Source organism: Arthrobacter sp. TMS2-4 (genome assembly GCF_054511075.1).
Genome location: NZ_JBTNDI010000005.1, coordinates 1 through 112277 on the forward strand (window position 1 = coordinate 1; position 112277 = coordinate 112277).

Here is a 112277-nt window from a genome sequence, read left to right on the forward strand (position 1 = left end):
GGCTCAGGGGATCAGTACCGGGTGGGCTGAGGCGAATGGGACCCGGACCTTCCGGCCCTTGCAGGCGACCACCCGGGATCAGATGGCCGCATTTCTCTACCGGGCGGCCGGCAGGCCCTGATCGATTGGGGGCGTATCCGCGCGGTGCATCGGCCGTGCGATGCCCGTACGGCGATAACTGCAGAGGCAAGCGTCCGGTGGACTCCACGTCCACCGGGCGCTTCCCTGTGGATTATGTGCCTTGAGGCCTACCGCCGGGACGCCGGAGCGTCTATGCCGCCGACATCCGCCCGTACCGCGCAGCCAGCGGCGAGGCGCTCAGCCCGTGCGCCAGCACGCTGCAGGGGTGCTGGCACCAACGCCCACCCGAAGAGGGCCGCTGTGATGAGAACGATGGGCATCTCGTTCATCCGAGCCTCCTCGCTGCTGGGTGTCCGGCGTCCGGGGCCCGGACGATCGCCTGCCGGGTCACTTACCCCCGGGGTCGACGGCGCCGGCCGTGGTGCCGCTCCGGTCGAAGGAATGGGTGACCTCCACGGCATCGGCGACCACGTCCGCCAGCCGGCCGGTGCGATGGAAGACGTCGCGTTGCCGGTCGGCCCCGGTGCCCCGGTCGAGCAGCCGGACGAGCCCGTCCCCTACGGCGCCGGAGTCCCCGGCGTCGGTCAGGGCCGGGAACACGTGGTTCAGCAGTGCCGCCACCACATCCGAGGCCGGGGCGGGGCGTCCCGTCAGCGGATGCACCAGGTCCCCGCCCAGGCCGGACAGTCGCGCCTGCCAGCCGGCGAGGCGAAGGGCGGGAGCGGAGATCGCCGCCGGTGGCAGTCCGGCCCGCCACTCCCTGGCCGCGGTCTCCACGAGGCCCCGGGCGAGCGCCGCGATCACCCCGGCATCCTCGGCGAACAGGCAGACGTCGGCCACGCGGATCTCCACCGTCGGATACGTCCGGGACAGCCGGGCGTCGAAGTAGAGCATCTTGCGGTCCAGCAGGACCCCGGTGGCCATCAGTTCCTCTTCCCGGGCGCGGTAGGCGTCCGCCGACCCGTACACCGGTGAGGGCCCGGCCGAGGGCCACCCCTGCCAGGCCTGCGAGCGGTAACTGGCGAAGCCGGTGTCCTGACCGCCGATGAAGGGGGAGTTCGCGCTCAGCGCCACGAGCACCGGCAACCAGTTGCGGATGCGGTCGAGCACGCCCACGCCTTCCCGCGGGGATGTCACGAAGACGTGGACGTGCATTCCACACGTCAGGTTGTCCCGAGCGAGGATGCCGTAGCGGTCGATGATCCTGCCGAACCGCTCCGTGGGATGGACGTGCGGGCGCCCGGGCATGGGGGAGGTGGCCAGGGCGGCGGCCCGCGCCCCGACCGCACGCGCCGCGCGGTCGGCGACGGCACGGCCGTCGACGACGTCCGACACCAGCCGCGCCAGCGTGCGGGGCGCGGAGGAGACCACCTCGATCATCTCCTGCTGCAATTCGGCCTCGAGCGCCGGCCCCCCGGCGTCTTCCCCGGCATCCGCGTGCTCCTGGAGCAGGGCGTAGGAGGCCGCGACCGGCAGCCCGCTGACGCCGTCGACGAGGAGCAGTTCCTCCTCCACGCCGAAGGTCCGCACCCCCTCGGCATTCACTGTGCGTCCTTCACCGGTCAGCCGCACCCGAGGTCGGCGACGTACTCGTCGCGTGTGATGTCGACCTTCGCGGCCTCCGCCTGCAGGGTGGCGATGCCCTGGACGAGGGTTTCGCGGTCAGTGACTTCGTCGACCGCCGTCTGGGACCCCGCGACCGCCTCGTTCAGGGTCTCTCTCTTGTCCTCGACCAGCAGGGCAGCACCCATGATCAGTCCGGTGAGGACGGGTTTCGTCGTCGACATGGAGCGCTCCTCCCGGTGTGTGCGGTGATCCGGCCGTGCCGGTGCTCCCGCCCATTGTCGGTCGTCATGCCCGTTCCTGTCTTCACCCGGAAAAGGTGTTGTTCGCCCCCCAAAGAACCCGTTACACCGGGATGCAGAGCTTGCAGGGAGGCTGCCTCCGGCCGGATCACCCGACGAGGAGGACGTGAGCCGGTTGAAGCAGACATACCTTGCCCTGTAACGCCACTGCACCAGGCCCGTCAGGGAGCGTCGATCATGCCTCAGTTCGACACATCATCCGCTGCCCTCGAGCGCGCGCCCCGGGTCAGGCCGTCCACGGGGTGGGCGTTGCTGGTCGTCGTGGCATATGCGGCGGTCTTCACCATCGCGGCGGCGACGTCAGGCATCCCCCACACGGAGTGGTTCGACTCCGCTGCGACCATCTGGCGCACCGCCGTCCTGCCCCTGGCGGCGGGGAGTGCGGTCCTGGTCGTTTTCGTGTGGTGGTCCGGGTGGGACCACATCTTCCACGACAGGGAACGGCTGCGGGTCTCGGGTGTGCTCCGGATCGCGGCGGGTTCCCTCGTCGTCGTCATCGTCCTCCGCCTCGTCTTCGTGAGCTGGTCCGGGCCGACCGTGGATCTCCTGATGCCGATCCTCGTCGTCGGGTTCCTGGTCGGATTCGCCGAGGAGACCCTGTTCCGCGGCATCCTCCTCCGTGGGCTGAGGGCCGACGGACGCGCCGAGGCGACGGTCGCGGTCGGTACGTCGGCGGTCTTCGGGGTGTTCCACCTGACCGGTCTGGCCACCGGGTCGCCCGCCCCCGCGGTCCTCACCCAGGTGCTCCTCGCCACGCTGACCGGGGCCATCCTCTACGCCTTCCGGCGGATCAGCGGGTCCCTGCGTCCTGCGATGCTCGCGCATGGGCTGTGGGACATCTCCCTCTTCCTGCCCGCGGCGGACCCGACGTCGGCGTCGTCGGTGACCGGCCTCGCCCTGCTGATCGTCATCCCCGTGCTCGGTCTCGTGTGCCTCATCACGGTGGCCGTGACGGACCGGCAGACGCCATCGGTGGCGTGAGGCCGGGGGATGCGCTGCAGCCGGTGTCAGGCCTGGTGCACAGGCCAGCAGATCCGGGTCCGCCACGCCGCGGGGTCCCGCTCCACCTCCGGATCGCTGAGATAGCTCTCCCACATCTCCGGACCCGGGATCAGTCCGGTGTCCGTGAAGAAATGCTCCAGTTCGGAGTATGTGTCGGTCATCGTGTCGTAGGGCCCGATGTGGGTCGCTTCCGCCAGACGCCCGGCCGGCAGGCTCCCCGGCACCACGTTCCCGGCCGGTGCGATGGCCGAGGCGACCGGGAAGCCTGCTTCGACGTCGACGACGGCACCGGGCGGGCCGTAGTACTTCCCGAAGGGGGCTCCGGCGGGCTGCACGCCCTGCGCCCGCAGTGCTGCCATCGTGTCCTCGAAGGCGCGGGAGAAGAAACCGGTCAGCTCCGTCATCGGCACCCGCTCCCGGACGCCTGCTGTGAGTTGCTCGTCGTGCTCCGTGATCCGGATCGTCGCCATGGACCAACCCTTGTTGCGCAGGTCCTGTCCGCACAGTGCCGAAGGACCCCGGAGGGTCAGGATGCCGACGGCTCCTCGAGGATCTTCAGGAGGGTGGCGTCGTCGAGCTTCTGCCAGGGCGAGGCGTCCGAGCCCTGGACCGCGGCCTCGGGGCTGTCGCCCTGGCTCCACCACTTCGCCTCGTACACGCGGCCCTCGACGAGGATGCGGTCGCCGCGCTCGTACACCTGCTTCGGGTCCCACCCGGGGTAGAGGTCGGCCGGGGCGGTGATCGCCGGGACGGGCCGCTCGTCGGGCAGCACCGGGCCGAGCAGGGTCCACGGGGTCTCCTCGGCCTGCAGCACGGGGTTGTTCGGGAGGTCGCCCTGCGTCCAGTACTTCGCCACGTACACGTTGCCCTGCCACACCACGCGGTCGTCCTCGCGGTACGTACCGACGTCTGACCAGATGGGGTACGGGCTCGTCTCGGGGTCGTCCTCGACGAGTTCCGCCGGGGTCTCCTCGGCCACGGGCTCGTCGGCGAGCGTGGCGGCGCGGCCCTCGAAGTCCGCCCCGAGAATCGGCGCGAAGCGCTGGCCCTGTTGGTCGATCCCACTGCAGGAGTCCGAGACCACCGTGGTGTCGGCATAGTTCTCGCTGCACGTGGCGTCGCGGTTCAGGGACCAGAGGGACATGCGTCCCACGCCGCGTTCGGCGGCGAACGCATTGAACGCCTTGGCGTCGTCGAGCGTGAAGATCTCGCCCTTGACGTCGTTCTGCCCGATCATCGGTGTCAGCCCGATCTTCCGCCACGCGGCCTTCGGCCCGATCTCGATGCCCGCTCGTTCGTAGAGCACCTGCACCTGCCGATGTGTGGCGTCCGCGGCGTTCTGCGAAGCGGCGAGCATGCTGGTGCCCTCGGGCCGGCTTCCGCCGTAGTCCATGGTCATGACGTTGATGCCGGCCAGATCGACGCCGGCCTCCAGGAACTGCGCGACGGCGGCAGTGCCGTCCGCGGTCAGGCCGGTCGGGGCGACCGGCAGGGTCAGCCATACGTTGAGCGGTGAGTCCGTGCGGGCCCGTTCGGCCTGGAGCGTGGCCATGGCCTCCGCGCGGCGCTCGCCGGCGGCGACGTCCTTGAGGTTCTCGCCCTCGATGTCCAGGTCGATGGTCGCCAGCTCGTAGCGGTCGATGACGTCGGCGTACGCGTCCACCAGGTCTCCGGGATCCGTGCAGGCGGTCGCGAGCTCGTCGTTCAGGAGCCCGCCGAAGGACACGATGACCTCACCGCCGTCCTGTGACAGCCGGGCCACGCGACGGTCGAGGTCGAGGGCCGTCTCCGCCTCGTCCAGGCCGTAGTAGGTGCCCCACGACGGGGTGCACGGATCCTCCGTCGACGCGACGACGAAGGACAGCACCACGCTGTCGCCGTTCTCCGCGGCGGGGTCCTCGAACGCGTAGGAGGGGGTCGCCGTGACGTCGACGTAGCCGGCGAAGAAGGCACCGGTGCCGTCGGCGGCCCTCGCATCCTCCCAGCGGTTCCAGCCGGTGAGGCTGCCCACGGCCACGGCTCCGACGACGACGGACAGAAGAAGCAGGCGGAGGAGAGACAGTCTCCGGCCAGGAAAACGTGCAGACACAGGAACCCCAGATGAAGGCCTCGACAGGAGGCGGGAGTGCGCACCCAGATGCGCGAGACGCTTGAAGCGTATGGGAAATTCCGGCTCCCGTCATTGTTTTGCCTAACGCTCACCATGGTCCGGCCGATGGTGGAGAGTGACGCTCCATGTCGCGGGGTGACGTCATGCATCCACCCTCCCGCCAACTGCCGAGGTAGCCATGTCCAGATCCAGCGATGCCACCGAGTCACCAGCACCTCGAGTCGGCAGCGCCGCCGTTCCGGACGGGACCGCGGGCATGAGTGCGGCCCCGTCGTCGGGCACAGCAACCCTCGCCGCGGCGCCCCCGGCCGCCCCCGCGCGTCGCCGGCAGTGGGGCGCGGAGCGGCGCTCCGAGCCGCTGTCCATCGTGCACCCCACGCCGTCCTCACGGAAGATCGCCCTGGGTCGCCTCGGCATCGTGGTCACGGTGCTGGCGTGGCTGACCTACATCGTCACGACGATCCTGCGGCAGTTCGCCAACAACCCCGACGCGGGTTTCCGGTTCCAGGTCGAGGCGGTGTCGTACCTGATCGTCGTCACGTTCCTGACCTTCTCCGCGCTCATGTACCTGCTCGCGCGCCAGGGTGCGCTGTACCGGTTCCGCGACCACCGGCGCGTACCCCGTGGGGAACTGGACCGCCACTTCGCCGATCACCAGGAGGGCATCACCGTCCTCGTGCCTTCCTACGCGGAGGAACCGGCCGTCGTCCGGGCCACCCTGTGGTCCGCCGCCCTGCAGGAGTTCCCCAACATCCGTGTGGTCCTGCTCCTCGACGACCCGCCGCACCCCACCGACCCGGTGATCCGGCAGCGTCTCGACGCCACGCGCGCTCTCACGTTCGAGATCGAGTCCGCCCTGCTCGAGCCGTCCACGCGGGCAGGCGCCGCGCTGGCCGGGTTCGAAGCCGCGCTGGCCGCCCGTGGCGCGGACGCGCCGTCGTCGGCCGGTGACCTGCCCCCGCTCATCGCGGCCTACGAGGACGCTGCTGTGTGGCTCGAGGGCATGGCCGACAGCGAGACCGTGGAGGACCACGTGGACGAGTTCTTCGTGGATCTCGTCATCATGGGGCTGGCCCGCGAGCTGCGCCTGACCAGGTACGCTCTCAACGCCGCACTGGCGCAGGGGCAATGCCCGGAGCCTGAGCGCGTCCGCGAGCTGTACGTGCGCCTCGTGCGGATCTTCAACACACGGCTGGAGACGTTCGAGCGCAAGGCCTACGCCTCGCTGTCCCATGAGGCGAACAAGGCCATGAACCTCAACGCGTACATCTCCCTGATGGGCCACCGCTGGCGCAGGGAGCACGTCGCCACCGGAACGGTGCTGCGTCCGATGGCGGAGGGCGAGGGCGCGGACGACGACGACGTCCTGGACGTCCCGGATTCCACCTACCTGCTGACCCTCGACGCCGATTCCCTGCTGCTGCGCGACTACTGCGTGCGGCTCGTCCACCTGCTGGAATCCCCCGGCAACGAGCGCATCGCCGTCACGCAGACGCCGTACTCCTCCTTCCGGGGGGCACCCACGCGGATCGAGCGGGTGGCCGGCGCGTCGACGGACATCCAGCACATCCTGCACCAGGGCATGACCTACTACGGGGCCACGTTCTGGGTGGGGGCGAACGCCGTGATCCGCAAGCGCGCGGTGGAGGACATCGTCGAGGTCGAGAACGTGGGCGCCTTCGAGATCAAGACCTATATCCAGGACCGCACCGTCATCGAGGACACCGAGTCCAGCGTGGACCTCGGCAGCCACGGGTGGACGCTGGTGAACTACCCCGAGCGCCTCAGCTACAGTGCCACGCCGCCGGACTTCGGCTCGCTCGTGGTGCAGCGGCGCCGGTGGGCCAACGGCGGGCTGCTGATCCTCCCGAAGCTGTGGAACCAGCTGCGACAGCGCCGCCATCTCCGCGAGCAGGTGCTCTTCCGGGAGGTGCTGCTGCGCGTCAACTACATGGCGTCGATCGCGTGGGCGAGCTTCGGGCTGCTGTTCCTCCTCGCCTACCCGTACGACAGCAGGCTCCTGAGCCCCGTCGTGTTCCTCGCCGCCGCACCGTACTTCCTGGCCATGGGCAGCGACCTCCGCGACTGCGGGCACCGCTTCTCGGACATCTTCCGCATCTACGGGTTCAACCTGGTGCTGCTGCCGGTCAACCTCGCCGGGGTGCTGAAGTCCATCCAGCAGGCCTTCACGGGGGAGAAGATCCCGTTCGTCCGCACCCCGAAGGTCAAGGACCGCACCGCGGCGCCCGGCCTGTACGTCGTCGTCCCGTATGTGATCGTGGCCTTCTCGCTGTTGACCCTGGCCCGGGACGTCCTGGAGCAGAACTGGGGCAACGCGCTGTTCGCCGGTCTGAACGCCGTGCTGGCGGCCGGCGCCATCCGCGCGTACATCGGCATCAAGAACTCGGCCGTGGACATGGGGCTCGGGGTGCTGAACTGGCTGTACGTGGCGCCCCGGGTGAAGAAGGTCGAGGAGTCGAAGGTCGTCGACAAGACGCCGGAGGAGGCGGACTGGGAAGCCATCCTCTACCACGGTGACCGTCGCCTCAACCGGGACCTGCGCTCGGGTAACGACCGCCGCCGTCGGGCCGGGGTGCGGTAGGCCGTATGTGGGCCGCGGCCCCATCGTGAACGTGAGGGAGCCCCGGGACGACCGGTCCCAAAGCTCCCTCACTGCGGGATGTGGCGGTCAGGCCACGCAGCCCCCGAGCAGGATCTGGCCGTCGATGGCCCTGATCTGGCCCTGGACGACGCCGAGCTTGTCCTGAAGCGTCCTGACCGTGGCCCGTTGCGCGGCGATGGCGTCCTTGTTCGCCTTCTTCTGCGCCTCGAGACCGCGGAGGACCGCCTGTGCGTCCGTGACCTGCTGGTCGAGCGTGGTCAGCTGTCCCTGCAGGGTCTTCAACTGGGCCTCGGTGGCACTGATCTCGCCGTTCAGTCCGTCGAGCTGCGTGAGGAGCGGCGCCACCCGGCTCTGGAAGGCGAGCACCTCCGACTCCGTGGCGGTGATGCGGGCGTTCAGCCCGGCCAGCGCGGCGACCAGCCGGTCGATCTCGGCGTTCAGAGCGCCGATCTCCGCCTGCTTGTCCGCGAGGGCCCGCGCGGAGGAGTCGGCCGCGGCCTGGAGCGTGGGCAGACGGTCCTGCAGCCCGGCGAGATCGGCGGTCTTCTCCACGACAGCCGCGGCCGCTGCGTCGCGACGGGTCTCGGCCTCCGCCAGGTCGGTTCGCAGCCCGTCGAGCACGTCCTTCTGGGTGGCGATCGCCGCCTCGGCTGCTTCGACCCCGTCGGTGAGCCCGGGAAGTGCTGCTTCGAGGTCGGCGAGGACCTGTTCCTGCGCGGCGACGGCCTCGCGGGCTTCCGCAGCTGCGGCCGTGAGGGCCGGCAGCTGGCCCTCGAGGGTCGTGACGTCGTCCTGCTGGGTGGCGACCGCAGCCGTGGCCTCGGTGAGGGCCGACTGCAGCGCGGGGAGCTGACCCTGCAGCGTCTTCACCTCGGCGTCCTTGGCGACCACGGCGGCGTTCGCCGTCGTCAGGGCCGTCTGCAGGGGTGCTCCCTCCTGCTGCAGGGCGCTGCTCTCCGCCTGCTTCGCCAGCAACTGCCCGTTGAGGGTGTCCACCTGGCCCTGCAGGGTCGTCAGATCGCCCTGCAGTCCGGCGATCTGGGCGTTCTTGTCCGTGATGCTCTTATTCACATTGCCCAGTTCCGCCTGCTTAGCTGTGCGCTCGGCCTCGAGCTCCCGCTTGGTTGAGCTGTTGCCCTTGATCGCGTCGATCTGCTTGGTCAGCGCTACGATCTCGCCCTCGAGGGTCCCCTTCCGGTTCTGCAGCGTGGTCAACTCGCTCTCCGCGGTAGTGATGGCCCCCTGCGCGGCCGTGATCTCGCTGTTCCTGGCGGCGATGTCCTTCTGCAGCTGCGCGATCTCGGCGGAGACTGTGGCGATGCGGGTGCTGTTGGCGGTGACGGCGGCGGCCGCCGTGGCGGCGTCTGCGCGGAGGGCTACGAGTTCGCCCTCGGCGTCATCGATGCCACCCTGCTGTGCCATTACGGCGTCGGCGGCCTGTGCTGCTGCGGCTTCGAGGGCGAGGAGGTCCGCCTGTGCGGCTGCGATGCCACCCTGCTGTGCCGTGACGGCGTCCGCGGCTGTCGCAGCGTCGCCCTGCAGGGTCGTCAGCGTCGAGGTGGCAGCCTCGATCTCCGCCTGCTGGGCATCGAGGGCTGACTGCGCCGTGCTGCCGGCGGTGACGACCTGTTCGAGGCGGGCCTCGGCATCGGTGACGGCCTGCCGGGCCTCGTCGACGGCGGTCGCTGCCTGCTGCGCCGTCGCCGTGAGGGTTGCCAGTTCGCCCTGCGCACCTGCGATGGCGTCATTCTGCAGCGTGACATCGGCCGCTGCCCGGGTGGCCGCGGACTCGAGGCCGGCGAGCTCAGCGGTGGCGACACGCAGCGCGGCCTGCCGGGTCTCGACCTCGACCGCCGCCGCGAGGGCCTGCGTCCCCAGGTCCTCCGCTGTGGCCCGGGCGGCCGTCAGTTCCGTCTGGAGCGGGGTCAGTGCTGCGACGGCGTCGGCGTGCTGCGATTCGAGGCCGGCGAGCTTCGAGGTGGCTGCCTCGATGGCTTTCGCGGTGCTCGCCTGCTGCTCGACGAGCGCGGCGAGGTCGGTCGTCGCGCTCGTCAGATCCGTATCCAACTGCGCGCTTTCGGCCTCGAGCGCAGCGATTGCCGCGGTGGCGTCGTCGACCTGCCCCTGGAGGGTGCCGGCCGTGGTCTGGAGTGCCGACCGTTCGGCCTGCAGCGCAGAGATGAGGTCCGCGTTCTTGCGGGCCGCGGCCCGCAGGAGGTTCTCCTGCACGGTCCCGCGATGGGCCAGCTGGTTCACGACGCCGTTGCACACCCCCGCCGTCGGCCCGGCCTGCGCGGACGCCTGGGGAGCGAAGACCAGGGCTCCTCCGAGGATCCCGGGGAGGAGGACGGCGCTCGCGAGGCGGCGGGTGAGGGCGGATCGGGTGATGCTGGTGCGCACGTGGACTCCTGGGGGCTGGGCGGCATCGTTGCCTCCCACAACGTACGGAGGACAGTTCGCACAGGAAACAGTGCTACCTACCTAAGAACCCGGACGACTACTCGGTCTCACACGTAGAACTACCCACCGGGCTCGACAGAAAAGACGGTAGTTGTCAGGCGCCCGCAGGTGTCGCCGGAGGGGCGGTGGGCGCAGCGGCGCGCTCCCGTGCGTCCAGGGCGTCCAGCGCAGCCAACGGGGACAGGTCGGCGAGGGCCGCCACCGTCATCAGGGGTGTGCCGTCCATCAGGGCCTCCGCGACGGCGTCCTGCAGTTCCGTCGTCGTGTGGGGGTCGGCCAGGATCGTCTCACCGGTCGCAGCGGAACGGCGTTCGGCGGCCTGGATCCGGTCGAGATGGCGAGAGTTCATGGGACCTCCTTGGCTGGATAGTGAGTCCAAGCGTGGGCCCGCGCACCGATCCTGCGAAAGTCTGCCCGGCGGAACGAAAAGGCGTGCATTGTGGCACGTGATGTGATCGGGCAGGTCTAGCAGTGCTCCGGGGGGGGGGCGGATGATCGGCCCGTGAGGAGGCTCCGGATCTGCCCGGGGGCGTCGTCGTGCGTCGACCGGATGTCCTCGAGGTCGATCAACGGGCCTCAGGTGCCGCAGTACGTCGTGTACGCCCCGAAGTCGTCCGGCGCTCCGGCGGCGTAGCGCTCCCGGCCGGGCTGCTCCTCGAACGGTTTCGTGATGACCTCGAGCAGGCTGCCGAGCGGCTCGAGGTCGCCGGCCGTCGCGGCGTCGAGGGCCTCCTCGACGAGATGGTTGCGCGGGATGTACACGGGGTTGACGTGGTCCATCGCGTCGGCGTCGGGCGAGTGGGCGAGCCAGCGGGCGGCCCAGGCGTCGAAGGCGGCGACGTCGAGCACCCTGTCCCGCGCCGGTCGCGCGTCGCCACGGACCACGGAGGCCAGGCCCCGGAAGAAGGACGTGTAGTCGACGTGGTTGTCCTGCAGCAGGGTGAGGACGTCGTTGGCCAGTGCCGACGCGACCACGTCGTCGACGTCGTCGGGCAGTCCCAGCTTGGCCTTCATCCCGGCCAGCCAGGCGGCGCTGTAGTGCGGGCGGAACGCCTCGAGTGCGGCGACGGCGAGGGGGACCGCCTGCTCCTGGTCGTCGGCGATGAGGGGGAGCAGGGTCTCGGCGAGCCGCGCGAGGTTCCATTCCGCGATGAGCGGCTGGTTCGCGTACGCGTAGCGGCCGTCGCGGTCGATGGAGCTGTACACCGCGGCGTAGTCGAAGACGTCCAGGAAGGCGCACGGCCCGTAGTCGATGGTCTCGCCGGAGATGGTCATGTTGTCGGTGTTCATGACGCCGTGGACGAATCCGGTGAGCATCCACTGCGCCACGAGCGTGGCCTGCGCCGCCACGACCGCTTCGAACAGGGCGAGGTAGGGCTTTTCGGCCCCGGCGGCAGCGGGGTAGTGGCGGCTGATCGCGTGATCCGCGAGCCGTTCGAGGAGGTCCTGGTTGCCGGTGGCGGCGGCGTACTGGAAGCTGCCGACCCGCAGGTGGCTGCCGGCCACACGCGCCAGGACGGCACCCGGCAGCATCGTCTCGCGCCGCACGTCCCGGCCGGTGGCGACGACGGCGAGCGAGCGCGTGGTCGGGATGCCCAGTGCCTGCATGGCCTCGCTCACGATGAACTCACGCAGCATGGGCCCGACGGCGGCGAAACCATCACCGCCGCGTGCGAAGGGCGTGCGACCGGATCCCTTGAGGTGGAGGTCGCGGAGGCGGCCGTCGACGGCGGTGACCTCGCCCACGAGCAGCGCACGGCCGTCACCGAGTCCCGGGTTGAAGCTGCCGAACTGGTGGCCCGCGTAGGCCTGCGCCACCGGCGTCGCACCGTCCGGCGCGGCCGTGCCGACCAGCAGCGACAGTCCCTCGGGAGACCGGAGGAACGCCGGGTCGAACCCGAGCTCCGCGGCGAGCGGCTCGTTGAGGACGAGGAGGGCGGGGTGCGGGGTGGGCGCGGCCTGCCATGCGACCGCCATCTCGGGGAGATCCCGCGCGAAGCGCCCGTCGAAGGTGACCCTGGAATCCGTCGGCACGCTCATCCCTCCACCGTACGCCGGAGTGCCACGCTGCCGGACCCTCGGCGGGAGGGTTGCAGGACGCCGGCTTTTCGGGTCGGCCGTCGTTCGCCCGGACATTCGGAGATGACGGGACGGATGACGTAAACTAGTAAGCCACCTGATTTTCTCGGGTACCGATGTGCAACCAAAGGAGACCATCATGGGAATCAGCAACAAGCTCAAGAACGCTGCCGGCCGCTACCTCGGCAACAAGACATCCGGCACGACCGGCAAGTCGGCCGGCGGAGTCAATGGCCGGCGCGGCACGCCGGCGTCGACAGGCAAGGGCGGCGGCCTGCTCCGCGGCCTGCTGAACCGCCGCTAGCAGCCGGACGCGGGGACCTGATCCTCCGGGATCAGGGCCCCGCGTCGTTAAAGGCGCCTCGCCGGCCGCTGATCATCCGCCGATGGCGAGGCGCGCGACCACCATGCCGCCGTCGTCGATCCTCAGGACGGCCCAGCCGATCCCGCCGAAAGCATAGATCGAGACGGGCACGAGCAGGCACCATTCGCGGAGGGATCCGGCGTTGCCGAGGACGGGCGCCGCGATGTTGCCGTTGGGGCGCCACATCTGCGCGACGACCGGCATCTTCGCGAGGCTGCGCGGCCTCCTGAGCCGGAGCGGGTAGACGGGGTTGCAGCCGCCGGTGGTCAGCATGTCCCCGAGGATGTGCACCACGACGCCGATGCCCACGGCGAGCGGGAACCAGAACTGCTCCTCGGGCGCGAAGGCTGTGATGAACGCACCTGCGGTCAGGCCCACGGCCCACGGCGACTTCCGCATGCGGTCCGGAATGATCTTGAGCGCTTTCGCCGCGAAGGAGACCAGCAGTATGGTCAGCAGTCCCGCACCGGGGTAGATCGTCCCGAAACCGGCGGTCTCGGTGGTCCACAGCCCGGCGACGAAGGCAACGGCGACGAACGCCGCGACGCCGAGCAGGGAGTGGGTCCCGCGCCGGTGGCCGCCCGAGATCGCGCCGACGCCGGCACAGAACAGGTTGGACAGCGGCGGTAGCGAATGCGCGATCGTGGCACTGTGATGGTCGGCGTCGGGCAGGAGCGCCGCACCCGCCGTGACCAGGGCGCCGGTGAGCACGCCGACAGGACTGACGTCCAGGAGTCCCAGGCCCAGGGTGACCGACTCGGGCAGGGCGGGCAGCCACCGGCCCACGGGCACCTCGATCCGGGTGGTGGCGGCGACCCAGGCGGCAGCGCCGCAGGCAGCATGGTGGGCGCCCATCATGGTGGGGAGTCCTTCCGGTCGAGACCACGCCGCGCTGCAGGGGCGGCCGGCGATGAGAGTCCATCGTGCCGCGCGCCACCCCCATTCCTCGACGCGCTTCCTCGGGCGGAATGGTGTCGACGAGGCCCGGGTTCCCTTCATATGCCCTTTCCCTTCCCCGCGCTCTCGGTCCTCGACCGCGCCCAGTCCCGGACCGGCTCCTCCGACGCCGACGCCCTGCATCACGTGATCCTCCGGGCGCAGCGGGCGGAACGGCTCGGCTATACGAGGTTCTGGGTCGCCGAACACCACGGCGTGCCCGGTATCGCGGGGTCCGTGCCCGCCGTCCTGGCAGCTGCGGTGGCCTCGGCGACGACGTCGATCCGCATCGGGACCGGCGGCATCATGCTGCCGAACCACACGCCCCTGGTGGTCGCGGAGCAGGCCGCGACGCTGAATGCGCTCACCGGTGGCCGGTTCGATCTGGGCGTCGGGCGGTCGCTCGGTTTCACGCCCGCCGTCCGGACCGCGCTCCGGGCCGACCGGGAGGCCGCCGGCCGGTTCGAGCAGGACCTCGCCGATCTCCTCGCGTTCCTCGGTGGCACCGCTCCGATCACGGCGCGTCCGGCGGACGGCGGCCGGACACCCGTCTTCGTCCTGGCCACGGGCCACGGGGTGGACATCGCTGCGCGGGCCGGCCTCGGCGTCGTGCTCGGCGGACCGGCCCTGGTCCGGGACGCCGATCCGGTGCTCGAGCGCTACCGGGAGTCCTTCCGGCCGTCCCGGTGGTGGGATGCGCCGCACGTCACGGTGTCGCTGAACGTGGCCGTGGCGGCCACGAAGGCGGCGGCCCGGGAGCTGCTCCTTCCCGAGGCCAACGCGCTCGCGATCTCCCGGACGACGGGGTCCTTCCCGCCCCTGAGCGCCGCTACGGCTCTGCTGACGGATCGTCAGGAGGGGCTCGTGCGGGAGTCGCTCGCCGCGGCTGTGTACGGGACGCCGGACGAGGTGGAGCAGCAGCTCGCCGCGCTCCACGACCGCACGGCTGCGGACGAGCTGATGATCAGCGGTGGTGCGCATGACCTCCAGGCGCAGGCCGTCTCGGACGGGCTCCTGGCCGCGCTCGCCCGACCCCGTCTGCCCACTGCACGCGTTCTCGACTGAGGCCCGCTGCGCGCCGATAGTAAGCCTGCTTGTTATTCGGGGACGAATGACCCTAGTCTGTGGTCAACACGCCGCTTCCCGCGGCACCACTGACGACAGGAACCCCCATGCTCACGATGCACGATCTCGATCCCCTGCTCGGCCACCGCACCACGGTCGTCACGGACGAGGGGGACAGGGTGGGGTCGGTCGGCGAGGTATATCTGAACGACGTCACCGACGCTCCGACCTGGGTGACCGTCCACACGGGCCTGTTCGGAACGAAGGAGTCCTTCGTTCCGCTCGCAGGCGCCACGGTGCAGGGCGACCAGCTCGTCGTCGCGTATCCTCGCGACCTCATCCGGCGCGCGCCGTCCATCGAGCGTGACGGGCACCTCAGCCCCGAGGACAAAGGTGTTCTGTACGCGCACTACGGCCTCGACGAGACGACGGCGGCGACGGCCGGAGGCGATGCCGGCGGAGGGGTCACCGAGGAAACCGAGGAAGGGGAGCCGGCAGGACAGGACGGGGTCACGCGTGAGCGGCGCGGCAACGGCTCACCCTGGATGGTCCGCTCCGAGGAGCGGCTGCGCGTCGGGACCCAGACGCACGAGGCTGCCCGCGTCCGGCTGCGGAAGTATGTGGTCACCGAGGAGGCCCGCCTGACCGTGCCGCTGCTGAAGGAGGAGCTGGTGATCGAGCGGGAGCCCATCACGGCGCGCAACGCGCCGGTGGACGAGTCGCTCTTCCGTGAGGAGATGGTCGAGCTGGTCGGCCACGAGGAGCGGGCCGTGGTCCTGGGCACGGAGACCGTACCCGTCGAGCGGGTCCGATTGGCCAGGACCACCGTCGCGGGCAGGGCCACGGTGAGGGAAGTGGTGCGGAAGGAACGCATCGTCACGAGTGTCGATGGCGACGCGTCGATCGGTTCCGACGCCGACGCCGGCGACCTAGGGGCTCGCCCCCGCCGGTCCGGTGGCCGCCTGCGCGGGAAGGCTGCAGGGCGCAGCCAGGCCGCACCGGGCGACGAGCGGTCGGACGGGACCGTCACCAGCAGTCCCAATCCGCTGCTGAAGGGCAAGAACAAGCGACGCTGACGGGCGCGCAACCCGTGCACGGCTGTCCGACAATGTGCAGGGAAGGGCGCAGGAGCGAGCTCGCGACGATCGGAGGAGGAGCATGAGTGTCCCCACGCCGGCTGATGACGCCATCGCGTCCTATCAGGCTTCCTTCACGGAGGCGCGCGGGTTCCTGAACTTCGCGAGTTTCGGGCCGCCGTCGCGCGCGGTCCGGCAGCGGGTGCAGTACCTCATGGAGCTCGCCGGCGATGGACGAACCGGGATCAATGGCACCCTGTACGGGGAGGACCGCCGCGCCCGGGAATCCTTCGCGAGGCTCAGCGGCTTCCCCGTCGAGAACGTCGGGCTCACCGGCAGTACCTCGCTCGGCCTGTTCCAGGTGGCGTTCGGCCTGGCCGGCGGCTCGGTGCTCGTCAGCGCCGGCGAGTTCCCCGCCAACACCTACCCCTGGCTCCGCACCAGCGCCGCGGGACGGGCGCGCGTCGAGCTCGTCGGCGGCCCCGGCACCCGCATGACCCCCGACGTCGTCGCCCGTGCCCTGACTCCGGAGACCGTCGCGGTCAGTGTCAGCGCCGTCGACTTCCGCACCGGTTACCGCGCGGACCTGGCGGGGATCCGCGCGGTGATCGGCCCCGACCGGTTGCTGGTGGTGGACGGTATCCAGGCGTTCGGTGTCGCGGACCTCGACTGGACCCGGGCGGATGTCCTGATCGCCGGCGCGCAGAAATGGATCCGCGCCGGCTGGGGTGTGGCTGCCCTCGCGTTGTCGCCGCAGGGCATGGAGCGGATCGAGCCGCTGCTCACCGGGTGGACGGGCGTCACCGATTCCGGGAGGTACGACGGCGAGGAGCACCCGCCGCTGCCCGGAGCCCAGCGCTTCTCCATCTCGAACCTCTCGCCCTATGCGACGGGTGCGTTCGCCGAAGCCCTGGCCCTCATCGAGACGGTGGGTGTGCTGATGATCGAGGGGGTCGTCGCGGACCATGCCCAGTCGCTCGTCGGGCATCTCGACGCCGTCGGGGTACGGGTCCTCTCGCCGCGGGAGCGGTCGGATGCCGCGGGGATCGTGGTGGCAGGCATCCCCGGGCGCGCGGCCGAGGCCCACGCTGCCCTGGCGGACGCCGGCATCACGGCGACGCTGCACGGGGATCGCCTCCGCTTCTCCGTGCATGCGACCACCTGCTCCGCGGTGTTCGGTGAGGCCGCCGGGGTGCTGGCGCCGTTCGTGTGAGGTCGGCCGCGCCGTCGTCCCCGTGTTCCGTTCGGCAGGGGGCAGGCAGACGGCGTGTCCGGACCGACACGCGGTCCGTGGTGGACACGCCAGGAACGACGGCGCGCACGGCCGGCCACTGCAGGGGCGGGCGGCACTATACGACCACGCTCCCCGGTGCACCAGAGTGCAGCAGGAAGATCGGCCACCGGGAGCGCCCGAGGGCCGAAGTGTCCGAACCCGATGCTACGGTCCGACCAGAACGTGTGACTCAGGCAACATGTTCGTCGTCGTAGGGCGCCGGGTCGGTGTTCTACACCGGCTGGGACATTTCACAGAGGAGAACCCTTGAATTCCATCACTCGTACCCGTGGGCTGCGGTGCGCGATGGCGCTTGCCGTGACCGGCGCCGTCGTCCTCGCGCCCGTGAGCGCGCAGGCCACCCCCGTCCGCGCACCCGCCGCGCCGTCGTCCTTCACGTCCTCGCCCAGTGCCGACGGCTCTGCCGAGAGACTCGACGACCGCTCGGACCCCGCGGCCGATGCGCGCCGTGATCTCAACCAGCAGGCCCTCGGGAAGGTCATCGCCGGAGAAGCGAAGGTGGAGGACCGGAACGGCTCGAAGGCCGTCAAGATGGCTCCCGGCCAGTGGGCGCAGTACGGCCTGCAGGACAGCGACCAGATCCTGTCCTTCCTCGTCGACTTCGGCACCGAGATCGATCCGCGCTTCCCCGCGTCGGCCGCCGGACCCACGCACGGCGCGATCAAGCAACCGGACCGCGCCGTGGACAACTCCACCTACTGGACGGACTCCTTCGACCGCCAGCACTACCTCGACATGTTCTTCAGCGATGAGGGTGAGTCCCTCAAGGGCCTCTACGGGGAGATGTCCAGCGGCCGCTACACGGTCGACGGCGACGTCAGCGACTGGGTGACCGTCCCCTACAACTCGGCCAGTTACGGCGAGACCGAGAGCCAGGCCGACATGACCCGCTTCGTGCAGGACACCGCCGACGCCTGGTACGACTCGCAGATCACGGCCGGGAAGACGCCCGCCGAGATCGACGCGTACCTCGCCACCTTCGACCAGTGGGACCGCTACGACTTCGACAAGGACGGCGACTTCAACGAGGCCGACGGCTACATCGACCACTTCCAGGCCATCCACGCCGGCGAGGGCGAAGAGGCCGGGGCGCCGTCGTCGGCCATCTGGTCCCACCGCTGGGCCGTGGGCCAGGCGGGCCGCGGCACCACGGGCCCGTCCGCGAACCCCTTCGGCGGCATAAAGATCGGCGGATCCGATCTCTGGATCCGCGACTACACCACCGAGCCCGAGAACGGTGGCCTGGGTGTGTTCGCGCACGAATACGCCCACGACCTCGGCCTGCCCGACCTGTACGACACCAGCGGCGGCGAGAACAGCACCGGCTTCTGGTCGCTCATGAGCTCCGGCTCATGGCTCGGCCACGGCGACGGTTCGATCGGCACCACCCCGAACCACATGGGCGCCTGGGAGAAGCTGCAGCTCGGCTGGCTCGACTACGAGGTCGCCACGGCCGGTGAGAAATCCACCCACAAGATCGGCCCGTCCTTCCACGCCACGAAGGCCCCGCAGGCCGTCGTCGTGAACCTGCCGAAGGACGCGGCCGGCAAGAACCGCTTCTACATCGCCGAGAACCGCGTCTACGCGGGCTACGACGCCACGCTCGCCACCGGCCCGTACAACTTCGGCTGGGGCATCACCGCGCCGGACACGGTGGAGCACTACGCCTACCAGGACGGCATGAGCATCACCTACTGGAACACCGCCCAGAGGAACAACAACACGCGCCAGCACCCGGGCGCAGGCCTCGCCCTGCCCGTCGACGCCCACCCCAAGGCACTGACGTGGTCCGACGGCTCGATGGTCCGCAACCGCATCCAGAGCTACGACGCCACGTTCGGCAAGCAGGCCACCGACGCGCTCAGCCTCAATCGCGAGACGGCGGCGGGCCTCACGACGCTCACCGCGCCGTCGCAGCCCGGGGTCGCCGTCTTCGACGACACGGACCCGAACGCCTACTATGACGCCACGAACCCGCAGGGCTCCGTCGTCGTCGCCGGCACCGGGACGACGATCGAGGTCGTCCAGTCCAACTCGACGGGCATGCTGACCCTTCAGGTCCGCTAGTTCCGAGGATCCACGCACAGCAGGAGCCGGGAGGTCACTCCCGGCTCCTGCTGTGCGTGGCCCCGACGATGCGGGGAGGCGTCAGCCGCGCCGTCGTTCCCGAGTTTCATTCGGCAGGGGGCCGGCAGACGGCGTGTCCTGACTCGCAACGCGGTGCGTGGTTGCACAGCCAGGAACGACGGCGCGCACGGTCGGCACTGCAGGGGCGGGTGGTGCCGTGGGATCAGTGCGTGCCGCGCGGCCGGCGCGGTTGGGCGACGACGGCGATCGCGAGCGCGAGGAGCAGGGCGACGATGCTCAGGACCCCGGCGACCGTGTATCGGAGCGAAGTACCTTCGGGAGGTGCTGCCTGGAAGCCTTCGGCCTGCTCCGCCGGGTCCACCTCCTCGGCCGGGACCACCTTGTCGACCCGGACCTCCTCGACGGGGGTCGGCGCCCCGGAAGTCGCCGCACCGGTGTCCGAGGGCGCCGGCGCTCGTGGCGCCGGCTGGTCGATGACGACGGCCTCGCCGGCGCCGGGCTGCTGCCCACCGCCCGGGGCGGGGATGCTCTCCGCTTCCTCGGCGGGGTCCGTTGCCTCCGGCGTCGCGTCGCCGGTGGTGGACGGTGGCGGTGCATCCGGCGTCGGAGAGTCCAGGGTGGGAGCGGCCGGGGTGGGAGCGGCCGGCGGGGCGACGGGATCCGTCGGTGCCTCAGCAGGCGGCGGGACCGTCGTGTCGGGCCCTTCCTCGGCGGGCGGTGCTGTGTCCGCCGGCGGGTCGATCGGCGTCGTCGGCTCGCTCGGGGAGGGTTCCACGGGTGGCACGGGTGGCACGGCCGGTGTCGTGCCGGTCATGGCAGGGAAGGGTGTTGCGGATCGGGCGGGCACCGGATCGGACGGCTGGGGTGCTGGAGCGGGGGAGGCGACGGCGGCCGCGGGACCGGACAGCAGCAGTCCGATGCTGATCACCAGGGTGGAAAGGGTTGTGGAGGCGCGCATGGCAGAGGGGAACTCTCGAATGACTGTGGTGCATGGAGGCGGGACGGCCCATCAGCAGTGCAAGCTGACTACGTCATCCATGCTACGCGTCGGGCGTCAACCATCCCATCACGATCTTCCGCTGGACAGGTGGCGTCGGACTCATTCCCTGCTGGTTCCGGGGATCGGGACCAGTGCATCCCGGCCGGCGGCGCGGGCGTGCGGAGGCTGGAACACCACGAAGCGGTACGCGAGGTAGCGGAACACATTGCCGAGGAGTACGCCGACGACGTTCCCGGAGACGTTGTCCGCGAGGGGGCTCCTGAAACCCAGGACGTAGTGCGAGACGAAGAGGCAGGCCGTTGCGATCCCGAGGCCCAGCAGATTGGTCAGCCCGAAGAGCAGTGCTTCCTGGCGCTTCGCCCTCCCCCCGAAGTCCCGGAACGTGAAGCGCCTGCTGCCCCACCAGGACACCCCGGTCGCCAGGGCGACGGAGCACACCTTCGACGAGATGGGGCCCACGCCCAGCCCCGAGGAGAGGATGTTGAACACCGAGATGTCGACGACGAACGCCACGGCCCCGACGGCGGTGAACGATCCCAGCCGTCTCCAGGCAGCGCGCACGAATCGGTCCCCTCAGTCGATGACGGTCCAGTCTAGGCTCCCGATCGGAGGGCCCCTGAGGGGCTCGCCGGGGCTGCCGCGCGCCGGACGCGCCGACCGGCCCAGCCGGACACCACCTCACTACAGCAGTGAGTGGCCGCCCAGCCGGTGGTAGGAGCGGTTGTGGTAGACCAGCGGCGCTTCACCCGCACCGTCGTCGCCCTGCTCGATCGCCACGACCTCCGCGGCAAGGATCATCGACCCGCCGACGGGAAGCCTGTGCCGGACGCGACACCGCAGTGCCCAGGGCGCCTCCACCAAAAGGGGTTCGCCCGTTGGCAGCGGTCGCCAGTCCACCGCCGGGCCGAAGCGGTCGGCGCCACGCGTCGCGAAGAGCTGCGCGATGCCCACCTGGTCGGCGCCGAGCAGATGGACCACCAGGGTGTCCGCCTCGATGAGGGCCGCCGCCGACGACGACGCCGTCGAGACCGAGAAGGCGAGCACCGGCGGCTCGGCGGAGACGGAGGACACGGAGGACGCCGTCAGCCCGACCGGCCCGTCCACTCCCTGGGCGGTGATGACGGCGATGCCGGCCGGGTGGGTGCGGAACGCGTCCTTGAAGAGCTCGGCCGTGGCGATCGCGGGGCCGGTGGGAGTGGTCATGGCGTCAACGCTAGAACCTCAACAGAGGTTGAGGTCAAATCGGGGGATCGGGGTCCAGGAGGGTGGATGGAACACCCCTGGACGCGGCGGCGTCGTCGGGGTTCACGAAGCCGCACGCGGCCAGGGACAGGCAACCGCACCCGATGCAGCCGTCGAGGCGGTCCCGCAGGTGCTCGAGCTGGGCGATGCGCTTGTCGATCTCCTGCTGCCACGCTGCGGAGAGCCGCTGCCAGTCCGCCTGGTCCGGGACGCCGTCGGACGGCAGTTCGGCGAAGGCCCGCGCCACGGTGGCGAGCGGGATGCCCGCGCGCTGGGTTGCACCGATGACGGCGACCCGGCGGAGGACCGAGCGGTCGTACCGGCGCTGGTTGCCGGCCGTGCGGCGGCTGGTGATCAGGCCACGGCGTTCGTAGAAGTGCAGCGCTGAGACGCTCATGCCGCTGCGCGCGGCGAGCTGGCCGACGGACAGGTCCTGGTCGCGGGTCACGGAGGCCTCCTTCCTGCTGCGGTACCGGGTGCCAGCGTAGCGGCGAGGCCACCGGCCCCGCCCGGCGCGGGACCGGTACCTGACGGGGGCGCCGGTCGGTCAGCCGAGGTGCCACCCGGACAGGTCGAGGACGCGGTCCGCCCTGTCCCGGGTGGCGGCCACGCGGGCGGCGTTGGGTTCGTCCACCCGGCGGACCCAGTCCTCGGCCGCTGCCGGTGTCTTCCCGAACCGGATGTGCCGCGCAACGAGGCGCCGGCGGCGCAGCCCCGCCTCGACGTCGACGAACCACACCTCGTCCAGGTGGGTCCGGGCCTCCCGCCACCCCGACGCGTCGAGGAGCAGGTAGTTGCCCTCGGTGATGAGCATCGACGACGACGGCGCCACCGGCAGGGCATTGGCGAGGGGCTGCTCGAGCCCGCGCTCGAACGCCGGCGCGTAGACGGTGTGGTTGGGATCGTCCGCCAGACGTGCCAGCAGCGCGGCATACCCGTGGGCATCGAAGGTCTCCGGCGCTCCCTTGCGGTCCAGCAGGCCGAGGGCCACCAGGGCCTGGTCCGCCAGGTGGAACCCGTCCATGGGGACCAGGGCATGGCGCTCGGGGTCGAGCCCTCGGACGGCCTGGGCGACCGTGGACTTCCCTGCACCCGGCGGCCCTGTGATTCCGAGCAGAGTCCTCCGGCCGCGCACGGGTTCGGGCAGGAGTGCGCTGAGCTCCTCGATGCTGCTGACACTCGTCATCGCCGCGGATCCTCCTCCTGCGTCGCCTGCCCGGCCGGCGTCGTCCCCGCGTCCATCATGCCGTACGGGCCTTCCGCCGGCCGGGCAGCTAGCCGGCGGGGCGCAGGGACGTGAGCATCGTCCGGATCCGCTGGTACTCCTCCGTCTCCATGTAGGCCTGCGGCGTGTCGATGTGCATGGGCTTGCCGGGATAGATCTCGTACGGGTCGTAGACGCCGCCGAATGCAGCCCCCGAGGGCGGCCACGTGAAGAAGTGGGCGATCGGGCAGGCGGTCGGCCCCTCTGGAAGGGGCGCGGAGGTGATCCCGTAGGCGAGGGTCGATGCCGCCATCGGATCGGTTATCGAGGGGTCCGTGCGGCCTTCGAAGACGAACGTCGGGGTGCCCGAGGCCTGGGCCAGGGCGGGCAGCGGCTCCGAGTCCAGGAGCGCGTACGGCACTTCCGCCGGACACACGGCCCCTGTGACAAGGTCGGTCTGCAGGGACGCGAGCCGCCGGCCGGCGTCGTCCTCGACGGCGACCGCCACTCCCTGCGGCGGGGTCGGGGTGGACGCGACCACGGCCCAGTCCGCAGGATGGTCGAAGGACAGGGCGCCGTCCGGGGTGGTGTAGGTGGCCCACCCGGCGTCGCCGTCTGCGCCGTCGTCGGGCGGGGTTTCGGACGGGGTCTCGGACGGGATCTCGGACGGGATCTCGGACGGCGGGCCCGTGGGCGCCGGCGTCTCGGCGGGTGAGGTTCCGGGTGCCGACACGACATCCTGCGTCTCCCCGGTGTCGGGGGTTGCTGGATCGGCGCCGGCCTCGGGAGGGGCGCAGGAGGACAGAAGAAGAGCGAGGCACAGAGCCCCGGAGGACAGCAGTGCGGTGCCTGGACGACCCATGGGTACTCCTTCGTAGCGCGGGTGGGTCGCTCCATGATGCTGCTGTCCGGACGCCGGGTCCATACCACGCCCGAATCGTTATCAGGACAGCGGGATCATTACCGAACCGTGTGTGAAACGTGACGGACGCGGGTGGCAGGATCCGCGGAACGCCCCGGCAGAAGCACTGGACCGGCGGTGCCACCGGTGCCAAGGTTGGTCCATGGTCAGCGAAGACGATGTGCGGTCCGTCTGCCTCGCCCTGCCCGGGGCCTCGGAGCGGCTGAGCTGGAGCCGGCCCGCGTGGTTCGCCCGGAGCCTCTTCGCCCGCATGTGGGACGACACCGTCCTGACGATCAAGACGGAGGAACGGGACGCGCTGCTCGCCTCCCAGCCGGGCGCGTTCTTCGTCCACCCGCACCACGAGCAGTACGAGTCGCTGGTGCTGGTGCGGCTCGGCCGCATCGATCTCGAGGAGTTGACCGAACTCATCGACGAGTCCTACCGGATCGCCAGCCGGACTGCGCGGCGACGCTAGCGCGGGTGCCCGCCGCGACCCGCCCGTTCCGGCTGCAGGTGCGTGGGCAGGACGCTGCCCGGGGCGCGGCTGCGGATCAGCAGGAGGTTCCGGGCGTGTTCGTGGAGCCGCCGATCCTCCTCCGACCTGGGCACCCACGCCGGCACGGGGACGGCTGTCCCCTCCTCGTCGCGCGCCACCATGACGGTGAGGCACGTGGTGGTCAGCTGCATCTCACGCGACCTCGGGCTCCCGGAGCGGACGTGCACGGCAATGTGCATCCCCTTGTTGCCCGTATAGACCAGGCGCGCCTCCACCTCGACGACGTCCCCGATATGCAGGGGCTTGAGGAACCGGACGCCGCCGGAGAACACGGCCACGGTGTCCAGTCCGCAGTACCGCGTGGAGCAGACGTAGGCGGCCTCGTCGATCCAGTCCATCACGGTTCCGCCATGCACCTTCCCTCCCCAGTTGACGTCCGTGGGCGCCGCGAGGAACCGGAGGACCGTCCGTTCAGCGGTGCTGCCGTCCGTATATTCCTGACGGCGCATCTCCTCGACGATCTCCTTGCGGACCCCGATGCGCGCGACCGCATGGTCGCTCTCCCGGCGTTCGTCCTCCGTTCGGGGTTCGAAGGGCGGCACGGGGACGGGCTTGCCGTCCGGCCCCACCGCCACGAAGATGACGAGGCACTCGCTGCGCCTCCCGCCGTCGTCCCCGGTCACCGATCCGGAGGAGACACGCGTGCGGATGTGCATGGAGGAGGTTCCCGTATGGACGATCGTGGCCTCCACCTCCACGAGGTCGCCGACCGACACGGGGTCCGCGAAGTGGATGTTCCCGACGTAGGCGGTCACGCAGTAGGTCTTCGCCCAACCGACGGCGGCGGCGTAGGCGGCTTTGTCCACCCATTCGAGCACGGTGCCGGCGTCCACCGAACCGCTGTGCCCGAGGTCGGTGGGGGACGCGAGGAAGCGGAGCGTGACGGAGTTCGACGGCGGAGCGGCGGGACGGGGCAGGGATTCCATGCCCCAGTATCACCCGGCCCGCGTCACAGCCCGAGGTCGACGACGGCCACCCCGCCCGCGGACGTGTCGCCGGCCATCGCGAGAAGGGCGTCGGGCACGGCGTCGAGGGCGATCCTGCGTTCGATGAGGTCCTGCGGGCGCAGCCTGCGGGCGGCCACGAGGTCCAGCAGGCCCGCGTAGTCGTGGGCGGGCATGCCGTGGCTACCGAGGACTGCGAGTTCCTTCCCGATCACGGCGCTCATCGGGATCACCGGGTCCGCGGGGAACAGGCCGATCTGCACGTGCCGGCCCCGGGGGCGCAGGGACAGGATGCCGACGGCGGCGGTCTCCTCGCGGCCCAGCGCATCGACGGACACGTCGACGCCGTCCGGGGCGGCTTCCCGTACTGCGTCGAGCACGGCGGCCCGGGAAAGGCCCGCCGAATGGACGGTGTCCAGCGCGCCGAAGCGGGCGGCGCGCGCGAGGGCGTCCTCGTCGATGTCGACGCCGATGACGCGCGCGCCCAGCGCCACGCCGATCATGACGGCGCTCAGCCCCACACCGCCGCAACCGACCACGAGGAGGGTCTCGCCGGCGGTCAGCCGCGCCTGGTGCACGAGCCCGCGGTACGACGTCGCGAACCGGCAGCCGAGCAGGGCGGCGGCCCCGGCGTCGAGGGATTCCGGAACGGTGATGAGGTTCGTGTCGGCGTCGTGCAGGGCCACCAGATCGGCGAAGGAGCCCCAGTGGGTGAAGCCCGGCTGCGTCTGGTTGCGGCACACCTGGCCGTTCCCGGACACGCATTCGGGGCAGCGCCCGCAGGCGCAGACGAACGGCGTGGTGACGCGCTCGCCGATCGAGAAGCGCCGGACGTCACTGCCTACGGCCTCGATGGTGCCCACCAGTTCGTGGCCCGGCACGTGCGGGAGGCTGATGCCGTCGTCGTGCCCCAGCCAGCCGTGCACGTCGCTGCGGCACAGGCCGGTGGCTTCGACGCGGACGACGACGCCGCGCGGCGACGGGAGGGGGGCGGGGACGTCGCGGAGGACGGGACGGGCGGAGAACTCATCGAAGCAGACGGCACGCATCGCACTATTGTGCCCTGCGGCGACACCGCCCGTGGCTGACCTGCCGGATCAGCCCGCGCGGAGCCGGTGCCGTTCCCGACGGCCGGTGACGGTGTCGGTCGCGAGGCTCAGGGCCAGGCCCGCAGCGACGATCACGATCATCGTGAACGGGAGGACCTCGAGCCCGGCACCGTCGAGCAGGAGCCCGCCGAGGAGTGCACCACCGCCGATGCCGATGTTGAACGCCGTCGTCTGCAGGGCGGCCGAGAGGTCACGCGTGCGGAAGGAGGCCGTGCGGAGCATGCGGGTCTGCAGCAGCGCGGGGATCCCGCCGAACGCGGCACCCCAGACGATGACGCCGATGAGCACCACGACGGTGTTGGAGGTCGCGAGGGTGAGGGTGAGGACGGCGGCCATGACCATCAGGACGACGACGCCGAACGCCTTCCTCGGGAAGCGGTCCGCGGCGTAACCGGCGCCGACGAGGCCGATGATGCCCGCGCCGCCGTAGAGGAACAGGACGAGGGCGACGGACCCGGGCTCGAAGGCCGAGACGTCGGTCAGCCAGGCCGCGATGTACGTGTAGAAGGTGTTCTGGCCGGTCAGCAGGATGAGGATGACAACGCATAGCAGGATGACCGCCCGGAAGCTCGGGTCGCGACGCAGCGGGACCCGTTCCTCACCCGCTTTCCGTTCCACGTAGTGGTTGACCGGCGGCAGGAACTTCACGATCACCAGGGCGAGCAGGGCGACGACCACGCCGATGATGGTGAACGCCGCACGCCAGCCGAGGGCGTTCCCGATCGCGGTGCCCACCGGGACGCCGAGGACGAACGCGGCCGTCCCGCCCCCCGCGGTGATGGCGACCGCCTTGCCCAGCTGGTGCGCCGGGACGAGGTGGGCGGAGTAGGCGGCGACCACGGCCCAGAACAGCCCGTGTGCCAGGCCGCCGAGGATGCGCGCGGCAACGAGCACGCCGTAGGTCGGGGCGATGGCCGCGAGCACGTTTGACACGGCGATCACGAGGAGGACGACGACGATCAGGGATTTGCGCGAGAAACGTTGCGTCACGGCGGCCAGGGGTGTGGTGGCGACGACGACGGTCCCCGCGAAGATGGTCACGAGGTAACCGGCCGTCGAGATCCCGACGCCGAGGTCGCGCGCCATGGCCGGCAGGAGGCCGGTGGGCAGGAACTCGCTCGTGACGGAGACGAAGATCGCTCCGGCGAGGGACAGCAGCCCGAGATAGGGGAACGGCGCGGTGGTGGTCACCTTCGCGGTGGAAACAGACAAGGGGTACCAATCGTGGGATATCCGGGGGTCATCGCCCCGGGTGCACCGTTGAAGACCGGGAGGCGTACAGGATCGTGCCCAGCAGCGGCGCGACTCCTGCAGCAACGCCGCCGCCCCGCCGGGCATTCCCACACCGGCCCGGCACCGTCAGGCCGTCGTGCGGCACCTCCCTCTAGCGCGCTCCACCGGCGCGGTCGGCGTCACCGTCACCGTCATCGACGTCGTCCTCGTCCTCCGCGCCGCTGTCGTCCCCGTCGTGCGGGGGCACCAGCGCGAGGCCGGGGCCGGAGTCCCGGTCGTCGAGCTCGTCCTTGACTTCGTCCTTGCGGGCCGCCGTCTCGGGGTCGACTTCGCCCTCCGTCGCGAACTCGTGGTCGATCTCCCGGTGGACCTTGCTGTTGAGGACTTCGACGTCCTCGTCCTGCAACCGGCCGAGGTCCTCGGGGAACGGCTCGTCGGGGGAGATCCTGCTCTTCATGTGCATCCAATCTGCCGGCTGTGGACGCGCGGCAACGTCCGAATGTTAGTGGCCGGCAGTGGGTGGCAACAAGCAGGAGGCTTACTGATGGCTCAGGCCGGCCCCCGGCGGCGGGTGGGCCGCCGCGGCGGGTGCCCCGACCCGGGGGTGCGTTCCGCCGGGTCAGGGCCGTAGGCCCGGGTCTGTCTCACGCGGCAGGCGCGGAGTGGCGCCTGCCGCGGCCTGAACCGCTCTCCGGTCAGGGCGTGTGTCGCGGCTCCGGGTCGGGGGCGAACTCCGCGAGGGCAGGAAGTGCCCGTCCGTCGAAGTCGAACATCGCCTGGTTCTCCCACGCGTTGCCGCTCGCCGGATCCGCCGGATCCCAGCCGTTGCCCTCGACGGCGGTCCAGGCGGGTTCCCAGCTGACGACGCCGATGCCGCGCCCGCCGGGCGCCGACGCGACGACGTCCTGCACGGCGCGGAAGTTCGCCGCCTGGCCCTTGGGGCTCGCGGGGTATCCCGGCACCAGTTGCGACTCGCGCGCGACGACGTTCTCCCAGGGGTCGACAGGGTTGTCGGCCAGCGTGAACGGGTAGGAGTTCTCGACGACGAGCACGTCCCGGTCGTAGCGTGCGGACAGGGTTGTGATGGCGTTCTGCAGGTCCGCCATCGAGCCGTGCCAGTAGCCGTAGTAGGACAGCCCGATCGTGTCGAACGCGACGCCGCGCGCTGTGACTTCGTCGAACCACCAGGTCAGGCCGCCGATGCCGTTGTTGATGTTGGTCAGGTGCAGGACGACGTCGGTGCGGTGATCGACGTCCTTGACCGCGCGGGAGCCGGCAGAGAGGAACAGTGCGAGGTTGTCCCACTGCGCGCCGTCGACGCCGTCGCCGGCGATGACGTCCCAGGTCTGACCGAGGGGCCAGAGCATGCCCGGATTGATTTCGTTGCCCACCTGCACCGCGTCCGCCGTTGCCCCGGCGTCCTTCAGCGCGGTCAGTACCGCGTGGGTGTGCCGGTAGACCTCGTCGGCCACGGCCTGGGGACCGAGGCCCGCCCAGGCGGCCGGCATGCCCTGGGCGCCGGGATCGGTCCAACGGTCGCTGTAGTGGAAGTCGACGAGCACCTCCATCCCGGCGGCCTTTGCGCGCGTCGCCGTTGCCACCACCTCGTCGGTGGTGTTGTAGCCGTCGGCGGGATCCACCCACACCTTGAGCCGCACCATGGTGGCGCCGGCGTCGGCGAAGGCTCGGACGGCGTCGACCGGTCGGCCGGAGGCATCGAGGTAGACGGCGCCGTTGTCCTCGTTCTTGACGAGGTTGGAGAGGTCCGCGCCGCGCACCGCGCGGGAGACCTCGCCTGCGGTGAGGCTCACGTCGTCGACGACCACCCAGTCACCGGCCGTACCGCGTGTCTCGATGACGATCTCGCAGGATCCCTTCGTCACGTACGCGTCCGCGGCGATGGTCAGCCACGCGCCGTCCTGTGCGGTGGACGGGACGACGGTTTCGCCGTCGGTGCCGCAGTTCCGCAGACCGATGCGTGTCGCCGCGAGTGATCCCTCCGATTTCACGCGGGCGGACACAGTCCACCAGCCCTCCGCCAGTGGGCCGGTCTTCTGGCGTGCGGTGACCGTCCCGTCCCCGGCGAGGCGCTGGGCGAGGTGTGCCCCCTCGGCGTCCGTCTCGACGCCCGTGGAGCGCGGGCTGCCGGTGGTCTTCCAGCCGGCGAGGCCCGCGTCGAACCCGGGGTTGACGAGTGCACCCGGATCGGGGGCCGGAGCGGCGCTGGCGGGGGAGAGTCCGGAAGGCAGGGCGACGGCGGCGAGCAGCATCGCGGCAGCCACCGTCCTCGACCGCCGGCCGGGGGTCATACGGGCGGGTGTCCATCGGTTCTTCATGCGTCCTCCTTGACGTGGGACCCCACGGTTGGGGCCCGGGTGGGGTTCGGGGTCACGCCTCGCGGTGCTCGACGACGGCGCAGGCGCTTGCGGCGAGCGGATCTCCGGGCGCGACGGTCCGTCCGCTCACGAGGTCCGTCCCACCGACCGGCAGCGTGACTTCGCCTCCGGTGTGATTGAGCACGAAGGTGAAGGCGCGGTCGTCCGAGGTCCGGGTGACGATCTCGACACCCTCCCCGGCCGGTCCGTCCGGGATGCCGGCCGCGGCGAGGGCCTCACCGAGCAGGCCATCGAGCGCCGGGGCGGTGGGGCGTGTGGATAGGTACCAGGCGGTGCCCCTGCCGAAGGCATTGACGGTGATGGCAGGCTTGCCCGCCGCAGGTCCGGAGCTGTAGCGGGTGTGGGGCTGAGCCCCGTCCAGCTCGAGGTCCTCGGCCCACATGTCCGCCGTCGCGCCGTCGTCGAGGGTCACGGTCTCGTGCTCGCGCAGGGGAAGCCATTCGGCGACGGTCAGGCCCAGGATGCTCCGCAGTTGCCCGGGATGCCCGCCCGCGGGCACGGCGTCGTGGTCGTCGACGATGCCCGAGAAGAAGGACACCACGAGGTTGCCGCCTTCCGCCACGAACGCCTCGAGGTTCCGGCGGGCCGCGGCCGAGACCGCGTAGAGGGCGGGGGCGAGCACGAGGTCGTACCGGCTCAGGTCCTGCTCGGGATGCGCGAAATCGACCGTGACATTCCGCCGCCACAGGGCCGTGTAGTAGGCCTCGATGCGCTCGCGGTGATCGAGGTCCACGGAGGGGCGCCATTCCAGGTCCTGCGCCCAGAATGACTCGGTGTCCCACAGGATCGCCACCCGGGCGGTGACGGTGGATCCTCGCACCGCGCCGGCTCGCCCGAGCGTATGTCCCAGTTCGGTCACCTCGCGGAAGATGCGTGATTCGGTGCCCTGGTGAGGGACCATCGCGGAGTGGAATTTCTCGGCGCCGAAACGGGACGCCCGGAACTGGAAGAACATGACCGCGTCCGCGCCGCGGGCCACGTGGCTGAGGCTGTTGCGCAGCATCTCGCCCGGCTGTTTGGCGACGTTACGGGGCTGCCAGTTCACCGCGGAGGTGGAGTGCTCCATGAGCATCCAGGGTCTGCCGCCGGCGAGCGAGCGGGTGAAGTCGGCGTCGAGCGCCAGGAGGACGTGGTTGTCCGTGCGTTCCGCGGTCAGGTAGTGATCGTTGGCGACGACGTCGACCTCGCGGGCCCAGGACCAGTAGTCGAGGGACGGGCAGCTCGTGGCCATGAAATTCGTGGTCACGGGCAGATCCGGGGTGTGCTCCCGGATGATGTCCCGCTCGAGGACGTAGCACTCCAGCAGCGCGTCGGAGGTGAAGCGCTTGAAGTCGAGGCGGTGGGCCGGATTGACCACGGTGGCGCTCAGGCGGGGGGCATCGATCTCGTCCCAGGCGCCGTAGCGCTGGCCCCAGAACGTGGTACCCCAGGCGTCGTTGAGCGACTCGAGCGACCCGTAGCGCCGCGAGAGCCACTCGCGGAAGGCGAGCACCGACGGCTCCGAGTAGCACTCACTGATCGGTGCACCGTACTCGTTGTGGACGTGCCACATGCGCAGGGCCGGGTGGCCTGCGTAGCGGCGGGCCAGCTCAGCGGTGATGCGGGCTGCGTGGCGGCGGTAGTCCGGGGAACTCGGCGATGCCATTCCGCGTGATCCGTGGCCCAGAGTCACCCCCTCACGGGTCACGGGCCGGGCCTGCGGGTACTTCTTCCAGAACCAGGCGGGAGGCGCGGCCGTCGGGGTGCCGAGATCGACGTCGATGCCGGCCGAGGCGAGCAGCTCCAGGATGTCGTCCAGGAAGGTGAAGTCGAACTCGCCGTCCCGCGGTTCCAGCAGGGCCCACGAGAAGATGCCGATGCTGACGAGGTTGATGCCGGCGTCCTGCATGAGGGCGATGTCCTCGAGCCAAACGCGCCGCGGCCACTGTTCGGGGTTGTAGTCCCCGCCGTACCGGAGTTCCCGAGTCCCACCGGGCCAGGATCGTGTGGCAGGAGCGGTGCTGGTGTTCGGAACGGCTGTGCCCGCGAGGGCTGCCCCGGTGGTGACCTCGGTGTGGTCAAGTGACATGAGAAATCCCCTTCGACTGTGTGCGCTCCCAGTTTTAGCACGGACATCTCCGTAGGTGATAGCCCGGACCCACCTTCTTGACACGAGTAAAGGTGCCGTGCGCTACTGGAACCGCTCACAGTCTGGCGCCGCACTCGTTCGAGGGGCGTACAGGATTGCTTTCGACAAGGAGGACGAAATGCGTTCAATTCTTCGCGTCGGTGCCATGGCTACCGTCGCTGCCACCGCACTGCTGACCGCGGGATGCTCGAGCCCCGCCGGGGAGACGGCCGGCGCCGGTGAGCCCGATGCGGAGGGCCCCGTGGAGCTCAGCTTCTGGGCCTGGGCGCCCAACATCGAGAAGGTGGTGGAGATGTGGAACGAGGAGAACCCGGACATCACCGTCACCGTCAGCAAGCAGGACGGCGGCGACCCCGCCATCACCAAACTTCTCACCGCGATCAACGCCGGCAGCGGCGCTCCGGACCTCATCCAGGCCGAGTACCAGAAGATCCCCACCCTCGTGGCCTCCGATGCGCTGGCGGACATCTCCGACGGTGCCGGTGACCTGGAGGACAAGTTCTCCGAGGGGGTCTGGGACTCCGTGACGCTCGGCGGTGACGCCCTGTACGCCGTGCCCCAGGACTCCGGGCCCATGATGTTCTACTACCGCGAGGACGTCTTCAAGGAACTCGGCCTCGAGGTGCCGACCACCTGGGAGGACTACGCCGACGTGGCCCGCGCCGTCCACGCCTCCGACCCCAAGCGCTACCTCGGCACGTTCTCGGCGAATGACGCCGGCTGGTTCGCGGGTATGGCCCAGCAGGCCGGAACCTCTTGGTGGAGCATCGACGGCGATGCCTGGGGCGTCGACATCGACAGCGAAGCCACCGAGAAGGTCGCCTCGTTCTGGGGCGGCCTCGTCGAGGAGGGTGCCATCGACAACAAGCCGATGTACACGCCCGAGTGGAATGCGGGCCTCAACGACGGCAGCCAGGTCGGGTGGCTCAGTGCGATCTGGGCTCCGGGGGTACTCTCCGGCAATGCCGCCGACACCGCAGGACTGTGGAAGGCGGCACCCATGCCGCAGTGGGAGGGCGAGGAGGCCACGGGCAACTGGGGCGGATCCTCGACGGCGGTCACCTCGCAGAGCGAGCACGTCGCGGCCGCGACCGAGTTCGCCACCTGGTTGAACACCGATCCCGCAGCGGTCCAGGCGCTCGCCGACGTCTCCAATGTCTACCCTGCGGCAACCGAGGAGGCCGAGGCCGCTCTGTCCACGGCACCGGAGTTCTTCAGCAACCAGCCGGACTTCTACGACGTCGCCGCGGACGTGGCCGAAACGGTGCGCCCGTTCACCTACGGGCCCAACGTCAACGTGGCCTTCAGCGCCTACAACGACGAGTTCGCGAAGGCAGCCGAGGCGAAGACGGAATCCGCCTTCGTCGACGCGCTCAAGGCCATGCAGGAGATCACCGTCACCGATCTCGAGGACAACGGCTTCAACGTCAAGTAGTACCGGCACCAGTGGTGCCGCCGTCCGGAACGGGGCGGCGGCACCGATGTTCGAAGGGGAACACCGTGAGCGTTCAGCCAGCAGTTTCCGGTAGCACCGGCGTCCCGAAGGGGGCCGACCAGGCCGGCCCGCCATCGTCGCGCGTCGGCGGTGCCAGCCGCAGTCCCGGGCGACGCCCTTCGTGCCGCTTCAGGTCTCGGGTCCTGACGCCGTATCTGATGCTCGCTCCCGGCATCCTGCTGTTCACCGTCTTCATGGCGGCGCCCATCTTCTACACGCTGTACCTCAGCTTCCAGCGCGTCGAGGTGTCAGGGCTCGGGCTCGGCTCGGGCGCACGCAAGCAGGTCTTCGCCGGCCTGGACAACTATGCGGCGGCGCTCGGTGACCCCGAGTTCGCGGCCAGTGTGGGCCGGGTCCTCATGTACGGCGTCATCCTGATCCCATGCATGCTGGGGCTCGCGCTCCTGTTCGCCCTCCTCCTGGACTCGCGGCGATCCCGGGCAACAACCTTCACCCGCGTCGCGATCTTCCTGCCCTACGCGGTGCCGGCGGTCATCAGTTCCCTGCTGTGGGGCTTCCTGTATCTGCCCTCCGTCAGCCCCTTCTACCACCTCACCGAACGCCTCGGTATCGCGATGCCGCAGATCCTGTCCTCGCAACTGATCATGTTCGGCATCGCCAACATCGCGCTTTGGGGCGGGGTGGGCTTCAACATGATCGTCATCTACACATCACTCAAGGCCGTCCCGAACGACATCTACGAGGCGGCACGGCTCGACGGCGCCTCCGAGATGCAGATCGCGCTCCGGATCAAGATCCCCATCGTGACGCCGTCACTCATCATGACGGCACTGTTCTCCATCGTCGCGACCCTGCAGGTCTTCGCCGAGCCGACCACCCTGCGGCCGTTGACCAACACGCTCTCCACGAGCTGGACCCCGCTGATGAAGGTCTACCGTGACGCGTTCACCCGGGACGACATCTACTCCGCCGCTGCGAGCTCGATCGTCATCGCCGCGGCGACCCTGCTGATCTCCTTCGTATTCCTCCGCGTCGTCCAGAAGCGCGCCTTCGGACAGGAAGACTGACATGGCCGACACCCTTACCCCGCCCGTCCCGGCGTCCCCGCTGACGCCGTCACTCCGCCCCCGACGCGACAGCGTCCACGGCCACGAGAAACCGAGTGCCGTCGCCACGGCCCTGCTGCTCCTGGGGGCGCTCTACTGCCTGCTCCCGGTCTTCTGGGTGGTCATGGCCTCCACGAAGGACGGATCCGAGCTCTTCTCCACGAACACGTTCACCCCCAGCTCCCACCTGTTCGACAACATCGCGGAGCTCAGCGGCTACCGTGACGGCCTGTTCTGGCGGTGGATGGCGAACACTGCCCTGTACGCCGGGGCAGGTGCGATCGCCTCCACCGTCGTCTCCGCGCTCTCCGGCTACGTGCTGGCGAAGTTCGCCTTTCCGGGCAAGGGTGCGGTGTTCAACATCCTCCTCATGGGGGTGCTGGTTCCCGGCGTCATCCTCGCGATCCCGCAGTACTTCCTGATGGCGCAGCTCGGGCTCACAAACACCTACTGGGCCGTCTTCCTGCCGCAGATCATCAGCCCGTACGGCATCTACCTGGCCCGCATCTACGCGGCCGCCGCCGTCCCGACCGACGTCATCGAGGCAGCACGGACGGACGGCTCCAGCGAGCTGGGCATCTTCTCCCGCATCGCCATGCCCATGATGCTGCCGGGCCTGGTAACCATCTTCCTGTTCCAGTTCGTCGCCATCTGGAACAACTTCATGCTGCCCTACATCATGCTGGGGGACGACACCCTGTTCCCCATCACGGTGGGGCTCAACGGCTTGCTGAACCAGGGAGCGTCCGCCCCGGCGCTGTACACTCTCGTGGTCACCGGCGCCCTCCTGTCCATCCTGCCGCTCATCCTCATGTTCCTGCTGCTGCAGCGGTTCTGGCGCGTGGACCTCGCCGCCGGCGCCGTCAAGGCGTGAGCCGGGCGGACGATACGCTATGTCCGTGACCAGCACCCGGGGCTCGAAGCGGCCCACCATCGACGATGTCGCGAAGGCGGCAGGCGTCTCCCGGGGGACCGTGTCGCGGGTACTCAACGGCGGACACTGGGTCAGCCCCGATGCCCTCACCGCCGTCGAACTGGCCATCAAGAGGACCGGTTACCGGATCAACCCCCACGCGCGCAGTCTCGCCACGAGCAAGGCGAACACCGTGGCCTTCCTGCTCAGCGAGACGCAGGAGCGGCTCTTCGAGGACCCGAACTTTTCCATCCTGATGCGGGGAGCCTCCGAGGCACTCGGCGAGCACGACGTCTCGCTGGTCCTCATCATGGCCGGCACGAAGGACGAGCAGCGCCGTGCCCGGGATTTCATCACGGCCGGGCACGTCGACGGCGTCCTCCTCGTCTCCTCGCATGCCCGCGGCCAGTCCATCGTGGGCGAGATCCACCGATCGGGCGTTCCGATGATCGCCTGCGGGATCCCGCTCGGCTTCGAGGGCAAGATCGGCTACGTCGCGGCCGACGACGCAGCGGGAGCGCGGGACATGGTCGCCTACCTGCGCGATCTGGGCCGCACGAGGATCGCGACGATCACGGGGCCGATGGACACCTCCGGCGGCGTGGGCCGATTGCGGGGGTACCGGGACGGGATGGGTGGTGCCTTCGAGGAACGGCTGGTAGCACCGGGCGACTACAGCCGGGAGAGCGGCCGGCAGGCGATGCGGGAGTTGCTCGATCGGGCGCCCGACCTGGACGCGGTCTTCGCGGCGAACGACCTCATGGCCGCAGGAGCCCTCGAGGTCCTGCGTGCGGCGGGTAGACGCGTGCCGGAGGACGTCGCGGTAGCGGGGTTCGACGATTCACCCGTTGCCACGTCCTCGGATCCGGCCCTGACGACCATGCGCCAGCCCTTCGTGCGCATCAGCCACGAGATGGTGCGGATCCTGCTCGGGGTCATCCGCGGCGAGGACCCGGCGGCGATCATCCTGCCCACCCACCTGGTGCAGCGCGCCTCCACCGGCGTCCCGGGCGATCCCGCGTAACCGACCCCTACGGTTCGGCCGGTTCCCGTCCGTGGTCCTTCGCGTAGGCCCCGAAGGCGTCACCGTTCGCCGAGGTGACGAACCCGTCGCGCAGCTTCGCCCCGAGCTCGTCGAGGGCGCGCCCCAAGCGGGCGGCGCAGAGCTGGACGTCACGGGATGTCGAGGTTGCGGCTGCCTGCTGGATGCCGACGGCGACCCGCACCTGGCGGGCGAGGGACAGCCGGGGGTCCTCCTCCTGGAAGTAGTACGTCTCGGCGTGCTGGGTGAAGTCGATGCGGGCGACCACCAGCTGCGCCGTCAGGGTGTCGAGGACACGCGTGACGTCCCGGGCATCGAGGCGTTCCAGTGCGGCCGAATACTCCACGTCAGCCAGGCCCTTGAGTTCGAGGGCGAGCGAACGGCGCCGGGACAGCGGCGGATAGATCTGCGTGAACCAGGTGAGCGCGGCGGTGAGCAGGGCGAACCCGGCCAGTCCTTCGAAGGGGCTCGCGAAGCGGATCCACGGGTCCGTTGCCACCACGTCGCCGAACCCGAGCGTCGCGAGCGTCACGCTCGAGATGTAGGCCGCTTCGAGGAGGTTCGCATACCGGGCCGGGTCGATCCCGGGCGAATAGGTGAATCCGGCGGGGACGTGCGGCAGGTAGACCAGCGCCCACCCCACCACCTGCATCACGAGCCACAGGATCAGCACGGCGACCATGATCGCCGGTCCCACCGCGGAGCCGAGGCGATGACCGATGCGTCGCGACACCGCCCAGAGCGAGCGCATGACCCAGCGGCTCAGGAATCCGGTGCCGCTGGGGTGGAGCAGGGACTGATAGGTGTCCAGGAATCCCATGATGATCAGGGCGATCCCGGCACTCGTCACGACTGCATCCATGTCCGCCTCCGTCTCCTCGCATCGGGTCGTTCCGCCCGGCGCCACCACAAAGGCTACTGTGACGGATGGCACTCGATCGTCAGTACCCTTGCTAGGCTCAGCGGGATAATTACGACTTCGAGGGGACAGCATGAGCTCCGAACGCCTGACCACGGACGCCGACGAACTCGAGAAACCGAAATGGAGACTCGTGGGCCCCGGCCTCCTGGCGGCGGCCACGGGTGTCGGCGCGGGCGACCTCGTCGCCACGCTGATCGCCGGCAGCCAGTACGGTTACGCCCTGCTCTGGGCCGCCGTGATCGGCTGCGCGCTCAAGATCATCCTCGTCGAGGGCGTGGGGCGCTGGTACCTCGCCACGGGCAAGACCATCTTCCAGGGCTGGCGCACCCTCGGAGCGTGGACCAGCTGGTACTTCGGTCCCTACATCATCATCTGGGGCTTCGTGTACGGGGCGACGGCGATGAGCTCCACCGCCCTGCCCCTCCAGGCGCTCTTCCCCGCCGTCCCGCTCAACGTCTTCGCAGTGGCCTCCGGCCTCCTGGGGCTGGCCCTCGTCTGGTTCGGCAGGTACGGCCTCTTCGAGAAGATCATGACCGTGATGGTCGGCATCATGTTCGTCTCCGTCGTCGGCTCGGCCATCCTCGCCGTGCCGAACGTCCCCGCCATGCTCACGGGCCTCGTCCCCACCCTCCCCGCGGGCTCGGTGTTCTACGTGCTCGGCCTCGCGGGGGGCGTCGGCGGCACCATCACGCTCGCAGCCTACGGGTACTGGCTCCGGGAGAAGGGCTGGAACAAGCCCAAGTGGATGAAGGTCATGCGGGTGGACAACTCCGTGGCCTACACCATGACCGGTGTCTTCGTCGTCTGCATGCTGATCCTCGGCGCCGAACTCCTCTACACCGCGAACATCTCCCTGCAGAGCGGCGACCGCGGCCTCCTCGACATGGGCGCCGTGCTCGAGGACCGCTACGGCGTGGTCTGGGCGAAGGTCTTCCTCATCGGCTTCTGGGCGTCGTCGTTCTCCTCGCTCCTCGGCGTGTGGCACGGCGTGAGCCTGATGTTCGCCGACTTCTGGGCGAACTTCCGCAAGAAAGCCGACGACCTGTCCGACGACGACGCCCCCGGATCCCACAGCAAGCCCGCCCGCGCCTACATGCTGTGGCTGACCATCCCGCCGATGGTCCTGCTGCTCCTCGGCCGCCCGTTCTTCCTGATCCTCGTGTACGGGGTCCTGGGCTCCCTCTTCATGCCCTTCCTCGCGATCACCCTGCTGGTGCTGCTGAACAGCACGCGCCTGGCCAGTCAGTGGCGGAACAAGTGGCTGTCCAACGTGTTCCTGGCGGTCACCACCATCGTGTTCCTCGTCCTCGGCATCAACGAGTTGGTCGGCGCAATCAGCGGGGGCTGACCCCGGGGACCGCTGCGTGCCAGACTGGGACCATGCTCGTAGCCTTCAGTGTCGCCCCGTCCGGAACCTCCGATCTCTCCCGCGACACCCCCGACGGATCGGTGCACGACGCCGTCGCCGCTGCGGTCGCCGTCGTGCGGGAATCGGGCCTGCCGAACTCCACCGACGCGATGTTCACCACCATCGAGGGGGAGTGGGACGAGGTCATGGCGGTGGTCAAGCACGCCACGGAGGCGGTGGGCCGCTACGGGAGCCGCGTGTCCCTGGTGCTGAAGGCGGACATCCGCCCCGGCAGGACGGGCGAGCTGACCGGCAAGGTCGAGCGGCTCGAGGCGGCGCTCGCCGAACAGGAGCAGTTCGAGGGCCACTCCTAGGCCCGCCCCGCCGCGGCGCTCAGCCGTGGCCCAAGGCCACTAAGCTGACACCGTGACACTGCCCCCGCCGACGCTGCCCTACGTGATCCGGCGGGCCACCCCCGACGACGCCGATGCGTATGTCCGCACGCACGTCGCCGGGCTGCACGAGACGTACGAGCACATCATGCCGCCGGAGTACCACGCGCACTACGACGCCGAGGTGCCCACCCTGATCGAGCGCCGCCGGGCCGCGTTCGAGGAGGCGGCGCGGACGCCCGGTGCTGCGCGGAGCTGGCTGGCGTTCGACGACAACGGCGGGCCGGTCGCCATCGCGACCTCCGGCCCCGGCCGGGACGAGGACCGCCCCGACTTCGAGCTGCATCACATCTACACGCTGCGGTCCACGCACGGCTCCGGCCTCGGGCAGCGGCTGCTGGACACCGCCATCGGCGCCCGGGCCGCATACCTCTGGATCCTCAACGGCAATCCGCGGGCCGAGCGCTTCTACGTGCGCAACGGCTTCACACCCGACGGCACGTCCATGCTCTGCGGACCCACCTGGCACCACCGGCCGATGTTCCGCATGCACCGGCCCGACCACGCATGAGAAAGCCTTCGACCATGGCGAAACCGGCAGGCCCCCGCCCCGAGATCGGCGAGTTCCCGATCGACACCGGGACGTGCGAGCTCGAGCCCGACCCGTACAGCCCGAACGGCTGGGTGCTGCGCGTCAACGGCGTCCCCAGCTCCCACATCGACCTGGACGATCCGCTGCACCTCGACTTCGAGTACATGCACTGGATCGCCTCGCTGGTCGACGCCCGGTGGGCGCGGTCGGAGCGCCTCCGGGTGCTGCATCTCGGGGGAGGGGCGTGCTCGCTCGCACGCCGGTTCGCGGCGAGCCATCCCCACGCCCGCCAGGTCGTCGTCGAACTCGACGGCCGGCTCGCGGATCTGGTCCGGACCTGGTTCGACCTGCCGCGGGCCCCCCTCGTCCGCATCCGGGTCGGAGAGGCCCGCGCCGTGACGGAGTCCCTCAGCGAGGGCAGCCGTGACCTCGTGATCCGGGACGTCTTCGCCGGGTCGGTCACCCCGGCGCCCCTGACGACCGCGGAGTTCACCCGTGCGGCCAAGCGTGTGCTCGCGGCGGACGGCGTCTACCTCGTCAACTGCGGGGACAGCCCGAACCTCGCCTTGGCCCGGCGGGAGGCAGCGACGATCGCCGCCGAGTTCCGGCACACCGCGATCATCGCTGACCCCGCCATGCTCAAGGGGCGCCGCTACGGCAACGTGATCATCGCCGGCAGCGACGCACCCCTTGCCGATGCCCCCGGGCTGGCCCGGGAGCTGCTCGGCGGTGGCGTTCCCGCCCACCTGTGGCAGGACGCCCGCGTCCGGTCGTTCGCCGTGAATGCGCAGCCCTTCACGGACTGAACGCCCGCACGGCGACGCCGCGCCGTCAGCCGCGGCCCCGGAGTTGCGGCTCCATGGCCGCGGTCGAGCGTCGGAGGGCGTCGACGACTGCGGCGATCGCCGGCTGGCGCAGCGCGTCCGCCCGCACCACGAGCCAGTAGTCGAGTTCCTCCGCGACGTCGCCGGGAAGGAGCCGGACGAGGTCCGCGTGCCGATCGGCCATGAAACAGGGCAGCAGGCCGATCCCGGCGCCCGCCCGGGTGGCCTCGACGTGGACGAAGACGTTGGTCGAACTCACGGCGTCGCGCATGGCCGGCAGGAGCCGCCGGGGCGCGTCGAGACTGTCCACCTGCAGCATCGCGTCGATGAAGTACACCAGTTGGTGCTCCGTGGCCTCCTCGAGCGTGGCCGGCGCCCCGTGCGCGTCGAGGTACTCCCTGGATGCGTACAGCCCCAGGACGTAGCTGCCCAGCCGCTCCGCCTCCGCCCGATGCACCTGCGGTTCGCCGACCACCACTTCGAAGTCGAGGCCCGTCCGGGTCTGCGAGGCACGCCGGGTCGCGGTGACGATCTCGATACGCAGCAAGGGGTTGGCGGTCCGGAGCCGGGCGAAGGCGGGAGCGGCGATGAACGCACTGAAGCCGTCGGTGGCACTCATCCGCACCACTCCCGACAGCGCGCCGTCACGGTCACCCAACCGGGCGACCGCCTCCCCGACCGCGGCCGCAGCGTCCGCCGCCCGCCGGCCCAGGTCCGTGAGTTCCCATCCGCCGCTGCCGCGTGAGAGCACACGCCCGCCGAGCGCCTTCTCCAGGGCCGCGACCCGCCGCGACACCGTGGTGTGGTTCAGCCCCAGCGACTCACCGGCCGTCGTGAAGCGTCCGCTTTGGGCGACGGCGAGCAGCACCAGGAGGTCCTGCGCGTTGGGCTGGGGCACATCTGCAGTATTGCAGAGCAGCGGTGCCGATCTGGTCATTGGCGGGCCGGAAGGCCGCGGGGATACTCGAACAGAACCAGCGGCCCCCTACGGGCCCACACCCATGTCAACGTCGACAGAGGAGATCCCATGAGCGTCAATCAACGCGCGAGTACCCCGCCACACCAGAAGCCCGACGAGACGTCGGGCCTGAAGCGCATCGTCGGCGCCGCCATGGTCGGGACGGTCGTCGAGTGGTACGAGTTCTTCCTCTACGCCACGGCGGCAAGCCTGGTCTTCGGCACGTTCTTCTTCCCCAACGCCGGCTCGGAACTCGACGGCATCATCGCGGCCTTCCTCACGTACGCCGTGGGCTTCGTGGCCCGGCCGCTCGGTGGAATCGTCTTCGGGCAGATCGGCGACAAGCTCGGCCGCAAGCACACGCTCCAGGTCACGATCATCCTTGTGGGCGTGGCCACCTTCCTCATGGGATGCCTCCCCGGGTTCAACACCATCGGCTACTGGGCCCCGGCCCTGCTGGTGGTCCTGCGCTTCATCCAGGGCTTCGCCGTCGGCGGCGAGTGGGGCGGCGCGGTGCTCCTCGTCGCCGAGCACAGCCCCAACCGGTCCCGCGGGTTCTGGTCCAGCTGGCCGCAGGCCGCCGTCCCGGTGGGCAACCTCCTGGCGACGCTCGTCCTGCTGGGCATGAGCTGGATCCTGCCGCAGGACGAGTTCCTCAGCTGGGGCTGGCGCGTGGCGTTCTGGGCCTCCGCGATCATCGTGGTGATCGGCTACTACATCCGGACCCACGTCAGCGAGGCGCCGATCTTCCTCGAGGCCCGCGAGAAGATCGAATCCGAGAAGGCGGTCAGCTACGGCGTCCTCGAAGTCGTCAAGCGGTACCCCAAGGGCGTCCTCGGCGCCATGGGCCTGCGGTTCGCCGAGAACATCCTGTACTACATCATCGTCAGCTTCACGATCGTGTACCTCAAGACGGTCCACCAGTACGACACCTCGCAGCTCCTCCTGGCCCTCCTGATCGCGCACGTGGTCCACTTCGCCGTCATTCCACAGGTGGGCAGGCTCTCGGATGCCTTCGGCCGCAAGCCGGTCTACCTCGTCGGCGTGGTTCTCGGCGCCACCTGGGCGTTCTTCGCCTTCCCGATGTTCGACACCCTGAACCCGTTCCTGATCATCCTGGCGGTCACCATCGGCCTCGTCTTCCACGCCTTCATGTACGCGGGACAGCCGGCCATCATGTCGGAGATGTTCCCCACGCGCATGCGCTACTCCGGTGTCTCCCTGGGATACCAGGTGACCTCGATCCTCGCGGGATCCCTCGCGCCGATCATCGCGACGGCGCTCCTGCAGAAGTACGACAGCTGGGTCCCGGTGGCCATCTACCTCGTGATCGCCAGTGGCATCACCCTCGTCGCGGTGCTGACCCTGAAGGAGACCCGCGGAACCTCCCTCCGCGAGGTCGACGCCGAGGACGCGCGCCGTCACGGTCTGGACGAGCCGGTCGCAGGACAGGTCGCGCCATGAGCACGACGGCGTCCCAGCCGGTGACCGCCGTCGCCCCGGGCCCCCTGTCCGGGCGGCGTGCCCTGGTCACCGGCGGTGCGAGCGGCATCGGTGCGGCCTGTGCCCGCGCACTCGCCGGACGCGGGGCGCACGTGGTGGTCGCGGACCGGGACGGGGCCGGGGCGGGAAACCTGGCCGCCGATCTCGGGGGGGAGGCGTGGGCGGTGGACCTCCTCGACACGCGGGCCCTGGAGGCGCTGACGCTCGAGACGGACATCCTCGTGAACAACGCCGGGATCCAGACCATCAGTCCGCTCGAGGAGTTCGACCCCGAGGACTTCCGCCGCATCCAGCGCCTGATGGTGGAGGTGCCGTTCCTCCTCATCCGCGCCGCGCTCCCGGGGATGTACGCGCGGGGCTTCGGCCGGATCATCAACGTCTCATCCGTCCACGGGCTGCGGGCCTCCCCGTTCAAGGCAGCCTACGTCGCAGCCAAGCACGGACTCGAGGGGCTCTCCAAGGTCACGGCCCTCGAGGGCGGAGCCCGCGGCGTCACGAGCAACTGCGTCAACCCCGGCTACGTCCGGACGCCGCTGGTGGAGCACCAGCTGGCGGACCAGGCTCGCGTGCACGGCATCAGCGAGGAAGAGGTGCTCGAGCAGATCATGCTCACCGAGGCCGCGGTCAAGCGGCTGGTGGAGCCCGAGGAGGTCGCCTCCCTCGTCGCATGGCTGGCGGGCGACGACGCCGGGATGGTCACCGGGTCCTCCTACGTCATGGACGGCGGCTGGTCCGCCCGCTGACGTCCGACCCCGCAGGGCGGGCGACGACGGTGGTCCCCCGGCCGCCGTCGGCCCTTCCGCCCCGTGGCAGCACCCGTTCGGTGGGAATGGTCGCCCATTCCCACCGAACACGTGCGTTCAGCGGGCGGTTCGTGCAGCGTCACGGCCCTGACGGGTCGGACGCGTCACGGCCCCGACGGGTCAGACGCCGAGGATCTCCTCGATCGGGCCGATGCCGAAGAACACCACGAACGCCGCGGCCACGGCCCACATCAGCGGGTGCACCTCGCGGCCGCGGCCCTGGATCGCACGGATCAGCACGAAGGCGATGAAACCTGCACCGATGCCGTTAGCGATCGAGTACGTGAACGGCATCAGGGTGAACGTGAGGAACGCCGGGATGGCGATGCCCCAGTCGTCGAAGTCGATGCGCCCCACCTGGGCCACCATCATGAAGCCCACCACGACGAGGGCCGGAGCCACGGCCTCGAACGGCACGAGGCTGATGAGCGGCGTGAAGAACATCGCCAAAAGGAACAACAGCCCGGTCACGACGTTCGCGAGGCCCGTCCGGGCTCCCTCGCCGATGCCCGCGCCGGATTCGACGTAGATCTGGTTGGACGAGACGGACCCGGCGCCGCCGGCCACCGCCCCGAGGGCGTCGACGATGAGGACGCGGTTGACGCCGGGAATGTTGCCCTTGGCGTCGACGAGTTTCGCCTCGTTCGCGAGCCCCACCATCGTGCCCATGGCGTCGAAGAAGATGCTCAGGAGGATGGTGAAGGTCAGCAGCACCGCGGCGGTCGCGCCGAGTTGCCCGAAGGCGCCGAAGAGGCTCACGTTGCCGACGAGGCTCAGGTCGGGAATGCCGACCCACGAACCGGACGGGAGCTCCGGGACCACGAGCGACCAGCCGGCCGGGTTCGGTTCCTCGCCGGGTACGAAGCTGGCTCCGACGTCGAACACGGCTTCGAGGACGACGGCGAGCACCGTCGCGGCGAGCACGCCGATGAGGATGGCCCCGCGCACCCTGCGGACCACCAGGGCGATCGTCAGGATCAGGCCGAAGACGAACACCAGGGTGGGCCACCCGATGAGGACGCCACCGAAGCCGAGGCCCACGGGCACGGTGGTGTTCGCGACGTCGGGGATGCGGCGCACGAAGCCCGCGTTGACCAGGCCGATCAACGCGATGAACAGGCCGATGCCCACCACGATCGCGGTCTTCAGGCTCCCCGGGACGGCGTTGAAGACGGCCGTGCGGAACCCGGTCAGGACCAGCACCAGCATGGTGAGGCCCGCGAGCATGACGAGGCCCATGATGTCCGGCCAGGTCAGGCCTGGGTTCGTCGCGACGGTGATGGCCACGAACGCGTTGACGCCGAGTCCCGTGGCGAGGGCGAAGGGGTACTTGGCCCAGGCGCCCATGACGATGGTCAGGATGCCGGCCACGAGCGCGGTCACCGCGGCGACGCGCTCGATACCGAGCTCGGTCCCCGAGGAATCGGCACCCGCGAGAATGAGCGGGTTGAGCACCACGATGTAACTCATGGCGAAGAAGGTGGCGAGTCCGCCCCGGATCTCACGGGAGGCGGACGACCCCCGTTGGGTGATGAGGAAGTAGCGGTCCAGCGCGGAACCGGTTTTGAGCATGGGAGGTCCTAGGGGGAGGGGCTGGGTCGAGGTGATTCTATCCCGGCAGGCCGTCCCGGTCCCGATCGTGACGGACCGCCGGGGCCCAGCGGTCCGTCAGGGACGCGCCGTAGGGTGGAGGCATGCCTGCCTTCCTCCTGCCCTCCCGGCCTCCTGTCCCCGCCCACAGTCGCCGCCGTCGTGCCGACCGGACCCTCGCGGCGCTCGTGCCGGCCGTCCTGCTCGCGCTTGCCGCGCTCCTGGGCGGCGGGGGAGCCGCGACCGCGCACGACGAACTGACCGGGAGCACCCCCGCGGAAGGTGCCGTGGTGGACGTGCTGCCGCCGGGTCTCGAACTCAGCTTCTCCAGCGTGCCGTCCGGGATCGGCGCGCAGATCCAGGTCCTGGACGGTTCCGGGGAGGACTGGGCGGACGGCCCCGCGGAGATCATCGATCGCTCCGCCACCCAGCCACTGCGCCCCGGGGCGCCCGCCGGCGAGTACACCGTCAACTGGCGCGTGGTCAGCTCGGACTCCCATCCCATCGAGGGCTCCTTCGCCTTCACCACACAGGAGGACGGGGCGACGACACCGGACACCGCGGGCACTGCCGGTCCGCTGGACGTCCAGGACGATCAGGCGGACGAGACCCAGCAGGCCGGCGTGAGCGACTTCCCCTGGAGCGTCGTCTTCATGATCGCAGCGCTCGTGGCGATCACCGTCGTGCTCGCCGTCACGGCGCACAAGCGGCTCGGCGCCGACAGGTAAGGCCTGCCGACAGGTAGGGCCTCTAGAGGGAGGAGATCACCGGGCGGTGCGCCATGCGGTCCAGGGCGGACGGGCCCTGCTCCACGATGGCGTCGCTGACCAGCTTCGCCTGGCGGACGATGTCCCGCGTGGAGGGCGTCAGCAGTTCACCGACTCCCACGAGGTACAGCCCGATTGAGCGCAGGGTGTCCCTGGCGTCGCGGCCGATGGCGATGTCCATCGACCGGAGGAGCCGGCGCAGCTCGTTCTGCGGGAACTTCGTGAGGACCACATGGTCGGCGAGGAGGACCCCGTTCGCCGTCTGGACCGCCCACTTCTTGCGCCCGTTCGGAGGCTTGATGACCCGGGGGTGGCCGATGATGCAGAGTTGCTCGGCCACGGTGGTCTGGCGGACGTCGATGTGATGGGCCGTCGCGTAGCCGCGCAGGAGGCGCATCAGTTCTGTGCGCTCGGTGAGGGAGACGGAATCCGTCATGACGGTGCGCAGGGGCCCGGAGTCGGAGCACTCGACGCTCTCGACGACAATCGCGTCGACGCCGCGGCGGCTGAGTTCGCTGGCGACGGCGAGGCCCGACAGTCCGGAGCCGATGACCACGGTGCCCGTCTGCTCCGCCGCGCCGGGCACGGTCGCAGAGCGGGCCGGGTCTAGCGGCAAGGGATCCACCGGTTTACCTCCACACGAAGCACGAATTCCGCACGGCCGGCGCCTCTTCCGGCCGTGCGGACTCCTGGCTGCAGACGGGTCAACCAGGAGCACTGCGTGCGGGGTTCCCACCTGCCGTGCAGGCCCCCGCGACGGGTCACTGCAGCCTATATAACATTTCGGACACTGGATAGACCGATCATCCACCGTGCGCTAGAAAGGGTGCACCGGCCGCTTTCCGCCGTGCCGGGTGCAACCGAGGGAGGCCTGCCGTGAGCAGCGAGAACACAGAAGGCTTGCCGCAGGAACTGATGCAGCACGGAATCGTCGTCGGCGTGGATGGTTCCGACCAGAGCATCTGCGCGCTGTTGTGGGCCGCGCGTGAAGCCGGTCGGCGCGGTGCACCGCTCTACGTCGTGACCGCCTACACGGTGCCGGTCTTCGCGGCGTCGAGCATGGACGCCGGGTACGCCACCGTCGACGACGAGGTAATCCGGGAGAGCGCGCAGGCCGTTCTCGACGAGGCCGTGGCCCGCCTGGAGGGTATGGCGCTGGAGGTGCACCCGCGGATCGAGACCGGTGACGCCGCGGGCGTGCTCCTCGATCTCTCGGCGGAAGCGGAGCTGATGGTCGTGGGATCGCGCGGCCGGGGTGGGTTCGTCGGCCGTCTGCTCGGTTCCGTGAGCAGCGCCCTGCCCGCGCACGCCAAGTGCCCGACGGCGGTCATCCCCGTCTGCACCGGGGCGCGCCTCGGCCACCCGGAGCTCGGCAGGAAGCAGGGGAGGGACAGGGACGTCCCGGCTGCCGCCGTCGAGCCGGTCGTGGTGGTCGGTGTCGACGGGTCGGAGCAGGCCCGCATGGCCTCGCTCGCCGCGGCCGAGGAGGCCCGGTCCAGAGGATTGCCCCTGCGGGTCATCTGCTCCGTGGCGCCGTTCAACGGGTCGCTCGCCTGGGTCCCCGCGCCCGTGGACCGGACGGCGCTGCATGCAGACCTCACCGTCCAGCTGGCCGCCGGCCGTGATTGGCTGCAGAGCCACTATCCCGACGTCGCCATGACGGTGGACCTCGTGGACGGGCCGCCGGCCGAGGTGCTCATCGAGGCGTCGGCAACGTCGGAACTGCTCGTGGTGGGCACGCGCGGGCGCGGGGGCTTCACCGGTATGCTTCTGGGCTCCACCAGCCAGGGCGTGCTGCACCATGCCCGCGGGCCGGTGCTGGTCGTCCCGGACCGGGCGGATCCGCGCCTCGAGGACCGGAGTTCCTTCGGCCCCATGGTCCCGCAGGCCGGCTGACCGGCCGCCTGTCCCGGTGCGTCAGCCCCAGCCGAGCTGGTGCAGCCGTTCGTCGTCGATCCCGAAATGGTGCGCGATCTCGTGGACCACGGTCACCAGGATCTCCTCGACGAGCTCCTCCCGGGAGCCGCACAGGCGCATGAGGGGCCCGCGGAAGATGCTGATGCGGTCGGGCAGCGACCCCGCGTCCCACCAGGAGTCCCGTTCCGTGAGGGGCGTGCCCTCGTAGAGGCCGAGCAGTTCGGTGTCCGCGGGCTCGCCCGGGTGAGGCTCGTACTCCTCCACCACGAAGATCGCCACGTTGGTCATGGCACGCGCGAGATCGTCGGGGATGCGGTCGATGGCGTCGTCGACCGCGTCCTCGAATTCCTCACGTGAGATCTCGAACGGCACGCCCCGATCGTACCCACTCCGGTCGGGGTCGAAGATTTTGTGTAAACGGGAATGTGCCTCTATAGTTCTAAAGGTCCACGACAGGGAATGATCGGCCGGAAATGCTCGTTCTCCGGCAGGTCGCAGGAACCCGGACTGTGGTTCAGGCCCCCATCGTCTAGTGGCCTAGGACACCGCCCTTTCACGGCGGCGACACGGGTTCGAATCCCGTTGGGGGTACGCATGAGATGCCCTCGTGGGCGGTCAACCGGAGCGAAAAGTGCTGGTAGGCTGGAACTCTTGCAAAACAGCAAGTGAAGTTAGCAAGGCCCTGTAGCGCAGTTGGTTAGCGCGCCGCCCTGTCACGGCGGAGGTCGCGGGTTCAAGTCCCGTCAGGGTCGCTCAGGCGGCCGGATTCCCCCGGGGAAGCCGGCCGGGCTGGATACGGTGATCATCCGCAAGATGGTCGCAAGGCTCTGTAGCTCAGTTGGTAGAGCGTTCGACTGAAAATCGAAAGGTCACCGGATCGACGCCGGTCGGAGCCACCGCTGATAACCCCGCAGTTCCCCACGGAACGCGGGGTTTTCTCGTATGCACCCACCTCTGCACCCACTTCCCAGCGAACGCCGGGGTTCCCCCCGTACGATGGCGGCGGAACGAGGCCGGTATGGCGCGGGCCGCAGCGTCCTGGCACGGCAGGTTGCCTCAGGGAATCACCTGGGATAGTTCTGGAGTCACCGGGGGTCGGACCGCCGGCATCGCACCGACACGAGAGGGCACCAGTGAGAATCCTGCGTTCCGCTGCCGGGGTGTGCGCGCTCGTCCTGGCCCTGTGCGGATGCGGTCAGGACGACCCGACGTCCGCCGAGACGATGCTGACGATGCCGCCCAGCCCCTCCCCGCAGCCCAGCGCCGCCGCTCCGTCACCCGACGGCGTGGCCGGGGCGGGAATTACGACGCCGGACCCCGCGGCCGCCGACCACTGTGTCGTCGTCGCCGGCGGCGTCACCACCGCCATGCTCGCACCCCTGACCCTCCGCTCCGGGGAGGCCCCCGGCGAACTGGCTGCCCTCGAGCAGCAGATCCTGGAACTCCGGGACAAGGTGCCCGCAGACCTGCACGACGATTTCACCACGCTCGCTCACTCCGTCGAGGCGCCTCCCCGGGGTTCGGGCACCTTCGACGAGAAGGCATTCCGGCACGCCATGGTCCCGGTGCAGGACTGGCTCGGTCGGCACTGCACCCACCCCTGACCGGCCGCGGCGTGGCTTAGGCTGGGGCACGAGCGAAAGGGTGTTCCTGCGATGACTGATCAACCCATGGGCCGGCAGCTTCCCGTCCCCCGGCTTGCGGCGGCCGGGAGGACCGTGATCGGCGATGCCGCGGCGGTGAAGATCGCCGCCATCGCGGCGCGGGCGGTTCCCGGCGTGCATGCGCTGGGGCCCGGCAGCGGACGCGCGCTGGGCGCCATCCGCGACGCCGTCGGCGCCAACGACCTCGCCCAGGGCGTCAAGGTGGAAGTGGGCCAGACGCAGCTGGCCGTCGACATCAGCCTCGTCGCCTCCTACGGGTTCGCGTTGAACGCGCTGGCCGATGCCGTCCGCGTCGCCGTGTACGAGGCCCTGACGGAGCTCGTCGGCCTCGAGGTGATCGAGGTCAACGTCGAGATCCTCGACGTGCACCTGCCGCCTCCCGCGGATTCGAAGCCAACGGAGCGCGTCCGCACCACGGGTTCCACCCAGTTCCAGCAGTCGGTCGAGTGAGGCACCCATGAACCCCACTGTCGTCGGCATGGCCGTCGGAGTCGTCCTCGCCTTCGCGGCGCTCGTGTTCGGTTTCTGGGGCTTCCTCCTCACACTCGTCCTGGTGCTCTGTGGAGCCGTCGTGGGGCGCATCATCGAGGGCAAGCTCGATCTGCGCGGCGTCTTCGACGCCCTGACCGGCCGCCGCTCGTCGTCGTGACCACCGAGTCCGTTCCGGCGCACGCGAAGCACATCCAGCCGGCGACGGCGGTGCCGGGGCGTCCGCCAGGCCATATCCTGGCCGGCCACAACCGCATCACCACGCAGGCCCTCACCAGTACGGCGCAGGCGGTCGCCGCCGGTGTGCTCGGCGTCCAGCCGGCGCAGGTCCGGGCGACGTTCTCCGATGACCGCGGTCTTCTCGCGCTGCTCCTCACCTTGCCCCTTCCGGTTCCGCCGCTGGCCCGCGTGGTGCGGGAACCCGACATCGTCGGGACGTTCGGCGGACCACTGTGGGAGCGCGCGGACGCCGCGCGGGCTCCGATCCTCGAGCGGGTGCAGGACCTCACGGGGGCGCGGCTCAGCCGCGTGGACATCCGCATCATCGGCAGCACCGTCACCAGGGGGGCCCGGGTCCTGTGAGTATCGACCTGCCCGACCGGACGACGCCGCCGACGACCGCGCGCCTCGTGCGCCGGGAGCTGCACTCCTCCCGGGCCACCGCGTCTGTGGTGACCGCCATCCTGCTGATCGGAGGCTGCCTCGTCCTGCTGCTGGAGGCCGTCCTGCGGGCGGTAGGGGACGAGCCGTTCCTGCTCGACCTGGACGCTGCCGCGGCGTGGTTCGGCGCCCTGCCCGGCGGCGTGCCGGCATCGTTGCTCGGAGCCGGCTCCGTCGTCCTCCTCGTCTCCGGCCTGCTGCTGATCCTGCTCGCCGTCCTGCCGGGCCGGCGGACCCGCTATGCCATCCCCGATGACCGCGCGGCCGTCGTCGTCGACGCCGAGGTCGTGGCCTCCTCGCTCGCCCGCAGGGCGCGGATCGCTGCGGGAGTGGGCCCGGAGCAGGTCCTCGTCACGGTCGGACGCACCGTGGTCAGGGTGCAGGTCCGGCCCACCTCGGGGATCCCGGTCGATGCGGACGCGGTCCGTCGGGCCGTCGCGGACGACCTCCATCGATCGGGTGTGAGCCCCGAACCGCGAATCGCCGTCGACGTGACGGACACCGGGGTGATCGGGCAGTGAACACGACACCCAGGGGGCTCAACCGCGCAGTGCTCGCCGTCGTCGGGCTCCTCCTGTCCGCCGCGGGGGCCGCGGGGCTCGCTCTGCTGACCGTGCCCGGGGCCGCCTCCTGGTGGGCAGCGGCGGCGCCGCGGGCCGGCGAGGCCATCGACGGCGTACGAGCGCGGACCACGCCCGACGGTCAGGACGACACCTGGCTGTGGCTGGCACTGGCGGCCGCCCTGCTGCTGCTGATCGTGCTGCTCGTCCTCTGGATCACCGCGCAGGGGAGGGGGCGAACGGGCATCTTCGCGTCCACGGAGGACAGTCGCAGATCCGGATCCGGCCTGGGCCGTCCCGTGGACGCCGCCACGGCCGGCGGTGCCGCCGTCGCCTCCACCGTCGTCGGGACGGTGACGATCACGGCGGCGGCCGCCGAACAGGCACTCAAGGCCGCCCTGCTGGAGCGCCCCGACCTCGCCGCGGCGTCCGTCAGCACCTGGTCGGTCCGGGGCGTGCCGGGCCTGCAGGTCCGGGTGTTCCCTCGCAAAGGGGTGCCTCCCTACGTGATCGCCGAGGAGGTGTCCCAGCTCGTCGAGGCGCTGGACCGGATCACGGGGTATCGCACACCGGTGCTGATCAGTATCCGGTCGGGCGCTCGCGTCAGGTTCTCGAGATCGGAACGCGTCGCCTGAACCGTGAACTGGATCACATTTGAGTATCGAAACGCCTCGGGCGCCCGGAATGCTTGTGACGCCAATATGTAAGCGCTTACTGTTGCGTTACCAATTCGTGAGGCGGAACATCCTCGGGGCCCGGCGCGTCAGCTGCAAGCCCGGACACAGACGTACCGCCCGACAAAGGAGTCTGTTTCAATGGCGAACATTCGCTCAAGGAAATTCGTGCTGCCCGTCGCAGCACTCAGCGTTTCCCTCCTCGCGCTCGCCGGCTGTGGTTCGGAAGGGTCGGACAGCGCAGGAGGATCCGGTGACGCGGACTGCGCCGCCTACGAGTCCTACGGGACCTTCGACAACGCCGAGGTCAGCGTGTACTCGACGATCGTCGACATCGAGGCGGAGCGGCTCGAGGAGTCCTGGGCGGACTTCTCCGAGTGCACCGGCGTCGAGGTGGCCTACGAGGGTTCCAAGGAGTTCGAGACGCAGATCGGTGTGCGGGCCCAGGGCGGCACCGCTCCCGACCTCGCGATCTTCCCGCAGCCCGGACTGCTCGCAGCCCAGGCGCAGGGCGGGTTCCTCAAGCCTGCGCCCCAGGAGGTCTCGGATCTCGTCGACGAGGGGTGGTCCGAGGACTGGAAGAACTACGGCACGGTGGACGGCACCTTCTACGCAGCGCCCATGCTCGCCAACGTGAAGGGCTACGTCTGGTACGTACCGGCCACGTTCGAGGAGAAGGGCTGGGAGGTTCCCGCCACCTGGGACGAGATGACCGAGCTGTCCGAGCAGATCGCCGACGAGGAGGAGATGAAGCCGTGGTGTGCCGGCTTCGAGTCCGGTGAGGCCACCGGATGGCCGGGTACCGACTGGGTGGAGGACGCAGTCCTGCGCGAGCACGGCCCCGAGGTGTACGACCAGTGGGTCGCACACGAGATCCCGTTCAACGATCCGAAGATCGTGGCGTCCTTCGACCGCGTCGGTGAGATCCTGAAGAACGACGACTTCGTCAACGGCGGCTTCGGCGATGTCCGTTCGATCCTCTCGACGCCGTTCGCGGAGGCCGGCCAGCCCGTCCTGGACGGGGACTGCGCGATGCACCACCAGGCCTCCTTCCAGGCCGTGAACTGGCCCGAGGGCACCAACGTCGCGGAGGACGGCGACGTCTGGGCCTTCATGACCCCGCCGATCGACGCATCGCAGGGCACGGCCATCACCGGCGGCGGCGAATTGATCGGTGCCTACGCGGACCGTCCCGAGGTGCAGGCGCTGCAGGCGTACCTGGCGAGCGCCGAGTTCGCGAACGCCCGCGTCTCCCAGGGTGGTGCGATCAGCGCGAACAAGGGACTGGATCCGGAGCTCGCGCAGTCGGACCTGGATCGCCAGTCCATCGAACTGCTGCAGGACCCCGAGACCGTGTTCCGCTTCGACGCATCCGACCTGATGCCGGGTGCGGTCGGCGCGAACTCCTTCTGGAGCGGCATCGTGAACTGGATCAACGGCTCCTCCACCGAGGAAGTCACGCAGACCGTCGAGGACAGCTGGCCCTCCTCCTGATCAGGTAGCAGCGGGGGAACTTTCCAGGGCGCCCACTGCACCGCCTCCCCCATTCACGCTCCAAAAGCACGCCAGGAGGCTGGGCTGTGGAAGATATTGCAGACAAAGGTTTACAGGTGGTGGTGGGTCTCGCCGTCTTCGCCGCCATCATCGGGCTCATCATGCTGGTGGTGGACCGGGCTCCCAAGTCCGGGCGGGAGAAGATCCAGATCGCAGGCTTCCTCGCACCCGCCCTCATCCTCCTCGCCGTCGGACTCGTGTTCCCCGCGCTGCAGACTTCGTACCTCTCCCTGACCGGCCGCAACGGGGAATTCGTGGGGCTCGACAACTTCGCCTGGATGTTCACGCAGCCCGAAGCCCTGGTCACCCTGCGCAACACCGTCATCTGGGTGGTCCTCGTGCCGCTTCTCGCCTCCTCTATCGGTCTGGCCTACGCGGTCTTCATCGACCGGGCCCGCGGGGAGAAGGCCCTCAAGGCACTCGTCTTCATGCCCATGGCGATCTCCTTCGTCGGTGCCGGCATCATCTGGCGCTTCGTCTACGCCTACAAGGGCCCCGAGCAGGATCAGATCGGCCTCTTCAACCAGATCCTCGTCTGGTTCGGACAGGAGCCGAAGCAATTCCTGCTCGATGCACCCGAGAACACCCTGTTCCTCATCGCCGTCATGATCTGGATCCAGACCGGCTTCGCCATGGTGGTGCTCTCTGCCGCCATCAAGGGCATCCCGACCGAGATCGTCGAGGCCGCCCGGCTGGACGGCGCCAGCGCCTGGCAGCAGTTCCGTAACGTCACCATCCCCACCATCCGCGGCTCGCTGATCGTCGTCGTCACGACCATCACGATCGGGACGCTGAAGGTCTTCGACATCGTGCGGACGATGACCGCGGGGCAGTACGAGACATCCGTGGTCGCCAACGAGATGTACACCCAGGCATTCCGGGCGGGGGAGCCGGGCCGCGGGGCCGCGCTGGCCCTGGTCCTCTTCCTGATGGTGCTGCCGGTGGTCGTGTACAACGCACGGCTTCTCCGCAAGCAGAAGGAAATCCGATGAGCACTGTCCCACTCGAGAACCAGGACCTCCTGTCGGACGTCGAGGACGACGCCGGCCAGAGCCGCCCACCCATGCAGAAGCGGGTCCGGCAGCGTCTCACCTCGCGCACCGCGACGGCGGCCGCCGTCATCATCGCCGTCATCTGGACCATCCCCACCTTCGGCCTGTTCATCTCGTCCTTCCGGCCAGAGGACAACATCAAGGGCAACGGTTGGTGGAACGTCTTCGCGGACCGCCAATTCACCCTGGAGAACTACGCGGACGTCCTCAGTCCCGGCGGCAGCCAGTCGCCCAACCTGCTGTCCTACTTCGTCAACTCGCTGGCGATCGTGATCCCCGGGACCATCTTCACTCTGGTCCTCGGATCCATGGCGGCCTACATGTTCGCCTGGGGGCGCTTCCGCGGCAAGGATGGGCTCTTCATCTTCGTCTTCGCCCTGCAGATCGTGCCCCTGCAGATGGCATTGATCCCGCTCCTGCAGCTCTTCACGCGGGTCCTGGCGATCGGCGATTTCCAGCTTCTGCCCAGCGGCACGTACGCACAGCTCTGGGTGGCCCACACCATCTTCGGTCTGCCGCTGGCGATCTTCCTCCTCCACAATTTCATCGCCGAGATCCCGGGAGAGGTGATCGAGGCGGCGCGGGTGGACGGCGCCGGGCACAGCACCATCTTCTGGCGCATCGTCGTCCCGCTCGCCACGCCCGCACTGGCCTCCTTCGGCATCTTCCAGTTCCTGTGGCTGTGGAACGACCTGCTGGTGGCCCTCGTCTTCTCCGGCGGTGGTGCGGACGTCGCGCCCATCACCCAGCGGCTCGCCGAGCTGCAGGGCTCGCGCGGCGGTGAGTGGCAGCGCCTGACCGCGGGGGCCTTCGTGTCCATGATCATCCCGCTCGCCGTGTTCTTCGGGCTCCAGCGGTACTTCGTGCGGGGCCTGCTGGCCGGTGGCCTGAAGGGCTGACCGGTGACGAGCATCGACGACGTCGCGGCGTCCCTCGGGGTCTCGACGGCCACGGTCTCCCGTGCGCTGCGCGGGCTTCCCGGTGTCGCCGAGGAGACAAGGGCGCGGGTCACTGCGACGGCGAGGCAGCTCGGTTACGTCCCGTCGTCGGCCGCGTCGGGTCTCGCGTCCGGCCGCACCATGGCCATGGGCGTGCTCGTGCCGGTGATCGACCGCTGGTACTTCTCCGCCGTCCTGGAGGGCGTGGACCGTCAGCTGCGGGCGGCCGGGTACGACCTCATCCTCTTCAGCCTCGGTGGCGCGGGCGCGAACCGGGACCGGGTGTTCCACCGCTCCATCCTCCGCAAGCGCATCGACGCGCTGCTGGTCATGTGCATGCACCTCACCGAGGACGAACGGACGGCCGTCCAGCAGCTGGACTACCCGAACATCGTGGTGGGCGGCGCGGTGGAAGGGGTCCGGCATGTCGGGATCGACGACGCCCGAGCAGCCCGCGACGCCGTGGAACACCTGATCGGGCTCGGCCATACGAGGATCGCCCACATGCGGGGCGGCGGCTCCTTCGACATCGACTTCGAGGTGCCGCGCCTCCGCGAGAGGGCCTTCCAGGAGGCCATGAGGGACCACGGGCTGCCGGTCCGCGAGGACTGGTCCGCGTTCGGCGACTTCCGCTTCGCCACCTCCCGGACGTCGGCGCTGGAGATGCTGGCCGACCCGGCGGACCGGCCGACGGCGGTGTTCTGTTCCTCCGACGAGATGGCGTTCGGCGTGCTGAAGGCCGCGGCGGAGCTCGGCATCGCCGTACCGGGTGACCTGTCCGTGATCGGCATCGACGACCACGAATTCTCCGAGCCCATGGGCCTGACGACCATCCGGCAGGATCCCGAGGACCAGGGCGCCTACGCGGCGGACCTCCTGCTCGGGGAGCTGCTGCGCAATGAGCCGGCGGACTACCCGCCCTCGCGGCCCCACACGCTCGTGGTGCGGGGCACGACGGGACCGGCGAGGGCCTGAGGACGACCGCCGTCGCGCGCGGTCAGGAGGCCCGGGCGAGCTGGCGGATCGGGATCCATCGCGAGGCGAGGCGCCGGTAGGAGGCGGCGGCGCCCATCATGTCGGCCTCGGCCAGGCTCTCGATCCCGAGACGCACGTCCATGGGTGAGTCGTCGGGGAACACGCGGTCGGCGACCGGTCCGTAGTCGACCTCGACGACGGCGTCCCGCCGGAAGACCTCGAGCCACTCGACGATCTCCGTGAGCTCGTCCAGCAGGTCCATCTCCGGGGCGCCGACCGCCAGCTGGGCGATCGAGCGGCGCCCGCGGTCGATGCAGTCGCCGATCCGCGCCGTGATCCGGACGGTGCTGACCCGGCCGTCGTCCTCGACGACCTCCGTCAGATCGTCCTCGTGGATGAGGGCGAACCAGGCGAACGGCACGCCCCAGGTCGCCGACCGTGTGTAGAGCTTCGCGACGGAGTCGGCGAAGGTGTCCGGGTCCAGCCGCGCCTGGTGCGCCTCGCGGGCGATCTCCGGGACGAGGACGTCGATCAGGGGCCCGCGCAGGCTCTGGTCCAGCGACTCGGCGGCGAGCGTGGTCCGGACGGCGAGCTGGTTGGGGCAGTAGTAGGGCGTCGTCGTGCCGTTCAGGGTGGGGAAGTGCGTGACGCGCACGAGGTCCGACTCGTGGTGGGGGAAGGGGTCCGAGACGGTGCGCAGGATGCGCCGGAGCGACTGCTCGTGCTCCATCTCCTCGGTGAGCTCCCGTTCGCGGGCCCGTTGCTGGAGGATCGCGAGCTGCTGGGCGTCGGAGAAGGCGTCGAGGGGCTCGTAGATGCGCAGGTAGGAGACGTACGGGAACGGTCGGATGACTCGACCCAGTCGGCTCACGGTCCGCTGAGTTCCACGACGACGGGTGCGTGGTCCGAGGCGCCCTTGCCCTTGCGCTCCTCCCGGTCCACGAAGGCGCCTGTCGCCCGGGTGGCCAGGGCGGGGGAGCCGAGGACGAAGTCGATGCGCATGCCCTCCTTCTTCGGGAAGCGGAGCTGCTTGTAGTCCCAGTAGGTGTACAGGCCGGGCCCGGGGGTGAACGGCCGCGCGAGATCGGTGAACCCGGAGTCGAGGAAGCCCTGGAACGCGGCGCGCTCGGCGGGGCTCACGTGGGTGTAGCCGCCGTCGACGAACAGGTCGATGTCCCAGACGTCGTCATCCTGCGGTGCGATGTTCCAGTCGCCCATCAGGGCGATCTGCGCGTCGGGGTCGTCGGTGATCCACTGCTGCGCGTGACCGCGGAGGGTGTTTAGCCAGTCGATCTTGTAGGGCATGTGCGGGTCGTCGAGCGCCCGCCCGTTGGGGACGTACAGGCTCCAGACCCGCACTCCGCCGCACGTCGCCGCGATGGCCCGCGCCTCCTGCACCTCGTCCGCGCCGGGCTTCCCGAAGGCGGGCTGGTCGGGGAAGGTCCGTTCGACGTCATCGAGCCCGACGCGGGAGGCGATCGCGACGCCGTTCCACTGGCTGAGGCCGAAGTGCGCCACCTCGAAGCCGCTGTTCTCGAACAGTTCCCAGGGGAAGTTGTCGTCCTTGCACTTCGTCTCCTGGATGGCCAGGACATCGACGTCGGACCTGTCGAGCCACGCTTCGACACGGTCGGCGCGGGCACGGAGGGAGTTGACGTTCCAGGTGGCGATCTTCACGCCCCCTACGTTACCAACGGTGCTGTTTACTCACGCCACCAGGTGTCGAACACGGTGACGGGCACCGTGCGCTTGTGCCGTGTGATCCAGTAGCGGTGTTCGATCGCCTTCGCGGCATCGGCGTCCACGGCCCGGCCCTCGAGGTAGTCGTCGATCTGCTCGTAGGTCAGGCCGAGTTCGTGTTCGTCCGTCTGACCGGGCGCCTCGTCCAGCAGGTCCGCCGTCGGGACCTTGTCGTAGAGCGCAGCCGGTGCTCCGAGTTCCTTCAGGAGTGCGCGGTTCTGGCGCTTGTTGAGGCCGAAGAGCGGCAGCACGTCGGCTCCACCGTCGCCGAACTTGGTGAAGAATCCCGTGACCGACTCGGCGCCGTGGTCCGTGCCGATGACGAGCAGGTTGTGCTGCCCGGCGACGGCGTACTGCGCCATCATGCGGGCGCGGGCCTTCGTGTTGCCCTTGGTGTAGTCGGAGATGCGCTCGCCCGTGGTCTCCGCGTATTCACGCTGGATGCCGTCCACGGCGGGCGCCACGTTGAAGACCTTCGAGGTGCGCGGCTGGATGAAGGCGAGGGCCGCCTGGGCGTCCTCCTCGTCCTTCTGGACGTTGTAGGGCAGGCGCATGGCGATGAAGTCGGCATCCGCCCCCTCGGACCGCAGTTCGTCGACGGCGAGCTGGGCGAGCCTGCCCGCCAGGGTGGAGTCGATCCCGCCGCTGATGCCGAGGACGAACCCCCGCGTGCCTGTGGACCTGACGTAGTCCTTCAGGAAACCGACCCTGCTGCGGACTTCCGCCGCCGGGTCGATGGTGGGCTTGACGCCCATTTCCTCGATGATCCGTGCCTGGAGTTCATGCATGAGCCAAGGCTACTCCGCGTCTATTTCTACAAGGTTACGAAATGGCCGGAATCACACTCCGTGCCGCCGCGGCGGGTGCACGACGACGACCGGGTGCACGACGACGACCGGGCGCACGACGACGAGGGTGCCGCGCCGCGTGCCCTACTGGCTGAATGCCGCGTCGAAGGACGTCTCCGACGGCGCGAAGTCGAAGCCCTTGAGGAAGGCGAGGGCTTCGGGTGCTCCCTGCAGCCTGTCCATGCCGGCGTCCTCCCACTCCACGGAGATGGGGCCCGTGTAGCCGATGGCCGTCAGCGCCCGGAAGCTGTCCTCCCAGGGCACGTCGCCGCGGCCGGTGGAGACGAAGTCCCAGCCGCGCCGCGGGTCCCCCCAGGGCAGGTGGGAGGACATGATCCCGTTCCGGCCTCCGCCCATGCGCATCTTCGTGTCCTTGCAGTCCACGTGGTAGATACGGTCCTTGAAGTCCGAGATGAAGGCCACGGGGTCGATCTGCTGCCACATGAAGTGGCTCGGATCCCAGTTGAGGCCGAAGGCGGGGCGGCGGCCGATGGCTTCGAGGGTGCGCTGCGTGGACCAGTAGTCGTAGGCGATCTCCGAGGGGTGGACCTCGTGCGCGAACCGGACCCCGCACTCGTCGAAGACATCCAGAATGGGGTTCCAGCGGTCCGCGAAGTCCTGGTAGCCGGCGTCGATTACCGTGGACGGCACGGGCGGGAACATGGCGACGTACTGCCAGATGGAGGATCCGGTGAAGCCCACGACGGTGTCCACGCCGAGCTTCTTGGCGAGCCGCGCGGTCAGCTTCATCTCCTCCGCTGCGCGTCCGCGCACGCCCTCGGGGTCGCCGTCGCCCCACACCTTCGGCCCGACGATCGCCTCGTGGCGGAAGTCGATGGGGTCGTCGCAGACGGCCTGGCCCTTGAGATGGTTCGAGATGGCCCAGACCTTCAGCCCGTTGCGTTCGAGGATGTCGAGCCGGTCCTGGATGTAGGCGTCGTCGTCCCACCGCCAGGCATCGAGGTGGTCGCCCGAGACGGCGATCTCCAGCCCGTCGTAGCCCCATTGGCCGGCGAGCTCGGCCACCTTCTCGAAGGGGAGGTCGGCCCACTGGCCGGTGAACAGGGTGAAGTTGCGGGTCATGCGGACTCCTTGGGAAGGGGGTGGTCTACGGCTGGGCGGCTGGATCGAGGGCGACGACGGCGCTCCGGGCGCCGGCGCTCTCCTCGACGGCGGCGAGGACGCGCTGGATCTGCAGTCCGGCCTCGAAGGAAGGTTGTGGCGGCTCGCCGGTCCGGATCGAGGCGAGGAAGTCGCGGAACTGGTGCGTGAAGGTGTGCTCCCACCCGATGATGTGACCCGCCGGCCACCATCCCTCGAGGTAGGGGTGGCCGGGCTCGCTGACCAGGATGCGGCGGAAGCCCTGTTCGGTGGCCGGCCCGGAGGCCTCCATGAACCACAGCTCGTTGAGGTTCTCGAGGTCGAAGCGCAGGGCCCCGCGCTCGCCGAAGACCTCGATGTGCAGCCCGTTCTTCACCCCGGTCGCCATGCGTGAGACCTCGACGGTCGCGACGGCGCCCCCGGAGAGCTCGGCGGTGATCCAGGCGGCGTCGTCGACCGTCACCGGCTCCGGCCCGCCCTCGCCCGGGCGCTGCCCGACGAAGGTCCGCAGCCGCCCGGAGACCTCGGTGACCTCCTGGCCGGTGAGGAACTGCACTTGGTCGAGGGCGTGGGAGGCGATGTCGCCGAGGGCACCCGACCCGGCGGTCTCCCGGCGCAGTCGCCAGGTCATGGGGGAGTCGGGATCCGAGAGCCAGTCCTGCAGGTAGGCGACCCGCAGCTGGCGGATGGCGCCCAGCCGCCCGTCCGCGATCAGTGTGCGCGCGTGCGCGAGGGCGGGTACGCGCCGGTAGTTGAAGCCGACCATGGACTGGACGCCCCGCGCCCTCGCCTCCGCCGCGGCGGCCACCATCTCGGCGCCCTCCTCGAGGGTGTTGGCCAGCGGCTTCTCCACGAGGACGTGCTTGCCCGCCTTCAAGGCCTCGATGGCGATCTCGGCGTGCAGATAGCCGGGCGTGCAGATGTCCACGATGTCGACGTCGTCGCGGTGGATCACCTCGCGCCAGTCGGTGGCGAAGCCCTCCCAGCCGTAGCGCGCGGCGGCCTCCGCTGCCTTCTCGGCATCACGGCCGACGACGACGCGCCGCGCGATGGCGGGGACGTCGAAGTGGCTGCCGACCGTCCGCCAGGCTGCCGAGTGGGCCTTGCCCATGAAGGCGTAGCCGATCATGGCGACGCCGAGGGGCCGGGCGGCGTCGGCGGGTGCGGGCACGGGGCTCGTCATGGGGTTTCTCCTTGTGGGGGTGGTGCGTCCCGGGGCCGGGAGGGCTCCGCGTGGCGGAGGAAGGTCAACCCATTCTCTGCCAGCAGGTCCTGGGATGGGGCCAGGGGACGCCAGATGGCCGCGGCCGTGGCGATGCTGGCGTTGTGTGCGGTGAAGCTCTCGATGGTCAGCCCTCCCTGGTACCGGACGTCGTCCAGCGCCCGGAACAGCGCGGGCCAGTCGGTCTGGTCACCGCCGGGCGCGCCGCGGTCGTTGCCGCACACCTGCAGGTGGACGAGGTGTGCGCCGGCCCTCCGGAGGGCGTCGGGCGTGGACCGTTCCTCGATGTTGAGGTGGTAGGTGTCCAGGGCCAGCCCGACGCCGTGGCCGAGGAGCGGACCGAGCGCGTCGATCGCCTGTTCCACGGTGTTGATGAGGGAGGTCTCGTACCGGTTGAGCGGTTCGATCCCCAGGACGACGCCGGCACGGACGGCCGCCTCCGCCACGGGGGCGAGGTTGCGGCGCAGTTCCGCGTAGGCCTGCGCGCGTTCGGCGTCGTCCATGCGCCAGAGCCGCCCGGTCTGCGCGTAGAACGGCCCGCACACCGTGGTGGCCCCGATGCCGCCCGCGAATCCGACGCATCCGAGGAGGTACTGCTGGGTGCTCCGGATGGTGGCGTCGGGGGCGCCGACGAGGTCCCGGCCGGGCGCCATGGCCCCCACCACGTAAGGTCTCAGACCCGTGTCCGCGAGGACGTCCCGAACCACCTCCACCGTGAGGTCGCCGACGTTCTCGAGGGGCAGTTCGACGGCGTCGAAGCCCATCGCGGCGATCCGGCGCAGGAGGGGAGGCAGATCCGCGTCCGTCAGCGGCGACGTCCAGACCCAGGTGTTGACGCCGATCGGGCGGACGTAGCCGGTGTCCACGGTCCTGCCTCCTTCCTGTAGCGGTGGGATTGCGGTCAGGGGATCTGGCGTTCCTGCCAGACCTCCGGGTACCCCGGCAGGTCCTCGCCGCCGAACTTGGCGTAGTGGCCGTCCGGCATGCCCTCGTTGGCGGCCAGGAACTCCGCGCGCTCGTCCTCGGTGATGGGCGACTGGGGAAGCACCCACTCCGCCGGGATCTCCTCGCCCTTGAAGATCTTCTCGAGCGCCAGCAGCGGCGTCCGCCACTGGAAGTTCGAGTAGACGGGCGCGAGGCCGTCGATGCCGGTCTCCTCCCACTTGCGCAGGAAGCTCATCTCGTCCTCACCGGTCATGACGGGCAGTTCGGCCCCGGCGTCCTCGAAGGCCTCGATGGCGGCGACGGCGCCGTCGCCGGCGTCCATCCAGACGCCCTGGACGTCGCCCTTGGCCAGCTCGTCCGCGATGATCGACTTGATCTCCACGGGGTCCGCCCCGGTGAAGTAGTCGACGGCCTCGATGCCGTTCTCCTCGAAGATGCGCTCGGCCGCGGCCCAGCGCTGCTCGAGGACGTCCACGCCGGGGAGGATCCGCAGGGCGACCACCTTGTCTCCCTCCTCGAGACGCTCGCTGAGGAATTCGGCGGTGTCGATGCCCCAGGCGAAGCCGCCGATGGGATGGATGAAGGTCAACGGGCAGTCGGTCTGCACGCCGCGGTCGAACACGATCACCGGCTTCCCCGTCTCACAGGCCCGCTCGACGGCCGGCGTCATCGCCGCCGTCGAGTTGGGGGAGATGATGAAGGCGTCGCAGTCGCCGTCGGAGATGAAGTAGTCGATGTCGGCGATCTGCGTGTTGTCGTCGTCCTGCGCGTCACGCGTCTCCATCTCGGAGATGACGCCGGACTCCTGCAGCACCTTCAGCTGCTCGTTCATGGTGATCCAGCCCGTCTGGCGCCACGGGTTGGAGATCGACGCGTTCGAGAAGCACGCCTTCTTGGCCCCCTCCGAGGCGAACGACGAGGTGTCCGTCATCTCGCCGTCGATGTACTGCAGATACGGCTGCTCGGGATCGCCCTCGAAGGTGGCCGAGCGCTGTTCGTCCTGCGTGTCGTACACGGCCTGGTCGAACCACTCCGTGCTGTCCCCGGTGGGCTGCTCGGCCGCCGCGGACTCGCCCGCTGCGGCCTCGGACGCCGGCGGGTCCTCGATGGATGAATCGGTGGTGCAGGCCGTCAGGGCGAACAGCGTCGTCGCTGCGATCACCGTGACCTTGCCCAGGATGCTTCCACGCATCATGTTCCTCCCTCAGTGGTGCCCGGTGCGGGCTGTGGTGCTGCTATCGGACGGTGCTGGTCATGGGCCTGGGTGCTGGAGCCGCGCCGCTTGCGCTGCCAGGTCCGGGCGGCCGCGGCGACGGCGACGATGATGATGACGCCCTGCACGGTGTCCCGCCACGTGGACTGGACGCCGAGGAAGTTCAGGAGGGTGAAGAGCAGCTCGAGGGCGAACGCCCCCGCGGCGGCGGACAGGACCCAGCCGCGGCCTCCTCCGAGGACCACCCCGCCGAGGACGACGGCGGTGATGGCGGTGAATTCGTAGCCCTGGCCCACGGAGGGGTGCACGCCTGCGTACCCGACCAGGATCACCCCGGCCACCGTCGCCGCGAGCGAGGACAGCATGAAGGCGCGGGTGCGGACCCACCAGACCGGCGCGCCGGTCAGGGCGGCAGCCTGCGCGTTGTCGCCGATGGCGATCAGGGTGCGTCCGTAGGGTCGGCGCATGAGCCAGAACGCGCCCGCCGCGATGACCGCGAGGAGGAGGACGGGGTAGGGGATCACGTCGAGGACGGGGACGTCCTGGATGCCGCCGCGGCCGATCTGGCGGAAGGTGTCGGCGGGATTCCCCGTTGCGGCTCCGCCCGTCCAGTACAGGACGAGGCCGAGCAGGGCGAGCATCATCCCGAGCGTCGCGATGAAGCTCGGGACCTTCAGAAGGGTGGTCACGAGTCCGTTGACGAGTCCGATGAATGCGCCGAACACGATCATGAGGACCAGGACGGGAACGGTGCGCGATTCGTCCTGGCCGACGAGGTTGCCGGCGATGATGACCTGCGCGGTGACGACGGATCCCATGGACAGGTCGAACTCACCGGACACGATGACGAAGTACTGGCCGATGGCGGCGATGGCGATGGGAGCCGTGCGGCCGACGAACCGGATCAGGGATCCCGGCTCGCCGAAGGAGGGGTTCGCCGCCAGGACGGCGACGAGGAGGACGACGACGAGGACGAAGACCCCGCCGCTCGGGGAGCGGAGCGCCCGGGCCAGGCGCTCTCCCCGCGGGGACCGGTTCTGCTCGAGGACGGCACGGCCGGTGGCGACGCTCATGCGGACACCCCGTTCCGTGCGCCGCGGCCCGCGTCGTCGGCCGGTCCGTCGTCGTGCCGGGCTCCCGTCGTCGGGGGATCCTCGCTGTGCGGGACTCCGCGTCCGAAGCGGGCCTGACGGTGCACGACCGTGCGCCGCGCGTAGACGGCGACGGCCACCACGATCACGACGCCGCGGACCACGTCCTTGAGGAAGGGATTGACCTGCAGCACGCTCATGATGTTGTCCAGCATGGCGAAGATCAGGACACCACCGAGGGTTCCCACGAGGGAGCCCTTGCCGCCGGCGAGGAGGGTGCCGCCGAGCACGACGGCGGCGATCGACAGGAGGTCGTAACCGCCCTGCGAGCCGATGGTCGGGCTCCCGACGCCGAGCCGGGCGGCCAGCAGCAGGCCCGCCAGCCCGGCCAGGAGGGAGCAGATCACGTGGGCCGCGACGACCGGCGTCGCGGTCCTGATCCCGGACATCCTCGCGACCGAGGCGTCGCCGCCCACGGCGTACATGGCATGCCCGAGGCGCGTGGTGTTCAGCATGAGCAGGACGACGGCGGCGCACGCGAGCATGATGAGGGTGGAGACCGGGACCGGCCCGATGCCGGTGGCGCCGACGAGGCGGAAGGCCAGCGGTGCCTGGCCCGAGCTGCCCTGGTAGTTGGACCCGAGGTAGCCGCTGACGATGAGTCCCATCCCGAGCGTGGCGATGAAGCCGTGGACCTTCAGCCCGGCGACCACCGCTCCGTTGGCGAGACCGATGAGCCCGGAGACGAGCAGCGCGGCGAGCACGGCGGGCAGGATGTTCCCCGGCTGGTTCGCCATGATGCCGGCTCCGATGAGGCTCGAGAGGCTGATGACGTACGGTACGGAGAGGTCCAGGCTCCCGACGAGGATCACGAGGGTCTGCCCGATCGCGATGAAGCCGAGGATGCTGGTCCCGGTGAGGATGTCGGAGATGTTGCCGGGGCTGAAGAAGCTGCGGCCCGTGGAGCCCACGAGGACGGTACCCGCGACGATCGTCAGCAGGGCGACGAGGTAGACGATGTGCGTCGAGGTCAGGCGGGTCACGAGGGGACCCCCCGCGCGCCCGTCGCGAGGTGCAGGATCTGCTCCTCGGAGGCGCCGGCCGGCGCCTCGCCGGCGACGCGGCCGTCCCGCATGACGATCACCCGGTCGGACATGCCGAGCACCTCGGGCAGTTCGCTGGAGACCATGAGGATGGCCTTGCCTTCCCGCGCCAGGCGGCGCATGAGGGTGTAGACGGCGACCTTCGCCCCGACGTCGATGCCGCGCGTCGGTTCGTCGAGGAGCACGACCTGCGGATCGATCGCGAGCCACTTGGCGAGCACGACCTTCTGCTGGTTCCCGCCGGACAGGTACTGCACCTCCTGGTCGAGGTCGCGTGCAATGACCTCCAGGGAGGAGAACACACCGGGCGCTTCGCGGCGTGCTGCTGCCGTGCGGCCGGGATGAACGGACCGCACGACGCTCAGCGCGTTGTCGATGATGGACTGGTTCAGGCTGAGGCCCTCCGCCTTGCGGTCCTCGGTGATCAGGGCGACGCGCTGCCGGATGGCTTCCCGGGGCGAGGCCGGCGGGTGGTCGCGCCCGCCGAGGGTCACGGTCCCGCGGGTGAACGGTGCCGCGCCGAAGACCGCGTGGACGAGCTCCGAGCGGCCCGACCCCTGGAGCCCCGCGACCCCGACGATCTCCCCGGCCCGCAGCGTGAGGTGGATGTCGTCGAGCTGGTCGTTGCCGGCGCCGCGGACCTCCAGCAGGGCGTTCCCGACGGCGGTCCCCGGCACGGGGTCGGGGAAGAACGCCGAGATGGGCCGGCCGACCATGGCCCGCACGAGTGAGGCGTCGTCCAGGTCCGCGGCGGGCGACGACGTCACCACCCGCCCGTCCTTCAGCACGGTGATGGTGTCGCAGAGGTCGAAGACCTCCTTCAGGCGATGGGAGACGTAGAGGATCGCCGTCCCGCGTTTCCGGAGCCGGTCGATGATCCCGTACAGCAGGTCGACCTCCGGGCCGGCGAGCGCGGCCGTCGGTTCGTCCATCGAGATGATCCGGGCGTCGTAACTGACGGCCTTGGCGATCTCCACGATCTGCTGCTGCGCGACCGAGAGCGAACTGATCACGTCATTCGGCCGGATGTTGGTGATGCCGAGTTGCTCGAGCAGCGAAGCGGTGTCCCTGGCCATGGCCCGACGGTCCACCAGGAGCCCTTTCCTCGGCTCCCGCCCCAGGTAGATGTTCTGCGCCACGGTGCGCTCGGGCAGCAGGTTGAACTCCTGGAAGACGGTGGAGAGCCCTGCGCGCCTCGCCTGCAACGGGTGGGTGAAGGTGACGGGCCGCCCGTCGATCTCCACCGTCCCGGCATCGCGCACATGCACGCCGGCGAGCAGTTTCATCAGGGTGGACTTGCCCGCCCCGTTCTCGCCGACGAGTCCGTGGACCTCTCCGGGGAACAGATCCAGGAACGCGTCCTCGAGGACCGGCACTCCGAAGAAGCTCTTCGAGAGTCCGGTGACGTGCAGGACCGGAGCCGGGTCCCTGGTGCTGCTGACGGCGTCGTCCACGCGCCCACTGTGACATGGACCACCTACTTTTGTCGATAGGCATACAAAAGGTGCTCGTGCTTCAATGGAAGTGTGTCCATCCCGCAGCCCGCCCCGGCACTCACGAGCCACGGTTCACGCCCGCGGTCCGCTGCTCCATCGCCGTCGGGCGCCAGCGACATCTTCCAGGTCCTCCGGGACGGCCGGCCGCGCACGCGTGCCGAACTCGCCCAGATCACCGGACTGGCCCGCTCCACCGTCGCTGCCCGCGTGGACGTCCTCACGGGACTCGGCCTCGTGTCGCCCATCGGCGGCGTCTCCACCGGAGGGCGGCCGCCGTCCCTGTTCGCGCTGAATCCCTCGGCGCGGGTGGTCATCGGCGCCGACCTCGGGGCCACCCACGCCGTCGTCATCCTGGCGGACCTTGCCGGCGAGGAGCTCGCCCGGGAGCGGCAGGACATCAGTATCGCGGACGGGCCCGACGCCGTCCTCGGGTGGTTGGTCTCGGCCATCGGTCGGCTGCTGCGCGCGGCGGAACGCACGGAGGATCTCGCGGCCATCGGCATCGGGCTACCCGGGCCGGTGGAGCACGACACCGGGCGCCCGATCAACCCGCCGATCATGCCGGGCTGGGACAGGAGTGACGTGCCGGGGATCGTCCAGGCGAGCTTCGACGTCCCCGTCCTCGTGGACAACGACGTCAACATCATGGCGCTGGGCGAACAGAGCAGCAACTGGCCCGACGTGGGCGACCTGATGTTCATCAAGGTGGCGACCGGCATCGGCGCGGGCATCATCTCGGGCGGCGTGCTGCAGCGAGGGGCGCAGGGCACGGCGGGCGATCTGGGGCATGTCCGTGTCGCCTCCGCGGGCGAGGCCCCGTGCCGCTGCGGGAACACCGGCTGCCTCGAAGCCGTGGCCAGCGGCCCGGCGCTCGCGGCCGCCCTCGGCGCGCGCCCTGGCGTCGCGGGCAGCCAGGACGTGATCGACCTCCTGCGGTCCGGTGACGCCACGGCGCTCCAGGCCGTCCGGCAGGCGGGCCGCGACATCGGTGACGTGGTGGCGATGTGCGTGAATCTGATCAACCCCTCGATCGTCGTGATCGGCGGTTCCCTCGCCCAGGCCGGCGAGCACCTGCTCGCCGGGATCCGGGAGGTCGTGTACACGCGGTCGCTGCCGCTCGCGACGGAGCACCTGCGGATCGTCCCGTCGGTCTCCGGCCAGAGCGCGGGTGTCGCCGGTGCGGCGGTCCTGGCCATCTCCCATGTCCTCTCTCCGGAAGCGATCGACGCCGCGAGTGCGATCGGCGGGTGACCGGCGTCGGCCGCGTGCCGGCTGCGGGGTCGTTGCCGGGCCGCGCGGCTGGAGTGGCAGGCGTCGCCGTCGACCTCCACCACGAGGAAGCCCTCCAGGAGGAAGGCCCTCGCGGTGTCTCCGCGCCGCAGGGAACTCTCGACCATCACGGCGGCGTCGACGGCCGGAAGACAGTGCAGTGCGTGGAGCAGGGCATCGGTCGCCCGAAGGTGGACAACTCCGGGCCGGTTCGGAACGATCCCGGGGGATCGGTCCCCGGAGGGGTGTATCCCGTCGCGACACGCCGCCCGCCGCGCAGTGGACCCGGCCGATGTCCCCGGGCCCGGTACGGCCCGCGCGGCGACGTGCGACGCGTCGGCAGGGCCTCGATAGACTGGCCGCATGACCGCCGAGACCGCGCAGACCGCCGACCGCTCCCGCCTCCTGGAGCTCATCAAGGAACTCGCCGTGGTCCACGAGCGCGTCACGCTCTCGAGCGGGGTCGAGGCCGACTACTACATCGACCTCCGCCGGGTCACGCTGCACCATGAGGCGTCCGTGCTCGTCGGACGCGTCATGCTCCAACTGCTCGACGACGCCGGTATCGCCTTCGAGGCCGCGGGCGGCCTGACGATGGGCGCCGATCCGGTCGGCACCGCCGTGATGCACGCCGCGGCGCGGGACGGCCGACCCATCGACGCCTTCGTGGTCCGCAAGACCCAGAAGACCCACGGCATGGCCCGCCAGGTGGAGGGGCCGGATGTGGCCGGGCGCCCCGTCGTCGTGCTCGAGGACACCTCGACCACGGGAGGGTCCGCCCTCACCGCCGTCGAGGGTGTCCGCCGGGCGCGGGGCGACGTGCGCGCCGTCGCCGTGATCGTGGACCGCGACACCGGGTCGAAGGAGCGCATCGAGTCCGAGGCCGGGGTCCCCTACCTCTTCGCCTTCGGCAAGGACGAACTGGGTCTCGCCTGACCGGGACCGCGCACGGGCACGGTCCGGACCTCCCCATGCAGGACGACGACGGCAAGGTACTGCAGCAGGCGCGGAGCTTCCGTGAGTCCTCGCGTCGGTCCTTCCTGATCGGCAGCGCCGCGGCCGCCGTGGTGACGGCCGACCTCGTCACCACGCGCCTCATCCAGGGCGAGCGGGACCAGACGCGCATCCTTCCGCTCGACGACGAGGACGCCCGCGCGCGGTTCCCCGACGACCGGTGGGTCCTCTTCCCCGGTTACAAGACGAGCTGGGAGGAGGGGCTCTGGATCCTCAACTCGTTGCGTCCTGCCCTCAGCCGGCGGGGACAGATGGCGGTGATGGGCTACTCCAACCGCGGCCTGGACATCAACAACGTCGTGGCCACCATGAACCGCTACGTGGACAACTTCCGGCTCGAGCGGCTCTACTTCTACGGCCACAGCTTCGGCGGCATGGTGGCCGTCGAGGTCGCGGCGCGACTGCGTGACCGCGGCATCCCCGTGGAGCTCATCTTCCTCGACTCCTCGCCGTCCAGCCGCTACGACGTCCGCGACCAGCGCATGTTCGACGGCGTGGTGCGGCTCTACGAGGCCGGGGTGCGCGTGCCGATCAGCCTGCGCGGCACGTACGAGCTCGGCGAGCGGATCGTCCACAAGAACGAGCGCACCTGGAGCCAGATCGTGGACCAGACGCTCGAGCAGCTCTCCCCCCTCGCGCCCAGCAGCGAACTCATCCAGACCCAGTCCTCGTACATCTACCACTTCGACGTCTCGCGGTTCCGGCTCTCCCTCGGCGACACCAAGGTGGTCTTCGCGGGCAACCCGGACGACGGCGTCGTGAACTACCTGACGGCGCGCGCAGGCTGGGCGCGCTCCCTGCCGGACAACGTGGTCTCGACCGATCACCGCACGGATGGCGCACTGCCCGCGCACGCCAGCCCGCAATGGAACCCGTTGATCTACCAGGAGATCGTCTCGGCCGTGCAGCGCGAGTACGTCCCGGTCCCGCGCGGCGGCGGCTGGAAGCGCTTCTTCTGAGCCGGGCCTAGACCTGGTCGATCAGCTCCGCCACCGAGCCGCAGATCTGCGCCGGACGGAAGGGGTAGGCGTCGATGTCCGCCGGCTGGGTGATGCCGCTGAGCACGAGGACCGTGTGCAGGCCCGCCTCCATGCCGGCGATGATGTCGGTGTCCATGCGGTCGCCGATCATCGCCGTCGTCTCCGAATGCGCGTCGATCTGGTTCATCGCGGAGCGGAACATCATCGGGTTGGGTTTGCCGACGATGTACGGGTCGCGGCTCGTCGCCGCCGTGATCATGGCCGCGATGGCCCCCGTCGCGGGCAGGGGGCCCTCCTTCGACGGACCGGTGACGTCGGGGTTGGTCGCGATGAACCGCGCGCCGTCGAGGATGAGGCGGACCGCCTTGGTGATCGCTTCGAACGAGTAGGTGCGCGTCTCGCCGAGTACCACGTAGTCGGGATTCGTGTCGGTGAGGACGAATCCGGCCTCGTGCAGCGCCGTCGTCAGCCCTGCCTCGCCGATCACGTACGCCCGTCCGCCCGGCAGCTGGTCCCGCAGGAACTGGGCCGTGGCCAGCGCCGACGTCCACAGGTTCTCCTCGGGGATCTCGAGCCCGGACGCCTTGAGGCGTGCCGCGAGGTCGCGCGGGGTGTAGATCGAGTTGTTCGTCAGGACCAGGAAGCGCTTCGAGGTGGCCACCCACCGTTCGATCAGTTCGGCCGCGCCCGGGATGGCCTGGTTCTCGTGCACCAGGACCCCGTCCATGTCCGTGAGCCAGCACTCGATGTGTTCGTTCTCGCGCATGGGGCGTCCTTTCCAGGGTGTGCGGGGAGCTGCCACTGCCAGTCTTCCACCTTCGGTGCCGTCTACGCTTGAACGGTGAATGAATCCCTGCCGGAGACTCCCGACCAGCCCGACGCCCCCGGGGCACCGGGCCCTCCCGTCGGCGTCGGCCCGTGGGAGGGCGAGGCGCCCGACGGCGAGCACTGGGACCGCGACCTGCTCGCCTCCGGGGACACCCGCAATGTCGTCGACGCGTACCGGTACTGGACGCACGAGGCGATCGTGGCCGACCTCGACGAGCGGCGGCACGGCTTCCACGTGGCCATCGAGAACTGGCAGCACGACCTCAACATCGGTTCCGTGGTGCGTACCGCGAACGCTTTCCTCGCCCGGGAGGTGCACATCATCGGACGACGACGCTGGAATCGGCGCGGCGCGATGGTCACCGACCGCTACCAGCACGTCCGCCACCACCCCACCGTCGCGGACTTCACCGCGTGGGCCGCGGCCGAGGGGCTGGCCGTGATCGGGATCGACAACTTCCCGGACTCCGTGCCCCTGGAGACCTACGACCTCCCGGAGAAGTGCGTGCTCGTGTTCGGGCAGGAGGGCCCGGGCCTCACGCCGGAGGTCCACGACGCGGCCGAGGCGACCCTCTCGATCGCGCAGTTTGGGTCCACCCGGTCCATCAACGCGTCCGCGGCCGCCGCGATCGCGATGCACGGCTGGGTGCGCCGGCACGTGTTCGGCCAGCCCGTCTGACCCCGCGTCATCCCGGACCTGACCCACTGCGCCGGGCAGGTCCGCTCGCTAGGATGAAGCGAAGCACTCACCACCACGAAGGAGTCCTCAGTATGCCTATTGCAACCCCTGATGTTTACGCCGAGATGATCGACCGCGCCAAGACGGGCGGCTTCGCGTTCCCGGCCGTGAACGTGACGTCTTCGCAGACCCTCAACGCGGCCATGCGCGGCTTCGCCGAGGCGGGCTCCGACGGCATCGTGCAGGTCTCCACGGGCGGTGCGGCGTACTGGTCCGGCGCGAGCGTCAAGGACATGGTCGCCGGCTCGCTCGGTTTCGCCGCCTTCGCCCGGGAGGTCGCGAAGAACTACGACGTCAACATCGCCCTCCACACTGACCACTGCCCCAAGGACAAGCTCGACGACTTCGTGCTGCCCCTGCTCGCCGCGTCCGAGGAGGCCGTGAAGAACGGCAGGGACCCCATCTTCAACTCGCACATGTGGGACGGCTCGGCCGAGACCCTCGAGGAGAACCTCCGGATCGCGCGCGAGATCCTGCCCCGCGCCGCGGCCGCGAAGATCATCCTCGAGGTCGAGATCGGCACCGTCGGCGGCGAGGAGGACGGCGTCGAGAACGCCATCAACGACAAGCTCTACACCACGGTCGAGGACGCCCTCGCGACCGTCGACGCCCTCGGCGCCGGCGAGCACGGCCGCTACATCACGGCCCTGACCTTCGGGAACGTGCACGGCGTGTACAAGCCCGGCGGCGTGAAGCTGCGCCCGGAGATCCTCAAGGAGATCCAGGACACGGTGGGCCAGAAGATCGGCAAGGACAAGCCGTTCGACCTCGTGTTCCACGGCGGCTCCGGCTCCTCGGACCAGGAGATCGCCGACGCCGTCTCCTACGGCGTCATTAAGATGAACATCGACACGGACACCCAGTACGCGTTCACGCGCCCGGTTGCGGACCACATGCTCCGCAACTACGACGGCGTCCTGAAGATCGACGGCGAGGTCGGCAACAAGAAAACCTACGACCCCCGCGTCTGGGGCGCCTCGGCCGAGGCCGGCCTCGCCGCGCGCGTCGTCGAAGCCGCCGCGTCCCTCGGGTCCGCCGGCAAGAAGCTCTAGCGCCGTGTCGGACGAGTTCCGCAGGAACCTGCTGGGCCCCGAGCCCACCCTGCTGCCCGAGGAGCCGGACGTCGTCGGGCGCTTCGCCGCGGGCGACGAGGCCGTCGATCTGGCCGCCGCCCACCCGACGTCGTCGCTCGTGTGGGCCGTCCTCGCGGACGAGGCCTACGCGGAGGGCCGGACGATCGAGTCCTACGCCTATGCGCGCACCGGCTACCACCGCGGTCTGGATGCGCTGCGGCGCAGCGGCTGGCGCGGTGCCGGCCCCATCCCGTATTCGCACGAGCCGAACCGTGGCTTCCTGCGGGCGCTCTTCGCCCTGGGTCGGGCCGCGGCCTCCATCGGCGAGATCGAGGAGGCGGAGCGGATCGCGGTGTTCCTCAGGGAATCGGATCCGGAGGCCAGCGCGCAGATCGCCGGCTGACCTGACGCGATGACGGAGAAGGCGGGTCCCGCTGCGGCGGCCCGCCTTCCCTGCTGTCCGGGCCGAGCAGGTACCACCTACTCGCTTCCGGAGCCGAGAATCGAGTAGTGCTCATCCTTGTGCCGGTGTTACCAACGCGACCACTGTTAAAAGAACCACGCACTGTGGTGAGGCGGATGGGAGTAGTGGTGAGCATGGCTATGAATGTGAGTACCAGTGATCTGTACACGGTGGCCGAGGTTGCCGCCATGATGCGGGTGTCGAAGATGACCGTCTACCGCCTAGTGCAGGCCGGGACGATCCACAGCATCCGGTTCGGACGCTCCTACCGGGTACCGCAGAGTGCGGTGCGGGAGTACATCGCCTCGACCAACTCGGGGTCCGACTACTCCATCTGACGCATGACGGACGGGACGGTATGAGGGGCTTCGCCCGGTTCTTCCCTTCCGCGCCCGGTCCCGGAGTTGCCGGGGACGCCGGTCTCTTCGGGCCAGGGTCGACGGTGTGGCGCGTCGCGCGTGAGCGGCTGGTCGTGGCGGGTGGACCGGCGGCGCTCCTGCTGCAGGTCGCGCACCCACTGGTCGGCGAGGGCGTACGCGCCCACAGCGATTTCGCCACGGATCCCCTCCAGCGACTGCGGGGAACGCTCGACGCCGTCCTCACCGTCACGTTCGGGGACCACGTGCAGGTCCGCGCGGCCGCGGACCGGGTGGCGCGGAAGCATCGCCGGGTCACCGGGACGCTGCCGCACCCCAGCGCTGCGGTACCCGCCGGCACCCCCTACAGCGCCACCGATCCCGGGCTGGCCCTCTGGGTGTTCGCGACCCTCGTGTGGACCGCCCTCCAGGTGACGGACCGCTTCCTGCGCCCGACGACGGCGGACGAGCGCGACGCCTACTACCGGGACATGACCAGGCTCTCCCACTTCTTCGGCGTGACGGACGCCGTGCTGCCCGCGGACTACCGAGCCCTCGAGCGCTATGTCGTCGAGCAGGTCCGGGGGACGCTCGACGCCGGTCCCACGGCCCGCCTCATCGCCCGGCAGATCCTCGCTCCGGAACCGCCGCTGATCGCGGCACCGCTCAGGCCGCTGCCCGCCATCCTGGCGGCAGGCATCCTGCCCGCGCAGCTGCGCGAGGGGTACGGCCTCCCGTGGCGGCGTCGCGAACGACTGGTGTTCGCCGTCGTCCAGTGGGGCACCCGGCTCGTGGTGCCCCTGCTCCCGGAAAGGGTCCGCTACTGGCCGCACTACCTCGTGGCCCGGGACCGGATGGCCGCGGACGACTGACGGCCGGCGTGGTCACTCCTCGGGGCGGCGGATGGTCGTCGTCACCGTCACCAGCTGCGGGCGGGGCGGTGCGGAGCTGAAGCCGAACCGGACGGGCGGGCTGACCGGGGCCAGGGTGCCCAGATCCGCGCCCCGCCACGTCGCCGTCGCGCCGAGGACCGCACGGGCCGAGGTGACGCCGTAGTACTCCGTGCGGCCCTGCCCGGCGGAACCGGCCGTCGCTACGCCCTTCACCAGCAGCGACGCCACCGGGTTGATCAGCGCGAGCCACCGCGGATGCGTGGCCACACGCCGCGGGACCAGGCCGAGCAGCCGCCCCAGCACGGTGACGCCGCCGAGCTCGGCGAGGACCTGCAGGTCCCCGGCGTCGACGACGAGCCGGCCACCGGCCAGGGCCGAGGTGATGGGGGTAAGCACGACGTCGTCGAACGCGTACGTGGCTCCGACGTACTCCGCGATCCCGGCGCTGGGCGCGAGCAGCGTCCGCCGGCCCGCCGCGTCCTCCATCATGACGTCCGTGAAGGCGCCGAAGGGCGAGGTGTCCCACCGGCCGATCACCAGGCGGGTACCCGAGGCGGTGCCGAGGCCGGCGATGTGTCCTTCGAAGCGATCCATGCCCCCCATTGTGCCGCGGGCACCCGACGGCGTCCCGACGGGGCCGGGAGCAGTCGCAACGGAACCGCAACAGTCAGGGCCGAAGCTTTTTCGGCACTCCCCCGACACCTCGGCTAAACTCGGACGGTAAGAGCCCCAGTGGCCGCACCGAGTGTGCGACCGGTTGGGGCGTTCTGATGCACGGCGCACTTTCCGCGGTCGCGCGGGGGGAACCCGTACCTGATGGGGGAGGATCCCATGCCAGCAATCGTCATTGTCGGAGCCCAGTGGGGCGACGAGGGTAAGGGCAAGGCCACTGACCTGCTGGGCGGCCGGGTCGACTACGTCGTGAAGCCGAACGGCGGCAACAACGCCGGGCACACCGTGGTCGTCAACGGCGAGAAGTACGAGCTGAAGCTCCTTCCCGCCGGCATCCTCAGCCCGAACGCCGTGCCGATCATCGGCAACGGCTGCGTCATCAACCTCGAGGCGCTCTTCGAGGAGATCGACGGGCTCGAGGCCCGCGGGGCCGACACCTCGAAGCTGCGCGTCTCCGCCAACGCCCACCTCGTGGCGCCCTACCACCAGGTGCTCGACAAGGTCACCGAACGCTTCCTCGGCAAGCGCGCGATCGGCACCACGGGCCGCGGCATCGGCCCGGCCTACATGGACAAGGTCGCCCGCCTGGGGCTCCGTGTCCAGGACGTCTTCGACGAGTCGATCCTGCGCCAGAAGGTCGAGGGCTCCCTCAAGCAGAAGAACGAGCTGCTGGTGAAGGTGTACAACCGCCGCGACGTCGAGGTCGAGGAGGTCGTCTCCTACTTCCTCTCCTTCGCCGAACGGCTGCGTCCCCTCGTCATCGACTCCACGTTCGTGCTCAACGAGGCCCTGGACGCCGGCAAGGTGGTCCTCATGGAGGGCGGCCAGGCGACCTTCCTCGACGTCGACCACGGCACCTACCCGTTCGTGACGTCGTCGAACCCCACGGCCGGCGGCGCATCCGTCGGTTCGGGCATCGGCCCCACGCGCATCTCCCGCTCGATCGGCATCATCAAGGCGTACACCACGCGGGTGGGCGCGGGACCCTTCCCCACGGAGCTCTTCGACGAGATGGGCACGTACCTGCAGAAGACCGGCGGCGAGTTCGGCGTCAACACCGGCCGTCCGCGCCGCTGCGGGTGGTACGACGCGGTGCTGGCGCGCCACGCGTCGCGCGTCAACGGCTTCACGGACTACTTCGTGACGAAGCTCGACGTCCTCACGGGGATCGAGAGCATCCCGGTGTGCGTCGCCTACGACGTCGACGGCGTCCGGCACGACGAGATGCCCATGACGCAGACCGAGTTCCACCACGCCAAGCCGATCTTCGAGTACTTCGACGGCTGGACCGAGGACATCACGGGGGCCCGCACCATCGAGGACCTGCCAGACAACGCGCAGACCTACGTGCAGGCTCTCGAGAAGCTCTCCGGGACCCGGTTCTCGGCCATCGGCGTCGGCCCGGACCGCGACCAGACCATCGTGGTCAACGACCTCATCAACTGAGTCCCCGGGACGGCAGAGGCCCCCTTCGTCCTGCGAAGGGGGCCTCTGCCGTCCCGGTCTCGTGCGCCGGTCCGCGGCTACAGGTTGACGGTGATGTCCGCGCTCTCGCGCAGCTGCGCGATCAGGGCCTGGGCCGCTTCGGATGCCTTGCCGCCCTCGAGCTGCTCCACGATCTCGTTCCGTACCTCGTCGAGCGGGGGCAGCGGCGTATCGGTGGCCCCGCTGGCTTCCTGCTGGGCCTTCGCGGCGTCGTACGCCTCCTGGATCTCCTCGTCACTGGGCGTCGTGTCGCCTGCCTCCTCCGCCAGCAGTGCGTCGAGCTTCACCTGGTCCGCGAGCTGCGCATCGAACTCCGCCTCGTCCAGCCCCTGCTCGGCGAAGGCTGCACGCAGCTCCTCCTCGGAGCCCAGCTGACTGGCTTCCAGCAGATCCTCGATCGCCGCGGCCCGGGCCTCGGGGGTGACCTCGATGCCGCGTTCTTCCGCTTCCTGACGCAGCAGCTCCGTGCTCACGAGGTTGTCCGCGACCGTCGTCTTCAGCAGGTCCTGGTCCACCTCCTGGCCGCCGGCCTGCGCCTGGGCGGCCGCCTGCGGGAACTGGCCCTCGTAGGCCGCGGTGAATTCCTCCCGCGTGATCTCGGTGCCGTTGACGACGGCGACGACGTCGGGGACACCGTCGAGGTCCGGCTCCGGCTGTGCGGCGGCCGACTCGTCCGGTGCGGGCGCGGCGCTCGATGCGGCCGCGCCCTCGGGCTCGTCGCCCCCGGCACCGCATCCACCGAGGACCGCGATGGAGCCGACGAACGCGGCTGCGAGCAGGCGCCGGCCCAGGATTGTTCCCTTGATGGTCATACTGAGCCCGTCCTTGCGTTGCGTGCGATGGTCAGCCTGCGACGATAGCCGTGCCACCTGAACGTCTGCTGGACGCCGCCGCAAGGCGCTACCAGCCCCAGGTCCCCGCGCCGCCCTTGAAGGGGCCGACGATCGCCGAGGTGATCCACCCGCCGTAGAAGTCCCCCTCCTGGGCCTGCACGCGTTCGCCGTCCACGGTGCACCCGTCCATCCGCGAGGGATAGAGCGCCGCGCGCGTGGCGAGGTCCTCGTACCCGCTCACGGGCGTGGGGTACGTCCAGGCACCGCGGGGGCTGCGGGCGGTCCCGGCGACGACGTCGAAATAGCTCGCTGCGCCCTTGAACTCGCAGTGCGTGGAGCCGTCGACGGGTACCAGGACCCCGGGGGTGAACGCCTCGATCGGCAGGTAGTAGACCGGCGGATGGCTCGTCTCGAGGACCCGGACGGCGTCGTCCGTGCTGATGATCAGCCTGCCGCCGAACCGCACCTCGATCCTCGCCGTCGTCCGCTCCACCCGCGGGGGCCTCGGGTAGTCCCACACCGATTCCTGTCCGGGGCCGGGTTCCATGCGCTGTCTCTTCACCGGGTTCCTCATGGAGCGAAGGCTACTCCGGTGATCTGGACGGGGTCTGTACGCTGGAAGGTAGGTGTCATCCACACGTGAGGGCGGGAACATGTTGGTCAGCGTTGGTCAGTTCAGGCCCGGCGGGGACGTCGCGGCGAACCTCGCCGTGATGCGGGAGCTCGCGGCCGAGGCAGCCGCCGGGGGCTCGGAACTCATCGTCTTCCCCGAGGAGTCGATGGTCGCGGTCGGCCGGGTCGAGGGCTCTCTCCAGCACACGGTCGAGGCCGCCTGGACCTCCTTCGTCCAGCAGCTGTCCTTCATCGCGGCCGAGCACTCCATCGCGGTCGTCGCCGGGGGGTACGAGCCCAGCGGCGAGGAGCGCCCCTTCAACACGCTCGTCCTCGTGGACGGGACCGGCCGGATCATGGACACGTACCGGAAGCTGCACCTGTACGACGCCTTCAGCTACCAGGAGTCCATGCGGATCAAACCGGGTGACGGCGGCATCACGGTGGCCCGGCTCGGCGGACTCGGGGTGGGCCTCATGACCTGCTACGACCTCCGGTTCCCCGAGCAGGCGCGCGCGCTCGCGGACGCCGGGGCCGATCTCATCTGCGTGCCCGCCGCGTGGTTCAAGGGTGACCACAAGATCGAGCACTGGGAGACCCTGCTCAGGGCGCGTGCCATCGAGAACACGGTGTGGGTGGCCGCTGCCGGGACCTCCAGCAGCCACACCATCGGCCATTCCGCGGTCATCGACCCCATGGGGGTCCCGCAGGCCCACCTCGAGGACGAGGAGCGGGGCGTCGTCACGGCCGAGGTGACGCGGCGCAGGGTCGACGACGTCCGAGAGTTCCTGCCCGTCCTGAAGAACAGGCGCTTCGCCCGGAACGAGACCATTGTCGACGCCCACTGACGCGGAGCCTCCCGGCCGCACGGTGTCCGCCCACCCCGCGGAGGTCCGATGGTCCCCGGATCAGGGCCGCGCCGCGAACATCCGGGACGTGGCCCGGCGGGCGGGGGTCTCGCACCAGACCGTCTCCCGGGTGATCAACGGCCACCCGAGCCTGCGCGCGGAGACGCGCGACCGTGTCCTGGTCGCCATGGACGAGCTGAGTTTCCGACCGAACCGGGCGGCCCGTGCCCTCGTGACCAGCCGCTCCACCACCATCGGCGTGCTCGTCAGCAAGGGCTTCGAGTACGGTCCCGCCGCGAGCCTGCAGGCCATCGACAGCGCGGCGCGCGAGGCCGGGTACGCCGTGGACGTGGCGCACCTCGACGACGTCGACGGCGGATCCATCCGCTCGGCGCTCGACCGGCTGCTGGCGCACGGTGTGGACGGCCTCATCATCCTGGCGCCGCAGACGCGGACCCTGGGGGAGATCGAGCGCCTGTCCATCACGCTGCCGTTCGTCACGGTGCACTCCGCGCGAGAGCGTGACGACCACCGGTTGTCCGTGGACCAGTCCGGCGGGGCCGTCCTCGCCACCCGCCACCTGCTCGAACTGGGCCACCGGCGGATCGCGCACGTCGCGGGACCTGACGGCTGGTTCGAGACGGACGCCCGCGTGCGCGGATACCGCAGCGAGATGCGGGCGTGGGGCCTGGAGTCCGAGCCGCTCCTCTCCGGTACCTGGACGGCGGAGTCCGGGTACCGGGCCGGGCTCGCGCTGGTCGGGGACCCGGGGATCACCGCGGTCTTCTCCTCGAACGACCAGATGGCGCTCGGCCTGATGCACGCCTTCCGTGAGCACGGGCGCCGGCTGCCCGGGGACCTCAGCGTGGTCGGTTTCGACGACGTCCCCGAGGCCGCCCACTACTGGCCGCCGCTCACCACGGTGCGACAGGACTTCCCCGAACTCGGCCGGCGCTGCGTCGCGCGGCTGCTCGGGCTGATCGGCGCGCCGGGATCTGACGTCGTGCCCGGACCGGACGGGGGAGTGGACGACGTGCGGCCCGAGCTCGTCGTCCGGTCCTCGACGGCCCGCCTCCCGGACTGAGTCCGCCACGCCCGTCGCCGCCGGCGATCATTGACACATCCCACCAGCAGGCCGCACACTGGTGAGCGCCGATGTGAACGGTCACATGACCGGTCACATCAGCCCCGATCCATCAGGGCACTGCCTGCAGTCCCGAGAAGAACGAAGAGGTCCTTCCCTTGAGCGACTCCCTCCCCGGCGCGCCTGCACCCACGGCGGACGCCGGCAGACCGACCTACGTCATCGGCGTCGACTACGGCACCCTGTCCGGACGGGCCGTCGTCGTGCGTGTCTCCGACGGTGCCGAACTCGGTGCCGCGACGCTCGAGTACCCGCACGCCGTCATGGACTCGACCCTCGCGGCGACGGGGGAACAGCTGCCGCCCGAGTGGGCCCTGCAGGTGCCCTCCGACTACGTCGACGTCCTCCGGACGGCCGTCCCCGCGGCCGTGGAGCAGGCGGGCATCGACCCGCGCGACGTCATCGGTATCGCCACCGACTTCACGGCGTGCACCATGGTCCCCACGCTCGCCGACGGCACGCCGCTGAACGAGGTGCCCGGCTTCGAGGGTCGCCCGCACGCTTACGTGAAGCTGTGGAAGCACCACGCCGCCCAGGGACAGGCCAACCGCATCAACGACCTCGCGGCCGCACGCGGCGAGGCCTGGCTGCCGCGCTACGGCGGACTGATCTCGAGCGAGTGGGAATTCGCCAAGGGTCTGCAGCTGCTCGAGGAGGACCGCGAGCTCTACGACCTCATGGACCACTGGGTGGAGGCGGCGGACTGGATCGTCTGGCAGCTCACGGGGGAGTACGTGCGGAACGCGTGCACCGCCGGGTACAAGGGCATCTACCAGGACGGCGCCTACCCCTCCGAGGAGTTCCTCGCGGCGCTCAACCCTGACTTCGCCCGGTTCGCGCGCGACAAGGTGGAGCACACCATCGGGGCCCTCGCCTCGAGCGCCGGCACGCTGTCCGAGCAGGCCGCGGGCTGGACCGGCCTGCCGGTAGGCATCGCCGTCGCCGTCGGGAACGTCGACGCCCACGTCACAGCCCCGGCCGCCCAGGCCACGGACCCGGGCCAGATGGTCGCCATCATGGGCACCTCGACGTGCCACGTCATGAACTCGGACCGGCTGGCCGAAGTGCCGGGCATGTGCGGCGTCGTCGACGGCGGGATCGTCGAGGGCTTCTACGGCTACGAGGCCGGCCAGTCCGGTGTCGGCGACATTTTCGCCTGGTTCGTCGCCCACCAGGTGCCGGGCGAGATCCGCGACGCCGCCGCGGCGCAGGGGCTCAGCGTGCACGAGTACCTGACGGAACAGGCGCAGGCGGAGCCCGTCGGGGCGCACGGCCTCGTCGCGCTCGACTGGCACTCCGGCAACCGCTCCGTCCTCGTGGACCACGAACTGTCCGGGACGGTCGTGGGACTCACGCTCGCCACGAAGCCGCACGAGATCTACCGCGCGTTGCTGGAATCGACGGCCTTCGGGACCCGCACCATCGTCGAGACCTTCAACGAGTCCGGCATCCCCGTGACCGAGTTCATCGCCGCCGGCGGGCTCATCCGCAACCCGTTCCTCATGCAGGTCTACGCCGACGTGCTGAACATGCCCATCTCCGTGATCGGCAGCGCGCAGGGGCCGGCGCTCGGCTCCGCGATCCACGCCGCCGTCGCGGCCGGTGCCTACGAGGACATCCACGCCGCGGCCGCCGCCATGGGCCGCCTGGACCGCGCCGCCTACACCCCCGACCCCGAGAATGCCGCCGCCTACGACGCGCTGTACCGCGAGTACACGGAGCTGCACGACTACTTCGGACGTGGCGGCAACGACGTCATGCACCGGCTCAAGGCGCTCCGCCGCTCCGCCCGCACCCGGCAGGCGGCGATCGCCGTATGAGTACCTTCAGCCCGGCCGTCGAAGCGGCCATCACCAGGGTCCGGCAGGACGTCGCTGCCCTGCACGCGGAACTCGTGCGCTACGGGCTCGTGGTCTGGACCGGCGGCAACGTCTCCGGTCGGGTGCCCGGGGCGGACCTCTTCGTCATCAAGCCCTCCGGTGTCAGTTATGACGAGCTCACGCCGGAGAACCAGATCCTGTGCGACCTCGACGGCAACGTCATCGACGGAACACCCGGCTCGGAGCGCTCGCCGTCGAGCGACACCGCGGCGCACGCCTACGTGTACCGGCACATGCCCGACGTCGGAGGCGTGGTGCACACCCACTCCACCTACGCCGTCGCCTGGGCCGCCCGCGGCGAACCGATCCCCTGCGTCATCACGGCCATGGCCGACGAGTTCGGCGGCGAGATCCCGGTGGGCCCGTTCGCGATCATCGGCGACGACTCGATCGGCCGCGGCATCGTCGAGACCCTCACCGGCCACCGCTCGCGCGGCGTGCTCATGAAGAGCCACGGCCCGTTCACCATCGGCAAGGACGCGAAGGACGCCGTCAAGGCCGCGGTGATGCTCGAGGACGTCGCCCGCACCGTCCACATCTCCCGTCAGCTCGGTGCGCCCGCGGGCATCCAGGCCGAGCACATCGACTCACTCTTCGACCGGTACCAGAACGTCTACGGTCAGACCCCCACCCCAGGAGTACCGGCATGAGCCCCCTCAGCACCACCCTCGACACCTACGAAGTCTGGTTCGTCACCGGCAGCCAGGACCTCTACGGCGAGGAGACGCTGCAGCAGGTCGCCGAGCAGTCCCAGGAGATCGTCCGCCTGCTCGGCGAGTCCGGTCTGCCCGTGAAGGTGGTGTGGAAGCCCACCCTGAAGGACTCCGGGTCGATCCGGCGCATGGCCCTCGACGTCAACGCCGCGGACAACGCCATCGGCGTGATCGCCTGGATGCACACCTTCAGCCCCGCGAAGATGTGGATCGCGGGCCTCGACGCCCTCCGCAAGCCGCTGCTCCATCTGCACACCCAGATCAACGTCGCACTGCCGTGGGCGGAGATCGACTTCGACTTCATGAACCTCAACCAGGCTGCGCACGGCGACCGCGAGTTCGGGTACATCCAGTCGCGTCTCGGCGTGCCTCGGAAGACCGTCGTCGGGCACGTCTCCAGCCCGGACGTCTGCGCGAAGGTGGCCACCTGGCAGCGTGCCGCCGCCGGCTGGGCCGCCGTGCACGAGCTCAAGGTGGCCCGCTTCGGTGACAACATGCGCAACGTCGCGGTGACCGAGGGCGACAAGACCGAGGCCGAACTCCGCTTCGGCGTCTCGATCAACACCTGGGGCGTCAACGACCTCGTCGCCGCCGTCGAGGCCCAGTCGGGGGACGACGTCGACGCCCTCGTGGCCGAGTACGAGCAGACGTACGACGTGGCCCCGGAACTCCGCCGTGGCGGCGACCGCCACGAGTCACTGCGCTACGGCGCCCGTCAGGAACTCGGCCTGCTGTCCTTCCTCGAGGACGGCGGCTTCGGCGCCTTCACCACGAACTTCGAGGATCTCGGGGCACTCCGCCAGCTCCCCGGTCTCGCGGTCCAGCGCCTCATGGCGCGCGGCTACGGCTTCGGCGCCGAGGGCGACTGGAAGACCGCCGTCCTCGTCCGGGCCGCCAAGGTCATGGGCGCGGGGCTCCCCGGCGGCGCCTCGCTCATGGAGGACTACACCTACCACCTGGTGCCCGGGGAGGAGAAGATCCTCGGTGCGCACATGCTCGAGATCTGCCCTTCCCTGACCACCGCGAAGCCCTCCCTCGAGGTGCACCCCCTGGGTATCGGCGGCAAGGAGGACCCGGTGCGCCTCGTGTTCGACACGGATGCCGGCACGGGCGTCGTCGTGGCGATGTCGGACATGCGCGACCGCTTCCGCCTCACGGCCAACGTCGTCGAGGTGGTGCCGCCCGACGCCCCGCTCCCCAATCTCCCGGTGGCCCGCGCGGTGTGGAAGCCGGAGCCGAGCCTCGAGACCTCCGCAGCAGCGTGGCTGAGCGCCGGCGCCGCGCACCACACCGTCCTCACCACCGCGGTGGGCCTCGAGGTCTTCGAGGACTTCGCGGACATCGCCGGGGTCGAGCTGCTGCGCATCGACGCCGATACGAGGCTGCGGGACTTCCAGCGCGAACTGCGATGGAACGCCGCCTACTACCGGCTGGCGCAGAAACTCTAGGACCCTCTCCCCGAACGCCGGCAACGCTGCCGGAAACCACTCACAAGGAAGTTCCACCATGAATCGGAAATACCTGGCAGGCATCGCGGCCGCCGGCATCCTGACCCTCAGCCTCACCGCCTGTGGCGGAAGCCGCGGGGGTGGCGATGCCACCGCCGCGGAGGGCGGCTCCAACGAAGGCGCCAAGATCGGCGTCGCCATGCCCACGCAGCAGTCCGAACGCTGGATCGCCGACGGCGAGAACGTGAAGACCCAGCTCGAGGACCTCGGCTACGAGGTGGACCTGCAGTTCGCCAACGACGACATCCCCACCCAGGTCTCCCAGATCGAGAACATGATCAACGGCGGCGTGAAGGCCCTCGTCATCGCCTCGATCGACGGCACCACGCTGACCAGCGTCCTCGACCAGGCCGAGGCCCAGGACATCCCGGTGATCGCCTACGACCGCCTGATCAACGGTTCGGACACCGTGGACTACTACACGACGTTCGACAACGAGGAGGTCGGCGTGCAGCAGGCCACCTCGCTGCTCACCGGCCTCGGCGTCCTCGACGCCGAGGGCAACGAGACGGGCGAGAAGGGCCCCTTCGACGTCGAACTGTTCGCCGGCAGCCCGGACGACAACAACGCCACGTTCTTCTGGAACGGCGCCATGGAGACACTGCAGCCCTACCTGGACAGCGGTGTGCTGCGCGTGCCCAGCGGCCAGACGGACTTCGAGCAGGCGGCGATCCTCCGCTGGCTCCCCGACACGGCCCAGGACCGCATGGAGGATCTCCTCACGGTGGGCGGTGGCGAACGCCTCGAGGGCGTCCTCTCCCCGTACGACGGCCTGTCCATCGGCATCATCTCCGCCCTGACCTCCGGCGGGTACTCGGCGGACGAGCTGCCGGTCGTCACCGGCCAGGACGCCGAGGTCGGCTCGGTGAAGTCGATCATCGCCGGCGAGCAGTACTCGACGATCTTCAAGGACGTCCGCGAGCTCGGCAAGCAGGCCGTCACGATGGTCGATGCCCTGATGAAGGGCGAGGAGCCCGAGACCAACGACAACGAGACGTACGACAACGGCGTCAAGGTAGTGCCGTCGTACCTTCTCGAATCCGAGATCGTCACGGTCGACAACTACGAGGCCGCCCTCGTGGAGACCGGCTACTACACCGAGGACGAGCTCAAGTAGCCGCCCTGCACCTCTGACACCGATGGCCCCGGACCTTCCTGGTCCGGGGCCATCGGTGCCGTACCTCGCCCGGCCGATCCCGGGACTCCCACTGACGTAAGCGAGGCTCGACCATGGCGGAGAACATCCTCAGGATGCGCCGCATCACCAAGACCTTCCCGGGCGTGAAAGCCCTGCAGGACGTCAACCTCGACGTCGTGCGGGGCGAGGTCCACGCCATCTGCGGGGAGAACGGGGCCGGGAAATCGACCCTCATGAAAGTGCTCTCCGGGGTGTACCCGCACGGCACGTACGACGGCGACATCGAGTTCGAAGGCACCGTCGCGCACTTCAAGGACATCCGTGACAGCGAGCGCGACGGTGTCGTCATCATCCACCAGGAACTCGCGCTCTCACCTTTCCTGTCCGTCGCGGAGAACATCTTCCTCGGCAACGAACGGGAGAAGCGCGGCTTCATCAACTGGAACGAGACCAACGTCGAGGCAGCCAAGCTGCTCCGTCGCGTGGGCCTCGACCTGAACCCGGTGGTGCGGGCCCGCGACATCGGGGTGGGTAAGCAGCAACTCGTCGAGATCGCGAAGGCCCTCTCGAAGAACGTGAAGCTGCTGATCCTCGACGAGCCCACCGCAGCGCTGAACGACGAGGACTCCGCACACCTCCTCGGGCTCGTGAAGGGCCTTCGTTCGGAGGGGATCACCTGCATCATCATCAGTCACAAGCTGAACGAGATCCGCGAGATCGCGGATTCGGTGACCATCCTCCGTGACGGCCGCACCATCGAGACGCTGAGCCTCCACGACGGCTCCGTGACGGAGGAGCGCATCATCAAGGGCATGGTGGGGCGCGACATGGAGAGCCGCTACCCGGAACGCACGCCGTCGATCGGCAAGGAGGTGCTCCGGGTCGAGGACTGGACGGTCCACCACCCGCAGGAGAGCGGCCGCGTGATCGTCGACTCGGCGAACCTCTCCGTCCGAGCCGGTGAGGTGGTCGGAGTCGCCGGCCTCATGGGAGCGGGGCGGACCGAACTCGCCATGAGCATCTTCGGCCGGAGCTACGGCTCCAACATCACGGGCACGCTCTACAAGAACGGGACGCCGATCACCGCGAGGACCGTCGGGGACGCCATCCGGCATGGCATCGCCTATGCCACGGAGGACCGGAAGCGGTACGGCCTCAACCTGATCGACGACATCAAGCGCAACATCTCCGGCGCCGCCCTCGGCAAGCTCGCGAAGCGCGGCTGGGTGAACAGCGGCCAGGAGACCGTCGTCGCCGGGGACTACCGGCGGTCGATGAACATCAAGGCGCCCTCCGTCACCTCCATCACCGGGAAGCTCTCCGGCGGCAACCAGCAGAAGGTGGTGCTCTCGAAGTGGATGTTCTCGGACCCCGACGTGCTGATCCTCGACGAGCCCACGCGCGGGATCGACGTCGGCGCGAAGTACGAGATCTACACGATCATCAACCGTCTCGCAGGAGAGGGGAAAGCCGTGATCGTCATCTCCTCGGAGCTCCCCGAGCTCCTCGGCATCTGCGACCGCATCTATACCCTCGCGGAGGGCCGCATCACCGCAGAGGTGCCCATCGCACAGGCAACACCGGAACTTCTCATGCAGTACATGACCAAGGAAAAGGACTGAATCGATGGCAACGACCGTCAAGGACCCTGTCGTCTCGACGCCGCCTCCCACCGTCAAGGACGGGTTCTCCTTCCTCGCCGGCAGGTTGCGGCAGATCGGTATCTTCGTAGCGCTCCTCGTGATCGTCACCCTGTTCCAGGTGCTGACCGGAGGTGCACTGCTCCAGCCGGACAACGTCTCGAACATCATCGTGCAGAACAGCTATATCCTCCTGCTGGCCATCGGCATGGTCATGATCATCGTCGCCGGGCACATCGATCTGTCGGTCGGGTCGGTCGCGGCGTTCGTGGGCGCCATGTCCGGCATCATGGTGCAGGACTGGAACTTCCCGTGGTGGGCCGCGTTCGTCGCCTCGTTGATCATCGGAGGTCTGGTGGGTGCGTGGCAGGGCTTCTGGGTGGCCTATGTGGGGATTCCGGCGTTCATCGTCACCCTCGCCGGCATGCTCGTCTTCCGCGGTCTCACGCAGATCGTGCTCGAGAACCAGCGCATCACCGGTTTCCCCGAGGAATACCGGCAGCTCGGCGGTGGATTTCTGTTTCCGGGGCTGTTCCCCGCCGAGACGAACCTGCTGGACTGGACCACCGTGGGGCTCGGGGTCATCGCTGTCGTGCTCCTCGTCGTCACCCAGCTCCGTGGGCGCGCCACCCGGGCCCGCCTGCAGCTCGAGGACGAGCCGCAGGCCTGGTTCTTCACAAAACTCGCCTTCATCGTGGCGATCATCCTGGGTCTGACCTACCTGCTCGCGAGCTCCCGTAGCGGGACGCCGATCGTGCTGGTGGTTCTCGGTGTGCTGATCGTCGGTTACAGCGCCGTGATGAACAATTCGGTGTTCGGCCGCCACATCTACGCCCTCGGCGGTAACCTGCAGGCAGCGCAGCTCTCGGGCATCAACACCAAGCGCATCGATTTCATGCTCTTCGTCAACATGGGAGTGCTGGCCGCACTGGCCGGACTCATCTTCACCGGTCGACTCAACTCCGCCGGTCCGGGTGCCGGCAACCTGTTCGAACTCGACGCGATCGCCGCGGCGTTCATCGGAGGCGCCGCGGTGACCGGAGGCGTGGGTACGGTCATCGGGGCGATCACCGGTGGCCTGATCATGGGTGTGCTCAACAACGGGATGTCGCTGCTCGGCGTGGGGATCGACGTCCAGCAGTTCATCAAGGGCATGGTGCTCCTGCTCGCCGTGGGGTTCGACGTCTTCAACAAGCGCCGCGCCTCCAACGCCTTGAAATAGGACTCCACAGAAAGATCCGAGAAAAGTCGGGACGGGCGTAACCTCGCCCGGCCCCCCGTCGATTACCTGAATGAAAGCGCCGCACCGGGGCTTATCCCCCAACGGGCCCCGGTGCGGCCTTTTTTGCACCTGCACGAGGGTTCCGGTCCCGATCGGGGGTCGACGGTTACGATGGTGACGCCGTCCCGCCGAACAAGGACTCGATGAACGTGGTCTCAACGTTGCCCGCCGATGCGCTCGGTCGCGCGCAGACGGGCGAACCGGCGGCCCTGTCCCTCATCTACCAGTCGCTGAGCCCTGCCGTCCTGGGCTACTTCGTGGGCCGCGGGTCCGAGGACCCGGAGGCCCTCACCCAGGAAGTCTTCCTCGCCGTGTTCTCCCGGCTGGACTCGGTCACCGGAGGGCTGCCAGGGCTACGCACGTTCACCTTCTCCGTCGCCCACGCGCGCTACGTGGACGAGGTGCGGAAGAGGACACGCGCGCCCGTCCTCGTGGGCTACGACGTCGACGGCGATACCCGCACCACCGACTCCGCGGAAACGGTCGCGCTCGGCAACCTCGGGATCGGCGGGGCAGGAGGGCTGCTCGAGCAGCTCAGTCCTGAGCAGCGCGAGGTCATCCTGCTGCGCATCGTGGCGGAGCTGCCGATCGACCAGGTCGCGGGGATCCTCGGGAAGTCGGCAGGATCGGTCAAGCAGTTGCAGCGGCGGGGACTGCTCAAGCTCAAGGAACTCGTTCACCTCGACGAATCGGAAGCCCAATGACTGGACGTGAGACGCCGTTGCCGGACGCCGTGAGGCATCTCCTCGACGAGGCCGGCATCGTCGAGGACCCCGCCCTCGTGCGCGCCGTGGAGACCATCGGCGGCCTCGGTGCGGGGCCGGCGCCCGAGGTGACCGCCGAACTCGCCCAGCTGATGGCCGACGGCGGCAAGGCGCCGCCGGCCCGCCGCAACAAACGGCGCATCACCTTCATCGGTGGAGCGCTCGCCGTGTCCATGGGCGTCGGCATGTCCGGCGTCGCGGCCGGCACTGCCTTCACCGACGGCCTCACGGAGGTCGTCGAGTCGATCGCGCGGTTCAGCATCCGCGACGACGCCGACCGGGCGCACCCCCTTGCCGGCGTGCCGGCGGAACCGGAGGGCCTTCCCGGCGTTCTGGCGGTACCGGATGACGGCGGACGCGGCGTCGTCGCCCCCGAGGAGATCCCGGCCCCGTCGCATGCTGCGCCTGCGCTGTCGGTGGTGGCGTCGATCCCGGCACCGGGGCGCGCGGTGGGGGACCAGGCCGCCGCCGGTTCATCCACCGCAGGCACAGGACGGTCCGTGGTGCCTGCCGCGCCACGTGCTCCGCTGGACGCCGTGCGGTGGGCGGTTGGGGATGCGCGGTCTGCCGCTGTCCCCCCTGCTGCCGTCCCTGCGGCGTGGACGACGCCGTCCGCCGCGGGCCCTGCCCCTGCCGTACCACCGGCTGTGATTCCTCCGGAGGCCGCTCCGCGAGCTTCGGCCCCACCCGTCGCCCCGACGGAATCCACGCCGGCCCCTGGACGCGAGCGTCGTTCCGCGCCTGCGCCGAACAGCCCTCCCATGACCGACAGTGTTCCGCCGGGAAGTCACGTGCCCGAAGTCCTGCCTCCCGGGACCCCGGTCCCGGGGAACGAAAAGGCAGGGGGCCCGGTCCCCGGAGGTGGGGAAACAGATGATCAGGCCCTCGGGAGCGGGCAAGCAGACGCCCCGGGCCTCGAGGTCCGGCTGCTGAGGCAAGCACAACCGGCGGCTCCGACCGTTCCCGGCGGGGACCCGTGGGGGAAGGTCGTCTCGTCCCCGGATCGGCGGGCCCCCACCGCGCCGGACAGGGTCTGGTTTCTCGCCCCCGCCCCGGCACCCGGGCCGGCAGTCGAGCCCGTCGTGGAGGAGCCGGTGGATCAGCCCGCCCCGGATCAGCCCGCCGCGGATCAGCCGGTCGCGGAGCGGCTGATGGATCAGCCCGTCGTGGAGCAGGCGGCCGCGGATCAGCCCGTCGTGGAGCAGGCGGCCGCGGATCAGCCCGCCGCGGATCAGCCCGTCGTGGAGGAGTCGGTGGATCAGCCCGCCGCGGATCAGGCGGCCGTGGATCAGCCCGGCACGGACGAGCCCGCTCGGGGCACGCCGGCGAACCAGCCGGCCCAGGACAGGACAGGGGCACATCGGACGGCCGACGGACAGCCGGAAGAGACCGACCGGCCCGGGGTGTCCGACCGCCGCTAGGAGGTGAGCTGCCGCCGGGAGGAGATGACGCCGGTGTTGAACCCGGCGAGGTTGAGCCCGCCGTGGAAGCGTGCATGCTCGATCTTGATGCACCGGTCCATGACCACGTCCAGGCCCGCGGCTTCGGCCTCACGTGCGACGTCCTCGTGCCATGATCCCAGCTGCAGCCAGAGCGTCCTGGCGCCGACGTCGAGCGTCTCCTGCAGCACCGTGGGCAGGTCATCGTGCTTGCGGAACACATCGACGACGTCGGGCACCTCGGGCAGGTCCTTCAGCGACGCGTAGGCCGGCTGGCCGAGGATCTCCTTCGCCACCGGGTTCACGAAGTACAGGCGGTAGGGGGAGGAGGACTGCAGGTAGGTCGCGACGAAGTAGGATGCGCGCGAGGGCTTGTCCGAGGCCCCGACGATCGCCACCGACCGTGCGGTCCGCAGCAGGTTCAGCCGTTCGGGCGCCGTGGGCCCCTCCCAGGTCCGTTCGGGAATCACGCTGCCGGTGCTGCTCATGCTCCCACTCCCACTGCCCGCGTCGCCGAGGCGTCGCCGTCGTTCTCTCCGGCCGCTTCCTGCGGCAGGTCCCCAAAAGCGTCGTCGGAGGAGTTCACCGCGACCTCCAGGGCCTGGTCCAGGTCCCAGAGGATGTCCTCGAGGTCCTCCAGCCCGACGGAGATGCGCACGAGGTCCTCGGGGACGCCGGCCGCGGCGAGCTGCTCGGTGGAGAGCTGCTGGTGCGTCGTCGAGCCCGGGTGGATCACGAGGGTGCGGGAGTCGCCCACGTTCGCGAGGTGCGAGGCGAGCTGCAGCGACTCGATGAACTTCTGGCCCGCCTTGCGGCCGCCCCTGATACCGAAACTGAACACGGATCCGGGCCCCTGCGGCAGATAGGTCTTCGCCCGCTCGTGATGCGCGTGGGTAGGGAGGCCGGCGTAGTTGACGTACTCCACCCGCGGGTCCGCCTGCAGCCACTCGGCGACGGCCTGCGCGTTCTCCAGGTGTTCGTCCAGGCGCTGCGCGAGGGTCTCGACCCCCTGAAGGAGCTGGAAGGCGGACATCGGCGAGAGCGAGGGTCCGATGTCGCGGAGCTGTTCTGTGCGCAGCTTCGTCAGGAACCCGTACTCCCCGAAGTTCGCCCACCACTGGATGTTGCCGTAGGACGGCACGGGTTCGGTCATCATCGGGAACTTGCCGTTGCCCCAGTCGAAGCGGCCGCTCTCCACGATCACGCCGCCGAGCGTGGTGCCGTGTCCGCCGATGAACTTGGTGGCCGAGTGGATGACGATGTCCGCACCGTGTTCGATGGGACGCACCAGGTACGGCGTGCTCAGCGTGGAGTCGACGATGAACGGGACGCCGGCGTCATGGGCCACCGTGGCCAGGCCCGCCAGATCGGCGATCTCACCGGAGGGATTCGCGATCACCTCCGCGTAGACCGCCTTGGTGTTGTCCCGGATGGCGGCCGCGTAGTCCGCAGGATCCGTCCCCGGGACGAAGGTGGTCTCGATGCCGAAGCGGCGCAGCGTGACATCGAGCTGGGTGACCGTGCCGCCGTACAGCTGCGAGGCAGCGACGATGTGGTCACCGGCCTGGCAGAGCGCCGCGAAGGTGAGGAACTCGGCGCTCATGCCCGACGCCGTCGCCACCGCCCCGATCCCGCCCTCGAGGGAACTGATGCGCTCCTCGAACGCGGCGACCGTCGGGTTGCCGATCCGCGAGTAGATGTTGCCGTACTTCTGCAGGGCGAACAGGTTGGCGGCGTCGTTGGTGTCCTTGAACACGAAGGACGTCGTCTGGTAGATCGGGACGGCCCTGGCCCCGTGGGTGGCGTCGGGAGTGCCGCCGGCGTGCAGTGCGCGCGTCCGGAAGCCGAAGGAACGTTCTGCCATCAGGCACCTGCCTTGCTGGGTCGGGATACTGCGGGGCAGGACCGGGGATCGGGGTGGCGGCCGAAGGCGGCCGTGGCGCTGCTCATGGTTTCCTCCATCGTCCTGGCAGTAGCACCCTCATGTCGCCGCGGGATCGCGGGGGCCAGGGTTGCTGCGGCGTCAGTGAGCCAGATCTCTCAGCCGCTCGGGATGGTCGGGTCGAGTCTGACACCAGGCCGCCGCAGAACCAAACCATGTGTCCCCGTATGAGCCGGCCCCTGCGCGCTGCTCCGGATGGGGCGGCGGAGGCACGCCGTGCGGCACCTAGGGTGGAGGGATGGAGGATTGGAGATCGGCAAGCCGGGCGCAGGACCGGAGGCTGTGGCAGACGCTCTCGTACGTCGGCACCGCGCTGACACTCACGCTGGTCAGCAGCATCCTGGTGGCCGTCGGCGGCCCGGGTGTGGTGGTCACGGAGTGGTTCTATGTGCAGCAGGCGATGCTGCTCGCGCTCAGCGCGGCGGGGACGTTCCTCGCGCTTCGTCGCTGGCGGGCGCTGCGCGGTTGAGGGGCACCCTACCTCCCGTTACAAAAATGTGACAAATCGAGGAGCACCTGGGTATTGTCAGCGAGTGCCTCCGCGACCGTGGGGCGCTTCTGGACGGATTGCCGAGCCCTGCCGTCGTCCGGGACTCGTTCGCAACCAGTAAGGCAGGGACGGGGGAACCACCAGTTCCACCGGGCGCGCAGGGAAACCTGCAGGCGTCCTCGGGGTTAAGTCGTGCCGTACCACCCACCGGTGATGCGCGCGGCCGGGTGACTCCCATCCGAACCCGACAGCTCACCCCGCAGGCATGGGAGAGGTACAACACCATGTCACGAAACACCACTTCACCACGCCACCGCGCCGACGTCGACGGAAATCTCGCTCTCCAGGGCCTGTCCCGCGCAGCGAAGGCCCACGCCACCGCTGTAGGCCGCCCCGTCGCCATCGCCGCCGTCACCTCGGGCCTCGCACTCACCGCTGTGGGCACCGCCAACGCCGGTGAGTACACCACGCAGAGCACGACGACGGCCCCCGCTGCCGTTGCAGCCCCGGCTGTTGCTCCCGCCGCTTCCACGACGCACACGGTCGTCTCCGGCGACACCCTGGGTGCCGTCTCGGCACGCTACGGCGTGGACCTCTCCGCCGTCCTCACGGCGAACGGCCTGTCCGTCTCCTCGATCATCTTCCCGGGCGACACCATCCTCATCCCGACGGGTGCCGCTGCGGCTCCCGTCCGCACGGTGTCGGTGACCGTGGCCGCACCCCAGACCGCCCCCGCACCGCAGGCCGCTCCCGCAGCGTACGTTGCTCCTGCTGCCGCCCCCGCGGCGCCGGCACAGTACGCGGCGGCTGTCGCCCCGGCCGCGGCGGCTGCTCCCGCGCCCGGCGTGCACCTGCTGTCCGGCAAGATCACCCCGGTCGCCTCCGGCGTCGGCGGCACGCTCGTGGCCTCCGCCCAGTCGCAGATCGGGACCACCCAGGACTGCACCGCGATGGTCGAGAAGGCCCTGCGCTCCGCAGGCATCGCCGTCGGCGATCTCGGTCCCTCGCAGTTCTTCCAGTTCGGCTCCGTTGTGGGGACCCCTGCCCCGGGTGACCTCGTCATCACCGGTGGTCATGTCGCGATCTACGTCGGCGGCGGCAAGGTCATCAGCGGCGGAATGAACGGCGTCAACGCCACCATGCAGCACCCCCTCTCGGATCTCCCGGGAGCCTCCTTCGTCCGGGTTGCTGGCTGATACCGAACGAACCACACGCGGGAAGCGGCAGGTGCTTGGACGGGGCGCCTGCCGCTTCCTTCTCTTAACGTCTTCACCCTGCCGGGCGTCAGCGGCGGGCCAGTACGTCCTGGATCCCCGGGATGCATCCCTCGTTCTGCAGGGACGTGGTGTCGCCGAGCGGTGAGCCCTCGTAGAGCTGCGTGAGCAGACGGCGCATGATCTTGCCGGAGCGTGTCTTCGGAACATCCGGAACGACGACGACGGCGGACGGCCGCGCGATCGGTCCGATCGCGGCCGCGACGTGGGCGCGGAGCGTCGAGGCGACGTCCTCGCCCGGATCCGCGCCGGTCGCCAGCACCACGAACGCCGCGATGGCGTGGCCCGTCAAGGGATCGGGGACGGGACACGCGCCGGCCTCGGTGACGAGGGGGTGCGCCACAAGCGCCGATTCGATCTCGATCGTGGACAGGCGGTGGCCCGAGACGTTGATGACGTCGTCCACGCGGCCCAGGATCCACGTGTCTCCGTCGTCGTCGTACCGCGCGCCGTCACCTGCCAGGAACCAGCCCTGCGCCGCGAACATCCGCCAGTACGAGTCGAGGTACCGCTGCGGATCGCCCCAGACGGTGCGCGCCATGGCCGGGCCGTGCCGGTCCACCACGATGAAGCCCTGCACGCCCGGGGGGACGGCGCGGCCGTCCTCGTCGACGATGCGCGTGCTGACCCCGGGCAGCGCGCGGGCCGCGCACCCCGGCTTGAAGTCCGTATCGGTGGGGCTGGGGGAGAGTACGGTGGCGCCGGTCTCCGACTGCCACCAGGTGTCGACGACGGGTACCTCGTCGCGGCCGAGGTTCCGGCGGAACCAGCGCCACGCTTCGGGGTTGACCGCCTCGCCGACCGTGCCGAGGACGCGGATGCTCGAGAGGTCGTAGGAGCCCGGGACGCCGTCCGGGAACCAGCCCATGAGCGAGCGGACCAGCGTGGGTGCGGTGTAGTAGCTCGTGACGCCGTAGCGTTCGATGACCTCGAGGTGGCGTCCGGGATGGGGCGTGTTCGGCGTGCCCTCGTAGAGTACCTGGGTGGCCCCGTTGGAGAGCGGGCCGTACAGCTCGTAGGTGTGTGCGGTGACCCAGGCGAGGTCGGCGGTGCACCAGTGGACGTCCCGCTCGCGCAACGCCGGGTCCGGGTTGCTGAAGAGGTGCTCGAAACTCCAGGACGCCTGCGTGAGGTATCCGCCCGAGGTATGGACCAGGCCCTTGGGCTTCCCGGTGGTGCCCGACGTGTACATGATGAACAGCGGCGTCTCGGCATCGAACCCCTCGGGCTCGTGGTGCTGTGAGGCGGTGTCGACGACGTCGTGCCACCACACGTCGCGGCCTTCCGTCCAGCTGATGTCCGACCCCGTGCGGCGGACCACTAGGACGTGCTCGATGCTGTTGTCCCCGGCCACCGCGGCGTCGGCGTTGTCCTTCACGGGCACGGCGACGCCCCGTCGGAACTGGCCGTCGGTGGTGACCAGGAGCTTGGCGCCCGTGTCCTCGACGCGGAAGCGGAGCGCCTCCGCGGAGAACCCGCCGAAGACCAGCGAGTGCACGGCGCCGATCCTGGCGCACGCGAGCGTGATGACCACCGTCTCGACGAGGACAGGCAGGTAGACGACCACCCGGTCACCCGATCCGATGCCCAGTGCCAGCAGCGCATTCGCGGCCCGCGACACCTCGTCCTGCAGTTCCGCGTAGGTGACGGTACGGCGGTCCCCGGGCTCGCCCTCGAAGTGGAGGGCCACACGATCGCCGTGACCGGCCCGGACATGCCGGTCCACGCAGTTCGCGGCGACGTTCAGGGTGCCGCCGGCGAACCACGCGATGGCGGGGATGCTGAGCGTCCCGTCCACCTGCGGCAAAGCCCTCTCGAAGGAGTGGACCGTGTGCCAGGGCGTGTCCCAGTCGAGCCTGGCGGCCTGCTCCGCCCAGAACGCGAGGCGTGCGGCTTCCTCCCCGGGCGCGTCGGCCGTCGTCCGGGCTGCGCCGGCCGGCGCGTCTGCAGCCGTGCCTGCCCCCGCCGCCGTCGTCGTGCCCGCGCCTATGCCCACCGTCGCACCGCCCAGCGTTCGGCGATGCCGAGGAGCGCGTCCGTCGTCTTCCCGATGACCGCCAGCAGGATGATCGCGAGGATGATGCGGTCCACGCGGCCCGTCTGCTGGGAGTCGGTGAGGAGAAATCCCAGGCCCATCGACGAGGCGATGAGCTCGGCGGCCACGAGGAACAACCAGGACTGCGCGAGGGCCAGTCGCAGGCCGGAGAACAGCGCCGGGACGACGGCGGGCAGCTGCACCGTGGTGAGCAGGCGGAGGCCACCCAGCCCGAACGCCCGCGCGGCCTCGACGAGGTTGCGGTCCACGTGCCGCAGGCCGAGGTAGAGCGTGGTGAAGACGGGGAAGAAGGCACCGATGCTGATCAGGGTGACCTTCGAGTCCTCGTTGATGCCGATCCACAGGACCAGCAGCGGAACCCACGCGAGGGACGGGACGGCGCGCAGCGCGCCCACCGTCGGGGTCAGCAGGACGTCAGCGAGGCGGGAGAGGCCCAACAGGGCGCCGGCGAGTACGCCGAGCACGGAACCGATGACGAAGCCGAGGACCACGCGCTGGGTGGAGATCAGGATGTGGGTGGCGAGTTGACCCCGCTCGACCAGGTCGACGGCGGCCGCGAGGACCGACGCCGGCGACGGGAGCTGCGACGGGCGGAAGAAGCCCGACGCCGTGCTGACGTGCCAGGCGAGCAGGATCAGCACCGGCACGACGAGCCCGAGCAGGACGACACCGGCGCGCCGGGCCGTCCTGCCCGGTCCTGCGCCCTTCGGCGTCCCGGGGCCTACGTCGGGCGCGGCCGCCGCTGAGGGGGGTCGCGCGCTCACCGGAGCGGTGTGGTCGGCGCTCATGAACCGGAGCCGATGGACGCCGGGTCGGCGTTCTCGACGAGGGAGGCGTCGAACAGGGAGTCGAGGGCGGCGTCGATCTGGTCCTGGCTCTGCACGTCGCCGGTCTCGACGAACACGGGGCCGATCTTCTCCAGGACGCTGCGCTGGGCGTCGCCCGGGGCGGGATCGACGTCGAGATTCGTGCGGTCGATGATGACCGACTGGGCGATCGCCGGGTCGATCGCGGCGACCTCGGCGAGGATGGCAGCGGTCTCCTCGGGGTTCTCCGTCGCCCATTCGCGGGCTTTTTCGTAGGCGTTCACCACGGTCTGGGCGACGTCGGGCTTCTCCTCGAGGAAGTCCTCCGTGGCGTTGAGGAAGCCGTAGGTGTTGAATTCGATGTCGCGGAAGAAGAGTTCCGCGCCGTCCTGTTCGGCGGCGGCCATGATCGGGTCCAGGCCGGACCATGCGTCCACGGCGCCGCTCGCGAGCGCCGCGCGGCCGTCGGCGTGCTGCAGGTTCTCGATCGTCACCTCGGACTGGTCCACGCCGGCGGCTTCGAGCGCCTGCAGGAGGAAGAAGTACGGGTCGGTCCCGCGGGTCGCCGCGACGGACTTGCCGCGCAGGTCCTCGACGCTGGTGATGCCGGAGTCGGGGAGCGTCACGAGGGCTGCCCACTCGGGCTGCGAGTAGATGTCGATCGTCTTGATCGGGGATCCGTTGGAGCGGGCCAGCAGCGCGGCCGACCCGGCGGTGGAGCCGACGTCGATCGCCCCGGCCCGCAGTGCCTCGTTGGCCTTGTTGGATCCGGCGGACTGCACCCACTCCACGGTGATGTCCTGGTCGGCGAGCTCCTCCTCGAGCCAGCCCTGCTCCTTGATGACGAGGCTCAGCGGGTTGTAGGTGGCGAAGTCGAGGGTGAGGGTGCCGCCCTGCGTTCCGCCGTCGGCGGCGGCCTGCGTGTCGGCGGCGTTCTCACCGGCGAGGCAGCCGCTGAGGCTGAGCGAGAGTGCGGTGGCGAGGGTGAGCGTGGGCAGGAGGGCGTGGCGGGTCATGGGAATCCTTCGATCGGGCGGATGGCGGGAATGCGTGCAGGCAGGGCGGCAGCAGGGTACGACGGCGCTGCGGGAGGGTGGGCTCAGTGCCCGGTGACACCGAGCATCGACAGCAGGGTGCTGCGGAGTGCTCCGAGGTCTGCGGAGTTGCGGTTGCGCGGGCGGTCGCCGGGCACGGTGACGAGCTCCGCGATCGTGGAACCCTCCGGTCCGTCGTCGACCCCGCGGCCGAGCACGAGGATCCGGTCGGCGAGCTGGAGGGCCTCGTCGACGTCGTGGGTGACCAGCAGTACCGTGGTGGGCTGTGCGCGGTGGATGTCCAGGAGGAGGTCCTGCATCCGGATGCGCGTGAGGGCGTCGAGCGCGCCGAACGGCTCGTCGAGGAGGAGGACGCCTGGGCTGCGGGCCAGGGCGCGCGCGAGCGACGTGCGCTGGGCCATGCCGCCGGACACTTCGCGAGGGCGGTGCTTCGCGAAGGTGTCGAGCCCCACGAGCTTCAGCAGCTCGAGGACCTTCGCCTTGCCGGCGCTGGCGCTGGAGGACTTCGGGAGTCCGATCGCCACGTTCGCCTGCAGGGTGTGCCACGGCAGCAGCCGGGGTTCCTGGAAGGCGACGGCGCACCGCTCGTCGATGCCCGTCACGGGGGTGCCGTCGATGAGGACCTGCCCGCTGTCGGGGATATCGAGTCCGGCGGCTGCGCGCAGGAGAGTGGACTTGCCGCAGCCGCTCGTGCCGAGGATGGCGAGGATCTCGCCGGGTGCCACGTCCACGGTGACGTCCCGGAGGACGGTGCGGCGGTTGGCGGACGGGCCGAAGCTACGACCGAGCCCGGCGAAGCGGATGCCGAGGGCCTGTGTGCGGTGGGACTGGGTGTTTCCGGGTACCAGAACAGCGGTCATAGTGTCTCCATCGGTCCTGGCGGTAGCACCCTACGGATCGAGCCTTCGCCACCGTGTGTCCGGTGGGTCCCATGGCTCGAACCTCGATACCGTCCTGCATCAGGGGGATGCGGACGACCAGGGTTGCTGCGGCGTCACTGATCCAGGTCTCTCAGCCGCTCGGGATGGTCACTACTATGAAACGCCCGGGGTGCCGGGGGAGCAAAATAGGGCGTGTAACAAACGCTGTAACAATGGCAGGACACACCGGGAGGCACCGTGGCACACCAGAACGACCCGCAGGTCATCAGGAGGCTCCTCACCGAGCACGGCCGATGGGCGGTAGTGGGCCTGTCGAACAACCCGCGCCGCGCCGCCGTCGGGGTGTCGCTGTTCCTCCAGGACCGCCTCGGGATGGAGATCGTCCCGGTGAGCCTGAAGGGCGACGACGTCCACGGCCGGCAGGGTTACACGAAACTCGCGGACATCCCGGGTCCGATCGACGTCGTCGACTGTTTCGTGAACTCGTCCAGGGTGGGCGCGGTGGTGGACCAGGCGATCGCGGTGGGCGCGAAGGCGGTCTGGCTGCAGCTCGGCGTGATCGACGAGGACGCGGCCCGCCGTGCGGCGGAGGCGGGGCTCGACGTCGTCATGGACACGTGCCCCGCGATGGAGGCGCCGGCACTCGGCCTCTGAGGCCTACATGCGCTGGTACTTCGACCGGACGACCATGAAGGCGCCGTAGGCCATGAGGCCCAGGGCCACGGCGCCGAGGAGCCAGACGCCGAAGGGCTGGTCGCGCAGTGACTTCAGGGCGCCGTCGAGCCCGGTGGACTGCTCGGGGTTGTTGGTGATCGTGGCGACGATGACGAGGACACCGAGGACTCCGAGAGCGAAGCCCTTGGCGATGTACCCCACGACCCCGAGCCCCACGACGGCGGTGCCGGCCCGCCCCGGTGGAAGGCCCCCGAGATTCTTGAGGAAGTGCTTGGTGGCGCCGCTGTAGACGAAGTACCCGCCGACCACGAGGATGCCGACGCCGACGGCGAGGAGGAAAGCCGCTCCCACCGGGTTGGACATGAGGGATGCGCTCAGCGAACTGGCACGGCTGCTGCTGTCGCTGGAGCCGCCGAGCGCGTACTGGCCGAAGGTCACGCCGATCGCGGCATACACCGCAGCCTGCCCGCCACTCTTGGCCCGAGCCTTGAGCTTGTCCTTGCCGCTGAGCGCCTTCGCACCGAAGAACACCTCACTGAGCTGGAACAGGGCGAGGGCGATGCAGCCGACGAAGCAGAACCACAGGAGCACGATGCCCCCGGGGTTGCCGGCCAGCTGCCCGATCGCCCCGCTCTGGTCGGCCTCGCCGGAACCGCCGCGCGCCAGGCCGAAGGCGATGAGGCCGATCAGGATGTGCAGGATGCCCGCAGCCACGTAGCCCGCGCGGGCGGCGATCTCGAGCCCCCTGGAATTCGAGGCTTCCTCGGCGGCGTCGGAGGCCTTGTCCGCCGCATCCCTGCCCGGTGTGCCTGTCCCTGATGTCATGATGCCCGTCTCCCTCGTCGATCGGCAGGGCGGACGTCACAGGCGCGTCCGGGCCGGTCTGGATCCTCATCCTGCCACTGCTCGGCCATCTTTGTCCGCAGGTCCACTAGGTTGGGATCGGGCCTGCTCCGATCCGGGTCCCGACGGGCATCGAGGGATGGAGGCACCCCATGGAAGAGTTCACGTACGAGGAGCGCGGCGCGACGGACAGGCCCTTCCCCGACCCCCTCGAGGGCGGATGGCCGGCCGGCTACACCGTGATGGTGGAGTCCCACGAGATCCCCGCCGAAGATCCTTCGGCCGCCTTCATCGCCCTGACCGAGGGAATCCTCGCGTGGGAGTTGCACCGCCGGGCCGGGCTCACCATGGAGTCCGACGCCGGGCGCGCCGATCCCGGCGTCCGCGTCGTCTCCGGGTTCGGGATCGGCCCCGCGCGGATCAAGGCCCCGTGCAGGGTGCTCTGGTCTCGCGCGCCGCAGCTCGACGGCGCGGGCAGGGCGGTCCCGGGCCAGCGCGGCGGGTTCGGCTACGGCACGCTGCCGGGCCATCCGGTGCGGGGCGAGGAGGGGTTCCATGCAGAGCTGACGGCCGACAACCGGCTGCTGTTTCTCTGTTCGGCCTACAGTGTGCCGGCGACCCTCCTCTATCGGCTCGCATCGCCGGTGACACGGCTGACCCAGCGGTACGTCCTGTCGCGGTACGTGAAGGCCGCGCGGGAGCTTGCTGGCGCCTGACGTTTCCGGTCCCGCGCGCGCCTCGGGGCACAGAGCCGGGGCATCGGCTCCGATCTGGTGGGACGCCGCCGCGGGTCTGGGCACCCGGCGCGGCGGCCCCCGCTGCCCGGCCTTCCGGGGAGCAACGTCGTCGAAACCCGAACGTGATGTGTCCCAATAGCCCCTCTACGTTGCTTCCGTCACACAACAGCCCTAGGTTGATGCTTACAGCGATCGTTCAGGGAAGTCTCAGCTCCTTAGCCCACGTCCTGGTGGCGATCAGCGGATCATAGCGATCTCGTTCGCAGCGCCCTCTTCGAGGGCGCTGCTTGCGCGTGGGGCCGCACGCTGCTCCGTCGGGATAGCCCGGGGGAAACTACGTGTTCAGGAGAAGCGAATACATGATCAGCACCAAGAAGTGGGTTGCCGCAGGTTCGACGGCCACCCTTCTCGCCGGCGGACTCTTCCTCGGCGCTCCGACGGCCGCGGCCGCACCCGGCGACGCCGCGTGCCTGCAGGCATCCACCCAATTCAATGCGGCACTGAGTACAGCCGGTGTCGACCTCAGCTTCGTCACCCAGTTCGAACTGGCGATGGCAGCGATCGAGGACGCGAGCCAGAACTTCGACGCGGTGAGCCAGGTGGCCGCGACGTCGGAGGCCGCGGTTGCCGCTGAAGCTCAGATCGCCGGCGCTGAAAAAGCGTTGGAGGTAGCGGCTCAGGCGACAATCGACGCCGACGCGACGCTCGCCGCAGCCGAAGCGGCATCGACCGCCGAGGACCCTGACACGGACCCTGCCGTCATCGAAGCGCAGCAGGCGCTGCTGGCTGCTCTGGCCGCCGAAGACGAGGCCGGTGAGGCGTACTATGCCGCGCTGGATGCGTACGACGTTGTAACGAATACGCCCGAGGTGCAGGCCGCCCTCGACGCGCTCGATGCTGCAGCGGTCGAGGCAGACGAACTCCTGCTCCAGCTCAGCGGGAACGAAGCTCTCGCCCACCAGCTCCTCGACCTGTTCAAGGCGTTCCTCGCCGCATGCGATGCCAACGCCATCGGCGTCGATCCTGCACCCGTCGTGCCGGCACCGGTGGCGCCTGCACCCGTCGTGCCGGCGGGACAAGGCGTCACGCCGGTGGGTCCGGCGCCCGTCGCCCCCGTCGTCGCTCCGGTCGCACCGGGTGCAGTCGTGACGGCACCGATGGGGACGAACAAGGGCCTGAACGTCCAGACGGCTGTGACGACCGAGGACGACAGTGCCGCTGTGGTTCTCATCGCCGCGCTGCTGGCCGTCGGGGTCGCGGTTCCTGCGGTCACCGCTGCTCGCATGCGCCGCCTCGAGCGCGCACAGCGCTAGACCCTCGCCGCCCCGGTCCGGAATCGTGGTCGAGAGACCGCAGCTCCGGGCCGGTGCGGTGTGGTGCACCATCCCCCTTCGACTTCAGGACAGCACCGCCATGGAACAGCCCCCGATGCCCGACCGACCCTCGGACCAGCAGGGCCCTTCCGCGCAGACGCTCCAGCAGCCGCGCCGCCCTTTCGCGAAGCGCTGGGTGCTGCTGCCCGTCGTCGCCGTCGGGTTGGCGATCGCCGTCGGCGTCCTGCCACCGTCGTCCTCCGGTGCCCCGTCGTCGTCGGGCACGCTGTCGGCTGTCGCGACGCCCGCGCCGTCGTCCGCGCCCTCCTCCGCCGCGACGGTCCCGGCGCCAACGGCGTCCGCCCCGGCGCCCGGTCCCGCCGCAGCCTCACCCACCGCCCTGTCGTTTCCCGCAGCGGGAATCGATATGGCTGTCCTGCCACTGACGCCGAGCGAGGCTGACCTCGCCGCGCAGACCCTCGTCCCGCCGCTCACGATCGACGCGTACTGGCTCACGTCCTACGGGATCCCCGGCGCCGGATCGGACAACACCACCTACATCGCGGGCCACAGTTGGGACGGCAAGGACGCCCCGTTCAACGCTCTGAGCGACAAGTCCCTGATGGGCGCGGAGTTCACGCTGACCGTCGAGACGGGGGATCTCACCTACGTCGTCGACTCGGTGACCACCCATGACAAGGACACGTTGAAGGACAGCGACATCTGGAACATCGTCCCGAACCGCGTGGTCCTCATCAGCTGCTACACCGAGGACCCGTGGGGCAAGAACGTCGTCGTCACGGCGATGCCGAAAACCGCCTGAGGCTACGCCGGGATCCGGCCGGTGGGCTGGTCCGACGGTTCACGATGGCTCCCATGGTCTTCGGGGGCTGATGACGACGCGCCCTGTCGGAGCGGGCTGTGGCGCCCCCTGCCCTGCCACAGAGCCGGGGCATCGGCCCCGATCCGGTGGAACGCCGTACCGGGTCCGGGCGCCCGGCGCGGCGGCCCCCGACCCGGTCAGTCCGCTTCGCACAGATCCGCGGCATCGGCCCCGATCCGGTGGAACGCCGCACCGGATCCGGGCGCCCGGCGCGGCGGCCCCGACCCGCAGGGGTCCGCCCCCCACGGCCCGGGTCAGCCGAAGTGCTGTGGGAGCGTCCCCTCGTGGGCCTCACGCAACCGGTCCAGCGGCAGCGTGAAGTAGCCCTGAACGTCGAGGGCCTGGTTCTCGGTGTCCACCACGCCGATCCGGATGGTGGGGAAGTTCCGCGCCGTGCACATGTCATTGAAGCGGACCTCCTCGGAGCGGGGGACGCTGACGACGGCGCGTGCCTGGCTCTCGCTGAACAGCGCCGTGAACGCGTCGATGCCGTCACGCTCGCACAGCTCGTCCAGCCCGATCCGCGCACCGACGTCGAAGCGCAACGCCATCTCGCTCAGGGCCGCTGCGAGGCCACCCTCGGAGAGGTCGTGGGCGCCGTCGATCATGCCGTCCCGCGAGCAGTTGACGAGGATCGCCGCGAGCGTCTTCTCGGCAGCGAGGTCCAGCGCCGGGGGCTGCCCGCCGAGGTGTCCGCGCAGGTTGGCCCACTCGGAGCCGTCCAGCTCGTCCGCCGTGGTGCCCAGCAGATAGATCGCCTGACCGTCCTCTCGCCAGCCCGACGGCGTGCGCCGGGCGACGTCGTCGAACACGCCGAGCACGCCGACCACCGGGGTGGGATGGATGGCGACCCCGCCGGTCTGGTTGTACAGCGAGACGTTGCCGCCGGTCACCGGCACGCCGAGCTCCTGGCAGGCGTCGGCGAGGCCACGGACGGTCTCGGCGAACTGCCACATGACCTCGGGGTCCTCGGGCGAGCCGAAGTTCAGGCAGTCGGTGACGGCGAGCGGCTCGGCGCCGGACGTCGCCACGTTCCGGTACGCCTCGGCGAGCGCCAGGCGCGCCCCCTCGTAGGGGTTCAGGTAGGAGTAGCGGCCGTTCGCGTCGGTGGAGATCGCGATGCCGAGGCCGGTCTCCTCGTCGACCCGCACCACGCCGGCGTCGTCGGGCATGGCGAGGGCCGTGTTGCCCTGCACGTAACGGTCGAACTGGTCGGTGACCCAGTTCTTGGCGCACATGTTGGGGGACGCCATCAGTTCGAGGACGGCCTCGCGCAGGTCGGCGGGCCGCTCGGGCCCGAACGAGTCGGCCTGGACGCCGTCGAGCCATGCGGGCCGGTGGTAGGGACGCTCGTAGACGGGGCCCTCGTGGGCGACGGTGCGGGGGTCGACGTCGACGATCTTCTCGCCGTCCCACTCGATGATGAGCCGGCCCGTGTCGGTGACCTCGCCGAGCCAGGAGTACTCCACGGCCCACTTGTCCATGATCGCCTCGAACGCGTCCACGTTCTCGGGCGTCACGACCGCCATCATGCGCTCCTGCGATTCCGACATCAGGATCTCGCCGGGGGTGAGCGAGGGGTCGCGGAGCAGCACGTTGGTGAGCTCCACGTGCATGCCGCCGTCACCGTTGGAGGCGAGCTCCGACGTCGCGCAGGAGATGCCCGCCGCCCCGAGGTCCTGGATGCCCTCGACCACGCCCGCCTTGAACAGTTCGAGGCAGCACTCGATGAGCACCTTCTCGGCGAACGGGTCGCCCACCTGGACGGCGGGGCGCTTGGACGGCTTCGAGGAGTCGAAGGATTCGGAGGCCAGGACGGAGGCACCCCCGATGCCGTCACCACCGGTGCGGGCGCCGAAGAGGACCACCCTGTTGCCGGCGCCGGACGCATTGGCGAGCCGGATGTCCTCGTGGCGCAGCACGCCGACCGCGAGGGCGTTGACGAGCGGATTGCCCTGGTAGACGGCGTCGAAGACCACCTCACCGCCGATGTTCGGCAGGCCGAGCGAGTTGCCGTATCCGCCGATGCCCGCGACGATCCCGTGCACGAGACGCGCGGTGTCCGGGTGGTCGATCGCACCGAAACGCAGCGGGTCCATGACGGCGACCGGGCGGGCGCCCATGGAGATGATGTCGCGGACGATCCCTCCGACACCCGTCGCCGCGCCCTGGTAGGGCTCGACGAAGGACGGGTGGTTGTGGCTCTCCACCTTGAAGGTCACGGCCCAGCCGTCCCCGATGTCGACGACGCCGGCGTTCTCGCCGATCCCCACGAGGAGGTGCTCCTTCATGGCCTCCGTGACCTTCTCGCCGAACTGGCGCAGGTGCACCTTGGAGGACTTGTAGGAGCAGTGCTCGCTCCACATCACCGAGTACATGGCGAGCTCGGCGCCGGTGGGCCGGCGCCCGAGGATCTCCTCGACGCGCCGGTACTCGTTCTCCTTGAGCCCGAGTTCCGCCCAGGGGAGGGCCTGGCCGGGGGTGGCCTCCGCATTCGCGACGGTGTCGATATTGAAGGTCCGGGACGTTGTTCCTGCAGTCACTTAGCCCACCAGTTTCTTGAGTACCGAGGTGAAGATGCCGAGCCCGTCGGTGCCACCGCGGACGCCGACGTCGCCGCGGGCCGAGGAGTCCGGTCCGTAGCCGGCTTCGACGGCGTGCTCGGGGTGCGGCATGAGCCCGACGACGTTGCCCGCGATGTTCGAGATGCCGGCGATGTCGCGGCGCGAGCCGTTCGGGTTTCCGTCGACGTAGCGGAAGACGACGCGGCCTTCACCCTCGAGCTCGTCGAGGGTGCGGTTGTCGGCGACGAACTGCCCGTCCTGGTTCTTGAGCGGGATGACGATCTCCTCGCCGTCCGCGTAGTCCGCGGTCCAGAAGGTGCCGGCGTTCTCGACGCGCAGGCGCTGGTCACGGCAGACAAAATGGAGGTGGTTGTTCTTGATCATCGAACCGGGCAGCAGGTGTGCCTCCGTGAGGACCTGGAACCCGTTGCAGATACCGAGGACAGGGAGGGCGTCCGCCCCGCCCGAGGCCGCCGTCGTGATCTGCTCCATGAGCGGCGCGAAACGCGAGATGGCACCGGCACGGAGGTAGTCGCCGTAGGAGAATCCGCCGGGGATGATGACGGCGTCGACGCCCTGCAGGTCGTGGTCGCCGTGCCACAGCTGGACGGCGCTGCCACCGGCGAGGCGGACGGCACGGACGGCGTCGCGGTCGTCGAGCGATCCGGGGAGCGTGACGACGCCGACCCTCACGCCGTCGAGCGCACCGTCACCGCTGTCGGCGGCGGGCTGGGGGCCGCCGATGAGCGGGGTCTCGAGGTTGGAGGTGGTCACTGGCCGTCCTCCTCGATGACCTCCACGCGCGTGACGTCCTCGATGACCGGGTTGGAGAGCAGCGTGGTGGCGGCGTGGCGGGCCTGCTCGAGGATCTCCTGGGTGACGTCACCGTCCACGGTCAGCTCGAAGCGCTTGCCCTGACGGACGCCGGCGAAACCGGTGAGGCCGATCCGGGGGAGGGCTCCGGCGATCGCCTTACCCTGCGGGTCGAGGATCTCGGGCTTGGGCATGACATCGACAACAATCCGGGGCATCCGGCAACTCCTGTGCGTGAGCGGCAAGTGCTGGGGGTTCCAGCATTAAATGCAGTTGCCCGGAAGTGCCGTCTCACGCCGCATCTGGGTCGATACCGGCGCTCCGCGAGCTTGCCGTCCAAGTCTAGCGGGGATTCCGCGCCGGCCCGCGCGAGCCGTGCTGCACGCCCGAAGACCCGGTCGGGCGGCGACGGCGTCGGGCCGGATCGGGTCACTGCGCGCCCGGCGCCCCCAGCAGGTCCGTCGCACTGTTCCACCGTGAGATCTGGCAGCCGTCCGTGAGCGAGAACGATCCCACGATCGGGGTCCCGTTCAGCTCACCCGTGATGCTCGCGGTCTGCGGGCCGCCGTACTGCTGGGTGCAGATCACGTCCTTGTTCGGGCGCGCGGTGAAGAAGGACGTGCCGAGCCGCGTGAGGGTCGCGCAGGCTGCGTCGGCGTTCGGATGCGTGGAGGCCGGCCCGGGGACGCCGTCGACGCATTCGAGCACGTACTGCACCGGGTCGGACGAGTCGTCCTGCCGGACGGACACGGTCAGCAGGGCGTTCGTCGGGGCGGCCGACGGAGCCGGGGCCGCCGACGGGGCGGAGGTCGCCGGTGCGGAGGGCGCCGGGCCCGGCGCGGTGCTTTCGTCCGGCGCGGGTGACGGGGTGGAGGACTGCACGGCGGTCTCCTGTTCATCGGGTTTGGTAGCCGGCCCGCCCTGCCCGCAGGCGGACAGAGCGAGGGTCAGCGCGGCGAGGGGGAGCAGGACGCGCCGGGCGGTTCCGCGCACCCTGCGGGGAGTCGGCGTCGGATCGGTGCTGGTCATGGTGTCCCCTTCGGCTGACTCCCCAGCGTAACGGCTGGTGGTAGGACAACGAGGGACGACGGCGAGGAGGTCTGCCCGGTGCCGCGAGGATCACCCTGCTACGGCGCACCCAGGGCGTCATCGAGCAGTCCGAGGAGTCGTGCACGGAGCGCCTGCGACTCCTCGGCGAAGCCGCGTTGCAGCCGGACGTACTCGGCCTTGCCCTCGGCCGTCTCGATCGCGATCGGTGCGTAGCCCCAGTCGGTGAGGTCGTACGGAGAGGCCCGCATGTCCATCGTCCGGACCCGCCAGGACAGTTCGAAGCAGTCCATGACGATCTCGCTGGGCAGCAGCGGCGTGAGTTTGTAGGCCCACTTGTACAGGTCCATGGTGGCGTGGAGGCAACCCGGTTGCTCGAGGTCCCGTTGCGTCTGGCGTGTGGGCGTGTGCTCGTTGAGGGGTACCGCCTCCGGGGTGTAGAACCGGAAGGCGTCGAAGTGCGTGCAGCGGATCCGCGCGGAGTCGACGACGCCGTCGGTGCCGTCCGCGCCGAGACGCAGCTGCAGGTATTCGTGGCGCACGCCGTTGACCGCCGACCGGTACGCCATCGCCCACTCGTGCAGTCCGAAGCAGCCGAACTGCGCGGGCCGCGCCGCTGTCCGGGTGAGAATCATCCGGGCGAAGTCGACGGCGTCACGCCTCTCGGCGGCGAAGCGCTGTGCGTCCACCCGGACGCCGTCGGCGGCGACGGCGTAGTACTTCCAGGTGGTGCGTTCGAGCGCGGCCGGTCCCGTCAGGACCACGTCGGTCCCGGGATGCCACCGCATGAGTTGGCCGGGCTTCTGGCTGTAGTAGGTGAAGAGAAAATCCTCCACCGGGTGACGCGCCCCGCGCGACCGCCTGTCGAGGTAGGGCTCGGTGAAGCGGGCTACCCGGTCCCGGTGCCGCTGCTCGCGATCCTGCCATACGGTCTCGGCGAGGCGGATCGGGGCGAGAGGCATTGTCCCATTATCACCCCGCCCATTTTTGGTAAATACCCTGTGAAGATTCTGGGAGACGATGCGCGATCCGTCTGGTGAGAATGTGTTGCCTGAGGTACGTTTGTGCTCGCTGTGGCGTCTGTGATCGTGATCACAGGAGTGGGTCCCATACGGGAGACCGCGGCATCGGGGGAACGGCTTCGGTCGGCCCGCACTTTTACGAGAGGCACTACCTTCCTATGACACAACGGAGAAATGCCGGGCAGGGGCGCACCAGTCTGCGCGCCGCCGCGGCGATCGTCCTGGGTCTGCCACTACTGGTCTCGTCAACGGCCGTGGCGCCTGCTGCCTTCGCAGCGCCGGTCACGTCGGTGACGTCGCAGAAGGCGCCCGTGAAGAACCTGGATCCGGCGCAGTACCCGGCCGGCAAATACATCGTGGTCCTCGCGGACAAGCCGTTGGCCACCTATCAGGGCGGCGTACAGGGCATCGCAGCGACGAAGCCCGAGCCCGGCAAGAAGCTCGACGCCCAGGCGAAGAACGTGCAGCAGTACTCGAAGTTCCTCGAGACCAAGCAGCAGGAGGTCGCCGCCGCGGAGGACATCGAGGTCGACCGCACCTACACCGCGGCGATCAACGGATTTGCCGCTGACCTCACCGCCGACCAGGCCATCGAACTCGCGAAGAGCGACAAGGTCCTCATGGTCGCACCGGACGTTGAGAACGCGCCGGACTACTCCACCATCGATTTCCTCGGGCTCGACGGCAACAAGGGAGCCTGGAAGACCCAGTTCGGTGGCAAGAAGAACGCGGGCAAGGGAACGGTCGTCGGCGTGATCGACACCGGCTACGCCCCCGACAACCCCTTCTTCGCCGGCAAGCCCGTCAAACCCCTCCCCGGCAACTCCAAGCCCAAGGTGGGCGAGCCCTACCGCACCGCCGACGGCAAGATCGCCATGTTGAAGGCCGACGGCACCACCTTCACCGGTGACTGTCAGGTCGGCGAGGACTTCGACGGCAGCCTCTGCAACTCCAAGGTCCTCTCCGCGCAGTACTTCGCCGACGCCTTCGTCGCCAACGTCCCTGCCGAGAACCGCGCCCCCGAGGAAGTCCTCTCCCCGGTGGACATCGACAACCACGGCACGCACACCGCCAGCACCGCCGCCGGCAACGCGGGCGTCACCCAGACCGTGGACGGCCGGGACTTCGGCGTCTCCTCCGGCGTGGCCCCCGAGGCGAAGATCTCGGTCTACAAGACCTGCTGGGAGGACACGAACCCCAACACGGGCGGCTGCTACTCCTCCGCGTCGATCGATGCCATCAACCAGGCCATCCTCGACGGCGTCGATGTGCTGAACTACTCGATCTCGGGTAGCACGACGACGACGACGGATCCTGTGTCCCTCGCCTTCCTCTCGGCCACGTCCGCGGGCATCTTCGTCGCTGCCTCCGCCGGCAACTCCGGCCCGACCGCCAGCACCGTGAACCACGGCGCCCCGTGGATGACCACGGTCGCCGCGAGCACCTTCAACTACGAACTGCAGGGCACCGCCGAGTTCTCGGACGGCACCAAGTACCGTGGCGCCTCCATCATGCGCGCCGGTGTCCCCGCGACCCCGGTCGTCCTCGCGGCGAACGCAGCAGCGGCAGGCGCGCAGACCCCGAACCTGTGCGGCCCCGATACCCTCGACCCGGCGAAGGTCGCCGGCAAGATCGTGGTCTGCGACCGCGGCGTCTTCGACCGCACGGCGAAGAGCGCCGAGGTGCTTCGCACCGGAGGCGTGGGCATGATCCTCGTCAACCTCGTCGATTCCTCGACGGACACCGACCAGCACGTCGTGCCGACGGTGCACGTCAACGCCCCGGAAGCCCTCGAGCTCAAGGCGAAGGTCGCGGCGAACCCGTCGATCACCGTCGCCCTGCAGCCTACGGACACCACGGGCAAGCCCCTGCCTCCCACACCGCAGATCGCCGGGTTCTCCTCGCGCGGCCCGCTGCTGGCCACTGATTCCGACCTGCTGAAGCCGGACATCGCGGCTCCCGGTGTCGCCGTCCTCGCAGGCGTCTCCACGATCGGTTCCAAGGGCGCGCAGTTCGGGTTCCTCTCCGGTACCTCCATGGCCTCGCCCCACATCGCAGGCTTCGGCGCGCTGGTTCTCGCCAAGAACCCGGCCTGGTCCCCGGCCACCGTGAAGTCGGCCATGATGACCACGGCCTACCCGCTGAAGACCGCCACCGGCGCCGTCGAGACCGACGTCCTCGCCGTGGGCGCCGGGCACATCAACCCGGCGACCGTCCTCAGCCCCGGACTGGTCTACGACCAGACCGTGAAGGACTACCTCGGCTTCATCGAGGGCACCGGCGTCGAGCTCGGCATGAACGACGTGGAGCCCGTCGCCACGAAGGACACCAACGTGCCGTCCTTCGCTCTGGGCAACCTGACCGGACGCATCGAGGTCACCCGTACGGTCACGGCCGTCACCCCGGGCCTCTACCGTGCGACCGCGAACGTCCCCGGCGTGAAGGTCACCGTCACCCCGGAGATCCTGAACTTCAGCGCGCCGGGCGAGAAGCGGACCTTCAAGGTCTCCTTCGAGAACCAGAGCGCGCCGTTCGGCACGTTCGCCGGCGGATCCCTCACCTGGTCCGGCCAGGGCAAGACCGTCACCTCACCGGTGGCTGTCCGCCCGCAGGCCGTCAAGGCTCCGGCCGAGGCAGCCTTCACCTCCACGGGTCCTGACGGCAGCGGCACCTTCGACGTCACCTCGGGAACGAACACCCCGATCCAGATGACGCTGCAGGGTCTCGGCAAGGCGGACACGACGGCGATCAACCTGGTTCCCGGTGACCTCGCCAATGGGAACAACGCCTCGAACGCCGTCAAGGACGTCACCGTCCCCGCCGGTGCCCCGATCGCGAGGTTCTCGGTCCTCTCGAGCGACCCGACCGCCGATTTCGACATGTTCCTGATCACGCCGGCCGGCACCGTCACCCAGGTGGCGACGGCGGATGCCAGCGAGACCATCACGCTCGAGAACCCGGCGCCCGGCAAGTACCGGATCATCGCCAACCTGTACGCCAGCAACGGCAACGCGCCGACCGCCGGCAGCATCGACGCGGCTGTCCTCAGCGGCACCGAGGACAACGCGACGCTGACCCCTAATCCG

The 112277-nt window shown here is 69.8% G+C and carries 108 protein-coding genes, 3 tRNA genes and 2 riboswitches (1 of these 113 running past the window's edge); of the genes, 59 read left to right on the forward strand and 52 right to left on the reverse strand.

Annotated elements, in window-relative coordinates:
- Nucleotides 1-248 precede the first annotated feature (248 nt).
- Genes ACX80F_RS08320 through ACX80F_RS08330 form a run of 3 tightly spaced genes read right to left on the reverse strand, consistent with a single transcriptional unit; the run spans nucleotide 249 to nucleotide 1868 of the window.
- Nucleotides 249-410: a hypothetical protein gene (locus ACX80F_RS08320; RefSeq protein ID WP_459335919.1), complete on the reverse strand. Its 162-nt coding sequence runs from the start codon at nucleotides 408-410 to the stop codon at nucleotides 249-251.
- A 58-nt stretch (nucleotides 411-468) separates the two neighbouring features.
- Nucleotides 469-1626: a glutamate--cysteine ligase gene (locus ACX80F_RS08325; RefSeq protein ID WP_459335920.1), complete on the reverse strand. Its 1158-nt coding sequence runs from the start codon at nucleotides 1624-1626 to the stop codon at nucleotides 469-471.
- A gap of 17 nt (nucleotides 1627-1643) precedes the next feature.
- Complete coding sequence (locus tag ACX80F_RS08330; RefSeq protein WP_459335921.1) at nucleotides 1644-1868, reverse strand: hypothetical protein; 225 nt, start codon at nucleotides 1866-1868, stop codon at nucleotides 1644-1646.
- 255 nt (nucleotides 1869-2123) lie between these two features.
- Here ACX80F_RS08330 and ACX80F_RS08335 point away from each other — a divergent pair, with 255 nt between their 5' ends.
- Nucleotides 2124-2927, forward strand: coding sequence for a CPBP family intramembrane glutamic endopeptidase (locus ACX80F_RS08335; RefSeq protein WP_459335922.1), 804 nt, complete (start codon nucleotides 2124-2126; stop codon nucleotides 2925-2927).
- 26 nt (nucleotides 2928-2953) lie between these two features.
- Here ACX80F_RS08335 and ACX80F_RS08340 read toward each other — a convergent pair whose 3' ends face one another.
- Both ACX80F_RS08340 and ACX80F_RS08345 read right to left on the reverse strand, forming a co-directional pair.
- Entirely contained in the window at nucleotides 2954-3418 is a 465-nt protein-coding gene (locus tag ACX80F_RS08340; RefSeq protein ID WP_459335923.1) for a GyrI-like domain-containing protein, read from the reverse strand.
- Between the two features lie 56 nt (nucleotides 3419-3474).
- A complete protein-coding gene (locus ACX80F_RS08345) occupies nucleotides 3475-4965 on the reverse strand; it encodes a chitinase (protein WP_459335924.1) in 1491 nt (496 codons plus the stop codon).
- A 349-nt stretch (nucleotides 4966-5314) separates the two neighbouring features.
- Between ACX80F_RS08345 and ACX80F_RS08350 the strand changes: the two genes are divergently transcribed.
- Nucleotides 5315-7660: a glycosyltransferase family 2 protein gene (locus ACX80F_RS08350; RefSeq protein ID WP_459336105.1), complete on the forward strand. Its 2346-nt coding sequence runs from the start codon at nucleotides 5315-5317 to the stop codon at nucleotides 7658-7660.
- Nucleotides 7661-7747: 87 nt separating this feature from the next.
- Here the strand turns inward: ACX80F_RS08350 and ACX80F_RS08355 are convergent, their stop codons facing one another.
- From ACX80F_RS08355 to ACX80F_RS08365, 3 genes are all read right to left on the reverse strand, one after another.
- Nucleotides 7748-10081 carry a coiled-coil domain-containing protein gene (locus tag ACX80F_RS08355; protein WP_459335925.1) on the reverse strand — a complete coding sequence of 778 codons (2334 nt, stop codon included), beginning with the start codon at nucleotides 10079-10081 and terminating at the stop codon, nucleotides 7748-7750.
- A 154-nt stretch (nucleotides 10082-10235) separates the two neighbouring features.
- Nucleotides 10236-10490, reverse strand: coding sequence for a hypothetical protein (locus ACX80F_RS08360; RefSeq protein WP_459335926.1), 255 nt, complete (start codon nucleotides 10488-10490; stop codon nucleotides 10236-10238).
- 227 nt (nucleotides 10491-10717) lie between these two features.
- Nucleotides 10718-12181, reverse strand: a complete 1464-nt coding sequence (locus tag ACX80F_RS08365; RefSeq protein ID WP_459335927.1) for a protein adenylyltransferase SelO — start codon at nucleotides 12179-12181, stop codon at nucleotides 10718-10720.
- A 178-nt stretch (nucleotides 12182-12359) separates the two neighbouring features.
- On the opposite strand from ACX80F_RS08365, the gene ACX80F_RS08370 reads away from it, so the two are divergent.
- Nucleotides 12360-12524, forward strand: coding sequence for a hypothetical protein (locus ACX80F_RS08370; protein WP_459335928.1), 165 nt, complete (start codon nucleotides 12360-12362; stop codon nucleotides 12522-12524).
- A gap of 72 nt (nucleotides 12525-12596) precedes the next feature.
- Here ACX80F_RS08370 and ACX80F_RS08375 read toward each other — a convergent pair whose 3' ends face one another.
- Complete coding sequence (locus ACX80F_RS08375) at nucleotides 12597-13442, reverse strand: metal-dependent hydrolase (RefSeq protein ID WP_459335929.1); 846 nt, start codon at nucleotides 13440-13442, stop codon at nucleotides 12597-12599.
- Nucleotides 13443-13583: 141 nt separating this feature from the next.
- On the opposite strand from ACX80F_RS08375, the gene ACX80F_RS08380 reads away from it, so the two are divergent.
- From ACX80F_RS08380 to ACX80F_RS08395, 4 genes are all read left to right on the forward strand, one after another.
- Nucleotides 13584-14585 (forward strand): MsnO8 family LLM class oxidoreductase, encoded by a 1002-nt coding sequence (locus tag ACX80F_RS08380; RefSeq protein ID WP_459335930.1) that lies wholly within the window; start codon nucleotides 13584-13586, stop codon nucleotides 14583-14585.
- A 107-nt stretch (nucleotides 14586-14692) separates the two neighbouring features.
- Nucleotides 14693-15661 carry a PRC and DUF2382 domain-containing protein gene (locus tag ACX80F_RS08385; RefSeq protein WP_459335931.1) on the forward strand — a complete coding sequence of 323 codons (969 nt, stop codon included), beginning with the start codon at nucleotides 14693-14695 and terminating at the stop codon, nucleotides 15659-15661.
- 82 nt (nucleotides 15662-15743) lie between these two features.
- Nucleotides 15744-16874, forward strand: a complete 1131-nt coding sequence (locus ACX80F_RS08390; protein WP_459335932.1) for an aminotransferase class V-fold PLP-dependent enzyme — start codon at nucleotides 15744-15746, stop codon at nucleotides 16872-16874.
- Nucleotides 16875-17240: 366 nt separating this feature from the next.
- Complete coding sequence (locus ACX80F_RS08395) at nucleotides 17241-19022, forward strand: immune inhibitor A domain-containing protein (protein ID WP_459336106.1); 1782 nt, start codon at nucleotides 17241-17243, stop codon at nucleotides 19020-19022.
- Nucleotides 19023-19245: 223 nt separating this feature from the next.
- Here ACX80F_RS08395 and ACX80F_RS08400 read toward each other — a convergent pair whose 3' ends face one another.
- The 6 genes from ACX80F_RS08400 to ACX80F_RS08425 all read right to left on the reverse strand — a co-directional run bounded on the left by ACX80F_RS08400 (nucleotide 19246) and on the right by ACX80F_RS08425 (nucleotide 23351).
- On the reverse strand, nucleotides 19246-20001 hold the full coding sequence (locus tag ACX80F_RS08400; protein WP_459335933.1) for a hypothetical protein: 756 nt from the start codon (nucleotides 19999-20001) through the stop codon (nucleotides 19246-19248).
- Between the two features lie 141 nt (nucleotides 20002-20142).
- Nucleotides 20143-20604, reverse strand: coding sequence for a GtrA family protein (locus ACX80F_RS08405; protein ID WP_459335934.1), 462 nt, complete (start codon nucleotides 20602-20604; stop codon nucleotides 20143-20145).
- 120 nt (nucleotides 20605-20724) lie between these two features.
- On the reverse strand, nucleotides 20725-21246 hold the full coding sequence (locus tag ACX80F_RS08410; protein WP_459335935.1) for a flavin reductase family protein: 522 nt from the start codon (nucleotides 21244-21246) through the stop codon (nucleotides 20725-20727).
- Between the two features lie 34 nt (nucleotides 21247-21280).
- Entirely contained in the window at nucleotides 21281-21733 is a 453-nt protein-coding gene (soxR, locus tag ACX80F_RS08415; protein WP_459335936.1) for a redox-sensitive transcriptional activator SoxR, read from the reverse strand.
- Between the two features lie 99 nt (nucleotides 21734-21832).
- A complete protein-coding gene (locus ACX80F_RS08420) occupies nucleotides 21833-22471 on the reverse strand; it encodes a nucleoside/nucleotide kinase family protein (protein ID WP_459335937.1) in 639 nt (212 codons plus the stop codon).
- Nucleotides 22472-22559: 88 nt separating this feature from the next.
- Nucleotides 22560-23351, reverse strand: a complete 792-nt coding sequence (locus ACX80F_RS08425; protein WP_459335938.1) for a hypothetical protein — start codon at nucleotides 23349-23351, stop codon at nucleotides 22560-22562.
- A gap of 202 nt (nucleotides 23352-23553) precedes the next feature.
- On the opposite strand from ACX80F_RS08425, the gene ACX80F_RS08430 reads away from it, so the two are divergent.
- Nucleotides 23554-23868 (forward strand): MmcQ/YjbR family DNA-binding protein, encoded by a 315-nt coding sequence (locus ACX80F_RS08430; RefSeq protein ID WP_459335939.1) that lies wholly within the window; start codon nucleotides 23554-23556, stop codon nucleotides 23866-23868.
- Here the strand turns inward: ACX80F_RS08430 and ACX80F_RS08435 are convergent.
- The 6 genes from ACX80F_RS08435 to ACX80F_RS08460 all read right to left on the reverse strand — a co-directional run bounded on the left by ACX80F_RS08435 (nucleotide 23865) and on the right by ACX80F_RS08460 (nucleotide 31699).
- Entirely contained in the window at nucleotides 23865-24875 is a 1011-nt protein-coding gene (locus ACX80F_RS08435; protein WP_459335940.1) for an acyl-CoA thioesterase, read from the reverse strand. The genes ACX80F_RS08430 and ACX80F_RS08435 overlap by 4 nt on opposite strands.
- A 23-nt stretch (nucleotides 24876-24898) precedes the next feature.
- Entirely contained in the window at nucleotides 24899-25942 is a 1044-nt protein-coding gene (locus ACX80F_RS08440; protein WP_459335941.1) for an alcohol dehydrogenase catalytic domain-containing protein, read from the reverse strand.
- 48 nt (nucleotides 25943-25990) lie between these two features.
- Nucleotides 25991-27214, reverse strand: a complete 1224-nt coding sequence (locus ACX80F_RS08445; protein ID WP_459335942.1) for an MFS transporter — start codon at nucleotides 27212-27214, stop codon at nucleotides 25991-25993.
- A 172-nt stretch (nucleotides 27215-27386) separates the two neighbouring features.
- Nucleotides 27387-27692 (reverse strand): hypothetical protein, encoded by a 306-nt coding sequence (locus tag ACX80F_RS08450; protein WP_459335943.1) that lies wholly within the window; start codon nucleotides 27690-27692, stop codon nucleotides 27387-27389.
- A gap of 238 nt (nucleotides 27693-27930) precedes the next feature.
- Nucleotides 27931-29571 (reverse strand): glycoside hydrolase family 53 protein, encoded by a 1641-nt coding sequence (locus ACX80F_RS08455; protein WP_459335944.1) that lies wholly within the window; start codon nucleotides 29569-29571, stop codon nucleotides 27931-27933.
- Nucleotides 29572-29623: 52 nt separating this feature from the next.
- Entirely contained in the window at nucleotides 29624-31699 is a 2076-nt protein-coding gene (locus ACX80F_RS08460; RefSeq protein ID WP_459335945.1) for a beta-galactosidase, read from the reverse strand.
- Between the two features lie 178 nt (nucleotides 31700-31877).
- Between ACX80F_RS08460 and ACX80F_RS08465 the strand changes: the two genes are divergently transcribed.
- The 4 genes from ACX80F_RS08465 (at nucleotide 31878) to ACX80F_RS08480 (ending at nucleotide 36258) form a co-directional block, all read left to right on the forward strand.
- Entirely contained in the window at nucleotides 31878-33194 is a 1317-nt protein-coding gene (locus ACX80F_RS08465) for an ABC transporter substrate-binding protein (protein WP_459335946.1), read from the forward strand.
- A gap of 218 nt (nucleotides 33195-33412) precedes the next feature.
- Entirely contained in the window at nucleotides 33413-34282 is an 870-nt protein-coding gene (locus ACX80F_RS08470; RefSeq protein WP_459335947.1) for a carbohydrate ABC transporter permease, read from the forward strand.
- Between the two features lies 1 nt (nucleotide 34283).
- Nucleotides 34284-35195, forward strand: a complete 912-nt coding sequence (locus tag ACX80F_RS08475) for a carbohydrate ABC transporter permease (protein WP_459335948.1) — start codon at nucleotides 34284-34286, stop codon at nucleotides 35193-35195.
- 19 nt (nucleotides 35196-35214) lie between these two features.
- A complete protein-coding gene (locus tag ACX80F_RS08480) occupies nucleotides 35215-36258 on the forward strand; it encodes a LacI family DNA-binding transcriptional regulator (protein ID WP_459335949.1) in 1044 nt (347 codons plus the stop codon).
- 7 nt (nucleotides 36259-36265) lie between these two features.
- Here ACX80F_RS08480 and ACX80F_RS08485 read toward each other — a convergent pair whose 3' ends face one another.
- The gene (locus ACX80F_RS08485; protein ID WP_459335950.1) at nucleotides 36266-37138 is read right to left on the reverse strand and encodes a potassium channel family protein; all 873 of its coding nucleotides are present in this window, start codon (nucleotides 37136-37138) and stop codon (nucleotides 36266-36268) included.
- A 130-nt stretch (nucleotides 37139-37268) separates the two neighbouring features.
- Between ACX80F_RS08485 and ACX80F_RS08490 the strand changes: the two genes are divergently transcribed.
- From ACX80F_RS08490 to ACX80F_RS08505, 4 genes are read left to right on the forward strand one after another with little or no spacing between them, the layout of a single operon-like run.
- Entirely contained in the window at nucleotides 37269-38546 is a 1278-nt protein-coding gene (locus ACX80F_RS08490) for an Nramp family divalent metal transporter (RefSeq protein WP_459335951.1), read from the forward strand.
- A 32-nt stretch (nucleotides 38547-38578) separates the two neighbouring features.
- Entirely contained in the window at nucleotides 38579-38920 is a 342-nt protein-coding gene (locus ACX80F_RS08495; RefSeq protein ID WP_459335952.1) for a thiamine-binding protein, read from the forward strand.
- Between the two features lie 52 nt (nucleotides 38921-38972).
- Nucleotides 38973-39509, forward strand: a complete 537-nt coding sequence (locus tag ACX80F_RS08500; protein WP_459335953.1) for a GNAT family N-acetyltransferase — start codon at nucleotides 38973-38975, stop codon at nucleotides 39507-39509.
- Nucleotides 39510-39523: 14 nt separating this feature from the next.
- Nucleotides 39524-40336, forward strand: a complete 813-nt coding sequence (locus tag ACX80F_RS08505) for a spermidine synthase (RefSeq protein ID WP_459335954.1) — start codon at nucleotides 39524-39526, stop codon at nucleotides 40334-40336.
- Nucleotides 40337-40361: 25 nt separating this feature from the next.
- Here the strand turns inward: ACX80F_RS08505 and ACX80F_RS08510 are convergent, their stop codons facing one another.
- A complete protein-coding gene (locus tag ACX80F_RS08510; protein WP_459335955.1) occupies nucleotides 40362-41291 on the reverse strand; it encodes a LysR family transcriptional regulator in 930 nt (309 codons plus the stop codon).
- 90 nt (nucleotides 41292-41381) lie between these two features.
- Between ACX80F_RS08510 and ACX80F_RS08515 the strand changes: the two genes are divergently transcribed.
- Nucleotides 41382-42776, forward strand: coding sequence for an MFS transporter (locus ACX80F_RS08515; RefSeq protein ID WP_459335956.1), 1395 nt, complete (start codon nucleotides 41382-41384; stop codon nucleotides 42774-42776).
- Nucleotides 42773-43558, forward strand: coding sequence for a 3-hydroxybutyrate dehydrogenase (locus ACX80F_RS08520; protein ID WP_459335957.1), 786 nt, complete (start codon nucleotides 42773-42775; stop codon nucleotides 43556-43558). Before ACX80F_RS08515 ends, ACX80F_RS08520 begins: the two co-directional genes overlap by 4 nt.
- A gap of 180 nt (nucleotides 43559-43738) precedes the next feature.
- On the opposite strand, the gene ACX80F_RS08525 is transcribed toward ACX80F_RS08520, so the two are convergent.
- A complete protein-coding gene (locus tag ACX80F_RS08525; RefSeq protein ID WP_459335958.1) occupies nucleotides 43739-45190 on the reverse strand; it encodes an NCS2 family permease in 1452 nt (483 codons plus the stop codon).
- Nucleotides 45191-45312: 122 nt separating this feature from the next.
- On the opposite strand from ACX80F_RS08525, the gene ACX80F_RS08530 reads away from it, so the two are divergent.
- Nucleotides 45313-45936, forward strand: coding sequence for a copper resistance CopC family protein (locus tag ACX80F_RS08530; RefSeq protein ID WP_459335959.1), 624 nt, complete (start codon nucleotides 45313-45315; stop codon nucleotides 45934-45936).
- A gap of 22 nt (nucleotides 45937-45958) precedes the next feature.
- Here ACX80F_RS08530 and ACX80F_RS08535 read toward each other — a convergent pair whose 3' ends face one another.
- A complete protein-coding gene (locus ACX80F_RS08535) occupies nucleotides 45959-46600 on the reverse strand; it encodes an FAD-dependent monooxygenase (RefSeq protein WP_459335960.1) in 642 nt (213 codons plus the stop codon).
- A gap of 290 nt (nucleotides 46601-46890) precedes the next feature.
- Here ACX80F_RS08535 and ACX80F_RS08540 point away from each other — a divergent pair, with 290 nt between their 5' ends.
- The gene (locus ACX80F_RS08540) at nucleotides 46891-47871 is read left to right on the forward strand and encodes a universal stress protein (protein ID WP_459336107.1); all 981 of its coding nucleotides are present in this window, start codon (nucleotides 46891-46893) and stop codon (nucleotides 47869-47871) included.
- Between the two features lie 21 nt (nucleotides 47872-47892).
- On the opposite strand, the gene ACX80F_RS08545 is transcribed toward ACX80F_RS08540, so the two are convergent.
- A complete protein-coding gene (locus ACX80F_RS08545) occupies nucleotides 47893-48264 on the reverse strand; it encodes a metallopeptidase family protein (RefSeq protein WP_459335961.1) in 372 nt (123 codons plus the stop codon).
- A 146-nt stretch (nucleotides 48265-48410) separates the two neighbouring features.
- Here ACX80F_RS08545 and ACX80F_RS08550 point away from each other — a divergent pair.
- The 13 genes from ACX80F_RS08550 (at nucleotide 48411) to ACX80F_RS08610 (ending at nucleotide 56458) form a co-directional block, all read left to right on the forward strand.
- Nucleotides 48411-48483, forward strand: a tRNA-Glu gene (locus tag ACX80F_RS08550).
- Between the two features lie 87 nt (nucleotides 48484-48570).
- Nucleotides 48571-48644: transfer RNA gene (locus ACX80F_RS08555), tRNA-Asp, on the forward strand.
- Between the two features lie 71 nt (nucleotides 48645-48715).
- Nucleotides 48716-48788 (forward strand) — tRNA-Phe (locus ACX80F_RS08560).
- Between the two features lie 237 nt (nucleotides 48789-49025).
- Nucleotides 49026-49496, forward strand: a complete 471-nt coding sequence (locus ACX80F_RS08565; protein ID WP_459335962.1) for a hypothetical protein — start codon at nucleotides 49026-49028, stop codon at nucleotides 49494-49496.
- Nucleotides 49497-49547: 51 nt separating this feature from the next.
- Entirely contained in the window at nucleotides 49548-50006 is a 459-nt protein-coding gene (locus tag ACX80F_RS08570; RefSeq protein ID WP_459335963.1) for an Asp23/Gls24 family envelope stress response protein, read from the forward strand.
- A 7-nt stretch (nucleotides 50007-50013) separates the two neighbouring features.
- The gene (locus tag ACX80F_RS08575) at nucleotides 50014-50205 is read left to right on the forward strand and encodes a DUF2273 domain-containing protein (protein WP_459335964.1); all 192 of its coding nucleotides are present in this window, start codon (nucleotides 50014-50016) and stop codon (nucleotides 50203-50205) included.
- A gap of 50 nt (nucleotides 50206-50255) precedes the next feature.
- Nucleotides 50256-50627 carry a hypothetical protein gene (locus ACX80F_RS08580; RefSeq protein ID WP_459336108.1) on the forward strand — a complete coding sequence of 124 codons (372 nt, stop codon included), beginning with the start codon at nucleotides 50256-50258 and terminating at the stop codon, nucleotides 50625-50627.
- Nucleotides 50624-51226: a DUF6286 domain-containing protein gene (locus ACX80F_RS08585; RefSeq protein WP_459335965.1), complete on the forward strand. Its 603-nt coding sequence runs from the start codon at nucleotides 50624-50626 to the stop codon at nucleotides 51224-51226. Before ACX80F_RS08580 ends, ACX80F_RS08585 begins: the two co-directional genes overlap by 4 nt.
- On the forward strand, nucleotides 51223-51900 hold the full coding sequence (locus ACX80F_RS08590; RefSeq protein ID WP_459335966.1) for a hypothetical protein: 678 nt from the start codon (nucleotides 51223-51225) through the stop codon (nucleotides 51898-51900). The genes ACX80F_RS08585 and ACX80F_RS08590 overlap by 4 nt, the downstream gene beginning before the upstream one ends.
- A 180-nt stretch (nucleotides 51901-52080) precedes the next feature.
- Nucleotides 52081-53433, forward strand: a complete 1353-nt coding sequence (locus ACX80F_RS08595; protein WP_459335967.1) for an ABC transporter substrate-binding protein — start codon at nucleotides 52081-52083, stop codon at nucleotides 53431-53433.
- Between the two features lie 86 nt (nucleotides 53434-53519).
- Nucleotides 53520-54485 (forward strand): carbohydrate ABC transporter permease, encoded by a 966-nt coding sequence (locus ACX80F_RS08600; protein WP_459335968.1) that lies wholly within the window; start codon nucleotides 53520-53522, stop codon nucleotides 54483-54485.
- Nucleotides 54482-55444 (forward strand): carbohydrate ABC transporter permease, encoded by a 963-nt coding sequence (locus ACX80F_RS08605; RefSeq protein ID WP_459335969.1) that lies wholly within the window; start codon nucleotides 54482-54484, stop codon nucleotides 55442-55444. Before ACX80F_RS08600 ends, ACX80F_RS08605 begins: the two co-directional genes overlap by 4 nt.
- Nucleotides 55445-55447: 3 nt before the next feature.
- Nucleotides 55448-56458 carry a LacI family DNA-binding transcriptional regulator gene (locus ACX80F_RS08610; RefSeq protein WP_459335970.1) on the forward strand — a complete coding sequence of 337 codons (1011 nt, stop codon included), beginning with the start codon at nucleotides 55448-55450 and terminating at the stop codon, nucleotides 56456-56458.
- A gap of 22 nt (nucleotides 56459-56480) precedes the next feature.
- On the opposite strand, the gene ACX80F_RS08615 is transcribed toward ACX80F_RS08610, so the two are convergent.
- The 10 genes from ACX80F_RS08615 to ACX80F_RS08660 all read right to left on the reverse strand — a co-directional run bounded on the left by ACX80F_RS08615 (nucleotide 56481) and on the right by ACX80F_RS08660 (nucleotide 67175).
- Nucleotides 56481-57329 (reverse strand): hypothetical protein, encoded by an 849-nt coding sequence (locus tag ACX80F_RS08615; RefSeq protein WP_459335971.1) that lies wholly within the window; start codon nucleotides 57327-57329, stop codon nucleotides 56481-56483.
- Nucleotides 57326-58135: an exodeoxyribonuclease III gene (locus ACX80F_RS08620; protein WP_459335972.1), complete on the reverse strand. Its 810-nt coding sequence runs from the start codon at nucleotides 58133-58135 to the stop codon at nucleotides 57326-57328. The genes ACX80F_RS08615 and ACX80F_RS08620 overlap by 4 nt, the downstream gene beginning before the upstream one ends.
- A gap of 26 nt (nucleotides 58136-58161) precedes the next feature.
- The gene (nadE, locus tag ACX80F_RS08625) at nucleotides 58162-58986 is read right to left on the reverse strand and encodes an ammonia-dependent NAD(+) synthetase (RefSeq protein WP_459335973.1); all 825 of its coding nucleotides are present in this window, start codon (nucleotides 58984-58986) and stop codon (nucleotides 58162-58164) included.
- Nucleotides 58987-59130: 144 nt separating this feature from the next.
- Nucleotides 59131-60129 (reverse strand): sugar phosphate isomerase/epimerase family protein, encoded by a 999-nt coding sequence (locus tag ACX80F_RS08630; protein ID WP_459335974.1) that lies wholly within the window; start codon nucleotides 60127-60129, stop codon nucleotides 59131-59133.
- Between the two features lie 25 nt (nucleotides 60130-60154).
- Complete coding sequence (locus ACX80F_RS08635; protein WP_459335975.1) at nucleotides 60155-61330, reverse strand: Gfo/Idh/MocA family protein; 1176 nt, start codon at nucleotides 61328-61330, stop codon at nucleotides 60155-60157.
- Nucleotides 61327-62235 carry a sugar phosphate isomerase/epimerase family protein gene (locus ACX80F_RS08640; RefSeq protein WP_459335976.1) on the reverse strand — a complete coding sequence of 303 codons (909 nt, stop codon included), beginning with the start codon at nucleotides 62233-62235 and terminating at the stop codon, nucleotides 61327-61329. Before ACX80F_RS08640 ends, ACX80F_RS08635 begins: the two co-directional genes overlap by 4 nt.
- Nucleotides 62236-62270: 35 nt before the next feature.
- On the reverse strand, nucleotides 62271-63506 hold the full coding sequence (locus ACX80F_RS08645; RefSeq protein WP_459336109.1) for a substrate-binding domain-containing protein: 1236 nt from the start codon (nucleotides 63504-63506) through the stop codon (nucleotides 62271-62273).
- Nucleotides 63506-64600, reverse strand: coding sequence for an ABC transporter permease (locus ACX80F_RS08650; protein WP_459335977.1), 1095 nt, complete (start codon nucleotides 64598-64600; stop codon nucleotides 63506-63508). Before ACX80F_RS08650 ends, ACX80F_RS08645 begins: the two co-directional genes overlap by 1 nt.
- Complete coding sequence (locus ACX80F_RS08655) at nucleotides 64597-65661, reverse strand: ABC transporter permease (protein WP_459335978.1); 1065 nt, start codon at nucleotides 65659-65661, stop codon at nucleotides 64597-64599. The genes ACX80F_RS08650 and ACX80F_RS08655 overlap by 4 nt, the downstream gene beginning before the upstream one ends.
- Nucleotides 65658-67175, reverse strand: coding sequence for a sugar ABC transporter ATP-binding protein (locus ACX80F_RS08660; RefSeq protein WP_459335979.1), 1518 nt, complete (start codon nucleotides 67173-67175; stop codon nucleotides 65658-65660). Before ACX80F_RS08660 ends, ACX80F_RS08655 begins: the two co-directional genes overlap by 4 nt.
- A 78-nt stretch (nucleotides 67176-67253) precedes the next feature.
- On the opposite strand from ACX80F_RS08660, the gene ACX80F_RS08665 reads away from it, so the two are divergent.
- From ACX80F_RS08665 to ACX80F_RS08675, 3 genes are all read left to right on the forward strand, one after another.
- Nucleotides 67254-68468 (forward strand): ROK family transcriptional regulator, encoded by a 1215-nt coding sequence (locus tag ACX80F_RS08665; RefSeq protein WP_459336110.1) that lies wholly within the window; start codon nucleotides 67254-67256, stop codon nucleotides 68466-68468.
- A gap of 381 nt (nucleotides 68469-68849) precedes the next feature.
- Nucleotides 68850-69422: an orotate phosphoribosyltransferase gene (pyrE, locus tag ACX80F_RS08670; RefSeq protein WP_459335980.1), complete on the forward strand. Its 573-nt coding sequence runs from the start codon at nucleotides 68850-68852 to the stop codon at nucleotides 69420-69422.
- A 35-nt stretch (nucleotides 69423-69457) separates the two neighbouring features.
- Nucleotides 69458-70459: an alpha/beta fold hydrolase gene (locus tag ACX80F_RS08675; RefSeq protein ID WP_459335981.1), complete on the forward strand. Its 1002-nt coding sequence runs from the start codon at nucleotides 69458-69460 to the stop codon at nucleotides 70457-70459.
- 7 nt (nucleotides 70460-70466) lie between these two features.
- On the opposite strand, the gene ACX80F_RS08680 is transcribed toward ACX80F_RS08675, so the two are convergent.
- The gene (locus tag ACX80F_RS08680) at nucleotides 70467-71246 is read right to left on the reverse strand and encodes an HAD-IIA family hydrolase (protein ID WP_459335982.1); all 780 of its coding nucleotides are present in this window, start codon (nucleotides 71244-71246) and stop codon (nucleotides 70467-70469) included.
- Between the two features lie 75 nt (nucleotides 71247-71321).
- Between ACX80F_RS08680 and ACX80F_RS08685 the strand changes: the two genes are divergently transcribed.
- From ACX80F_RS08685 to ACX80F_RS08705, 5 genes are all read left to right on the forward strand, one after another.
- Nucleotides 71322-71987, forward strand: a complete 666-nt coding sequence (locus tag ACX80F_RS08685; protein WP_459335983.1) for a TrmH family RNA methyltransferase — start codon at nucleotides 71322-71324, stop codon at nucleotides 71985-71987.
- 92 nt (nucleotides 71988-72079) lie between these two features.
- Nucleotides 72080-73099 carry a class II fructose-bisphosphate aldolase gene (fbaA, locus tag ACX80F_RS08690; RefSeq protein WP_459335984.1) on the forward strand — a complete coding sequence of 340 codons (1020 nt, stop codon included), beginning with the start codon at nucleotides 72080-72082 and terminating at the stop codon, nucleotides 73097-73099.
- 4 nt (nucleotides 73100-73103) lie between these two features.
- Nucleotides 73104-73523, forward strand: a complete 420-nt coding sequence (locus ACX80F_RS08695) for a DUF3151 domain-containing protein (RefSeq protein ID WP_459335985.1) — start codon at nucleotides 73104-73106, stop codon at nucleotides 73521-73523.
- A 188-nt stretch (nucleotides 73524-73711) separates the two neighbouring features.
- Nucleotides 73712-73921, forward strand: a complete 210-nt coding sequence (locus ACX80F_RS08700; RefSeq protein WP_459335986.1) for a helix-turn-helix domain-containing protein — start codon at nucleotides 73712-73714, stop codon at nucleotides 73919-73921.
- A gap of 20 nt (nucleotides 73922-73941) precedes the next feature.
- Nucleotides 73942-74811, forward strand: coding sequence for an oxygenase MpaB family protein (locus ACX80F_RS08705; RefSeq protein WP_459335987.1), 870 nt, complete (start codon nucleotides 73942-73944; stop codon nucleotides 74809-74811).
- 12 nt (nucleotides 74812-74823) lie between these two features.
- Here ACX80F_RS08705 and ACX80F_RS08710 read toward each other — a convergent pair whose 3' ends face one another.
- Nucleotides 74824-75426 carry a hypothetical protein gene (locus ACX80F_RS08710; RefSeq protein WP_459335988.1) on the reverse strand — a complete coding sequence of 201 codons (603 nt, stop codon included), beginning with the start codon at nucleotides 75424-75426 and terminating at the stop codon, nucleotides 74824-74826.
- Nucleotides 75427-75663: 237 nt separating this feature from the next.
- On the opposite strand from ACX80F_RS08710, the gene ACX80F_RS08715 reads away from it, so the two are divergent.
- A complete protein-coding gene (locus ACX80F_RS08715) occupies nucleotides 75664-76950 on the forward strand; it encodes an adenylosuccinate synthase (protein ID WP_459335989.1) in 1287 nt (428 codons plus the stop codon).
- Between the two features lie 77 nt (nucleotides 76951-77027).
- Here the strand turns inward: ACX80F_RS08715 and ACX80F_RS08720 are convergent, their stop codons facing one another.
- A complete protein-coding gene (locus ACX80F_RS08720) occupies nucleotides 77028-77801 on the reverse strand; it encodes a SurA N-terminal domain-containing protein (protein WP_459335990.1) in 774 nt (257 codons plus the stop codon).
- 88 nt (nucleotides 77802-77889) lie between these two features.
- Nucleotides 77890-78369 carry a DUF427 domain-containing protein gene (locus ACX80F_RS08725; RefSeq protein WP_459335991.1) on the reverse strand — a complete coding sequence of 160 codons (480 nt, stop codon included), beginning with the start codon at nucleotides 78367-78369 and terminating at the stop codon, nucleotides 77890-77892.
- A gap of 106 nt (nucleotides 78370-78475) precedes the next feature.
- Here ACX80F_RS08725 and ACX80F_RS08730 point away from each other — a divergent pair, with 106 nt between their 5' ends.
- The 10 genes from ACX80F_RS08730 to ACX80F_RS08775 all read left to right on the forward strand — a co-directional run bounded on the left by ACX80F_RS08730 (nucleotide 78476) and on the right by ACX80F_RS08775 (nucleotide 90772).
- Nucleotides 78476-79282 (forward strand): carbon-nitrogen hydrolase family protein, encoded by an 807-nt coding sequence (locus ACX80F_RS08730; RefSeq protein WP_459335992.1) that lies wholly within the window; start codon nucleotides 78476-78478, stop codon nucleotides 79280-79282.
- Between the two features lie 22 nt (nucleotides 79283-79304).
- Nucleotides 79305-80366, forward strand: coding sequence for a LacI family DNA-binding transcriptional regulator (locus ACX80F_RS08735; RefSeq protein WP_459336111.1), 1062 nt, complete (start codon nucleotides 79305-79307; stop codon nucleotides 80364-80366).
- Nucleotides 80367-80524: 158 nt separating this feature from the next.
- Nucleotides 80525-82246, forward strand: a complete 1722-nt coding sequence (gene araB / locus ACX80F_RS08740) for a ribulokinase (RefSeq protein ID WP_459335993.1) — start codon at nucleotides 80525-80527, stop codon at nucleotides 82244-82246.
- Nucleotides 82243-82956 carry an L-ribulose-5-phosphate 4-epimerase gene (locus ACX80F_RS08745; protein ID WP_459335994.1) on the forward strand — a complete coding sequence of 238 codons (714 nt, stop codon included), beginning with the start codon at nucleotides 82243-82245 and terminating at the stop codon, nucleotides 82954-82956. Before araB ends, ACX80F_RS08745 begins: the two co-directional genes overlap by 4 nt.
- Nucleotides 82953-84467 carry an L-arabinose isomerase gene (gene araA, locus ACX80F_RS08750; protein ID WP_459335995.1) on the forward strand — a complete coding sequence of 505 codons (1515 nt, stop codon included), beginning with the start codon at nucleotides 82953-82955 and terminating at the stop codon, nucleotides 84465-84467. Before ACX80F_RS08745 ends, araA begins: the two co-directional genes overlap by 4 nt.
- 58 nt (nucleotides 84468-84525) lie before the next feature.
- On the forward strand, nucleotides 84526-85644 hold the full coding sequence (gene chvE, locus ACX80F_RS08755; RefSeq protein WP_459335996.1) for a multiple monosaccharide ABC transporter substrate-binding protein: 1119 nt from the start codon (nucleotides 84526-84528) through the stop codon (nucleotides 85642-85644).
- Nucleotides 85645-85757: 113 nt separating this feature from the next.
- The gene (gene mmsA, locus ACX80F_RS08760; protein ID WP_459335997.1) at nucleotides 85758-87287 is read left to right on the forward strand and encodes a multiple monosaccharide ABC transporter ATP-binding protein; all 1530 of its coding nucleotides are present in this window, start codon (nucleotides 85758-85760) and stop codon (nucleotides 87285-87287) included.
- 4 nt (nucleotides 87288-87291) lie between these two features.
- Nucleotides 87292-88527, forward strand: a complete 1236-nt coding sequence (gene mmsB, locus ACX80F_RS08765) for a multiple monosaccharide ABC transporter permease (RefSeq protein WP_459335998.1) — start codon at nucleotides 87292-87294, stop codon at nucleotides 88525-88527.
- A 203-nt stretch (nucleotides 88528-88730) separates the two neighbouring features.
- Nucleotides 88731-89291 carry an RNA polymerase sigma factor gene (locus ACX80F_RS08770; RefSeq protein ID WP_459335999.1) on the forward strand — a complete coding sequence of 187 codons (561 nt, stop codon included), beginning with the start codon at nucleotides 88731-88733 and terminating at the stop codon, nucleotides 89289-89291.
- On the forward strand, nucleotides 89288-90772 hold the full coding sequence (locus ACX80F_RS08775) for a hypothetical protein (protein ID WP_459336000.1): 1485 nt from the start codon (nucleotides 89288-89290) through the stop codon (nucleotides 90770-90772). Before ACX80F_RS08770 ends, ACX80F_RS08775 begins: the two co-directional genes overlap by 4 nt.
- Here ACX80F_RS08775 and ACX80F_RS08780 read toward each other — a convergent pair.
- Together ACX80F_RS08780 and ACX80F_RS08785 are read right to left on the reverse strand one after the other, a co-directional pair.
- A complete protein-coding gene (locus ACX80F_RS08780) occupies nucleotides 90769-91278 on the reverse strand; it encodes a CoA-binding protein (RefSeq protein ID WP_459336001.1) in 510 nt (169 codons plus the stop codon). The two genes, ACX80F_RS08775 and ACX80F_RS08780, sit on opposite strands and share 4 nt — an antisense overlap.
- Nucleotides 91275-92654: an O-acetylhomoserine aminocarboxypropyltransferase/cysteine synthase family protein gene (locus ACX80F_RS08785; RefSeq protein WP_459336002.1), complete on the reverse strand. Its 1380-nt coding sequence runs from the start codon at nucleotides 92652-92654 to the stop codon at nucleotides 91275-91277. Before ACX80F_RS08785 ends, ACX80F_RS08780 begins: the two co-directional genes overlap by 4 nt.
- Before the next feature lie 91 nt (nucleotides 92655-92745).
- Nucleotides 92746-92850: riboswitch (SAM riboswitch) on the reverse strand.
- Nucleotides 92851-92970: 120 nt separating this feature from the next.
- On the opposite strand from ACX80F_RS08785, the gene ACX80F_RS08790 reads away from it, so the two are divergent.
- Nucleotides 92971-93201, forward strand: a complete 231-nt coding sequence (locus ACX80F_RS08790) for a hypothetical protein (RefSeq protein ID WP_459336003.1) — start codon at nucleotides 92971-92973, stop codon at nucleotides 93199-93201.
- A gap of 120 nt (nucleotides 93202-93321) precedes the next feature.
- Nucleotides 93322-93501, forward strand: a riboswitch (cyclic di-AMP (ydaO/yuaA leader).
- Nucleotides 93502-93506: 5 nt separating this feature from the next.
- Nucleotides 93507-94418 carry a LysM peptidoglycan-binding domain-containing protein gene (locus ACX80F_RS08795; protein ID WP_459336004.1) on the forward strand — a complete coding sequence of 304 codons (912 nt, stop codon included), beginning with the start codon at nucleotides 93507-93509 and terminating at the stop codon, nucleotides 94416-94418.
- Nucleotides 94419-94506: 88 nt separating this feature from the next.
- Here ACX80F_RS08795 and acs read toward each other — a convergent pair whose 3' ends face one another.
- From acs to ACX80F_RS08815, 4 genes are all read right to left on the reverse strand, one after another.
- Entirely contained in the window at nucleotides 94507-96492 is a 1986-nt protein-coding gene (gene acs / locus ACX80F_RS08800; protein WP_459336005.1) for an acetate--CoA ligase, read from the reverse strand.
- Entirely contained in the window at nucleotides 96483-97340 is an 858-nt protein-coding gene (locus tag ACX80F_RS08805) for an ABC transporter permease (protein ID WP_459336006.1), read from the reverse strand. Before ACX80F_RS08805 ends, acs begins: the two co-directional genes overlap by 10 nt.
- Entirely contained in the window at nucleotides 97337-98374 is a 1038-nt protein-coding gene (locus tag ACX80F_RS08810) for an aliphatic sulfonate ABC transporter substrate-binding protein (protein ID WP_459336007.1), read from the reverse strand. The genes ACX80F_RS08805 and ACX80F_RS08810 overlap by 4 nt, the downstream gene beginning before the upstream one ends.
- Before the next feature lie 83 nt (nucleotides 98375-98457).
- The gene (locus tag ACX80F_RS08815; RefSeq protein WP_459336008.1) at nucleotides 98458-99273 is read right to left on the reverse strand and encodes an ABC transporter ATP-binding protein; all 816 of its coding nucleotides are present in this window, start codon (nucleotides 99271-99273) and stop codon (nucleotides 98458-98460) included.
- 258 nt (nucleotides 99274-99531) lie between these two features.
- Between ACX80F_RS08815 and ACX80F_RS08820 the strand changes: the two genes are divergently transcribed.
- Entirely contained in the window at nucleotides 99532-99948 is a 417-nt protein-coding gene (locus tag ACX80F_RS08820) for a CoA-binding protein (protein WP_459336009.1), read from the forward strand.
- Between the two features lie 3 nt (nucleotides 99949-99951).
- Here ACX80F_RS08820 and ACX80F_RS08825 read toward each other — a convergent pair whose 3' ends face one another.
- The gene (locus tag ACX80F_RS08825; protein WP_459336010.1) at nucleotides 99952-100794 is read right to left on the reverse strand and encodes a DUF1206 domain-containing protein; all 843 of its coding nucleotides are present in this window, start codon (nucleotides 100792-100794) and stop codon (nucleotides 99952-99954) included.
- 170 nt (nucleotides 100795-100964) lie between these two features.
- On the opposite strand from ACX80F_RS08825, the gene ACX80F_RS08830 reads away from it, so the two are divergent.
- The 3 genes from ACX80F_RS08830 to ACX80F_RS08840 all read left to right on the forward strand — a co-directional run bounded on the left by ACX80F_RS08830 (nucleotide 100965) and on the right by ACX80F_RS08840 (nucleotide 103685).
- On the forward strand, nucleotides 100965-101528 hold the full coding sequence (locus ACX80F_RS08830) for a DUF1990 family protein (RefSeq protein WP_459336011.1): 564 nt from the start codon (nucleotides 100965-100967) through the stop codon (nucleotides 101526-101528).
- Between the two features lie 380 nt (nucleotides 101529-101908).
- The gene (locus tag ACX80F_RS08835; RefSeq protein WP_459336012.1) at nucleotides 101909-102862 is read left to right on the forward strand and encodes a hypothetical protein; all 954 of its coding nucleotides are present in this window, start codon (nucleotides 101909-101911) and stop codon (nucleotides 102860-102862) included.
- A gap of 100 nt (nucleotides 102863-102962) precedes the next feature.
- On the forward strand, nucleotides 102963-103685 hold the full coding sequence (locus ACX80F_RS08840) for a class F sortase (protein ID WP_459336013.1): 723 nt from the start codon (nucleotides 102963-102965) through the stop codon (nucleotides 103683-103685).
- Between the two features lie 314 nt (nucleotides 103686-103999).
- Here ACX80F_RS08840 and purL read toward each other — a convergent pair whose 3' ends face one another.
- The 5 genes from purL to ACX80F_RS08865 form a co-directional block, all read right to left on the reverse strand.
- A complete protein-coding gene (gene purL, locus ACX80F_RS08845) occupies nucleotides 104000-106288 on the reverse strand; it encodes a phosphoribosylformylglycinamidine synthase subunit PurL (protein ID WP_459336014.1) in 2289 nt (762 codons plus the stop codon).
- Nucleotides 106289-107083, reverse strand: coding sequence for a phosphoribosylformylglycinamidine synthase subunit PurQ (gene purQ / locus ACX80F_RS08850; RefSeq protein WP_459336015.1), 795 nt, complete (start codon nucleotides 107081-107083; stop codon nucleotides 106289-106291).
- Nucleotides 107080-107340, reverse strand: a complete 261-nt coding sequence (gene purS / locus ACX80F_RS08855) for a phosphoribosylformylglycinamidine synthase subunit PurS (protein ID WP_459336016.1) — start codon at nucleotides 107338-107340, stop codon at nucleotides 107080-107082. The genes purQ and purS overlap by 4 nt, the downstream gene beginning before the upstream one ends.
- A 211-nt stretch (nucleotides 107341-107551) precedes the next feature.
- A complete protein-coding gene (locus ACX80F_RS08860; RefSeq protein WP_459336017.1) occupies nucleotides 107552-108151 on the reverse strand; it encodes an SSI family serine proteinase inhibitor in 600 nt (199 codons plus the stop codon).
- Between the two features lie 98 nt (nucleotides 108152-108249).
- A complete protein-coding gene (locus ACX80F_RS08865) occupies nucleotides 108250-109131 on the reverse strand; it encodes a 3-methyladenine DNA glycosylase (RefSeq protein WP_459336018.1) in 882 nt (293 codons plus the stop codon).
- 218 nt (nucleotides 109132-109349) lie between these two features.
- Here ACX80F_RS08865 and ACX80F_RS08870 point away from each other — a divergent pair, with 218 nt between their 5' ends.
- On the forward strand, nucleotides 109350-112277 hold the 5' portion of the coding sequence (locus tag ACX80F_RS08870) for a S8 family peptidase (protein ID WP_459336019.1). It continues 240 nt past the right edge of the window; the window shows 2928 of its 3168 coding nt (coding positions 1-2928); it begins with the start codon at nucleotides 109350-109352; its stop codon lies off the right edge, out of view.

Coding starts and splice junctions, on each gene's coding strand:
- ACX80F_RS08320 (WP_459335919.1), bottom strand. CDS start 410: ATGAACGAGATGCCCATCGTTCTCATCACAGCGGCCCTCTTCGGGTGG.
- ACX80F_RS08330 (WP_459335921.1), bottom strand. CDS start 1,868: ATGTCGACGACGAAACCCGTCCTCACCGGACTGATCATGGGTGCTGCC.
- ACX80F_RS08335 (WP_459335922.1), top strand. CDS start 2,124: ATGCCTCAGTTCGACACATCATCCGCTGCCCTCGAGCGCGCGCCCCGG.
- ACX80F_RS08340 (WP_459335923.1), bottom strand. CDS start 3,418: ATGGCGACGATCCGGATCACGGAGCACGACGAGCAACTCACAGCAGGC.
- ACX80F_RS08350 (WP_459336105.1), top strand. CDS start 5,315: ATGAGTGCGGCCCCGTCGTCGGGCACAGCAACCCTCGCCGCGGCGCCC.
- ACX80F_RS08360 (WP_459335926.1), bottom strand. CDS start 10,490: ATGAACTCTCGCCATCTCGACCGGATCCAGGCCGCCGAACGCCGTTCC.
- ACX80F_RS08365 (WP_459335927.1), bottom strand. CDS start 12,181: ATGAGCGTGCCGACGGATTCCAGGGTCACCTTCGACGGGCGCTTCGCG.
- ACX80F_RS08370 (WP_459335928.1), top strand. CDS start 12,360: ATGGGAATCAGCAACAAGCTCAAGAACGCTGCCGGCCGCTACCTCGGC.
- ACX80F_RS08375 (WP_459335929.1), bottom strand. CDS start 13,442: ATGATGGGCGCCCACCATGCTGCCTGCGGCGCTGCCGCCTGGGTCGCC.
- ACX80F_RS08380 (WP_459335930.1), top strand. CDS start 13,584: ATGCCCTTTCCCTTCCCCGCGCTCTCGGTCCTCGACCGCGCCCAGTCC.
- ACX80F_RS08385 (WP_459335931.1), top strand. CDS start 14,693: ATGCTCACGATGCACGATCTCGATCCCCTGCTCGGCCACCGCACCACG.
- ACX80F_RS08390 (WP_459335932.1), top strand. CDS start 15,744: ATGAGTGTCCCCACGCCGGCTGATGACGCCATCGCGTCCTATCAGGCT.
- ACX80F_RS08395 (WP_459336106.1), top strand. CDS start 17,241: ATGGCGCTTGCCGTGACCGGCGCCGTCGTCCTCGCGCCCGTGAGCGCG.
- ACX80F_RS08400 (WP_459335933.1), bottom strand. CDS start 20,001: ATGCGCGCCTCCACAACCCTTTCCACCCTGGTGATCAGCATCGGACTG.
- ACX80F_RS08410 (WP_459335935.1), bottom strand. CDS start 21,246: ATGACCACTCCCACCGGCCCCGCGATCGCCACGGCCGAGCTCTTCAAG.
- ACX80F_RS08420 (WP_459335937.1), bottom strand. CDS start 22,471: ATGACGAGTGTCAGCAGCATCGAGGAGCTCAGCGCACTCCTGCCCGAA.
- ACX80F_RS08425 (WP_459335938.1), bottom strand. CDS start 23,351: ATGGGTCGTCCAGGCACCGCACTGCTGTCCTCCGGGGCTCTGTGCCTC.
- ACX80F_RS08430 (WP_459335939.1), top strand. CDS start 23,554: ATGGTCAGCGAAGACGATGTGCGGTCCGTCTGCCTCGCCCTGCCCGGG.
- ACX80F_RS08435 (WP_459335940.1), bottom strand. CDS start 24,875: ATGGAATCCCTGCCCCGTCCCGCCGCTCCGCCGTCGAACTCCGTCACG.
- ACX80F_RS08440 (WP_459335941.1), bottom strand. CDS start 25,942: ATGCGTGCCGTCTGCTTCGATGAGTTCTCCGCCCGTCCCGTCCTCCGC.
- ACX80F_RS08450 (WP_459335943.1), bottom strand. CDS start 27,692: ATGAAGAGCAGGATCTCCCCCGACGAGCCGTTCCCCGAGGACCTCGGC.
- ACX80F_RS08455 (WP_459335944.1), bottom strand. CDS start 29,571: ATGAAGAACCGATGGACACCCGCCCGTATGACCCCCGGCCGGCGGTCG.
- ACX80F_RS08460 (WP_459335945.1), bottom strand. CDS start 31,699: ATGTCACTTGACCACACCGAGGTCACCACCGGGGCAGCCCTCGCGGGC.
- ACX80F_RS08465 (WP_459335946.1), top strand. CDS start 31,878: ATGCGTTCAATTCTTCGCGTCGGTGCCATGGCTACCGTCGCTGCCACC.
- ACX80F_RS08470 (WP_459335947.1), top strand. CDS start 33,413: ATGCTCGCTCCCGGCATCCTGCTGTTCACCGTCTTCATGGCGGCGCCC.
- ACX80F_RS08475 (WP_459335948.1), top strand. CDS start 34,284: ATGGCCGACACCCTTACCCCGCCCGTCCCGGCGTCCCCGCTGACGCCG.
- ACX80F_RS08480 (WP_459335949.1), top strand. CDS start 35,215: ATGTCCGTGACCAGCACCCGGGGCTCGAAGCGGCCCACCATCGACGAT.
- ACX80F_RS08485 (WP_459335950.1), bottom strand. CDS start 37,138: ATGGATGCAGTCGTGACGAGTGCCGGGATCGCCCTGATCATCATGGGA.
- ACX80F_RS08490 (WP_459335951.1), top strand. CDS start 37,269: ATGAGCTCCGAACGCCTGACCACGGACGCCGACGAACTCGAGAAACCG.
- ACX80F_RS08495 (WP_459335952.1), top strand. CDS start 38,579: ATGCTCGTAGCCTTCAGTGTCGCCCCGTCCGGAACCTCCGATCTCTCC.
- ACX80F_RS08505 (WP_459335954.1), top strand. CDS start 39,524: ATGGCGAAACCGGCAGGCCCCCGCCCCGAGATCGGCGAGTTCCCGATC.
- ACX80F_RS08510 (WP_459335955.1), bottom strand. CDS start 41,291: ATGACCAGATCGGCACCGCTGCTCTGCAATACTGCAGATGTGCCCCAG.
- ACX80F_RS08515 (WP_459335956.1), top strand. CDS start 41,382: ATGAGCGTCAATCAACGCGCGAGTACCCCGCCACACCAGAAGCCCGAC.
- ACX80F_RS08520 (WP_459335957.1), top strand. CDS start 42,773: ATGAGCACGACGGCGTCCCAGCCGGTGACCGCCGTCGCCCCGGGCCCC.
- ACX80F_RS08525 (WP_459335958.1), bottom strand. CDS start 45,190: ATGCTCAAAACCGGTTCCGCGCTGGACCGCTACTTCCTCATCACCCAA.
- ACX80F_RS08530 (WP_459335959.1), top strand. CDS start 45,313: ATGCCTGCCTTCCTCCTGCCCTCCCGGCCTCCTGTCCCCGCCCACAGT.
- ACX80F_RS08540 (WP_459336107.1), top strand. CDS start 46,891: ATGCAGCACGGAATCGTCGTCGGCGTGGATGGTTCCGACCAGAGCATC.
- ACX80F_RS08570 (WP_459335963.1), top strand. CDS start 49,548: ATGACTGATCAACCCATGGGCCGGCAGCTTCCCGTCCCCCGGCTTGCG.
- ACX80F_RS08575 (WP_459335964.1), top strand. CDS start 50,014: ATGAACCCCACTGTCGTCGGCATGGCCGTCGGAGTCGTCCTCGCCTTC.
- ACX80F_RS08595 (WP_459335967.1), top strand. CDS start 52,081: ATGGCGAACATTCGCTCAAGGAAATTCGTGCTGCCCGTCGCAGCACTC.
- ACX80F_RS08605 (WP_459335969.1), top strand. CDS start 54,482: ATGAGCACTGTCCCACTCGAGAACCAGGACCTCCTGTCGGACGTCGAG.
- nadE (WP_459335973.1), bottom strand. CDS start 58,986: ATGCATGAACTCCAGGCACGGATCATCGAGGAAATGGGCGTCAAGCCC.
- ACX80F_RS08630 (WP_459335974.1), bottom strand. CDS start 60,129: ATGACCCGCAACTTCACCCTGTTCACCGGCCAGTGGGCCGACCTCCCC.
- ACX80F_RS08635 (WP_459335975.1), bottom strand. CDS start 61,330: ATGACGAGCCCCGTGCCCGCACCCGCCGACGCCGCCCGGCCCCTCGGC.
- ACX80F_RS08645 (WP_459336109.1), bottom strand. CDS start 63,506: ATGCGTGGAAGCATCCTGGGCAAGGTCACGGTGATCGCAGCGACGACG.
- ACX80F_RS08650 (WP_459335977.1), bottom strand. CDS start 64,600: ATGAGCGTCGCCACCGGCCGTGCCGTCCTCGAGCAGAACCGGTCCCCG.
- pyrE (WP_459335980.1), top strand. CDS start 68,850: ATGACCGCCGAGACCGCGCAGACCGCCGACCGCTCCCGCCTCCTGGAG.
- ACX80F_RS08675 (WP_459335981.1), top strand. CDS start 69,458: ATGCAGGACGACGACGGCAAGGTACTGCAGCAGGCGCGGAGCTTCCGT.
- ACX80F_RS08680 (WP_459335982.1), bottom strand. CDS start 71,246: ATGCGCGAGAACGAACACATCGAGTGCTGGCTCACGGACATGGACGGG.
- fbaA (WP_459335984.1), top strand. CDS start 72,080: ATGCCTATTGCAACCCCTGATGTTTACGCCGAGATGATCGACCGCGCC.
- ACX80F_RS08705 (WP_459335987.1), top strand. CDS start 73,942: ATGAGGGGCTTCGCCCGGTTCTTCCCTTCCGCGCCCGGTCCCGGAGTT.
- ACX80F_RS08710 (WP_459335988.1), bottom strand. CDS start 75,426: ATGGATCGCTTCGAAGGACACATCGCCGGCCTCGGCACCGCCTCGGGT.
- ACX80F_RS08715 (WP_459335989.1), top strand. CDS start 75,664: ATGCCAGCAATCGTCATTGTCGGAGCCCAGTGGGGCGACGAGGGTAAG.
- ACX80F_RS08720 (WP_459335990.1), bottom strand. CDS start 77,801: ATGACCATCAAGGGAACAATCCTGGGCCGGCGCCTGCTCGCAGCCGCG.
- ACX80F_RS08725 (WP_459335991.1), bottom strand. CDS start 78,369: ATGGAACCCGGCCCCGGACAGGAATCGGTGTGGGACTACCCGAGGCCC.
- ACX80F_RS08730 (WP_459335992.1), top strand. CDS start 78,476: ATGTTGGTCAGCGTTGGTCAGTTCAGGCCCGGCGGGGACGTCGCGGCG.
- ACX80F_RS08745 (WP_459335994.1), top strand. CDS start 82,243: ATGAGTACCTTCAGCCCGGCCGTCGAAGCGGCCATCACCAGGGTCCGG.
- araA (WP_459335995.1), top strand. CDS start 82,953: ATGAGCCCCCTCAGCACCACCCTCGACACCTACGAAGTCTGGTTCGTC.
- chvE (WP_459335996.1), top strand. CDS start 84,526: ATGAATCGGAAATACCTGGCAGGCATCGCGGCCGCCGGCATCCTGACC.
- mmsA (WP_459335997.1), top strand. CDS start 85,758: ATGGCGGAGAACATCCTCAGGATGCGCCGCATCACCAAGACCTTCCCG.
- mmsB (WP_459335998.1), top strand. CDS start 87,292: ATGGCAACGACCGTCAAGGACCCTGTCGTCTCGACGCCGCCTCCCACC.
- ACX80F_RS08770 (WP_459335999.1), top strand. CDS start 88,731: ATGAACGTGGTCTCAACGTTGCCCGCCGATGCGCTCGGTCGCGCGCAG.
- ACX80F_RS08775 (WP_459336000.1), top strand. CDS start 89,288: ATGACTGGACGTGAGACGCCGTTGCCGGACGCCGTGAGGCATCTCCTC.
- ACX80F_RS08780 (WP_459336001.1), bottom strand. CDS start 91,278: ATGAGCAGCACCGGCAGCGTGATTCCCGAACGGACCTGGGAGGGGCCC.
- ACX80F_RS08785 (WP_459336002.1), bottom strand. CDS start 92,654: ATGGCAGAACGTTCCTTCGGCTTCCGGACGCGCGCACTGCACGCCGGC.
- ACX80F_RS08790 (WP_459336003.1), top strand. CDS start 92,971: ATGGAGGATTGGAGATCGGCAAGCCGGGCGCAGGACCGGAGGCTGTGG.
- ACX80F_RS08795 (WP_459336004.1), top strand. CDS start 93,507: ATGTCACGAAACACCACTTCACCACGCCACCGCGCCGACGTCGACGGA.
- ACX80F_RS08805 (WP_459336006.1), bottom strand. CDS start 97,340: ATGAGCGCCGACCACACCGCTCCGGTGAGCGCGCGACCCCCCTCAGCG.
- ACX80F_RS08810 (WP_459336007.1), bottom strand. CDS start 98,374: ATGACCCGCCACGCCCTCCTGCCCACGCTCACCCTCGCCACCGCACTC.
- ACX80F_RS08815 (WP_459336008.1), bottom strand. CDS start 99,273: ATGACCGCTGTTCTGGTACCCGGAAACACCCAGTCCCACCGCACACAG.
- ACX80F_RS08825 (WP_459336010.1), bottom strand. CDS start 100,794: ATGACATCAGGGACAGGCACACCGGGCAGGGATGCGGCGGACAAGGCC.
- ACX80F_RS08830 (WP_459336011.1), top strand. CDS start 100,965: ATGGAAGAGTTCACGTACGAGGAGCGCGGCGCGACGGACAGGCCCTTC.
- ACX80F_RS08835 (WP_459336012.1), top strand. CDS start 101,909: ATGATCAGCACCAAGAAGTGGGTTGCCGCAGGTTCGACGGCCACCCTT.
- ACX80F_RS08840 (WP_459336013.1), top strand. CDS start 102,963: ATGGAACAGCCCCCGATGCCCGACCGACCCTCGGACCAGCAGGGCCCT.
- purS (WP_459336016.1), bottom strand. CDS start 107,340: ATGCCCCGGATTGTTGTCGATGTCATGCCCAAGCCCGAGATCCTCGAC.
- ACX80F_RS08860 (WP_459336017.1), bottom strand. CDS start 108,151: ATGACCAGCACCGATCCGACGCCGACTCCCCGCAGGGTGCGCGGAACC.
- ACX80F_RS08865 (WP_459336018.1), bottom strand. CDS start 109,131: ATGCCTCTCGCCCCGATCCGCCTCGCCGAGACCGTATGGCAGGATCGC.